Origin of the sequence: Shewanella sp. DAU305 (genome assembly GCF_026802235.1) — a bacterium.
Classification (GTDB): domain Bacteria; phylum Pseudomonadota; class Gammaproteobacteria; order Enterobacterales; family Shewanellaceae; genus Shewanella; species Shewanella baltica.
In genome coordinates this window covers 115,344-230,686 of sequence record NZ_CP113808.1, presented here as the reverse complement: position 1 = coordinate 230,686, position 115,343 = coordinate 115,344, and the positions used below count along the sequence as shown (strand labels likewise).

94 protein-coding genes, 3 rRNA genes and 1 other RNA gene (2 of these 98 cut by a window edge) are annotated in these 115,343 nt (G+C 46.9%); 55 read left to right on the top strand and 43 right to left on the bottom strand.

Going from position 1 to position 115,343, the window contains the following annotated elements; translation table 11 throughout:
* Positions 1-361, bottom strand: partial view of an Lrp/AsnC family transcriptional regulator gene (locus OX890_RS00940; RefSeq protein ID WP_006079646.1) — the 5' portion only. 71 nt of this gene lie to the left of the window's left edge; only the first 361 of its 432 coding nucleotides appear in the window; its start codon is at positions 359-361; its stop codon lies off the left edge, out of view.
* A gap of 251 nt (positions 362-612) precedes the next feature.
* Between OX890_RS00940 and yjeH the strand changes: the two genes are divergently transcribed.
* Positions 613-1,875: an L-methionine/branched-chain amino acid transporter gene (yjeH, locus tag OX890_RS00935; RefSeq protein ID WP_006079647.1), complete on the top strand. Its 1,263-nt coding sequence runs from the start codon at positions 613-615 to the stop codon at positions 1,873-1,875.
* Positions 1,876-2,164: 289 nt separating this feature from the next.
* Positions 2,165-2,989 (top strand): HDOD domain-containing protein, encoded by an 825-nt coding sequence (locus OX890_RS00930; protein WP_006084589.1) that lies wholly within the window; start codon positions 2,165-2,167, stop codon positions 2,987-2,989.
* A gap of 283 nt (positions 2,990-3,272) precedes the next feature.
* Here the strand turns inward: OX890_RS00930 and OX890_RS00925 are convergent, their stop codons facing one another.
* The gene (locus OX890_RS00925) at positions 3,273-3,746 is read right to left on the bottom strand and encodes a tellurite resistance TerB family protein (RefSeq protein WP_106649056.1); all 474 of its coding nucleotides are present in this window, start codon (positions 3,744-3,746) and stop codon (positions 3,273-3,275) included.
* A 100-nt stretch (positions 3,747-3,846) separates the two neighbouring features.
* A complete protein-coding gene (locus OX890_RS00920; protein ID WP_106649057.1) occupies positions 3,847-4,377 on the bottom strand; it encodes a DUF2780 domain-containing protein in 531 nt (176 codons plus the stop codon).
* Positions 4,378-4,567: 190 nt separating this feature from the next.
* Here OX890_RS00920 and OX890_RS00915 point away from each other — a divergent pair, with 190 nt between their 5' ends.
* Complete coding sequence (locus OX890_RS00915) at positions 4,568-5,275, top strand: hypothetical protein (protein WP_126493141.1); 708 nt, start codon at positions 4,568-4,570, stop codon at positions 5,273-5,275.
* A 33-nt stretch (positions 5,276-5,308) separates the two neighbouring features.
* Positions 5,309-6,784: a DUF4145 domain-containing protein gene (locus OX890_RS00910; protein ID WP_126493139.1), complete on the top strand. Its 1,476-nt coding sequence runs from the start codon at positions 5,309-5,311 to the stop codon at positions 6,782-6,784.
* A gap of 85 nt (positions 6,785-6,869) precedes the next feature.
* On the opposite strand, the gene OX890_RS00905 is transcribed toward OX890_RS00910, so the two are convergent.
* Complete coding sequence (locus OX890_RS00905; RefSeq protein ID WP_006079655.1) at positions 6,870-7,217, bottom strand: hypothetical protein; 348 nt, start codon at positions 7,215-7,217, stop codon at positions 6,870-6,872.
* Between the two features lie 374 nt (positions 7,218-7,591).
* Here OX890_RS00905 and OX890_RS00900 point away from each other — a divergent pair, with 374 nt between their 5' ends.
* Positions 7,592-9,463: a methyl-accepting chemotaxis protein gene (locus OX890_RS00900; RefSeq protein WP_126493137.1), complete on the top strand. Its 1,872-nt coding sequence runs from the start codon at positions 7,592-7,594 to the stop codon at positions 9,461-9,463.
* Between the two features lie 83 nt (positions 9,464-9,546).
* Here OX890_RS00900 and OX890_RS00895 read toward each other — a convergent pair whose 3' ends face one another.
* Complete coding sequence (locus tag OX890_RS00895; protein WP_126493135.1) at positions 9,547-10,518, bottom strand: LysR substrate-binding domain-containing protein; 972 nt, start codon at positions 10,516-10,518, stop codon at positions 9,547-9,549.
* A gap of 113 nt (positions 10,519-10,631) precedes the next feature.
* Between OX890_RS00895 and OX890_RS00890 the strand changes: the two genes are divergently transcribed.
* Together OX890_RS00890 and OX890_RS00885 are read left to right on the top strand one after the other, a co-directional pair.
* Positions 10,632-11,840, top strand: coding sequence for a multidrug effflux MFS transporter (locus OX890_RS00890; RefSeq protein ID WP_006079661.1), 1,209 nt, complete (start codon positions 10,632-10,634; stop codon positions 11,838-11,840).
* A gap of 157 nt (positions 11,841-11,997) precedes the next feature.
* Positions 11,998-12,621: a tRNA-uridine aminocarboxypropyltransferase gene (locus OX890_RS00885; RefSeq protein WP_126493133.1), complete on the top strand. Its 624-nt coding sequence runs from the start codon at positions 11,998-12,000 to the stop codon at positions 12,619-12,621.
* Between the two features lie 260 nt (positions 12,622-12,881).
* Here the strand turns inward: OX890_RS00885 and OX890_RS00880 are convergent, their stop codons facing one another.
* Positions 12,882-15,002: a putative bifunctional diguanylate cyclase/phosphodiesterase gene (locus OX890_RS00880; protein WP_268649939.1), complete on the bottom strand. Its 2,121-nt coding sequence runs from the start codon at positions 15,000-15,002 to the stop codon at positions 12,882-12,884.
* A 293-nt stretch (positions 15,003-15,295) separates the two neighbouring features.
* On the opposite strand from OX890_RS00880, the gene OX890_RS00875 reads away from it, so the two are divergent.
* From OX890_RS00875 to OX890_RS00840, 8 genes are all read left to right on the top strand, one after another.
* A complete protein-coding gene (locus OX890_RS00875; RefSeq protein ID WP_268649938.1) occupies positions 15,296-15,667 on the top strand; it encodes a hypothetical protein in 372 nt (123 codons plus the stop codon).
* A 104-nt stretch (positions 15,668-15,771) separates the two neighbouring features.
* Positions 15,772-16,410: a methyltransferase domain-containing protein gene (locus OX890_RS00870; protein WP_268649937.1), complete on the top strand. Its 639-nt coding sequence runs from the start codon at positions 15,772-15,774 to the stop codon at positions 16,408-16,410.
* A 987-nt stretch (positions 16,411-17,397) separates the two neighbouring features.
* The gene (locus OX890_RS00865; RefSeq protein WP_126493127.1) at positions 17,398-18,033 is read left to right on the top strand and encodes a hypothetical protein; all 636 of its coding nucleotides are present in this window, start codon (positions 17,398-17,400) and stop codon (positions 18,031-18,033) included.
* Between the two features lie 59 nt (positions 18,034-18,092).
* On the top strand, positions 18,093-18,938 hold the full coding sequence (locus tag OX890_RS00860; protein WP_232005131.1) for a DUF2971 domain-containing protein: 846 nt from the start codon (positions 18,093-18,095) through the stop codon (positions 18,936-18,938).
* A 259-nt stretch (positions 18,939-19,197) separates the two neighbouring features.
* Positions 19,198-19,338: a hypothetical protein gene (locus OX890_RS00855; protein WP_172599540.1), complete on the top strand. Its 141-nt coding sequence runs from the start codon at positions 19,198-19,200 to the stop codon at positions 19,336-19,338.
* Between the two features lie 166 nt (positions 19,339-19,504).
* Positions 19,505-20,926, top strand: coding sequence for an amidohydrolase (locus OX890_RS00850; RefSeq protein ID WP_268649936.1), 1,422 nt, complete (start codon positions 19,505-19,507; stop codon positions 20,924-20,926).
* 137 nt (positions 20,927-21,063) lie between these two features.
* The gene (locus OX890_RS00845; RefSeq protein WP_268649935.1) at positions 21,064-22,395 is read left to right on the top strand and encodes a M16 family metallopeptidase; all 1,332 of its coding nucleotides are present in this window, start codon (positions 21,064-21,066) and stop codon (positions 22,393-22,395) included.
* A gap of 26 nt (positions 22,396-22,421) precedes the next feature.
* Positions 22,422-23,885, top strand: a complete 1,464-nt coding sequence (locus tag OX890_RS00840; RefSeq protein WP_432367873.1) for a M16 family metallopeptidase — start codon at positions 22,422-22,424, stop codon at positions 23,883-23,885.
* Between the two features lie 117 nt (positions 23,886-24,002).
* Here the strand turns inward: OX890_RS00840 and OX890_RS00835 are convergent, their stop codons facing one another.
* A complete protein-coding gene (locus OX890_RS00835; protein ID WP_268649933.1) occupies positions 24,003-26,024 on the bottom strand; it encodes a S9 family peptidase in 2,022 nt (673 codons plus the stop codon).
* Between the two features lie 294 nt (positions 26,025-26,318).
* Between OX890_RS00835 and OX890_RS00830 the strand changes: the two genes are divergently transcribed.
* Complete coding sequence (locus OX890_RS00830; RefSeq protein WP_268649932.1) at positions 26,319-26,909, top strand: hypothetical protein; 591 nt, start codon at positions 26,319-26,321, stop codon at positions 26,907-26,909.
* Positions 26,910-27,039: 130 nt separating this feature from the next.
* Here the strand turns inward: OX890_RS00830 and OX890_RS00825 are convergent, their stop codons facing one another.
* The 3 genes from OX890_RS00825 to trmL form a co-directional block, all read right to left on the bottom strand.
* The gene (locus OX890_RS00825) at positions 27,040-28,074 is read right to left on the bottom strand and encodes a transposase (protein ID WP_268649931.1); all 1,035 of its coding nucleotides are present in this window, start codon (positions 28,072-28,074) and stop codon (positions 27,040-27,042) included.
* A gap of 125 nt (positions 28,075-28,199) precedes the next feature.
* The gene (locus OX890_RS00820) at positions 28,200-29,450 is read right to left on the bottom strand and encodes a hypothetical protein (protein ID WP_268649930.1); all 1,251 of its coding nucleotides are present in this window, start codon (positions 29,448-29,450) and stop codon (positions 28,200-28,202) included.
* A gap of 1,275 nt (positions 29,451-30,725) precedes the next feature.
* A complete protein-coding gene (gene trmL / locus OX890_RS00815; RefSeq protein ID WP_113940306.1) occupies positions 30,726-31,190 on the bottom strand; it encodes a tRNA (uridine(34)/cytosine(34)/5-carboxymethylaminomethyluridine(34)-2'-O)-methyltransferase TrmL in 465 nt (154 codons plus the stop codon).
* Positions 31,191-31,349: 159 nt separating this feature from the next.
* On the opposite strand from trmL, the gene OX890_RS00810 reads away from it, so the two are divergent.
* The 3 genes from OX890_RS00810 (at position 31,350) to OX890_RS00800 (ending at position 34,077) form a co-directional block, all read left to right on the top strand.
* A complete protein-coding gene (locus tag OX890_RS00810) occupies positions 31,350-32,123 on the top strand; it encodes a transporter substrate-binding domain-containing protein (RefSeq protein ID WP_268649929.1) in 774 nt (257 codons plus the stop codon).
* 126 nt (positions 32,124-32,249) lie between these two features.
* Complete coding sequence (locus tag OX890_RS00805) at positions 32,250-33,107, top strand: DMT family transporter (protein ID WP_012090513.1); 858 nt, start codon at positions 32,250-32,252, stop codon at positions 33,105-33,107.
* A 28-nt stretch (positions 33,108-33,135) separates the two neighbouring features.
* Positions 33,136-34,077: a LysR family transcriptional regulator gene (locus tag OX890_RS00800; RefSeq protein WP_268649928.1), complete on the top strand. Its 942-nt coding sequence runs from the start codon at positions 33,136-33,138 to the stop codon at positions 34,075-34,077.
* On the opposite strand, the gene OX890_RS00795 is transcribed toward OX890_RS00800, so the two are convergent.
* Both OX890_RS00795 and OX890_RS00790 read right to left on the bottom strand, forming a co-directional pair.
* Positions 34,061-34,942, bottom strand: a complete 882-nt coding sequence (locus tag OX890_RS00795; protein WP_268649927.1) for a patatin-like phospholipase family protein — start codon at positions 34,940-34,942, stop codon at positions 34,061-34,063. The genes OX890_RS00800 and OX890_RS00795 overlap by 17 nt on opposite strands.
* Positions 34,943-35,020: 78 nt before the next feature.
* The gene (locus tag OX890_RS00790; RefSeq protein ID WP_268649926.1) at positions 35,021-36,034 is read right to left on the bottom strand and encodes a LysR family transcriptional regulator; all 1,014 of its coding nucleotides are present in this window, start codon (positions 36,032-36,034) and stop codon (positions 35,021-35,023) included.
* Between the two features lie 124 nt (positions 36,035-36,158).
* Here OX890_RS00790 and OX890_RS00785 point away from each other — a divergent pair, with 124 nt between their 5' ends.
* Positions 36,159-38,159: a ligand-gated channel protein gene (locus tag OX890_RS00785; RefSeq protein ID WP_268649925.1), complete on the top strand. Its 2,001-nt coding sequence runs from the start codon at positions 36,159-36,161 to the stop codon at positions 38,157-38,159.
* Positions 38,160-38,230: 71 nt separating this feature from the next.
* On the opposite strand, the gene OX890_RS00780 is transcribed toward OX890_RS00785, so the two are convergent.
* Positions 38,231-38,491, bottom strand: coding sequence for a helix-hairpin-helix domain-containing protein (locus OX890_RS00780; protein ID WP_259527601.1), 261 nt, complete (start codon positions 38,489-38,491; stop codon positions 38,231-38,233).
* A 131-nt stretch (positions 38,492-38,622) separates the two neighbouring features.
* A complete protein-coding gene (locus OX890_RS00775) occupies positions 38,623-39,960 on the bottom strand; it encodes a coproporphyrinogen III oxidase family protein (RefSeq protein WP_259577437.1) in 1,338 nt (445 codons plus the stop codon).
* A gap of 379 nt (positions 39,961-40,339) precedes the next feature.
* Here OX890_RS00775 and OX890_RS00770 point away from each other — a divergent pair, with 379 nt between their 5' ends.
* Positions 40,340-41,242 (top strand): bile acid:sodium symporter family protein, encoded by a 903-nt coding sequence (locus OX890_RS00770; protein WP_259587196.1) that lies wholly within the window; start codon positions 40,340-40,342, stop codon positions 41,240-41,242.
* Positions 41,243-41,314: 72 nt separating this feature from the next.
* Here OX890_RS00770 and OX890_RS00765 read toward each other — a convergent pair whose 3' ends face one another.
* The 16 genes from OX890_RS00765 to OX890_RS00690 form a co-directional block, all read right to left on the bottom strand.
* On the bottom strand, positions 41,315-42,706 hold the full coding sequence (locus OX890_RS00765; protein WP_268649924.1) for a tetratricopeptide repeat protein: 1,392 nt from the start codon (positions 42,704-42,706) through the stop codon (positions 41,315-41,317).
* 356 nt (positions 42,707-43,062) lie between these two features.
* Complete coding sequence (locus OX890_RS00760) at positions 43,063-43,953, bottom strand: hypothetical protein (RefSeq protein ID WP_126493104.1); 891 nt, start codon at positions 43,951-43,953, stop codon at positions 43,063-43,065.
* Positions 43,954-44,086: 133 nt separating this feature from the next.
* On the bottom strand, positions 44,087-45,628 hold the full coding sequence (locus OX890_RS00755) for an esterase-like activity of phytase family protein (protein WP_268649923.1): 1,542 nt from the start codon (positions 45,626-45,628) through the stop codon (positions 44,087-44,089).
* Positions 45,629-46,108: 480 nt separating this feature from the next.
* Positions 46,109-47,692, bottom strand: coding sequence for a methyl-accepting chemotaxis protein (locus OX890_RS00750; protein ID WP_126493100.1), 1,584 nt, complete (start codon positions 47,690-47,692; stop codon positions 46,109-46,111).
* Positions 47,693-48,114: 422 nt separating this feature from the next.
* Positions 48,115-49,098 carry a formate dehydrogenase subunit gamma gene (locus OX890_RS00745; RefSeq protein WP_012090501.1) on the bottom strand — a complete coding sequence of 328 codons (984 nt, stop codon included), beginning with the start codon at positions 49,096-49,098 and terminating at the stop codon, positions 48,115-48,117.
* A 79-nt stretch (positions 49,099-49,177) separates the two neighbouring features.
* The gene (gene fdh3B / locus OX890_RS00740) at positions 49,178-49,747 is read right to left on the bottom strand and encodes a formate dehydrogenase FDH3 subunit beta (RefSeq protein ID WP_006083570.1); all 570 of its coding nucleotides are present in this window, start codon (positions 49,745-49,747) and stop codon (positions 49,178-49,180) included.
* Between the two features lie 29 nt (positions 49,748-49,776).
* Positions 49,777-52,629, bottom strand: a complete 2,853-nt coding sequence (locus OX890_RS00735; protein ID WP_012090500.1) for a molybdopterin-dependent oxidoreductase — start codon at positions 52,627-52,629, stop codon at positions 49,777-49,779.
* A gap of 17 nt (positions 52,630-52,646) precedes the next feature.
* On the bottom strand, positions 52,647-52,847 hold the full coding sequence (locus tag OX890_RS00730; RefSeq protein ID WP_006084531.1) for a twin-arginine translocation signal domain-containing protein: 201 nt from the start codon (positions 52,845-52,847) through the stop codon (positions 52,647-52,649).
* 384 nt (positions 52,848-53,231) lie between these two features.
* Positions 53,232-54,260, bottom strand: coding sequence for a formate dehydrogenase subunit gamma (locus OX890_RS00725; protein ID WP_006083567.1), 1,029 nt, complete (start codon positions 54,258-54,260; stop codon positions 53,232-53,234).
* Between the two features lie 49 nt (positions 54,261-54,309).
* Positions 54,310-54,906 (bottom strand): formate dehydrogenase FDH3 subunit beta, encoded by a 597-nt coding sequence (gene fdh3B, locus OX890_RS00720; protein WP_006083566.1) that lies wholly within the window; start codon positions 54,904-54,906, stop codon positions 54,310-54,312.
* 26 nt (positions 54,907-54,932) lie between these two features.
* Positions 54,933-57,785: a molybdopterin-dependent oxidoreductase gene (locus tag OX890_RS00715; RefSeq protein WP_126493554.1), complete on the bottom strand. Its 2,853-nt coding sequence runs from the start codon at positions 57,783-57,785 to the stop codon at positions 54,933-54,935.
* A gap of 17 nt (positions 57,786-57,802) precedes the next feature.
* Positions 57,803-58,000, bottom strand: a complete 198-nt coding sequence (locus tag OX890_RS00710; protein WP_006084528.1) for a twin-arginine translocation signal domain-containing protein — start codon at positions 57,998-58,000, stop codon at positions 57,803-57,805.
* A gap of 174 nt (positions 58,001-58,174) precedes the next feature.
* Positions 58,175-58,852, bottom strand: coding sequence for a TorD/DmsD family molecular chaperone (locus OX890_RS00705; protein ID WP_012090496.1), 678 nt, complete (start codon positions 58,850-58,852; stop codon positions 58,175-58,177).
* 10 nt (positions 58,853-58,862) lie between these two features.
* Entirely contained in the window at positions 58,863-60,524 is a 1,662-nt protein-coding gene (locus tag OX890_RS00700; protein WP_172599643.1) for a 4Fe-4S binding protein, read from the bottom strand.
* A 189-nt stretch (positions 60,525-60,713) separates the two neighbouring features.
* Positions 60,714-61,379 (bottom strand): DUF3306 domain-containing protein, encoded by a 666-nt coding sequence (locus OX890_RS00695; RefSeq protein WP_268649922.1) that lies wholly within the window; start codon positions 61,377-61,379, stop codon positions 60,714-60,716.
* Positions 61,379-61,843, bottom strand: coding sequence for a DUF3305 domain-containing protein (locus tag OX890_RS00690; RefSeq protein WP_006083560.1), 465 nt, complete (start codon positions 61,841-61,843; stop codon positions 61,379-61,381). Before OX890_RS00690 ends, OX890_RS00695 begins: the two co-directional genes overlap by 1 nt.
* A gap of 319 nt (positions 61,844-62,162) precedes the next feature.
* Between OX890_RS00690 and OX890_RS00685 the strand changes: the two genes are divergently transcribed.
* From OX890_RS00685 to OX890_RS00655, 7 genes are all read left to right on the top strand, one after another.
* Positions 62,163-63,035: a formate dehydrogenase accessory sulfurtransferase FdhD gene (locus OX890_RS00685; RefSeq protein ID WP_126493094.1), complete on the top strand. Its 873-nt coding sequence runs from the start codon at positions 62,163-62,165 to the stop codon at positions 63,033-63,035.
* Positions 63,036-63,104: 69 nt separating this feature from the next.
* On the top strand, positions 63,105-64,010 hold the full coding sequence (locus OX890_RS00680) for a helix-turn-helix transcriptional regulator (protein WP_006083558.1): 906 nt from the start codon (positions 63,105-63,107) through the stop codon (positions 64,008-64,010).
* Between the two features lie 353 nt (positions 64,011-64,363).
* Positions 64,364-65,541 (top strand): IS3-like element ISSba5 family transposase gene (locus tag OX890_RS00675; RefSeq protein ID WP_086012240.1). Its coding sequence is split into 2 segments (ribosomal slippage): positions 64,364-64,622 and positions 64,622-65,541, totalling 1,179 coding nucleotides; the frame shifts between segments, so codons are not numbered across the junction.
* A 700-nt stretch (positions 65,542-66,241) separates the two neighbouring features.
* A 16S ribosomal RNA gene (locus tag OX890_RS00670) occupies positions 66,242-67,786 on the top strand.
* A gap of 368 nt (positions 67,787-68,154) precedes the next feature.
* Positions 68,155-71,059, top strand: a 23S ribosomal RNA gene (locus tag OX890_RS00665).
* Between the two features lie 138 nt (positions 71,060-71,197).
* Positions 71,198-71,313, top strand: a 5S ribosomal RNA gene (rrf, locus tag OX890_RS00660).
* The 16S, 23S and 5S rRNA genes sit together here, the layout of an rRNA operon.
* A 312-nt stretch (positions 71,314-71,625) precedes the next feature.
* Entirely contained in the window at positions 71,626-72,900 is a 1,275-nt protein-coding gene (locus OX890_RS00655; RefSeq protein WP_226060271.1) for a CinA family nicotinamide mononucleotide deamidase-related protein, read from the top strand.
* A 143-nt stretch (positions 72,901-73,043) separates the two neighbouring features.
* On the opposite strand, the gene OX890_RS00650 is transcribed toward OX890_RS00655, so the two are convergent.
* Positions 73,044-73,589 (bottom strand): DUF1439 domain-containing protein, encoded by a 546-nt coding sequence (locus OX890_RS00650; protein ID WP_268649921.1) that lies wholly within the window; start codon positions 73,587-73,589, stop codon positions 73,044-73,046.
* Complete coding sequence (ppc, locus tag OX890_RS00645) at positions 73,589-76,258, bottom strand: phosphoenolpyruvate carboxylase (protein ID WP_268649920.1); 2,670 nt, start codon at positions 76,256-76,258, stop codon at positions 73,589-73,591. The genes OX890_RS00650 and ppc overlap by 1 nt, the downstream gene beginning before the upstream one ends.
* A 624-nt stretch (positions 76,259-76,882) precedes the next feature.
* On the opposite strand from ppc, the gene argC reads away from it, so the two are divergent.
* The 5 genes from argC to argH all read left to right on the top strand — a co-directional run bounded on the left by argC (position 76,883) and on the right by argH (position 82,371).
* Positions 76,883-77,863, top strand: coding sequence for an N-acetyl-gamma-glutamyl-phosphate reductase (gene argC / locus OX890_RS00640; protein ID WP_126493086.1), 981 nt, complete (start codon positions 76,883-76,885; stop codon positions 77,861-77,863).
* Between the two features lie 31 nt (positions 77,864-77,894).
* Positions 77,895-78,677, top strand: a complete 783-nt coding sequence (argB, locus tag OX890_RS00635; RefSeq protein WP_006084516.1) for an acetylglutamate kinase — start codon at positions 77,895-77,897, stop codon at positions 78,675-78,677.
* A 12-nt stretch (positions 78,678-78,689) separates the two neighbouring features.
* On the top strand, positions 78,690-79,595 hold the full coding sequence (locus tag OX890_RS00630; RefSeq protein WP_259214576.1) for an ornithine carbamoyltransferase: 906 nt from the start codon (positions 78,690-78,692) through the stop codon (positions 79,593-79,595).
* Positions 79,596-79,655: 60 nt separating this feature from the next.
* Complete coding sequence (locus OX890_RS00625; RefSeq protein ID WP_006083550.1) at positions 79,656-80,894, top strand: argininosuccinate synthase; 1,239 nt, start codon at positions 79,656-79,658, stop codon at positions 80,892-80,894.
* A 109-nt stretch (positions 80,895-81,003) separates the two neighbouring features.
* Positions 81,004-82,371 carry an argininosuccinate lyase gene (argH, locus tag OX890_RS00620; protein ID WP_268649919.1) on the top strand — a complete coding sequence of 456 codons (1,368 nt, stop codon included), beginning with the start codon at positions 81,004-81,006 and terminating at the stop codon, positions 82,369-82,371.
* A gap of 100 nt (positions 82,372-82,471) precedes the next feature.
* On the opposite strand, the gene OX890_RS00615 is transcribed toward argH, so the two are convergent.
* Positions 82,472-85,006 (bottom strand): penicillin-binding protein 1A, encoded by a 2,535-nt coding sequence (locus OX890_RS00615; protein WP_268649918.1) that lies wholly within the window; start codon positions 85,004-85,006, stop codon positions 82,472-82,474.
* Positions 85,007-85,194: 188 nt separating this feature from the next.
* On the opposite strand from OX890_RS00615, the gene OX890_RS00610 reads away from it, so the two are divergent.
* From OX890_RS00610 to OX890_RS00570, 9 genes are all read left to right on the top strand, one after another.
* Positions 85,195-86,274, top strand: a complete 1,080-nt coding sequence (locus tag OX890_RS00610; RefSeq protein WP_012090485.1) for a pilus assembly protein PilM — start codon at positions 85,195-85,197, stop codon at positions 86,272-86,274.
* Complete coding sequence (locus OX890_RS00605) at positions 86,262-86,846, top strand: PilN domain-containing protein (RefSeq protein ID WP_006084512.1); 585 nt, start codon at positions 86,262-86,264, stop codon at positions 86,844-86,846. The genes OX890_RS00610 and OX890_RS00605 overlap by 13 nt, the downstream gene beginning before the upstream one ends.
* The gene (locus OX890_RS00600; protein WP_006083545.1) at positions 86,843-87,466 is read left to right on the top strand and encodes a type 4a pilus biogenesis protein PilO; all 624 of its coding nucleotides are present in this window, start codon (positions 86,843-86,845) and stop codon (positions 87,464-87,466) included. The genes OX890_RS00605 and OX890_RS00600 overlap by 4 nt, the downstream gene beginning before the upstream one ends.
* The gene (locus tag OX890_RS00595) at positions 87,466-87,981 is read left to right on the top strand and encodes a pilus assembly protein PilP (protein ID WP_006084511.1); all 516 of its coding nucleotides are present in this window, start codon (positions 87,466-87,468) and stop codon (positions 87,979-87,981) included. Before OX890_RS00600 ends, OX890_RS00595 begins: the two co-directional genes overlap by 1 nt.
* Before the next feature lie 21 nt (positions 87,982-88,002).
* Positions 88,003-90,054, top strand: coding sequence for a type IV pilus secretin PilQ (locus OX890_RS00590; protein ID WP_268649917.1), 2,052 nt, complete (start codon positions 88,003-88,005; stop codon positions 90,052-90,054).
* A gap of 216 nt (positions 90,055-90,270) precedes the next feature.
* The gene (gene aroK, locus OX890_RS00585; protein WP_006083542.1) at positions 90,271-90,786 is read left to right on the top strand and encodes a shikimate kinase AroK; all 516 of its coding nucleotides are present in this window, start codon (positions 90,271-90,273) and stop codon (positions 90,784-90,786) included.
* Positions 90,787-90,795: 9 nt separating this feature from the next.
* Positions 90,796-91,872: a 3-dehydroquinate synthase gene (aroB, locus tag OX890_RS00580; RefSeq protein WP_268649916.1), complete on the top strand. Its 1,077-nt coding sequence runs from the start codon at positions 90,796-90,798 to the stop codon at positions 91,870-91,872.
* An 18-nt stretch (positions 91,873-91,890) separates the two neighbouring features.
* A complete protein-coding gene (locus tag OX890_RS00575) occupies positions 91,891-93,339 on the top strand; it encodes an AAA family ATPase (RefSeq protein WP_126493071.1) in 1,449 nt (482 codons plus the stop codon).
* A gap of 48 nt (positions 93,340-93,387) precedes the next feature.
* A complete protein-coding gene (locus tag OX890_RS00570; RefSeq protein WP_012588791.1) occupies positions 93,388-94,227 on the top strand; it encodes a Dam family site-specific DNA-(adenine-N6)-methyltransferase in 840 nt (279 codons plus the stop codon).
* 18 nt (positions 94,228-94,245) lie between these two features.
* On the opposite strand, the gene OX890_RS00565 is transcribed toward OX890_RS00570, so the two are convergent.
* Both OX890_RS00565 and OX890_RS00560 read right to left on the bottom strand, forming a co-directional pair.
* A complete protein-coding gene (locus OX890_RS00565) occupies positions 94,246-94,431 on the bottom strand; it encodes a DUF2970 domain-containing protein (RefSeq protein WP_006084506.1) in 186 nt (61 codons plus the stop codon).
* The gene (locus OX890_RS00560) at positions 94,431-94,796 is read right to left on the bottom strand and encodes a hypothetical protein (protein WP_071940652.1); all 366 of its coding nucleotides are present in this window, start codon (positions 94,794-94,796) and stop codon (positions 94,431-94,433) included. Before OX890_RS00560 ends, OX890_RS00565 begins: the two co-directional genes overlap by 1 nt.
* A 556-nt stretch (positions 94,797-95,352) precedes the next feature.
* On the opposite strand from OX890_RS00560, the gene rpe reads away from it, so the two are divergent.
* The 3 genes from rpe (at position 95,353) to trpS (ending at position 97,776) form a co-directional block, all read left to right on the top strand.
* On the top strand, positions 95,353-96,027 hold the full coding sequence (gene rpe / locus OX890_RS00555; protein ID WP_006084504.1) for a ribulose-phosphate 3-epimerase: 675 nt from the start codon (positions 95,353-95,355) through the stop codon (positions 96,025-96,027).
* 2 nt (positions 96,028-96,029) lie between these two features.
* Positions 96,030-96,707, top strand: coding sequence for a phosphoglycolate phosphatase (locus tag OX890_RS00550; RefSeq protein ID WP_126493069.1), 678 nt, complete (start codon positions 96,030-96,032; stop codon positions 96,705-96,707).
* A 70-nt stretch (positions 96,708-96,777) separates the two neighbouring features.
* On the top strand, positions 96,778-97,776 hold the full coding sequence (gene trpS / locus OX890_RS00545; RefSeq protein WP_011848127.1) for a tryptophan--tRNA ligase: 999 nt from the start codon (positions 96,778-96,780) through the stop codon (positions 97,774-97,776).
* Positions 97,777-97,839: 63 nt separating this feature from the next.
* On the opposite strand, the gene OX890_RS00540 is transcribed toward trpS, so the two are convergent.
* Positions 97,840-98,712: a LysR substrate-binding domain-containing protein gene (locus tag OX890_RS00540; protein ID WP_006083533.1), complete on the bottom strand. Its 873-nt coding sequence runs from the start codon at positions 98,710-98,712 to the stop codon at positions 97,840-97,842.
* Between the two features lie 120 nt (positions 98,713-98,832).
* Between OX890_RS00540 and OX890_RS00535 the strand changes: the two genes are divergently transcribed.
* Positions 98,833-99,717, top strand: coding sequence for a DMT family transporter (locus OX890_RS00535; RefSeq protein WP_126493067.1), 885 nt, complete (start codon positions 98,833-98,835; stop codon positions 99,715-99,717).
* A gap of 94 nt (positions 99,718-99,811) precedes the next feature.
* On the opposite strand, the gene dolP is transcribed toward OX890_RS00535, so the two are convergent.
* From dolP to OX890_RS00515, 4 genes are all read right to left on the bottom strand, one after another.
* On the bottom strand, positions 99,812-100,378 hold the full coding sequence (dolP, locus tag OX890_RS00530) for a division/outer membrane stress-associated lipid-binding lipoprotein (protein ID WP_006083531.1): 567 nt from the start codon (positions 100,376-100,378) through the stop codon (positions 99,812-99,814).
* Entirely contained in the window at positions 100,375-100,968 is a 594-nt protein-coding gene (locus OX890_RS00525) for a phosphoheptose isomerase (protein ID WP_006083530.1), read from the bottom strand. Before OX890_RS00525 ends, dolP begins: the two co-directional genes overlap by 4 nt.
* Positions 100,969-101,077: 109 nt before the next feature.
* Complete coding sequence (locus OX890_RS00520) at positions 101,078-101,404, bottom strand: YraN family protein (protein ID WP_006084496.1); 327 nt, start codon at positions 101,402-101,404, stop codon at positions 101,078-101,080.
* A complete protein-coding gene (locus OX890_RS00515) occupies positions 101,401-103,305 on the bottom strand; it encodes a penicillin-binding protein activator (RefSeq protein ID WP_126493065.1) in 1,905 nt (634 codons plus the stop codon). The genes OX890_RS00520 and OX890_RS00515 overlap by 4 nt, the downstream gene beginning before the upstream one ends.
* 88 nt (positions 103,306-103,393) lie before the next feature.
* Between OX890_RS00515 and rsmI the strand changes: the two genes are divergently transcribed.
* The 5 genes from rsmI to OX890_RS00490 all read left to right on the top strand — a co-directional run bounded on the left by rsmI (position 103,394) and on the right by OX890_RS00490 (position 106,105).
* Complete coding sequence (gene rsmI, locus OX890_RS00510; RefSeq protein ID WP_268649915.1) at positions 103,394-104,236, top strand: 16S rRNA (cytidine(1402)-2'-O)-methyltransferase; 843 nt, start codon at positions 103,394-103,396, stop codon at positions 104,234-104,236.
* Between the two features lie 65 nt (positions 104,237-104,301).
* Positions 104,302-104,653, top strand: an RNA gene (gene rnpB / locus OX890_RS00505) — RNase P RNA component class A.
* A gap of 361 nt (positions 104,654-105,014) precedes the next feature.
* Positions 105,015-105,338: a DUF883 C-terminal domain-containing protein gene (locus OX890_RS00500; protein ID WP_012090475.1), complete on the top strand. Its 324-nt coding sequence runs from the start codon at positions 105,015-105,017 to the stop codon at positions 105,336-105,338.
* Positions 105,339-105,347: 9 nt separating this feature from the next.
* On the top strand, positions 105,348-105,857 hold the full coding sequence (locus OX890_RS00495; RefSeq protein WP_006083525.1) for a hypothetical protein: 510 nt from the start codon (positions 105,348-105,350) through the stop codon (positions 105,855-105,857).
* Positions 105,851-106,105: a hypothetical protein gene (locus OX890_RS00490; protein WP_268649914.1), complete on the top strand. Its 255-nt coding sequence runs from the start codon at positions 105,851-105,853 to the stop codon at positions 106,103-106,105. Before OX890_RS00495 ends, OX890_RS00490 begins: the two co-directional genes overlap by 7 nt.
* A 38-nt stretch (positions 106,106-106,143) precedes the next feature.
* On the opposite strand, the gene OX890_RS00485 is transcribed toward OX890_RS00490, so the two are convergent.
* Positions 106,144-106,737 carry a TetR/AcrR family transcriptional regulator gene (locus OX890_RS00485; RefSeq protein WP_268650639.1) on the bottom strand — a complete coding sequence of 198 codons (594 nt, stop codon included), beginning with the start codon at positions 106,735-106,737 and terminating at the stop codon, positions 106,144-106,146.
* A gap of 261 nt (positions 106,738-106,998) precedes the next feature.
* On the opposite strand from OX890_RS00485, the gene OX890_RS00480 reads away from it, so the two are divergent.
* The gene (locus tag OX890_RS00480; protein ID WP_063884630.1) at positions 106,999-107,703 is read left to right on the top strand and encodes a DJ-1/PfpI family protein; all 705 of its coding nucleotides are present in this window, start codon (positions 106,999-107,001) and stop codon (positions 107,701-107,703) included.
* A gap of 65 nt (positions 107,704-107,768) precedes the next feature.
* Here the strand turns inward: OX890_RS00480 and OX890_RS00475 are convergent, their stop codons facing one another.
* Both OX890_RS00475 and OX890_RS00470 read right to left on the bottom strand, forming a co-directional pair.
* Entirely contained in the window at positions 107,769-109,415 is a 1,647-nt protein-coding gene (locus OX890_RS00475; RefSeq protein WP_268649913.1) for a hypothetical protein, read from the bottom strand.
* A 191-nt stretch (positions 109,416-109,606) separates the two neighbouring features.
* The gene (locus OX890_RS00470) at positions 109,607-110,827 is read right to left on the bottom strand and encodes a threonine/serine ThrE exporter family protein (protein ID WP_268649912.1); all 1,221 of its coding nucleotides are present in this window, start codon (positions 110,825-110,827) and stop codon (positions 109,607-109,609) included.
* A 157-nt stretch (positions 110,828-110,984) separates the two neighbouring features.
* Between OX890_RS00470 and OX890_RS00465 the strand changes: the two genes are divergently transcribed.
* The 3 genes from OX890_RS00465 to gntR form a co-directional block, all read left to right on the top strand.
* Complete coding sequence (locus tag OX890_RS00465) at positions 110,985-111,395, top strand: MAPEG family protein (RefSeq protein ID WP_063884632.1); 411 nt, start codon at positions 110,985-110,987, stop codon at positions 111,393-111,395.
* A 216-nt stretch (positions 111,396-111,611) separates the two neighbouring features.
* On the top strand, positions 111,612-114,032 hold the full coding sequence (locus OX890_RS00460) for a YgiQ family radical SAM protein (protein ID WP_107946278.1): 2,421 nt from the start codon (positions 111,612-111,614) through the stop codon (positions 114,030-114,032).
* A gap of 390 nt (positions 114,033-114,422) precedes the next feature.
* A protein-coding gene (gene gntR / locus OX890_RS00455) for a gluconate operon transcriptional repressor GntR (RefSeq protein ID WP_268649911.1) crosses the window boundary here: on the top strand, positions 114,423-115,343 show its 5' portion. The gene runs 78 nt beyond the window's last position; only the first 921 of its 999 coding nucleotides appear in the window; its start codon is at positions 114,423-114,425; the stop codon falls past the right edge of the window.

The following is a 115,343-nucleotide window of genomic DNA, read 5'->3' as shown; positions in this document are numbered from 1 at the left end:
TGTCGATATATTCACGGATCTCATGCAGGCGGCGCATTGAGGGTGCATGCACGTACACGAGTAAATCCATATCACCGGAAATACCACGGCAAGTGATCACTTCGGGGATCGCTTGGAAAACGTGTACCACGTCGGCGCAACGTGGACATTGATGCTGGATTTCGAAATAAGCCGACACCCCTTCTTTTTGCGACTCACTCAAGAGCACTTGATAGCCACGGATCACCCCAGTCTGTTCGAGTTTTTTAATCCGCTCGGCTACCGCGCTGCGGGAAAGGTTCACTTGCTCGGCAATATTCGACACGCTCTGGCGTGCATCCTGACGCAAACTATGAATGATGGCGGTATCGAATTTATCCAAGGGTGACTCCAGTGAAAATGGCTATATTGGATCTGTGTGCAATTTTGCCATTGGTTTGAATGGCAACAGAATTTACTGAGTATTTGAGCTTACAATTTCACCACATCTTAAGCTGGCCGTCATTTTGATGGAAATAACGCTATTTGCCGTGATTTTGCCGGTATTGGACGTGGAGAACACTGAAATTAACGGCAGATTGTGGGGCAAAATCTCACTATACTGACAGCTCAAATACCACAGAATATTAACAGATGAATTCAAATAGCGGAACTATAGGTCGTTGGCAAGGTGCGGGTCTGATGGCGACCACTTTGCTTGGTACTGGGGTGTTTATTTTGCCTCAGATGACAATTGAAAAAGCGCAATCTGGCGCGCTAGTCGCATGGATATTGCTCACCTTAGCCATTATTCCTGTGGCGCTGGTCTTTGGTCGTTTAGCGAGTGTATTTCCCCATGCCGCTGGCCCCGCTTACTTTGTCGAAAAAGCCTTTGGTCGCACCGCTGGTCGAACAATTGGACTGATCTTTTTACTGGTTGTGCCCATGGGCGCCCCCGCCGCGATTTTGATGACCTTTCAGTTTGTGAATGCCTTAATGCCGATATCGGGTTGGTCCAAGGTCGGTGTTGAAGTATTAGTGATTTTTGGCCTGTTCCTGATTAATTTAAGGGGCATTCAAGTGTCGGCCAAGCTGCAATTTGGCTTAACGCTGTGCATAGTGGCCGTCGTTGTCCTCTTATTTGGCGCAAGCAGTTTTCAGCCCGGGCACCTGACAACACTCGCCAGCCATGGTATGCCTGAAATGCCAACCGTGATGATTGCCGCTGGCATCGCTTTTTGGAGTTTCTTGGGTATAGAAGCGATGACCCATCTGGCCGATGATTTTCGTCGTCCGCAGCAGGATATGATCCCCGCTATGATGATGGGTACTGTGCTGGTGGGCGTCATTTATGTGGCTTGTACACTATTACTACTGTTAGTACCGACGGATAAAAGCGTCGCTATGATCGGCGTGTTTGATCAGTTGCTCGGTGGTTACGGCGCGCAAGTGATTGGCGTTTTGGGGATCGCAAGTGGATTAGCTACCGTGAACGTGTATTCGGCCAGTGCGGCACGTTTAGTGTGGAGCTTTAGTTGTGAAGGGATTTTGCCGCGTTTCTTCGCGGTGAAGAATGCCCACGGCGTACCTATTCGCGCACTGGCTGCACTGTTATCTGTGATGGCGAGCGTGATAGTGCTGACTTATCTTACTGGACAAGAGTTAGAACACCTTATTGCATGGAGCAACGGTGTATTTGTGGTGATCTATTTGATGGCCATGTTAGCGGCCGCTAAGTTATTACCGCGCCATAATTGGCCACTAGTAGCGCTGGGTTGTGCGTTTTGCTTGGCATTAGGTTTTGCCCTAGGTGCGAGCATGTCCTATGTATTGGTGTTGATATTAGTGGTGGCGCCATTTCTCTGGTGGCAAAAGACCCATATCAGCCGCAAACAAGGTTTAGCGATTCCTGAGTAATATTCGGCTCCTCTGGGGCTAAATCAAAATGATGGGTTAATTAAGAAGGCCCCGAACTCTTTATGGTTATTAGAGTTCGGGGCTTTTTTTGTGTGGCTGAGTGGATTTCGTAACTGGATATGATTGAGTGTGATTAAATTGAATGAAATAAAGAGGTAAACCTTAAGTTTGATGGCCGGTAATAGGTGTCGTAGAAGGATTGCACATTACTGATATTTAATTATATCTCGCGAGCGAGGCGCTAGTTTGTGTTCTATATTTTGATCATTCATACAGAAGGAGCATAAAAATGGATTCAGCTGCGTTACTCAATCGAGTGGATGAATTACCCAGGTTACCCAAGGCGATCAGTGAACTATTAGACGCAGTCAATGATGATAATGCGACAGTAAAAAGTATTGCGACTAAGGTTGCGCACGATCCCTTAATCAGCGCGAGGGTATTACGCCTTGCCAACTGTGCCCACTATGGACGGAGTCGAGAGGTGGGTACGATCGACGAAGCCGTGGTGCGTCTTGGGATGCAAACCCTGCGTACTTTAGTGCTTGCATCGGCCGTAATTGGTGCGGTTCCTAAGTGTGAAGGAATCGACTTAGCCCAGTTTTGGGGGCAAACCTTTGAGATTGCTCTATACAGCCAAGAAATGGCGAAACGTTGTGGTGCTATACCTGAAGAAGCATTCACCTGCGGTATCTTGCACCGTATTGGCGACTTACTGATTGCGGCTGTGTCACCTGAAGATGCGGCGAAAATTGCTGAAGCCGTGGCGCAGGGCAAAGATAAGCATGAGTTTGAACGTGAGTTGCTTGGATATGATTCACCCGATATCGGCGCATTGCTGGCCAAAAATTGGAAATTCACCACAGCGTTGGTGGAAGGTATTTTATATCAAGATCATCCTAAGGATTCGGACCCATTTTCAAAACTTGCCGCATTACTATGCCTATCTTACAAAGTGCTGGATGAGTGGGACACTATTGAGGATGATGAGAAAACCAGTTGGTTATCCCAGTTAGCCACCAAGAAAGGATTAAGAATGGAGATGGGTGGATTGCGGACTAAGTTGACTGAGTTACGCGGTTCAGGGTTCGAAATCGGTAAAGCCTTAGCTTAGGATTTCACTGAGCTTAGTGCTTTATTGATAGGTTTTTACTGGTTCGGTTTAGCTGATGAGTGGCGTTCAACTGGCTAGTGTTTAACGAACTAAGGCTTAACTGACTAGGATTTAAGTGAGTTGGGTTTAGGTAAATCGCGCGGCAGGACAAATCATTTTTAGTCAAAGACGAAATCAATAAGGTCTTAAGACTATAGCGTGAATGTGAAACGAGATAGCGTTTTGCATTCACGCTTTTTTATGCGACGGATTAATCGATTGTTGCCTTGATTTAACCGTGGAATTACTGAGGCGCTTGATCAGTATGTCGATTGGCGGCGATGGCAAGATTGCGCATTTGAATTAACTCGCTGTGTTTGAGGTACAGCAAATCAGCGGTACGGCGAATGATTTGGTCTTCATATTGGGATAACTGCCCATCGGCATAGGCCAGTTGCCACATGGCGAGCAATAATTGCTGCTTTTGCGCTAGGCTAAATTCGGCGTTAATGGCTGAGGTAAATTCAAACAGTGAGGTCGCGCTACCTTGCACACTTTTAGCTTCAGTAATCAGTGTTTTAGCGTCAGCTTCTGGCATTGATAGCGTTTCTGTCAGTAGCTTAGGCAATAAGGCTTCCTCCTCAGCCGTTAAGGTATCATCGGCAAACACCACTTCAAGTAACATGCTCGCTGCGGCGAGTTTAAGTTGATGCGCCTTGTCTTCAGGTGAGACTGCTTGCGTATGTGCTTCAAAGAATCGTCTTAACTTCGCAATCATATTTGGCGGTTCTCATGTTGGGGGGAATATAAGGTAGAGTCGATTGAGGGGCGAAAGTTCACCCTAAGCACTGAGTTGCTTAGGGTGAGATAAAACGGGATTACAGTAGCGAGTTCAGACCTTTCATCAGTAAGTCAGAGGTGCCTTCAGTGCCATTGGTTTCTAAGTAAGACTTAGCAATGTTGATCATTGGCATCGCCAGATCTTTAGAAATACCCAATTTTTCAAAGGCGTCTAACACCATAGCACTGCCTTGCAGTGATGAGCCTAAATTACCCGCCTTGGATAACAAGCCAGAAACGCCTGATGTTGAGTCCAATTTAGGTGCTGCCGCTAACAAGCTATCGGCATTAGGAATGCTGGCAGCCAGCTTTGAATAGTCGGTTGTCCCTAGGCTTGATTGTGCTAAGCCTAATAAACTGCCTAAGCCACCTTCGGCTTGAGTTTGGTTTAAACCCAATTGTGACATGACGTTGCCAACCAAATCATTTGACTGAGTCGCTGTCGCCGTCGTGGCCGCTTTTTCCGTTTTGGCTTGAGTTCCGGCCAAGTTATCTAACCATCCTGCACTGGCTGGCGCCGCTAAAATACAAGTGCCGAGGAAGATCGAGAGGGTAAGAGTGTGTTTCATATGGAAGCGTCCTTTGATGGTTTGCGCACGTGTTCGCAGGACAGTTTAGCGGGTTTGCAACTTTTGTTGCAGTAGTTTTCTGTGATTTACGATTCACACTGGTGATTTCTGCTGTGCATTGCAACGGGATTTTCGGTATCCTTAGCGGCAATTCTAAGTGTTAATTCATTTCAATTATTTGGAAAGTCGCATGTCACTGTCCGCAATTTTGTCAGAAGCCTATAACTTCTTCCGTAATCATCTGGCGCAACTCGCTATGCTGACGATTCCATTACTTTTGATCCAAGTGGGGATCCAGTTGTGGCTTGGCGTAGAGATGAGTAAAGTCGATCTTGAAAATCCACAGTTTGGCGCACCACACATGGTCGCCATGATGCTGTTACTGCTCACCTTTTCGGTATTAATCGCCGCCCTGACACTGTTTTTAGAACTGCGTTCTCAAGGGCATAGTCCTTCTGCCGGCATGGTGCTGAAGGCCAGTTTACCTTTCGTTCCACCACTATTATTAGCTGGGGTGTTTTCTGGTTTAGCGATTTTAGCGCCAGTGATGCTGTTTGCTGCCTTTGGTCCTGTGTGGCTGGTGGGGTTGGTTATTAGCTTTTATCTCTTCGCCCGTTTGGCCTATGTGAACTTTATGGTCGTGGTTGAGCGTTTAACACCGCTGGAAGCCATCAAGGGCAGTTTTAGCTTTAGTGGCCCTATCGTGTTGAAAACTATTGCACTATTAATGCTCTATCTGCCGCTTTCAGTGGTGGGTAATCTGCTGTCAGGTGCTGCCTCTATGGGCGGATTACCGCTGCAAATGCTATCGGATACCTTTATGTCTTTCATTGGCTTATTCGTTAACGTGGCTTTGTTCCGCTTATATATGGTGTCGAAAAAACCAAGCGTCGAGTAATTCAAACTCAATTCAGCCTGCAGGGAATCACTCATGGGGACGAAAACGGTCATTAAGGATAGTGAGTTTATCCAAGATTTTTCGGCCTCCTTGAGTGATGACTACCTCAAGGCAAAAAGCTATGTGCAGGATGTGCCGACTCAGTCGCTACTGCACATTCGCAGTTTTACCCATAAGCTCACCGAGTTACTGGGGCAAGATAAGCAAATCGCGTTTTCGAGTCCGAATCTGTACGATAGGATCGAGCAACTAAATCAGCAGCGCGTTATCGATGTTAAGACGACTCGCGCGCTGCATCGATTGCGGGCCGACGGTAACCGCGGCGCCCATCCAGAAAAATATCACCTGACCCAAGCGCAATTGCTCGCGCTGGCGCAAAAATCTATTAAAGATGTTTTGGCTCTAGTCGAACACTTGTATCCCAAGGTTAAAGGCCAAGCCGCACCTGATTATCGTTATGAAGCGTCTGATGCCATGACCGCGAAGGATTTATGCTACCGCGCTGTGATGGAAGATGACGCCGAAGCTCAGTATCTAGTAGGAATATCCTTTAAGACCAAGGCCCTGATACTGAAAGAGCAAGAGCAGCAACAAGATCAAGAGTTTGCCACTTCAGCTGAAGCCACATCTAATCCAGAATCTTCTGGCGTTTCACCTCTTACTTCCCATATCAGCGCCGCTGACAGTTTTGCTCGTGCCGCCTATTGGTTTGCCCTTGCGGCGCCTCGGCATATGGAAGCGTTACATGAGCACGGCGTGGCCTTGATCCACGGTTATCAAGGTGTGCCTGAGGTGGCGAAAGGTGAGCAGCTGATTGCGACGGCGGCCGAGGCGGGTGTCGTTAATGCGATGGCGTTATTGGGATATTTTTATCTTGTCGGCAGTGAGTCGTTTCAACCCGATAGCAAGTTAGCGCAGCAATACTTACAGCGCGCAGCGGAGGGTGAGCAAACCGAAGCGATGGCGAACTTGGGTGTGCTGCATTATCAGCAAAAAAATCTCGCCCAAGCCTATCATTTTATTAGCAAAGCCGCACAAGCGGGTTATCCCCACGCCCAGTATCATTTGGCATTAATGCTCGCCAATGGTGATGGTTGTACTCGAGATATGATTGCCAGCGAGTATTGGATGGCTGAAGCTGCCGAGCAAGGGCAACTCGATGCCATGCTGACGCGGGCACAGCATATGCTCAATGACGATAATGCCTTTGGTAGTGATTTGACTCAGGCTGAGGATTATCTGCGCCAAGCGATCAAATATGGTCACAGTGTGCCTGCGATGATCGAGCTGAGTATGGCATTGGCCGACGGTATGTTAGGGCGAATTGATGTTGTGGGAGCCGCTGCTTTGCTGAAGTTGGCGCGACAACATGCCAATAAAAAAGAGGCCGATATTATCGAGCCTCTTTGGCGTTCTCTTGCATTACAAATTAAAAATGTACTTAAGGTAACTCAAGATCCCGCAGAAATTCATAGTCTTAAACGCGCACAGACATTACTCGTCATTTAAGTAGAATAACGACACTTCACGCCTCGTTTCGCGATCACTAGCTTGCCAGAGCGAACAAAATTTAATCTCGAAACGTCAACACGCCCTAGTGTTCATCCTCTTTATGCTCAAAAGTCCGCCCTTGATGGCGCGTCGCATTGGATTCCCTAACAATCGTTTCTGAACCATAAACCTGGCTCTGTGGCTCATCTGCAGCATGGGCGTGTTGCTTGGCGTTTGCCTGTGCCTGATTAAATTTAGCCAACTGACGTGCCATGTAAAAACGGCTAAACAGGACTAAACAACCGAGCGCAATGGCGCCAAATAAAAGCACGAAGGGCAATAAAAATAGCGATAAACAGATAAGGCTAACGCTAATTGCCATGGCTAACCAAGCCCGTGGGCCAGAAATTCGGGTCTGCAACGGGCTCTGTTGGAACTGTTGATAAATCATAAGAACTCCTCGATAGGCAGTGGACATTTAGTGTGCAATAGCGAGTGCGTCTAGGTCACGTTAATCTTGATTAATTTACTTTATTTTACCTCTGAGGCCATTGGGCTGTTACGTATCATCCCGATATGTGATCTCGTGGTCACCTATGTTGCACATCGAATAGCGGTTAGTTAATCATATGTTTTTGCTCGAATCTTTTTGATGTAAATCTGAGCAATTTCTTTGCGAACTGTACAGAATATGAGAAAATTAAGTTCAGATTAAGCTGCAGTTTTAACTCAGTTTGCCGCTTTATTAAATTAGTTTTAAATGTTCGTTCAACTCGCTCAGACACCCTCTTGTTTCACTGCTTTGTTAATAAATTAGACGCCAACATGAACTCATATTCGCTCAAGCAAAAAATTCTGTTCTCCGTCGTGGTAGCCCTTTCACTCGTGATTGGTTTGTTGTCATGGCAAAGTTATTCCAGCCAAAAGTCTCAGCTGTTAAAAAACAGCCTAGAACAAGTGCAGCGCTTAGGTGAGCAGCAGGCTGAGCGCATTCAAGAATGGTTGGCCGGCCGCCAAGATATTATGGGGGCACTGGCGAGCAAAGTTGAGGGTGATAGCCTAAATACGTTGCAACAAGCACAAGCGTCTGGCCGTTTCCAGTTGACCTATTTTGGGAGTCAAGCGGGGCAAATGCTGGATTCTGATCCGAGTGTAGACCGTACTGGTTATGATCCTCGTAGCCGTCCTTGGTATCAACAAGCCATCAGTGCACGCGGTCCTATCTTGACTAAGCCTTACGTGGATGTGGCTTATAACATTCTGGTTGTGACTATGGCGCAGCCTACGGCACAAGGTGTTGTGGGTGGTGACTTATCTATCGCGAGCCTAGTTGACGGTGTTAATCGGATGAAGTTACCGGCCAACGGTTATGCCATCATGATGCACAAAGACGGCACAGTTATCGCTTATAAAGATCAAGCGAAGACGATGAAACCTATAGGTGAAATCGACAACGATCTTAATCGCAACTTGCCAGAACAGAGCCGTGCAGCGGGTACTCTGTTGCCTATGTATTTTGAAAATGAAGGACGCGACAAGTTAGTTTGGAGCGTTGATATCCCCAATACAGATTGGGAATTAGTGTTAGTGCTTGATAAGGAAACGCTAGAAGCGCCACTGTCGAGCCTGTTACTCACCCAACTGGGTTTATCGGCACTCGTACTGCTGTTGAGTGTGTTAGCGATTTCTTGGTTAGTTGGCATGTTACTGGGTCCATTGAGCCGAGTATCGCAGGCGCTGGCGCGTATCGCCGATGGTAACGGTGATTTAACTCAGCGTATTTCTGTCGACACTCAAGATGAAGTGGGCGTACTTGCCGATAGCTTTAACCGTTTTGTTGGTAGTCAACATCAGTTGATCAGCCATATTCGCCAGTTAGCGAATGAGTTAGATGCCGATGCTGAACGTAGTCTGGCCACCACGCAAACCTCAGTCACTGAACTTCAACGTCAACAACAAGAAGTGGCTATGGTCGCGACCGCAGTCACAGAAATGGCGAGTGCGACCAATGAGATTGCGGCCAATGCTGAAAACACGGCAACGGCGGCTCAACAATCTGCAGCGAGCAGTTTACAGGGTAAAGAGTTAGTCAATAAAACCCGTAACTCGATCAACTCCTTAGCTGATGAAGTCGCTCAAGCAACGGATGTCATTGAAGACTTGAGCCGTCACGCTAAATCCATTTCGAGCATCCTGGCGACGATTCAAGGGATTGCTGAACAAACCAACTTGTTGGCGCTTAACGCTGCCATTGAAGCGGCGCGTGCTGGTGAGCAGGGCCGTGGTTTTGCCGTGGTCGCGGATGAAGTGCGCGTGTTATCGCGCCGTACTCAAGATTCGACTCAAGAAGTGCATACCACGATTGAAACACTGCAACGCACAACCGCCAGAGCCGTCAGCTTGATGGAAAGCAGCCAAGCATTAGCGGGTCACAGTGTTGAAGATGCGAATGCGGCGGCGAAAGCCCTTGAAGAAATTACTCAAGCGGTCAACGTGATTTCAGATATGGCAGGCCAAATTGCTACCGCAGCGGAAGAGCAGACTCAAGTGACGGGTGAAATCACCCAAAATACTGTTGCGATTAAAGATGTGACCGATGAGATCACCGCATCGGCCATGGCTGATTTGGCACAGGCGCGTGGGTTGAAAGCCCGTGCTAATGATCTTAATGCACAAGTCGCGACCTTTATTCTGTAGCCACTATTTGTAGCGCTTCACTTTGATAAGAGCCCTATAACGCCTTTGCTTTATCGGGCTTTTTTATTGATAGTGATTTGGTATTAAAGCATTTCTGCGGGAGTAAATAACTTAGCGACACTCTGACAAATCGTTTCTCTAATCCATTTATGCCCTTGATCTTCATCATTTCTTTGATGCCATAACAATACATAGGCCATGGGCATAAATTCGAAGGGTAAGGGCAGTAGCTTAAGCGGATAGAGCTGGCAGGCGTGCCGTGCAAAGCTCGAGGGCAGAGTGAAGATTAAATCGCTGTGGGCGCATACACTGGCGGCACCATAAAAATCGGGTACTGTCGTACTGATCCGGCGTCGATGGCCGAGATCGGCAAGAAAGTAATCCAGCGCCCACCAATCGCTGCCTTCACAGCGAACCTGCACATGGGCCATGTCGAGGTAGAGTGGGAGATTCCATTGGTCTGAAGTGAGCGCCGTCATCAGTGGGTGGTCTTCACGCACTAAACACACTTGTTGATCGGTAAACAGTGTTTGATAGGCAATACCTTCGGGCAGGCGATCCACCTGAAAATCGGACAATGGATGCAAGTCCCGCCCTGAAATACCAAAGTCAATTTGCCCTTGTTGTAAATCCTGCATCGATTTTTCGGTCCAGACATAGGAGTCAAGTTTGACGTTGGGCGCCGTGGTTAGCATAGGGCCAATAAAATACGGGATTAAGGTTTCATAAGCGCTTTCCACCATGGCAAAGGAGAATTGTCGATTGCTACTGGCGGGATTGAAGGTCGGAGGCTGGGTGAGTTGATATAAGTCTTGCAAAATATTCGGCAGTTTTTGCCCAAGAATTAGGGCGTGCGCCGTCGGTTTTAAGCCGTGGGCCGTGCGCTGAAATAGGGGATCATCTAAGGTTTCTCTGAGCCGATTTAAGCTCTTACTGAGAGCTGACTGGCTTATATGTAATCGGCTGGCGGCGCGAGTCACGCTTTGCTCTTCTAGCAGAACTTTGAGTATGACCAGCAAGTTAAGATCGATTCTGGCTAAGTTGTCGATATTCACAGATATTCCTCAGAGGAAATTTACTTTGGAAATTATACCATTTCTGTTCATACCTTGAGTTAATTAAAATAGCGCCCACTGAAATACCTTTTCCTGATCAACTGAGATTATTTATGCGGCGCAATCTATTACCTATCCTGATGTCTATGGTGCTTCTCAGCCCATTGGCAATCGATATTTACTTACCTTCAATGCCAACTATGGCGGCAGAATTCGCCGTATCTGCCAGTGATGTGCAATCTACGATCGTATTATTTTTATTCGCCATGGGCTTAGGCCAAGTGTTGATCGGGCCATTAGCCGACCGTTATGGCCGCCGTCCTGTGGCAATCTTTGGGGTCTTACTCTACGGTGCGAGCAGCCTATTAGCCGCTGCGGCTATCGAGTTCCATTGGTTACAGATTGCCCGTTTGCTGCAAGGTTTAGCCGCCTGTTCGACTTCTATCGTGGTGTTTAGCGCGGTGCGTGACTGCTACGATCAAAAAGAAGGCGCTAAGATTTACAGTTACTTAAATGGTGCCATTTGCGTTATTCCTGCATTAGCGCCGACATTAGGTGGTTTATTGGCAATGCAATTTGGTTGGCGTTCAACCTTCGTTTTCATGACGTTATATGCCATGTTGATGTTGCTCGTTGTCGGTTATCGCTTACCTGAGACTCGACCTGCCAATACGGTTACCACAGGGCCGCTTTACCGTTGGGGTAGATACAAGCCTGTACTGGGTAACACTCACTTTTTGTTTTATGCCTTTGCTTGTATGTCGGCGATGGCGGCGATTTTGTGTTACGTGTCGTATGCGCCTGTGTGGCTGATTGGGCATTTAGGGCTTTCTGAGCTCATGTTTAGTGGTCTATTCGGTTTCAATGCCGTGTTTAATATCGTGGCCTGTTTTACGGCGCCGCTGGTCATTCGCAAACTCGGCAATCGTCCGACAACGATTTTGGCGCTGTCCATACTCGTTCTGTCTGCCGCTATCACTGTGGCGGGTCAGCAATTCGGTCCGAGCACTGGAATGATGGCAGCGTTTGCCTTTATGTTGCCCATGTTGATGTTAGGCGTGGGATTTTCCTTCTTACTCGGCCCAGCGACCAGTATGGCACTGTCGGCCTTCGGTGAACGAGCTGGAACGGCGGCGGCTATGTTAGGTTTTATTCAGATGAGCGGTGCATCCGTGCTCGCTGGACTCGTACAGCAAACGAATTTAACCGCACCTTATGCAGTGGCCTTAGTGATGGGCGTATTTCCTATCGGTTTATTGTTGATGATGGCACTGAGTCGATTCGACCACTGGCATCAAGAGCAGTTAGCTGGCGAGCATTAGTTCGCGGCACAGGTTAATTACAAAGTCGTTAATTACAGAGCACACCCTTTACCCACAGTTTGTTTGACCGCGAACTGTGGGTATTTTTTATTGTGCCTAATACCTCTTTATCCTTTGGTATACTCGTAAAATAACTTACTCAAACCGAGGGTAAAGCTTGTCCCGTCACTATTGTGCTATTTGTCGTTATCCCCAGAATGCTTGTCTGTGTGCGAGTGTTCAGCCTATCTCTCCAATGACTCAGTTGGTGGTTTTACAGCACCCGAGTGAAGTCGAACATAAAAAAAATAGTGTGCGGGTATTGAGTCTTGTTGTTGCTGAAACGCAAGTTTATGTGGGCGAAAGCGAGGCCGACTTCAATGGTTTACGGGAACATTTAGCGGCGTGTAATAAGCCGATTTATCTCGTCTATCCCTCTGAGCAAAGTGTGAGTGTTGAACAGCAGCCTATCAATCCAGATTGTGTATTGCTCTTACTCGATGGTACTTGGCGCAAGGCGTTTAAGATGTTGCAGCTGAATCCTTGGTTAACCCAGTATCCTGCGGTGCATTTGGCTGAAGGTTATGAGTCGCGCTACCGGATCCGTAAGTCGAGTCGTAGCGACAGTTTATCGACCTTAGAAGCTTGTGCTTATATGCTAAGCGCCCTTAATCCTGCGCTGGATGTTCAGCCCTTAATGACGGCATTTGATGCTATGGTTGAACTGCGGATTAAGGCGATGCCGAGCACTGTGCAGGCTCGTTATCAGAACTCAAACAAACCTAACGGCGAGACTAAGTGAATGTTTTGACATTATTTAGCCTTAGAGGTTTTAGGTCTGAATTAATGCCTTTAAGTTATTGAGTTTTGATACTGCGTACGAATTAAATTAGTCAAAATCTTATTCAGATCACGCTAACTTAGTGTGAAATACGGTTTAATAATAAGGATTCATTTGCGCAGCAAATGATGAGATAGCTTTGCCAGCCAATTGCTTTGCAGGGGAGTGATTCCATTGTTAATCACAATTAGTTGATGGCGTGCTGGCAGGGCTATCGAGCTTTAAGCTATATGTTTTTCCACAAGAAAGGTTTGGGTGAAGTTATCGACTGAACTCGGATAACCAAAAAGAAATCCTTGGGCAAAACCTTGGCCCATGTCTGTCATTATGTCCCTTTGTTGTTGAGTCTCTATGCCTTCGGCGACGAAGTGAATATCGAGTGCCTGTGCGAGTTGCACTATGGCATTGCAGAGCTTTTGTCCTGAAACTTCGTTTAAGCGCAAGGCAAACTCGGCATCAATTTTTACACTGTCTATGGGCAAAGTGCCTAAACGACTGAGTGAGGATAATCCAGTACCAAAATCATCGATAGCAATGCTGACACCTAGGGCTTTTATGCGGTTGAGAGTGAGTCGTGCTTGCTCAGGTTGGCGTAACAGTGCCGATTCGGTGATTTCTAAAATCAGTGCTTCAGCAGGTAAATTAGCCATGTCCAAGGCGTTAATTACTTGGTCGATAAAGTCTAAGTGTTCCAATTGCAGTGGTGACACATTGACTGAAATTCTAAAGTCTGCCTGATTATGTGCCCGCCATAGTGCCGCTTGCACACAAGCTTGTTCTAATACCCATTGACCAATACTGACAATTAACCCTGTTTCTTCCAGCAATGGTACAAAGTCGGCAGCGTCATAATACTCGGTAGGTGATTTTTGCCAGCGCAGTAATGCTTCGGCTGCAATCGTTTGATTTGTGTGTAAATCCACTATGGCCTGATAGGCGAGAGTGAACTGTTTTAAGCTGTGAGCATGTCTTAGACTATTGATTAACTGCAGCTTTAACTCTGCGGCCTGGCTCATAGCCTTATCGTAAAATACGAGGTGCGGTAAGCTCTTCTTAGCACAGTACATAGCCGTATCTGCAAGACTTATCAGTTGTCCCGCCTTATCACTGTGGGTCGGAAATAGTGCAATGCCGATACTTGTGCCTAAGAAAAACTTTTGTCCTTCAATTTCAAAGGGGCTCTCAAATAAGCTGAGTATCTGTTCGGCAAACAGTTGGATTTCATCTTTGCAGCTGCAGTCTTGCAGTACTAAGGTAAACTCATCTCCACCCATGCGGGCTATGTCGGCTTTTTCGATACAACCGGCTTCGAGTCTGGCGGCGACGAGTTGTAACACCCGATCGCCCATGGAGTGGCCGAAGCTGTCATTGATATTTTTAAACCCATTGAGATCTAAAAACATCAGCGCACCTAATGTGAGAGGATCCGTTTTGAGCTTCTCTAGTGCTTTGTTGAGGATCTGCTTGAGGTGGAACCGGTTAGGCAGTCCAGTCAAGGTGTCGTACATAGCACGGGTTGTCAGCTGAGTTTCTAACAACTTTTTCGTACTAATGTCACTGAAAATATTCACATTATAGTGATCGCCATCTTCGGTAATGATTTTTCGACTACTTTGCCAAGCAGGGAAATTACTACCATCTGAACGTTTTTTCCAGGTCTCACCCTGCCAAAAGCCCCTTTGTTTTAGTGCAATTTGGCATTCGGTTTCTTCTCCTAAATGATGGCTTCTTAGCTCTAAAAATTCAGGGGTTTTACTAATAAGCTGCTCGGCGCTATAACCGCAAATACGGCACATGGCTTTATTAACAGCCAAAATCTGATCTTCCGTGTCTGTGATATACACAGCTTCGGCACTTTCTTCGAGTGTCGTCGACAAAATCTCTTTGGGAATATGGGCAAAACCATCGGAAATAATTTCGCGCATTTGATTACGGCGATTGAGCGCTTGAAATTCCACGAGCACAACGGGCTGTTGCTGCAGATAGCTGCGATAGAGGTTCACTCGAGTTGGCAGTTCATTGCCGAGTTGACTCAAGTGTAGCCAGTTGAATTCAACATTCTTACCCGCAATGGCTTCGAGGATCATTTCCCTCGCATATTCAACACTATTGCGGCCGGAAGATTGAATTCTTGGCGAAAAATCATAGGGAGTCGCATTCACAAAGGCGTCGTACTCAGTCTCAAAATAACCGAGGGTCGCTTGGTTGGCGCTAATAAAGCTAAAGCCTTGAATTAAGGCCAAGGGAGTTTTGTGGGGATGTGCTTGCCAGAGCGACAGCTTTTCTTGCAGTACTGGATCATCTGTACTGAGTTTTTTAAGTAAGTGTTGCCATCTGATCATTTAGGATACTCCCTTGTGACGCATATAAGGTCACATCCTATTTTTTAGGTCTTCGTTGATACGAAGTTGCCCAATAGTACATCATTCCAATGGGGTTAAAAATAAACCTAATTGTTGTTTCACTCAAATAGAAACTTAAAAAGTGTAGTTTAAGACTTGTATTTAAGCATATTTTTTAAGAACACCTGCTGCATATTTCAAACTTTGACAGATTTTATGCTATGTTTTTCGCATCGTGTTTGAGTTGGCTGTTATCTTTCATCCATCCGATGATCAAATAAAGGAGGCAGGAAATGGCGCATTTATCTAAGGTGCTCATCTCTAAAATGTTGATGTCGTTCATACTGATTTCCAGCATTCATCTTGCTGTGGCTAATGCCGCCGATGTGCCAAAGCCAAAATTAACCCTAGAGCAAAGAGCCGATAAGGCCCGTATAGACTCCCAACGATTAGAGCAGGCCCAACTAGAAAAGGCGCGCCAAGCGGCCAAAGAGACGGCAGAGCGAGAAGATAAAATCAAACAGCAGTCCCAAACCAATGATTGGGAGGCTCAGCAAAAACTCAAGGCGCAGAAACAGTTCGACGAAAGAGAAAGTCGCGAGCAAAAATATTTACGGGAAGCAAAAGAAGCCGCAGCAAAAGAGCGTAAAATCCCTAAGCCATAATCATGCCATCGACACAGTCGATTTCAGCTAGGCAGTGCGAGCATTATTTGTTGGCATTATGACTATTCTCATTACTATGCACCTTACTATCCTAGGAATTGTTGTTGAATATCTGCCCCTTATGCCATGGCACTGAATTACTCGCTTATCATCAGGATAAAAAGCGCGACTACCATCAATGCCAAATCTGCCAACTGGTGAGCGTGCTTCCCGAGTTTTATCTCTCGGCCGAGGCAGAAAAAGCCGAGTACGATAAACACGAGAATCATGCCAATGATCTTGGCTATCAAACCTTTTTAAATCGTACACTTGAGCCATTACTTAGCCGTGTTAGCACTTCGGCCCAAGGGCTCGATTTTGGCTGCGGCGAAGGCAAGGCGCTGAGTTTGATGGCAAAGGCGCGTGGCTATCACATCGATAATTACGACCTTTATTACGCCAACAATCCTGATGCCTTGGCTCGCCAATACGATTTTATTACCTTAACCGAAGTCATAGAGCATGTGAGCGATGCCGCAGGTTTGCTTGCCCAACTTGATAGGTTATTAAAACCCAACGGCATTTTGGCTGTGATGACTAAACGCGTACAAGATCAGACAGCATTTACCCGCTGGCACTATAAAAACGATCCCACCCACATCAACTTTTACGCCGAAGCGACCTTTGAGTGGCTCGCGCATCACTATGGCTGGCGACTCGAAATCATCGATAAAGACGTGGTGTTTTTGCATAAAGTAAATTAGTGCTTAGTGTCCTTAATGTCAGCGTGTATTTAGCCGCTATATGTCGTGAATTTAACACTGTGTTGCTGATTAAATTCTAATTTTTTGCACGGTAATCCAAATAATCAAAAGTTGATTATAGAATTAACGCATCAACTATTAAGCATTTCCACTTCAGTGACATGCAGCAAGTCCATTATCTAAATGCTCGAACGTGGTATCTGTTGTATAGGGCATACGAATGCCGCGATCATATAGATGTGAATAAGCGACCATGTCATGGACTGCTACTTTCGTGGCAGTGCTTAATCCTCTTTTAGGGCGAGAATTAAATACGGGCTCGTTAAAATCCGTGAATCAGACTTGCCTAGTCTGGTTCACGCGCTAAACACCGTCATTTTGCGTTGGCTTTGGGCTACACGGTTATGCCCAAAGTGTGTTTCGTAGTTTGAATGCTTTAATCAAAATCAAAGTCGTGGGGCTTCACCCCACACCCGACCAAGGAGGACTGCTCGTCCTATCCTCCTTGGATTCTCCAGGACGCCCCAACGGAGTTGAAAGCCCCTTGTGCTCATTGCCAAATTCGCTATCGCTTCCGAAGGATGCGTCCCTGCACCTGCGAAAGCTAGTCGGTCATCCATGACCGAACTCACGCAATTTGTCTATTCGCCCTGCGGCAACTCCGAGGGGAGGTGTATTCCTTGGAGTTTTGAGTCGTTAGATAGCGATTCATCAGCAAAAATAAGCGCGAAAAATGAGAAAGCTAAAAAGATATCAAGTAATTACCCATCAAACTGTATAAAAAACCGCTACCGCAAAAAAGCAAATTCCTATAGCATCATTTATACTCATTTACATGGATGTGGCAGTGGCCATATTTGAGATTTAGTCAACAAGCGATTTATGCCCTGCAAATAACGCAGGGCATAAATGCTAAGATGTTAGGTGTTTTAGTGGGGAATTTAGTTCGTGTTTAGTGCCGCGGATCACAACTTCATGGTTGATAGCATGAAGATAGTTGTTGACTCAATTGAGTCGAAGCTTAATGAACCTTTCTTTGCCGAGTTCAAAGAAATTGCGATTGAGGCAATATCTAAATACATCGCCGCAATCAAGAAATTTGAAGCATCAGGGACGAAGCATTATTTTTTTCCCAGCCAAGACAATGAGGCTGAAGAATTTATACGTTCGCACTTCTGCGAACTTGTCGACAAAATAGACGACAACAATGTGATTCAGGTCTTTGATGCGCTACGACACTCGTTTTCGTGTTATGCGTACAATGGACTCCATCAGCTTTATACTCGCCAAGAAAATGAATGCTGGCACCCTAAAATAAAGCTTACAGAAGTCTTGTCCCCAAACGACATTGAATCACTTGATAAAGAGCTAACCCTTTATCGTGGTTGCGATATTAGTGAGATCGAGAACAATTCTTTCGGTCAGGCTTGGACCACCTCATTACAGGTAGCCAGAGACTTTGCGTACACTCACTATCAACACCAAATCTGGTTTGCTGGAAATAGCAGGATCGTTTTAGAAGCAACATGCGCGAGGGATCAAATCCTGTTTTCAGAACAATCAATTGAGTATGAAGTAGTAGTTGATGCGAGCAAGTTGATTAATGTACGTAAACACACCTAATACTACAGCCGAGAGGGACAGCTGCTCCTAACTTCCACGTTATAAAACAAAGGTGATTCTTGATATTATATAAATATCTACATCCTGATCGCATAGATGTTTTGAAGAATAGGGCTATTCGTTTTTCTCCTCCTATTGCGTTCAACGACCCGTTTGAATTCAAACCAGTTATAAGCAGTATTGCGTCTGATGAGTATGTAAATGCTTATGTGGCAGAGAACTTAGAGAGTTTAGTTGAGTCCGAGTTGTCTAAAGTGCCGGAAGATGTTCTAAATTTAATCCCAAGATCTAAAGTTCAAGAGTTCGCCGTTTCATATTTTAAGAATAACCCGCTACTGTTTAGCTTCCTTATGAATAAGGCAAAAGAGCAGTTATCTACGATATTGTCTGAAAAGTCTAATGAGCTTATTGGCGTATTGAGTTTAACTGAAAAGCCAGATAATTTGCTCATGTGGTCTCACTATGCCGAATCGCATCGTGGGTACTGCATAGGTTTTAACTCCAATCATTCATTTTTCAATCGAAAGCGTTCTGAAAAGGACGAGTTCTATCATTTGAGGAAAGTAAAATATTTGGCCCATCGACCATCGAAGTCACTGGTTGATATGAATGGGACGGATATTTTTTTGCTAAAATCAAATGCTTGGGAGTACGAGCAAGAATGGAGAATGTGCGCTGTTTTACCTGACGCAGATACGACTATTAACTTTACTGCTGCTCCTGCTGTTCATTTGTTTAAATTTCCCGCTGATGCAATAGAGGAAATAATCGTAGGGGTTAACGCAGACTCTTCGTTAACTGAAAGCATAAAAAATATTATTGACCGTACCGAATTTAGTCACGTAAAGGTTAAGCAAGCTAGTGTCTCTGAAAAGGAATTCACTCTGTGTTTTATAGATTTATAACAAATAAGGATAGGCCGTGCGTAGCCGTGACCCATTTTTATGACGCTTGGCAAGTGTTGAACAAGCCCGAGGCTGGTTGTTGACACTTTGTTATTCAAATGGCTGGTTGAGAATTTGAGGGTCTAAAGGTCGTATTTTGAAAGTGACTTTTTGTGCAGACATGACGAGCCCTTAGCGAGCGAGCCAGTATTTTTGTAAATTTAGCGAGTCACCCAAAGTTAAAGCTGCTCTAGGTGTAAAGCTTATGCATGGCCGGAAAATGCGGGCTTTCAGATATACGCTGGGATTAACGGTATTAAGCGCTGCCATGGAAGTGACCGTTCGCCCCATGGACGGGGCGTTCGAGCATCCATGGAAGGACTGGCTGCGAGTCACTGGAATGACAGTGTTTAATCGCTGAAACAAGACTATGAATACTCCATTTACGAATAACTAAATACGGTTTTTGACCTCTTTAATGCCTGTGCCTTAAATTGACTTAGCAACTCAATTTATTAAATCTATTAACAATTCCTCAATGTCCGTGTAGTTTAGGTAGCTTATAAAAACAACAATAGGTTATCGCTATGACTTTACCCTCTGTATCACTTGCTGTATCAGTTATTTCAAAATCAGCAATCTCAAAGGCATTTGGCTCTAAATCCTCAGCAAACCAATCCCGTTTTTCCAAGACCTTACTCGCTTCGGCTTTAGCCTTGAGCTTTATGGGCGCGAGTTTGAGTTCGGCACAAGCAGCGACCAGTGTTATGCCGGATGCGGCTAAGTTGGCGGCAGGTGTGGAGCAAAAGGTGATCGACTGGCGCCGCGATTTACATCAACACCCTGAGTTGTCAAATCGTGAATTTCGCACCAGCAAGATTATTGAAAAACATTTGAAATCATTAGGTTTAGAAGTACAAACGGGTGTGGCGCATACGGGCGTGGTGGCTATCTTAAAAGGCGGAAAGCTGAAAGGTGGCAAGTCTGGTCCGTTGATTGCAATTCGGGCGGATATGGATGCTTTACCTGTTACTGAGGTGGTTGATGTACCCTTTGCCTCTAAAGCGACCGATACCTATCGAGATCAAAAGGTAGGGGTGATGCATGCCTGTGGGCACGATACCCATGTGGCGATGTTGATGGGCGTGGCTGAAAACCTCGTGAAAGTGAAAGATAGCCTCGCGGGTGATGTGATGTTTATCTTCCAACCTGCCGAAGAAGGCGCGCCAGACGGGGAAGAAGGCGGCGCGGAGTTAATGCTTAAAGAAGGGCTGTTTGCTAAGCGTAAACCTGACCAAGTGTTTGGTATGCATGTTACCTCTAGCATGCCGAGTGGCATGATTGGTGTGCGCAGTGGTCCGGCGATGGCGAGTGAAGATTCCTTTACGATCAAAGTGAAAGGCCGCCAAACCCATGGTTCTCGCCCTTGGAATGGGGTCGATCCTATTGTCGCTGCGGCGCAAATTATCACTAACGTGCAAACGATTGTCAGCCGTCAGGTGGATATCACTAAAGCCCCTGCCGTGGTGAGTTTTGGTGCGGTTAATGGTGGCATTCGCTCTAACATTATTCCCGATGAAGTCGAGCTGATTGGCACGATTCGCACCTTCGACCAGCCCATGCGCGCCGATATCAAAGTGCGTTTAGCTGAAATGGCCGAGTTATCGGCGAAAACGCTTGGTGCGAGTGCGACCACAGAGATCCACCCAGGTTATCCTGTCGTGGTGAATAATCCCGAATTAGTCGCCAGTATGAGGCCTGTGCTCGCCAGTGTGGTGGGCGATAAGATGCTGATTGAACCTGGGTTAATCACAGGTGCCGAAGACTTTTCTTATTACGCCTTAGAAGCGCCGGGGATGTTTTTCTTCCTTGGGGTGACGCCAAAGGGAACTGACCCTGAAACCGTAGCCAGCAATCATTCTCCGGCTTTTTATGTGGATGAAAGTGCGCTAAAAGTGGGGGTTGAGGCCATGACTAAAGTGGCGCTGACTGCGCTTAAGGCGCAATAAGTCGGACAGACGTTATTCCGTAAGCTCTTCGGTATAACTTGAGCTTACAAAAAATCGGCGCGGGATACGCTTTCTGCGCTTGATTTGTTAAACAATTTACCTCTATATGTGGATATTTACAGCAAGGAGCGAACAAGATGAAGCGCACGCTATCGGCTCTGGTATTGGCCATGGGACTTTTTAACCCCCTAAGCCAAACACAGGCCACCACGGCAGAAGACATTAAGAGTTTCACGCTAGATAACGGCATGAAAATCATGGTGCTAGAAGATGCCTCTATTCCCAATGCCAACATGTATTTGTTTTGGAAAGTCGGTTCACGTAACGAAGTGCCCGGCATTACCGGTATTTCGCACTTTTTCGAACACATGATGTTCAACGGTTCGAAAAAGTACGGTCCAAAAATGTTCGACCGCACTATGGAAGCCGCAGGTGGCGCGAACAATGCGTATACCACTGAAGACATGACGGTTTATACCGATTGGTTCCCTGCCAATGCGCTCGAAACTATGTTCGATCTCGAAGCCGACCGTATCGCAAACTTAGATATCAACCAAACTATGGTCGATAGCGAACGTGGCGTAGTGCAGTCGGAACGTTCCACTGGCTTAGAAAACTCTAACTGGAATGCCCTCGAAGGCGAAATTAAAGGTGTGGCGTTTTTAGCTCATCCTTATTCGTGGTCGGTGATCGGCCATGAGTCGGATATTGCCGCTTGGACGCTGGAAGATCTCGTGCAGTACCACAAAACCTATTATGCGCCGAACAATGCCGTGGTCGTGATTGCTGGTGATGTAAAGGTTGCCCAAGTTAAAGCCTTGGCCGACAAGTATTTTGCGCCTATTCCGGCACAAACTCCGCCTAAAGCAATTCGTACCGTAGAACCTGAGCAAAAGGGCGAGCGTCGTACCTTTGTGCAAAAGGCATCGGTGAGCACACCGAATGTGATGCTGGCATACCATATTCCGGCGGCGACTCACGCAGATTTTTATGCGCTGGATTTATTAAGCTCGATTTTGAGCCAAGGTAATAGCTCGCGTTTATATCAATCACTGGTTGATAAACAAGTGGCCTTAGAAGCGCAAACCTACATGCCGATGTCGGTCGACCCGAACCTCTTCTATGTGATGGGTGTTGCCACGCCTGAGGTGAAAGCCTCGACGCTGGAGCAGGCGCTGATTGAACAAATCGATTCGATTGCGACAACGGGTGTTACCCAGCAAGAGCTGGATAAAGTTAAAAATATCAAGTTGATGGATTTTTATCGTTCGATGGAAACCATTAATGGCAAGGCCAATACCATAGGCACCTATGAGATGTATTTTGGCAGTTATGACAAGCTATTTAATGCGCCAGAAGCCTATAACAAGGTGACGCCAGCGGATATTCAACGTGTTGCCCAAACCTACTTACGTAAATCGAATCGCACTGTAGCTGTGCTGGCAGCAAACGAGGAGATCTCTCAATGAAATCAACGGCAGCGAAATCGATGGCAATGAAATCGACAGCAATGAAATCACTTAAGATGGCATCAATCGGAAAACCTTCTAAGTTAATGGCCGCATTAGCCCTAGGCACAAGTTTAGCCTTAGCGGGTTGTGCTACGACATCGGCGCCGAAACGCGTTGAAACTGGCAGCTTTGTGATGCCAAGTTACGACAAGTTTGTACTGGATAACGGCTTAACTGTGTATTTAATGCCGCAGCGCGAAGTGCCTTTAGTCACCTTAAATGCCGTGGTACGTGCGGGGGCTGTCAATGACACCACTGCAGGCGTGGCGCAAATGACGGCAGAAGGTTTGTTGTTAGGGGCGGCGGGTAAATCTAAGGCGGATATCGAGCAGCAAGTGGATTTTCTCGGTGCAAGTTTAGGCGCGGAAGCGGATAAAGAAGGCAGCTATCTCAGCGCCGATTTTATGGCGAAAGACACTGATGTCATGCTGGGCTTATTTAGCGCGGCGATGTTAACGCCAGACTTTGACGCCGCCGAGTTCGATAAACTCAAGCAACGCGCGATTGCGGGATTACAGCAAGATAAAGAAAGCCCACGGGCTGTGATTGGCCGTTACTTCGATAAGCTGGTATTTGGTGCCCATCCTTATGGTAATGCGGCTTCGGGTAACAGCGATTCGCTTGAGCAAGTGACAGTGTCGCAACTGCGCGCTTTCCATAAGAGTTACTACCAACCGGCCAATACAGCGATTACCGTCGTGGGTGACTTTGATGTTGCTGCGATGAAGGCCAAGCTGACACAAACCTTTGGTCAGTGGAAAGGCAGCGAAAAGTTGGTGCAGCCTGACTTAAATCAAGGCTTGCCTCAGTTAACTGCGGCTAAAGTTTTGCTGGTGGATAAACCCGATGCCATCGAAACCACCTTTGTGATCGGCGGTTTAGGCATTAGTCGTGACAATCCAGACTATGTTGGTTTAACGGTAGTGAACACTATTTTAGGTGGTCGTTTTACCTCTTGGCTTAACGACGAGCTGCGGGTAAACGCAGGCTTAACCTATGGCGCACGCTCAGGTTTTAGCCCTTATACCGACTCGGGTGTGTTTACTATCAGCACTTTCACTAAGACGGAAACCACTCAAGAAGCGATTGATCTCGCACTGAAAACCTATGCTCGTTTATGGGAGAAAGGCGTAGATCAAACCACCTTAGATTCGGCTAAAGCCTATGTGAAAGGTCAGTTCCCACCTAAGTTTGAAACATCAGGCCAACTGGCGGGATTGTTGTCAGGCATGTATCTGTATGGCTTCGATGATAAGTTTATCAATGAGTTCCAAGCTAAGGTGGATGGTTTGACCTTAGAAGAAACCCAAAGACTGGTGAAAACTTACTTCCCGCAAAAAGATCTGCAATTTGTGCTGATTGGCAACGCGGCTAAGATTGCACCTATCGCCGCTAAGTATGGCAAAGTGCAAACCGTGGATATTAAAGCCACGGGCTTTGGCCAATAAGCTCAGTCATTTCAAGCTAAGTCATTTCAAACTAAGGCGTTAGCCTACGCTTTAGTTTAAGTAAACCCATTAAAAAGGTCTGCATTGCAGACCTTTTTTGTCTCTTATGGATGGCGTTTAACGCGCGCCAGGTTCGGCAAAGTGGGTCATCCACTTCTTCACTTCGTTATACCAGTAGACTGAGTTATTAGGCTTCATAATCCAGTGATTTTCATCGGGGAAATAAATCATCCGCGATTCAACATGTCGACTTTGCAGGGTATGAAACAGCTCGAACCCTTGGGTCGCCGGCACTAAGTAATCGAGTTGACCATGACTGACTAAGGTTGGAGTGTTGAAGTTAGCCGCAAAGTAATGGGGCGAAATGGCTTTATACAGTTCTGGATTATCCCAATAGTAGCCAAATCGGGTGCTGTGTACGGCAAAGTCCGACGCCATTTGTGCATACATGTCGTAGACCGCAGCATGGATCAATAGCGCTTTAAAGGGATGCGGCTGACCTAAAATAATCGAGGTCAGGTAACCACCATAACTTGCACCACCCGCCACCATGCGATCACTGTCTATCCAGCTTTGTTGTTTAAACCAGTCTGCCGCCTTGAGCACATCCTCAAGGGGTTTTGTCTTCCAATCGGGATTGATGGAATCGGCAAATTCCTGACCAAAGCCGCTCGAACCGTGGAAGTTTGGCCACGCAGTGACATAACCCCAAGAGGCAAAGGTTTGCGCGTTCCAACGGTAATGGAAACCGTCGGTAATGGCATTGTGTGGACCGCCGTGGACGAGCATAAACAATGGGTATTTTTTGCTGCGATCAAACCCTGCGGGATAGTGAACCCACATTTGAATATCTTTACCTTGATAGCCTTTGTAGGTAACTGATTCATAAGTGCCTAGGTCAACATCTTTAAGAATATCGTCGTTAAAGTTTTCTAGGCGTTCAATCTTACCATTGCGAGGATTGATGCTGACCAAGCGAGCGGGATACAAAAAGCTCTGATTGGTGGCAATCAGTTCGCCGTCTTTGCCTATGGCGGGTTGGCTAAAATCGGTTGCCTCTGTGATGGCTTTTACTTTGCCGTTCTTGGCATCGATAGAGTAAATACGGTTTGTGGCGGCGTCCTCCACTGTGGCATAAAAGCCCTTATTGTCGGGTGTCCAACTGAATTGAGAGACTGAACGGTCCCAGTCAGATGTGAGTGTTGTGAGTTTACGGCTGTCGATATCCAGCAGCATCAGCCTTGAGGTATCGGCGTAGAAACCGGGAATTTTCTGGCGGGTAAAGGCGAGCGTTTTACCGTTAGGGCTAAAGCTAGGATTCAGATCCGGCGCTTGATTATCTGCGGTGAGATTTTCGGCCTTGTTGTCTCCAATCGCAGCGAGAAATATATCAATTTTAGGATCGACTTTATTCTCTGAACCATAGGCGTTGAAGGCAATCCAGCGCTCATTGGGGGAAACATCATAGCTTGCACTGCTTTGGTCTGAGCGTGGTAATTCATGGCCCGCAGGTTGGGTGATGTTTTCGACATTACCGCCCTTGGCCGGAATTCTAAATACGTGGGCTTGGCGACGTTCATCTAACCAGTGATCAAATTGGGAATAGGGTAAGGTGTTCCATTGATGGGCAGAAACCTTATTGTCTGTATCTGTGGCGAGCTGGGTTTTCATTTCTTCCCAGCTTTGATTAGGGAAGATATTGCTGATGAAATACAGATGCTTGCCAACCCACTTAATGCTGTTAACGCCTGTGGGAATATCGGTTAAGCGCTGCGCTTCACCCGGACCATCCATCGGCAGCAGGTAAATTTGGCTCGCCTCGTCTTCATTGCGCTTACTTACAAATGCCAAGGTTTTGCCGTCGGGGGAAAACACGGGTTCGCTCACCCTTAAACCTTTGGCAGTGATGGCTCGGTTTTGCTTGCCATCGAAACGCCACAGCTGGGTTGAGCCTTTATCCGTTTTGAGATCGTACTCTGTGACTGGCGCGATAATGTGCTCGCCCGTGGGGGAGACAATCGGGCTACCGATACGTTTGAGTTGCCAAAGCAATTCTGCTGAGAGTGGTTTGCCCTGTTCTGCAAATGCCGAGCTAAAGGGTATCAGTAAGCAGAGTAATAAAATGCCTGTCTTCTTCACTATGAGTCTCCTTGTGATACAAACAGTTACTAGAATTATGATGTTGCGTATTTTTGCTAAGTGGCAAGTTAGCATGAAAACCCGCCATGCCTGAATAAGCTGTTATGTAAGCAACTGTGAATCTTTGTTGGGCATCTCAGCTCAAAAGTGGTTGATCTAGGCGCTAAAAAATCAGGCTAACGACAATACCAAAGCGCTCATTCCGTCGTAAAAGGAATCGTTTGTGATGGGGGATTTGTCGATTGATGCTTTTAACGCTAATGTATTGATCTGTTTCGGGTAGGTGCTAGAGATATGCCGCTTAAAATCGACCGTTTGAACCTTATGCTGGGTCTTACCATTGTACTGAGTGTGTTTTCGTCCTCCTCAGTTATGGCCGCTAAGGTCAGTTTCAAGGAATTTTGTCCACAATTGGTGGGGCAATGGGCGGGTGATGCTGCCAAGGCGGGGGAAATTCCGAAAAAAGTGGCCGTTACGGGCTTTTGCTCCCACGATCAGCGCCAGTTGATTTTATCTGTGAGTATCGGCACGCGGGCGCCCTTTAGCGAAACTTGGTGGTTTAGGGAACAAGGCGACCAAGTATTACTGACCTATTACGATGGTGTGGCGGAAGATAAACAGCAAGTCTTTAGTTTATATCGACAAAATGGGGATTATTCCCTGCTAGGGGAAGGCGTTGTTAATGCGAGACCCGCGTTGATCCAGTTACTCTTCGATGCTCAAACTCAAACTCAAACTCAAACTCAAACTCAAACTCAAACTCAGGCTCAAAATCAAGCGGGTGGATGGCAATGGACGCAGAATATTCAATATTTAGACGATGATATCGACCGCTATCAGCTGTTTCGTGGGATAGAGATGACGCCTGTCGCGCCATCTCATTAAGCCGACTTATTCATACTCGGCAATACGCAACTCACTTTGGGACAAAAGCGTGCTGCGTTTTACGCGGAATTATCTTCATTTCGGATAAACAAAAATAATCCTAATAGCTGAACTGTGGGTAGTGGTGAGCTTAAGGATGTAATGCTTGGCTTGACGCTTTACCTTTACACCAATGTCCGCTGTGATGTTGCTTCTTGAATTCACACATTGCATCCCAACGGCCGCTTATACCACTGTATTGACGACGAAACTCTTTGGCTGAAGTAAGCCAAGCATCGGGCGAAATGCCTAATTCATTGAGCAGTTTGGGCCGTTGATTATCGATATAGCCTTTTTTATCAAGGCGTATGGCTCTGCCAGTCCAATCTATGAGTTCGAGATAATCGGCAAAATGAAACGGAATGCCCGTTTGCTGCCTTAGATGTGTTGAACCATCAAATTTAGTGAGGGATTGGTGTGTTGTTTGCGGTCGTTTATTTACAGATTGAGCCAGTGTGTTAACTGAGGGGAAAGCGACATTTTGCGGGTCTAGCGAGTTAATTCGCTCCTGAATCGATGTAAAATCAGAGGATTGCAAAGAGTCGGCAATGCCCGCTCTAATTGGATTTAAATCGACGTACATCATACAAGCCAGCAGAGCTTGCTCATCTAACAGTGCTTGCGACTTAAATCGGCCTTCCCAAAAGGCACCTTTGCACTCATCTTCACGATTGGCCTTACGGGCAATTTCTTCATTTAAACAGCGCATAAACCAGCTGATACTACTCAATCGTTCATGCCACTCGGTAATTAAGCTATCGAGTAACATCACTTCACCGTCGATTAAGGTTTCACCATTCATATACTTAGTCGCGACAGCGTGGCCTTTAGTGATTTGACACCAGCGGCTGATAATGTCTTTTTGCGTTAACGATTTGGCCTTATCGGGATCAATTTTAAGCACTAAATGATAGTGGTTACTCATCACCGCATAGGCGCAGATATCAATGCAGAATATCGCAGATAATGCCTTAATTTTATCCACAATCCAGCCGCGTCTATGTTCATAGCTTCGCCCCGTGAGTTTATCTTCACCACATAAAAAAGCCCTACGAACACAGCGATTTATCACATGATAGAAGGGCGTTGCATTAGCATCAATTAGCTGTCTTCTGGCCGAGGTCATCACAAACTCCACACAGACAAAATCAAGATAATTTAAAGCCTAGGTGAAGGTGCTGAAAAACACAAAAAGATGTGACTGTCCCCGCTATTCTGCTATTCTTTTTAGAAGCATTTATACAAACCACATTAATGGGCAAGTAAAATAAATGAGTCTATGACGTGAATACACGCTGATTTAACTGTCATGATTTTATTGTTCACTTTCCACAAACGAAGACCAAAAGGGTATTCAACCAGCTCCATAGAAAAAGTAAACATTTGAGGATATCCGCCAGTATCGATCGCTCGAATATGGCCATCACCACTTTTATAAAACTTTACTTCCAACCCGCCCCTTTGGACAGAGAAGCCAGAGTTTTCATTCCTAATAGTAATTTTAGCTTTGCTATCTGCCTTGGAGTTTATCTTCTCAGCTATTTTCTCGATATTATTTTTACACTTTTCAAGTGTAGCTGTTGTATCACCAACTAAATGAGATCTTGGATTACCAAATTGCATCCTTGGAAGAGTTTTTGATTTCAACTTAATCAGAGGTAGAACTATGCAGTAAGATGAAACCTGTCGTATTAGAGCCTCCATAAGAGCGCCCATTAATTGAATAACCTTGATAGGATAAGTAGCCATCCTTTTTAGAAACCAAACAGGCTTCATTAAATAAAAACCTATATATTTCCCGCTAATGCCATTATAAATACCGATTTCAGGCTGTTTTAATGATTTGGTAGCTTCTTTCCTGATAACCGCATTATCTAATAAGGAGTATTCGATGATTCCATTTGGGTCTTCTTGGCTGTTATTCCCCTTAAAGTAATATGGTGAAAAAGTGCCAACAGTCCTCCAGCCCTTCTTAGGAAGATAATAGAGCAAATCCATTTTTAAGCTTCCTTCAGGGTTTATGGCGGCGCCCATATATTTTTCAGTCTTAAATTCGATAACAATATTTTTAGTTGATCGCCCTAAAATAGAAACAGGAGAAAATGAGTGAAATTCATCTTTTTCAAAAGATGAAGATATACTTGGCAACCGCTCAAGTACATTCTCAGCATAAAGCATATATCCAGAAGGTAAAGTCGCTCTTGAGTCATATACCCTTACTGCGAAATCATCAATCCGCCCAATTTTATTTCTTCCATTGATGGCTTCAATTTTCAATATGAGAGATTCAAGAGATCTTCCCTTAATAGTTGGATGCTTCTCTTCAGTTTTATAACGGAAAAATAACCTATTTGAAATATTCAATCTTGGTTTAAATTTCAAGATGTAATTATCGAAGAAAACAAAAAAACCTAAGAAACCACCAATCATACCAACGACTGAGCTTAGTACCTTTAAGAAATCTAAATTTAAAAAATTATCTAAATTCAAAATCAATTCCATATTTAGCTTCTAACGCCCGGCTAAGGGGTTGACAACGCACCGCCGAACTTAAAAAACACACTGTAAACACTGAACTGAAATTTTGCACTAAAGTCGCCAAGCGTTGGCAATCCCTCTTGAGCCGTTTGTTAGGCCAACAGATTGACAACGATACTTTAAAAACCCAAGAACAAGGCTTGTTTGAAAACTGAAAACCAACTAAGCGATTCATTTATAAACCAAAATCTAAAATCAGCAAAGAAACCCAAAAACTCAAATTGAGCGATTTGGAAGAAAAGTGACGAGCGTAGCATGCTCGGCGGACGTTTGGATGCTGAAGGTTATTTTGCCGATAAATTCACAGCGAAAAGCAACCCAACGCGATCAAGAGACAACAAATATGTGATGACGATTTATTGCTTAAGTTAAGCCACACAAAGCATGGAATTTACCGTTCAATTTCAACTCGATTTAGCTGATAAAAACTCACTTTGCCTAACATTTTATTAGTGCGCATGCGCGTTTACCTCATTAGACCAGTGAAAACGCACACAGTTAACTACCTGTATAAAAAGAACTTATCAGCTTTTTATCAAATACACCATCCGGAAAAACGCGCATGCGCGTTTTCCAAACCTATTAACTAATTTTGGAAAAGTATATACAAATGATTTTAAAGGGTTTTGTTAATTTTAGGCTGGATAAACGCGCAAACTAATGAGCGTAAAACACTCAAAAGCATCTAAATTTAAATACGACTGTATACCCATACATTGTTAGTCGCTTTACGCTAGGGCCAAACATTAGGTAAATGGATGAGATTTTGTATGGCAACAAGAGTAGGAGTTTTCTATTGAGCCAACGAACCGAAACAAGGAATGGGGCAAAAAGCTTTTAGCCGGATGAGCAGTTCAATAGTCGTTAAGATTGGCATTGTTGCAACTGTGACCGTTGGCGGCATGGATGCCGACGTCGAGCCCTCATGAATGAGTTTATGGCGTGTCACAGGGGAAACAATGACAATTCACTCAGTACAACTAATGATAAAGCTAACTTGCTTTGGGCAATATCTTTTAGCCAGATGAACAGTTCAATGGTCGTTAAGATTACCATTGTTGCAACAGTGGCCGTTGGCAGTATGTCATTGGGAAAGCAATGACAATTAACGCGTCATGCGCGTCACTAAACTGTCTTGCTTTCGGGCTGAATTGAGTTAACGCAATCTTTCGGGGTTGATGGCTTAGTGATTGGAATATTGGTTAAGTTCAGCCTAATCCAAATCAGTATTCCTAGGTATTAAATTGCGCCTTCAAACCCAAGCTGGCGCCAGGCTTCATAGCTGATAATCGCCACAGCATTTGACAGATTCAAACTACGGCTGGTGGCCGCCATCGGAATACGCAGTCTCTGCTCGGTCGGGATCGATTCGATAATCGCCATCGGCAAGCCGCGGGTTTCAGGGCCAAATAGCAGCACATCATCTTTTGCAAAACTCAGCTCAGTATGCGGACGACTGCCTTTAGTGGTGCAGGCCATAATGCGCTTACCAGCCATAGCTTCGAGGAAGGCATCGAAGTCTTTGTGGCGAGTTACATTGGTTAAGTCGGCATAATCTAAACCAGCGCGGCGTAACTTTTTCTCTTCTAGATCAAAACCTAATGGCTCAATCAAATGCAGCTGACAACCGTTGTTGGCGCATAAGCGAATGATATTACCTGTGTTAGGTGCGATTTCTGGCTCATAGAGTGCGATATGGAACATGCTGGCCCGCCTATAGAAAAATGACGGCTGATTATACGGTAAACGGCGGCTAAGCGCAGTGACAGAGTGATGCTTTACACGTTCTCATTTGGATGCGAGGAATGAACGCCACAATCGTTGTCCTCTGCTAAGCTTGAGAAAGCCACCGAGGGACCACCCATGTTCAGTCACTTTATTACCTTGTGTATTTTTTCTGTGCTTTTCCTTCAGAGCATTTTCACCCCAGCCTATGCCGCGGATGATGCTGTCACTAATGCTGGCGGCAAGCGGCAGATGACGGCTTATTTAGGGGAGATCCCTGGATTAATTAATGCCGATGGCACAGGGCCATTTGTGGAACTGGTTAAAGCAATTGATAGGGCAGATCCTGAGGTTGAAATTGAGATTAAGGTTTTTCCGCTTTCACGGGCTATGCTAGGCGTGACGCTTGGTCGTGCTGATTTTGGTTTGCCCGCCATCCGTAATAATGCCGCGTTAGATGCCTTATCTTACCGTTTTAGCACTGTTTCATTTGGGCAAGTCACCCATGTGCTTTATACCAATGTGGATAAGCCGATTACGAAGGCCATGTTATTTGATCAACAGCAAACGGGGCGCGTATTTACCGTGGAGGCGATTCCAGATTACATGCCTATCCCTGCGGAACCTTCGATAACCATTAAACGTTCTTTGCTAAAACTTTCCCATGGCCGTATCGATGCCTTCGTTTGGGCGCAGGAAGAGGCCGATATGATGCTGAAACAGTTGAAATTGCATAATATCCACCGTGAAGACTTTGGCGATTTTGAAGATGTGTTTGTGATTGCCAAGGGCCCCGAAGGGGATGCCGTGGATGCATATTTGACTCGCATGATTGAATTACTGCGGCAGACTGGAGAATTAAGCCAGATTTATCAAACTATCCATCTGTCCTACAATGACTGGCAACCTTAGTTTTTAAATCAAATAGTTAACCTAACTAACTCCCGCCGATAACGAGATATTCATAAACTTCACTTGCTAGGAGTTAAGACTGAGAATAATATATCTTCACATCAAGATACTTTTTAAAGAGTTATTATGCCTTTTGTCATCGCCTTACTCGCCCCTGTATTTTGGGGGACGACCTATGCGTTAGTGAGTCTCTACTTACATGATATGTCGCCCTACTGGGTGGCGGTGTGGCGCGCGCTGCCTGCGGGAATACTGATGTTGATGCTGCGTCCACGTTTACCAACGCTGGCTTGGTCTAAATTAAGCTTGCTGGCGTTTTGTAATATTGGCGCCTTCTTTGCGCTGCTGTTTATCGGTGCGTATCGTTTGCCGGGCGCTGTGGCGGGTACCTTAGGGGCGACGCTGCCGTTAATTTTCTTAATCTTAGCTTGGGTGATAGATAAAAAACGCCCTGGGATGAAGTGGTTGCTATTAGGTTTGATGGGATTAGGAGGAGTGATTTTACTGCTAAACCCGTCGGCGGATCTCGATCCTATCGGCGTGTTGTGCATGTTGAGTGCCACGACGTTAATTGCTTTCTCTTCTCGCTGGATGCAAAAGTGGGATGTGGGTGACTTTTTAGTGCTCACAGCATGGCAACTGTTTTTGGGCGGCTTGATGTTAATTCCGCTGGCATGGTTTATGGCGGGCCCGCCGCAGTTACCTAGCCTGACAGTGGTGCCGTCGTTACTATGGTTAGTGATTGCCAACACCGCCATCGCTTATTGGGCTTGGCTGTGGTCGATGCGAAATTTAGGACCAGAAATCATGGGCATGGTCGCTTTAGTCAATCCCGTGGTTGCCGTATCATTAGGCGTATTGATTGTGGGTGAGACCTTAGACATGCGTCAGTGGGCGGGGATAGGTGTGATATTACTGTCGCTGTTATTGATGAAATTGCCACAGAATTTAAGGTTAAACCCATTTAAAAAAGTGCAGCCCTAGTCAGTATTTTGGGGTAAATGAGGGATAGATGCTAAAACGTTTGGATCTGAATTTACTACCCGTACTGGAAATCCTGCTTGAGGAGCAAAGTGTGACCGCCGCTGCGGCGCGTTTGCATTTGAGCCAGTCGGCGGTGAGTAAACAACTGACGCGCTTGAGGGAAGTATTTGATGATCCTCTGTTTGAGCGCACCGCCTACGGCCTAAAACCGACGCCTAAAGCCTTGTCGCTCGCGCCTGAGTTGCGCCAATGTTTACAGCAATTGGCGCAATTTACCCGGCCCGATACCTTTGAGCCCGCCTTAAGTCAGCGGCAGTTTAGAATGCATTTGGTTGAGACCACATACTCGCTGACTTTTCCGCATTTTATGCCCTCGCTGCTCGCCCAAGCGCCCGGTGTGAGTCTCAATTGCCAAACTTGGCGGCTCGATACTATGGACAGATTACTGCGCTGCGACATCGACTTAGCCATAGGTTGCCGCGAGTGGGACGAGCGTTCGCCTATGCATGTGAATCATATTCCCGACGACTTGTGCCATGTCGAGTTAGTGCAGGATTATACTGTTTGTTTGATGCGTCGCGATCATCCGGCGTTAGCACAAGAGTGGAATTTAGACACCTTCTTGAGCTATCGCCATCTGCAAGTGGCTTTTGGTGGCATAGAGCATTGGTTGCTGGATGATGTGCTGCAACTTGAGGGCCGTCAGCGTGATATCGCCGTGAACATGACCGATTTCCAGAGCGCTCTGGCCCTGTGTGAACAGAGCGACTTGATCCTCTGCGCGCCGTCACGTTATGCGTTTGCTGTGATGAAATCCTTCGAGCTTCAGTCTTTACCATCCCCTATCAAGCTGATCCCAGGCGCGTATTTATTGATGTGGCATAAACACTTCGAGCACGACTTGAGCCATAAATGGCTACGTGAGTTGATTATCAGTCAAGTGCTGCCGTCGATTACGTCTCGGGTTTAGGCTCTTTTGGCGCTGCTAACCAAGCGGTTAATGCGGGTAAGACTGTTTTCCCATCCGCTAGCCCTTGTTGATAGACGGCGGTCACTTTATCGATATTGCGATCGAGCCTGGATAAATTAAGTGGCTGCGCTGGGCGGATCACAAAGGCATCATCAGATGCAACTGCTTGGTCTAACTCGGTTAATGCGTGATTATAAACTCGGTGCCGCTCACTTAACGCATGGGCAACCGCGGGGTAGCGTTTGTAGGCTTTGCGGGCTAACCAATTCATTTTCATCGCGGATTTTTGGTAATGCTGATCTTGAGTCAAGATCACCACTTGGCGTGAGTAACCATCTTTGCGTGATTGCGCTAACGGTATCGGTTCGCCTATGCCGCCATCGAGGTAATGATGTTGGTTAATCACGCTGGGTTTAGACATAAAAGGCAGGCTAGAGGAGGCGATGAGCACGTCGAGTAATTTATCGTGGTCATTAAAATCGGCCATACCGAAGTAATCGGTTTTCCCTGTATTGCAGTTAAAGGCGCCGACCTTAAATTCGGTATGACTATTTAAAAATGTATCAAAATCAAATGGCAGTAACTCATAGGCCATGCGGCGATAGGTAAAGTCTGTGTTGACATAGTTGCCTGTCGCCAACCAATGGCGCAGGCCCATATAGCGTTTATCGTTGAGATATTGCTGCTGAATTTGAAGATTGCGACCGAATTGACGGGACACATAGGACGCGGGATAAATGGCACCCGCAGACACCCCAATCACATAGTTGAAGTTGAGCGACTGCTGCAAAAACGCGTCTAACACACCTGCGGTATAAATGGCTCGAAGGCCGCCACCTTCCAACACTAAGGCCACATCTTTCATCGAGTTACATCTTTTTTATTGGTTTATCCCAGCAGAATACCCCAGCTTAGCGCAGAAATGAATGCGCAAAAGGCACACTTAAGATGCGTAATCGACGTTGGTGTGATGGGACGCTTGCTTGGGCTTTATGGGTAAAATATTGGTCACGCAATCCTTTGTGCCACCATTTTGAACAGGCTGTTTAGATTGAACGGCAGGGGTAAAATCCGCCTGACTGAAGTATTGGCTAAGTGTATTGAGCGCTTCTTTTACTTTTGCGGGCTGCTTATCCCGCGCCGAAGTGACGCTGTAAACGCTGTAAGTATTGAGTGACCATTCGGGTAAGAGGGTCACAAGCTGGCCGCTTTCGAGATATTTGTGCACTTCAGGTTCGGGCAGGGCGGCAAATCCGAGACCATCGAGAGTGAGTTGGATTAATGCCTGCATATTGTTGACCGTAATACGCTGGCTTGTCAGCTCGAAGCACTCTTGGCTGCGGGTGTGGGTCAAGGTTTCACTGTTAGCGCAGGGGTGATTAATGCGATTAAAGGCAGCCAATTCAGCGGGATGCTTAAAAATTTTGTGCATTGGCAAATAATCGGGTGAGGCGCACAGCAACATGCGCCAATCGGCTAAGTGGCGGGCAATTAAGTTGGAGTCTGATAAAGGACCGATGCAAATCGCCAGATCTATGCCCTCGTTGACTATATCTATCGGGCCATCCTGCAGCAGTAAATTCAAACTTATCTGCGGATGCGCCGCCAACAGGTAGTTAAAGGGCTCGCTCAATAGGCCGCCGCCAAAACCTATGGGCGCGGCAATCTTTAATTCCCCCGAAGGAATCCCTTTCAAGTTATTGAGTTTCTGCTCTGTACTTTCGACTATCGCGATGACTTTTCGGCAATTCTCATAAAACAAGCTGCCCGCCTCTGTGAGGGTAAGATTGCGAGTATTGCGGTGGAATAGACTGATCCCCATGTCCATTTCGAGCTTAGTCACTTGTTGACTCACCGCTGAGGAGCTGAGGTTTAACTGCTGTGCCGCGGCACTCATTGAGCCCTTTTCTGCGATTGCCGCAAAAACGATCATGCCTTTGATCATGTTTTTATTCATTTTTAAGTAACTCTTACAAGTGAATACCTAAAGTCTAACTTGAGCTGATTGTAACATAGGGATACATTGCCGTATTGAAAATTGTTCTCATTTACAATCTGTGCCCAATGGAGACTTGTCGGTTATGTTGTTAAGTCGTAAGAAGTACCTCGCTCAAGTGATCACCGCTTTATGTTTGTTGCCCGCAGTGCCTGTGACAAATGCTCTTGCGGATACCGCGCCTGATAAAGAAAAGATGATGGAAAGAATCGTAGTGACCGCATCGGGATTTGAACAACAAATTCGCGACGCACCCGCATCTATCAGTGTGATCACCCGTGAGGATCTGGATAACCGCTTCTATCGCGACTTAACCGATGCCATGTTAGAAGTCCCCGGTGTAGTGATTACCGGCGGCGCCGACCGTCAGGACATCAGCCTGCGTGGCATGGGCAGCCAATACACGTTAATTTTAGTGGATGGTAAACGCCAATCTTCGCGCGAGACACGTACTAACAGCGACGGTCCAGGTGTTGAAGGCGCTTGGACGCCACCATTGGCGGCCATCGATAGAATTGAAATCGTTCGCGGACCTATGTCATCACTTTATGGTTCGGATGCCATTGGCGGCGTGATCAACATTATCACCCGTAAAGTGCCGAATGAGTGGCAAGGTGAAGTGCGACTCGACACGACATTGCAGGAAAAGTCGACCTCGGGAAATGTGTACCAGAGTAACTTTTTCGTTAACGGTGGCTTGATTAAAGATCTGCTGGGGATGCAACTTTACGGTCAATATACTCAGCGTGAAGAAGATAATATCTATGGCGGTTACCGTGGCCGTGATGCGACGAATCTGACCGCGCGGTTTGCGCTCACCCCCAATGAAAACCACGACATCATGCTCGAAGTTGGGATGTCAAACCAAGAACTCGACAGCAGCTTAGGCAAAACCGTTACACCGCTGGCGCCGGGCGAAGCCTGTGGTCGTCGCGGTTGTCCTCAATCTTCAACGACAGAATACGAAAACAGCACCATTTCGCTGTCACACACAGGGCGTTGGGACTTTGGCACCTCGGATTCTTATATCAAGCATGAGGTTTTCGATAACAAAACCCGCAAGATGAAGATCACTAACACGGATGTACAATCTAGCCTGATCACCACCTTAGGCCAAAGCCATACGGCGACTTTTGGTGCGGCATTTAACCATCAAGATTTAACCGACGAAACGGGTAATCAGGTTAGCGACTTAACCGATATCAGTCGCAGACAATGGTCGGTATTTTCTGAGGATGAATGGCGCATAGTCGATAACTTTGCCCTGACCATGGGGCTGCGTTTGGATGACGATGAAAACTTTGGTCACCATGTCAGCCCGCGTGTTTACGGCGTGTGGGGATTAACCGACAGCACCACCTTAAAGGGCGGCGTGTCGACGGGCTTTAGGGCGCCGAGTTTGCGCCAGACAGTGCCCGATTGGGGACAAGTGAGCCGTGGCGGCAACATGTACGGTAATCCAGATTTACAACCCGAAACCTCTGTGAACTATGAGTTAGGTGTGTATTCGGATCTGACCGAGAGCATTACCGCCAGTGCGGGTGTGTTCTATAACGAGTTTAAAGATAAGATCACCCGCGTGGCCTGTCCTGCGACTCAATGTACCGATGGCCCCAATCAATTTGGTTCCGACCCAACCACTTATGTGAATATTGACGATGCTGTGACTCAAGGGATTGAGCTGAGCATCGACTATCGGATTCGCTCAAACCTGAGCTTTACGGGTAACTACACTTACACGGATTCAGAGCAAAAGACGGGGGCTTACAAAGGCAGCCCATTGAATCAATTGCCTAAGCATTTGATCCAAGCGTCGTTCAACTACGAGCCTATTGATAATTTAAGCACTTGGTTGAGAGTGAACTACCGTGGCGAAGAGAGCCAACCGACGACGGGACCGTCGTCGAGCAGTTTTATCGCACCTTCTTACACTCTGCTGGATTTAGGGGCTAACTATCAGTTGAACGATAGCCTGAAATTTAGCGCGGGCATTTATAACGCCTTCGATAAGGACATTACCCAAGAGGAATACGGTTATCTTGAAGATGGTCGCCGTTATTGGTTAGGTATGACCTACAGTTTTTAAGCCGATATCTTATTGCTAACACTGAAACGAAAGCCAGAGCATTGACTCTGGCTTTTTGTTAGTTGTATTCATCAATAGGAATGACTATTTTTTACTAGCGGGTGGGCGCGGGCGAGTTCGATGGCCGCACCTATGGCGTTTCGCGCTTGCGGACTGTTTTTCCAGCACGTGGTGCGCAGCATGCTGGCGACTAAGTTCGCGATATCATCCACTTCGTGTTGCGCTAGCTGTTGCAGTGAACTGATACCAATTTCTTCGAAGCGTTTAATCACAGTAGGACCAACGCCTTTGAGTGCCAATAAGGCATGTTTTTCTTGTTCATTAAAACCCATAACCCATACTCCTTTATGACGGGGATCGCGCTCAAGCTAGCATTAAGGCAAGACTACCTTTAAACCAAGTTAACAAAAAGGCCCTCGAAGGGCCTGTTTAGTCTTTATGAATCAACAATCATCCGTAAGTGTTACATATCACAGGGTTTGAGCGGTTTACGCAACTGGGCGCGCACATTGTCCATGCCTGAATAAAACTCTTTCATCATCAAGAGACCCATCATCTTGCCGTTGTCGGTCACGATCAGATTGTCGGGATCCCTTGGGTCATTCTTGATCGCGCCAATTAACTTCATCGACGTCATTTCTTTAAACAAGGCGGTATCTAAGTTGACGCCAAAGGTGTCGCGGAAATATTTACGTGATAAACGGCCGGAGAACATGCCCAGCAAGAAGCGATATTGCATCACATCTTTTTTGCTGTAGTTCTTTTGCTGCTCGACGCCCATGTGGCCGGCTGCAATGCGTTCTTGGTACTTGCGCAGCGAGAAAGTGTTCACATAAAGCGTGTCATTTAAGAAGCTAAATGAGCCCGAACCTACCCCTAAATACTCATCGTAGTCGATAACGTATTCGTCAAATCCTTCGTCATCAGTTTTACCAAATGCCCATGCAGACAATTGATTATATTGGCCATTTAGGCTGTTTAATATCTGACGATATTGGTTGGCCATATCCGCCTGCGGCGCCGCTAACTTGCCTTTCACGCTCTTACGAGTTTGATGAGTGATCATCAGCGGATAAGTGGTAATTTGTCTTGGGTCGAGGCGCGATGCCATGTCGAGATCGTGTTGGATCACTTCATCGGTTTGGCCGCGGAAACCAAAAATCAGGTCGACGTTGATAATGGGGAACAGCTCTTTGGCGCCCATGATCTTGTCGAAGGTTTGTTGACCCGTACCGAACTTATCGAGTCGGTCAGTCATTTTTAAAATATCGTCATTAAAGCTTTGCACGCCGATGGACATGCGATCCACTAGGCCTTTGAGTTGCTTAAAGCCAGGGCTATCTAAATGCTGCGGATCGGACTCGCAGGAGACTTCTTTAATGCTCGGGAATAGGGTTTTCGCGTGTTCGATAGTACGGGCTAATTCATCTTCTAATACTGTGGTGGTGCCGCCGCCAATGTACATAGATTCAAAGTCATAGCCGAGGGCTTTGACCATTTCCATCTCTTTACGCAATGAGATGAAATAGGCGCGTGCCTTGTCTTCCTTGAACATAAAACGGTGGAAGGTGCAGTAAGAACACAGGGTATGGCAGAAGGGGATATGCGCGTACAGCATATACTTTTTGCCTTCTACGGGCGCTGGCATCATTTCCGCGGAAAGGGTATCGAGGCGAAGATTCTTATCGACGTAGTACTGCATGACTCGTTCCATCGAGCCGAGCATCCAGTTAGGGACGGTAATATTCGCTTGATAAGGCGTTGCGATAGCGCCGTTGAGCGTTTGGATAACTGATGACATAACGATTCCTATCTGTGAGTGCTAACCGTAAACACCGAAATTGCTTTAGGTAATTCACGACCACCTAGCGCAATTAGACTACCTCGTATGCAATTGTTAAAACGTGAACTGGTTATAAGTTACGGTTTCCTAACAAGGAAATCACGGGCTTTTTGTTAAGCAGATCATGTTTTAGTGATTAAGCATGCATTTTTAACCTGTACTTTTTGGAGGAATTTACTGTGAATTTGAGGAGTTAACTTAAGGTGTCAGTCTAAATGTGGAGATTAAAATATCACCATTAAAGGTTTTTATTGCTGACGGATTAGCGCTTGTCTATCCAATGCTCGACTGTCATCATCCGAGCGATGAAATAACCTCATGATCTAAAGGGCTAGCTATGTTGGTAAACGTAAACCGCTTCTTCCCGCTGTTGGCACTGATAGGCGCAGTGACAGCTTATCTGATGCCGAGTTGGTTTACTGAGCTTAAATCCGCCATAGTGCCGCTGTTGGTGATCATCATGCTCTCTATGGGGCTCACCTTAGATCTGCAGGATTTTGCTAATGCATTCAAACAAAAACGCGCCGTGCTGACTGGGCTGATACTGCAATTTTCGGTCATGCCGCTCAGCGCATTATTGATCAGCCAGTTATTAGGATTAGATAGGGAACTCACCATAGGCATGGTGTTGGTGGGCAGCGTGGCAGGCGGCACCGCCTCAAACGTGGTCTGTTATTTGGCAAAAGGCGACGTGGCTTTATCGATAACCATGACGGCACTGTCGACCTTAGCGGGCGTAGTATTAACACCACTGATTATTAAGCTGTTGATTGGCGAGATGATTGATATTCCCTTTGCCGACATGCTACTGAGCTTAGTGAAAATCGTGCTGTTCCCCGTTAGCGCAGGCGTGATCATCAATCATTTCTTTAAATCGCTGGTGGCCAAAGTCGCTCCCGCATTGCCGTTGATTTCAATCTTGGCAATCGTGATGGCGATTACGATTATCGTGGCGTTAAATGCCAATCAGTTTGATAAAGTTGGCCCCATTATTTTGCTGGCAGTGTTCTTACATAATGGTTTTGGCCTCGCTTTAGGCTACTTTTGCTGCCGTTTATTAGGCTTTAACCATACCGTCTGTAAAACCATTTCCATCGAAGTCGGCCTACAAAACTCTGGCCTAGCTACCGCTTTGTGCATCAAGTTTTTTAGCCCTATTTCTGCCATCCCCAGCGCGATATTTTCGATATGGCATAACCTATCAGGCGCCATGTTGGCAGGATATTGGGCGAGGGAATAATAAGATGTTGCTATCGAAAATAGACAATACCTGTGGTCTAGCAAGCGCGGCCACAGGCTTAGATTGCTGTGACTAATCAACCGGTAATGGGGTCTCGACGGGCATAAGTGTCAGCTGCAAGATATTTTCTTGCTGGCTTAATGCCAGTGGCAGGGTGTAGTTGGGAAAGCGCAATCCGAATACGGCACCTTGTTGTAATAAGCGATACAGCTGATCTGTCATGGCAATCGTTAAGCTGGCACAGCCATGTTCGTCGACTCTGCCTTCAAGTGGTAAAGCAATTTTGTCAGCTAAGGTTAGATACGCCGCCATACGCCAGTGCGAGTTTTCTCCAATATTAAATGTGCTGCCATGCAATTGGTTGTAGCCTAAACCACAGGCTTGCAAGCTTAATTGGGTTTTGGCCGCTGTTGGTAGCAAAATAGTCTGTTGCCGCTGCTGTGCCAGAAACGTGCCCCACGCCAGCCGATTTATAACTGAGTCCAGTGAGATGGGAACATACTGATCTTGCTGTTTTAATGCATTAAAGCGGGCAATGCCTTGTTCCAATTTAGTGAGATCGTCTTCATATTCCAGTTGTGCCTTAAGCAGTTCATAAGCGGGAGCCTTCGCTTGTTCCATGCCTGCTAACGCTGCTTTCTCGTAGTATGCCAGTGCTTGCACTTTATCGGTTTCTGCGCCCAAACCGCGCTCTTCCATACTGCCTAAATGATAGTTAGCGATGGCAACTTGACGCTTAGCACCTTGTAAAAATGCGGTTTTTGCGCCGCTGTAGTCATTTTCATTCAACAGTAGGGCGCCGTAGTTTGTCCACGCCGTACCGTCATCTGCTGCCATACCCAATTCCAGCCACTTTATGGCTTGCTGGCGTAACTGCGGGAGGTCGAGACTTTCTTTTTCGCTGCCGACACTTTGCATCGCTATTAAGTAGGCGCGCAGATACTCGCGTGAGGCATTATCCAGATAGAGGTTGTCGGGTTGAAGTTCAAAGGCTTGTCCAAAGTAACTCCCCGCTCGCTGCGCCGCTGCGATTGCTTTCGTTAGATAGAACCTTGAGCTGGGATCTGCCGGACTGTGTGCTCGCCCTAGGTTATATAAGGTCGGTAGCTTAAGGCCCCGCGCCAGTGCTTCTTCTAACAAGGGGATGGCCTTCGTTTTGCTATCATTATCCAGCGCCATGCTGCCTAGATTATGGCTGGCACGGGCCGAACCTAAGGCTCTGGCCTGTTCATAGTATTGGCTGGCGGTGACATTATCTTGCGTTACGCCGCGGCCGAGATGGTAGGCTTTACCCAGTAGAAATAGCGCCTCAGCATTGTTTTCTGCGGCTTGCTGCTGCGCTTGTTGTAAGAAAGCGTCGTATTGTTGTTGCTCAAATAACTGTTCCAGCGCGGATTTTTCCGCCGTTGCTGCAAAGCTTAGGGTCAACAGTAATAGGAGAGTCGCAATCGTGAATATCTTCATAACATCCTTGTAGTTAAGCGGGTACTTGCAAGTGGTAGTGCTAGTGAAGTTGGCTAACATAGTGGCTTGTTATGCTACAAGCAAGTCTTGCTGTTTGCCACTGTGTTATGACTTGCGGATGAATTGCAGCGATAGCACTGCCGTGACTATTGTGTGGCATTGCCAGTTTGAAGGGGCTCCCAAAGGGCGGCTGATGTTAATGGCATGGCAACGCGCTTTATACTGCGTTCAAGGCTTTCGACAGAGCACCACTATGCCTTCAAGCCTTCGCCTTGTCTAAAGCGCGTTGAACTCCCGCTGAATGAACAGATATTTAATACGATTGGTATTAGTGTTAACGACGCTGATTTGTGTCGCTATTGACTGCAAAAATTGGGTGTTGCTGCATAGATAAAAGCAGTTTTAGTAAGTGAACTCGTTGAGTTCCATGCACTCATTTGCGCCATAGCGCCGAAAGCCAGCTTGGCTCTTTGCACGACTTTGGCGGTGTAATTGCCATTGGGATCTTTATATTTAAAGGATACTTCGGCAATCACGGGTTGCTGCGAGGCACTTGGGGAGTTGGTGTACCACAGCGTGAGTTCGAGTGAGGCGTCTATGCTGCCTAAATCGATTTCACTGCCTTCAAACAGATATTCATTAATCGTAAGGCCACCGACTTTGGCGAGTGTGAGATTGCTACTTAAACCGTAAGCGTCGGCAAAGCCTGAAAAGTGACTATTTACATCGGCCATATCATTTAAGGTGCGAGTGTTTGGCGTGGTGGTTGAATGGCTATACACGATGCGGATGCCATTATTGATATCGGTACTGATATCGGCTTCGAGTTTAGTGTCGGCTTGATTATCGGTCGAGCTGAGATCTTCAAAGTCAGCAATAAATCGATCAGGGCTGCGAAATTTAAGGGTTACTTCACTTTTGCCATCGCTCGTTCGGTTACGAAAGATATAACCTAATTGCTTTAACTGACAACTGGTTGGGGTGTCATAGAAGGCTACTTGACGTGTTTTGGTTAATGCCCAAGAGCCTGTGACATTGCGACTAATTACGTTGCTAATGGCTTGTTTAGCATCCGTTAGATAGCTATTGGCGGTTGTGCTTTGAGTAGCATAATTAAAGTGGCTTGGGTCGAGCAGCAGCTTATATTCCCTTGATGTTTCGACTGGATTGGCCTGTGCTGCACATGAAGCGAGCAGGGCACTTGAGACTAACGTGAATGACATCATCGCCTGTGAAGCAGTTTTCATCGGTTAATCCTTAAGTGATGTGCTGATGCAAGGTGGTTTACGCTTTCGTTATAACGACTTCTATTGCAACTTGAGTGTGTCATGAGCCACCACTATAAGACAGTGATGTCTCATGTGGCTGAATACTTAATGGTTATTTATCAGCCGATAAGGGTAAGTCGTCAACGATATACAAAGTGTTGCCGTCGATATCACTTTGCGCACTATCGAGATATTTCTGTTCTAAGGTGTTGTTATTACTCCAAGTGGCAAAGTCATCGTCATTTAGCACACCTAAACGCTTATTATCAATTACCCACAAACCTTCCATTTTGTCATGGGGATATTGTGTTTTAGCGGCCATATCTAGCACCAGTGATTTTGTCGCGGGTATGATGCCATTAGCTGCAAGTGCCTCCCAGCCATCGCTTAGCGCTACCTGCTCTAAGGTTTTACCTTTAATGGTTAAACCTAACGCCGCATCTTGGGCTATATCAGCTTGTGCAGTGACGGTCTCGAGATCTGTCGCGCCGCTGATATCTATCTTGTACACATGCTTCATCACATCAGTGTCGATATTAAAAAACTTGCCATCACGTTCTAACACTAAAAATTGGCTGTTACTTAAGGCAACGATTGCTGAGTTAGAGTTTTGGGCAATTTCTTGCTGATATAAATATTGGCTAATAGCGCCTGTCGCTAAGTTGATGGTCACGATTCGAGTCAGGGTATTGTTGTTAACACTCTTATCGGGATTGGAGATGGTCGATTGCATTATGCCCACAAGTGTCGACTGATCGGGCGTGATGGTCAGCCCTTCCATCCCGCGGTTGGCACGGCGATGAGCAAATTCTGCCGGTAGGCTATATAAGTTGCGTGCATCGTCTGCGAAAGGATTAATCCGCGCTATTTCTACCCCTTCAGCCGAGTAATGCACTATGTGTGGACCATACTCATCGCTGACCCAAAAACTGCCATCATCCATGGCGGCGAGACCTTCAGAATCTAACCCATAATCATCGAGTTTGATGGGGTTGGTCTGGGCATTATAAGGCTGGCTCATGTCTTGACGAATGACTTCACCTGCTGCGTCATAGGGGATTTCTCCTGTGCCTCCAAGGCTACTGCTATTAGGCAGTCCAGTGATCAAGCTGCCATCAGGGCGTTTAAATAAGATGTCTTTGACCTTAGTGATAGTGCCATTGGTTTGCAGTTCAAACAAACCGATACGTGGCGTGTAGTCAGGCGTTGGAAACATTTTTCCTTTGCCTAAACTACCGCTGTAATCTGCATTCGGGCCGCGATCGGTGAGGGCATAAAATTGAATAGGGTTATTGGGGTTGGGCGCTGCATCAGAGCCATAGCCGCCGTTACGAATTTCAAATTTAGTACCAGGCATAGCGCCATTGTCTAAATCATCGCGCAGCACAGTGAAAGGTAAATGCACCGCTTTGTCCGTAAACAGGTCGGCGTTACATGCATAGCTGCTATCAACCACTTCATTACTGTCGAGCTTGCCGTTATCGTTGTTATCAAGACCCGAATCTGTGCGAGTGCCGCCCATCCAGCAGTGGCTATCACCGCCAATTAAGGTGGTTTGTGTGGTCAGGCTACTGATGTCTTTATCATCCGAATTACAAGCATTAAGTAGCAAAACTGACAGGCACAAGCCTGAGGTGACGAGCACATTTTTCATCTTAATATATCCTGATTCTTAAAGTAATTAGCTATGTTGTTGGCAGGTAATATAAAGTTAGGTTGTGAACTAAATGTGACAAGTGTGTCGCTTAACGTATCGAGTACGAATACGATGTTCACGAGTAATACGGTGTGTTGGTTTTGGATGGAAGCCGACGATGGCGTGGTTGATTGGCTGTGTCCGAAGTTTTTAGTGGTATTTAATATTGTGGGAATGAGTGATGGGCAAACTTCATTTCTGAACTACAGGCTTCACGCTCTTATTATTGCTTTAGTACTGTTGACACTGAATCAATTTAATCATTTTTTGGTAAATAATTTTTTATAAAAATACAGTATTAATAATAGGTTAGTTTTCTTGGCTGCGATTTATATTGCAGGTGTGTGACGCGCTTTATATCTCATCTAAAAATCTGACAGCCCAATAATTTTTGTTATTAGGCCGCAGATTTAAAAGCTTTTTTCAGGGAGCCTAAATCTAAAGCTTAAAATGCGATACCACGCCGACGAGTTGTTCTTTCGTCGCGGCCAAAGAGGTTGCGCTATTGAGGGTGGCTTTACCACTTTGATTCAGTTCATCGACCATTTCACGAATGGTGGTCAGATTACGATTTATCTCTTCGGTGACAGCGCTTTGCTCTTCTGCTGCGGTCGCGATTTGATTACTGAGCCCATTAATATCGAACACATAAGCGGTCAGGGTATCGAGATTTTCTGTTACCAGAGTGGTTGTGTCAGCGGCTTGTTGGCAACTGTGTTTGGTTTGCTCCATTGCTGTGACGGCCGCGTCGGCACCGCGGCGTAAACGTTCAAGCATCTGATTAATCTCGGATGTACTGGCTTGAGTGCGAGCGGCTAGCGTACGTACTTCGTCGGCGACAACGGCAAAGCCCCGACCCTGTTCACCGGCACGGGCAGCTTCGATAGCCGCATTGAGGGCGAGTAGATTGGTCTGATCGGCAATCTCGCCAATTACATTTAAAATAGCGGCGATATGACGAGTGTTTTCGTTCATATCATTAATCGCATCGGCTGCTACGTCGACTTTAGTCACCAAGGCAATCACAGTGTTTGCGGCCTGTTCAACGGCTTTCTTCGATTTATCAGCTTGTTCATTGGCTTGCTGAGTAAACTGGGCTGCAGACGCGGCATCACCTGCAACGTTGTGGGCAGTCGCGCTCATTTCTGTCATGGCCGTTACGACTTGGTCGGTTTCAACTGCGTGAGTTTGTAGCGCACCACTATTAGTATTGGATTGCACATTCAGTTGGCCAATTTGGTCAGACATGTGATCTGAGGCTTGGGTAATATCTGAGATGATATGGCGTAGATTATCGATAACGCGATCGAGATCTGTGGCGAGTGAGCAGAGTTCGTTGTCACCCTTAATGTTCGTCTTATGTGTCAGATCGCCATTGGCTAGGCGTTCCATTACCCGCTTAATGTCATTGACGATTCGGACTAAGCGTTTGCTCATAAAGAGCGCGCTGAGAAGTGAGGCGACGATGGCAAATAAGATCAAGCCCAGTAACAAGCTTTCTGCGATAGCAATCTTACTTCCTGCCTGAGTTCCTAACTCATGGTTACGGATAGTGATTAGTGAAACGAGTTGATTAATTTGATCGCTGACTTTAGGGCCAAGTTCACGACGTTCCTCAGTTAATTCCGCTTCTGTGGCGGTGCGTTCAGCAAGCGTAACTTCTTGTCGGTAGAGGCGGACATATTGCTCTATCTGTGGCTGTAAAGTCTGAATGTTACGCGCATTTTGGCCCATGAAATTGGTATTAAATTCAGAGAGTTTAGCGACTAGCTGGCCAATGTTCTGTTGATGTTCGGTAATGCCTTTCTCTTTATGGACTAGCGTCGCTAAACGAATTTCAAAGAATTCAGCACGTATATTGGTAAAGGTTTCTGCCAGTTGGGTATTGTTGACTAAGCGACGGCTAGTTTCACCGAGATCGGTAAAGCTACGATAGGATGAGATACCTATGATGATGAGTAGAATACTCGCGATCACCGAGGGCAAAGCCGTCAGAGTGCTGGTTTTAGCATTATTAAACATAGTGACCTTAAGGATGTAGAACGGATAGAAGAGGTGATGTAATAAAATTACACAATATGGTCATTTTACAGCCTGAAATAAGAGGGTGCAAATTGATGGTTGTTTAAATTACGCCGTAAGGCATTGTTTATTAATACTTGTTTTCATATTGTTGCATGTAATCAAACGCTGGGTTGATTATATATTGAGTTGCAAAATAACGTTGAATTCTAACTTATTGTTTTTAATTTATAATTTGTCAAATCTCCTAAATTTCGAAACATAGAAACAACACAGGTATTGCCGCTTGTGAGCGACATCACATATTGAGTAAATGTTTTAAAATGTATCAATATTGGCATGAAGAAAAACACCTCGACGCTGCGAGGTGTTTTTAGTTAAACCGACGGTTTCTTTTATGCGTTGAGACGAGTCAATGGCAGTTAGTCTTTGTATTTCAAGGTGCCGTTAGCTTTGATTTCGTCAAACCACAGGTTGTGATGTTGGCTTGCCCAGTTTTCATCACAGTAGCCAGACACCATACATTCCATACCGCCTTCTGACATCACGGTTGCCATGAAGATGTGTACGATAGAAAAAGCACAGATCACGATTGCGCTGACAGAGTGCAGCACAAGTGCGATCAAGCTTAATGTACGGCTAGGTTCGAATAGGTTAGGGAAGAGTAACAACATGCCCGAGGCCGAAATCACTAATCCAAATAGGGCAAAGGCCCAGAACCACATTTTCTCACCGGCGTTCGCAAAACCTGCGTCTGGGTGCTTACCTTTAAACGGGCCAAAGTTAATGTAACCGCCCACGACTAAGAACCATTTTACGTCGTACATTTTTGGCAGCTGGTTTTTCGCCCATAGGGTGGTCATTAATGCCCAACCTATCATGAAGGGAATCGCCATCACGTCATGGATTTGCTTCGCGCCGTAGACGATGGCTTCCCAGATGCCTTCGCCCAACCAAGGTTGGAAGAAGAAGCGACCTGCCAGCAAGGTTAAGCCCGTTAAAATCAACAGTAAGCACGGGATCGCGCCTAACCAGTGGATTGAAACATCAAACTTAGACCAGCGATGCACTAACTTGCCTGAAAAACCATGGTGCAGCTTGGAGATGCCGTTCACCTTGATAAATAAGACAAAGATAATAATCATGCCGAATAGTGCTGCCATTAAGGCCGGCGCTAACCAGTCGCTACGTAGCTCTAATACCCGTAGATCATAGGTATTGATGGGTTGAGCATGAAACTCACTTTGGGAGGTAGTGTATCCCGTGGCACCATCCTTCAGTTGTGCCCAAATTTGGGCATCAGACTGTTGAACTTGATTCGCCAGTTCATCACCACCATTGGCTATACACACGGCACTAAATAGCAGTGCTATGGCTAAACCTATGTGTTTGAACCATTTGTTCATCATACATCCTCTCTCACTTAGTCGCGCCCGCCTGAGCAGGCGCTAAGCTAAGTCTGTGGACAGATCCTGTTGACCTGAATTAATTCCAAGCCGCGTTTTTAGCACCACGGTAAGCCACACGTTCACGGAAGATGTTTGAAACAATTTCAGCATCACCCGCTAACAGGGCCTTAGTGGCACACAGTTCTGCACACATAGGCAGTTTGCCTTCGGCAATACGGTTTGAACCGTATTTTTGGCGCTCTGCCTCTGAGTGGTTTTCTTCTGGGCCGCCAGCGCAGAAGGTACATTTATCCATCTTGCCACGGCTACCAAAGGCACCTTTTTTCGGAAACTGTGGCGCACCAAACGGACAGGCGTACAAGCAGTAACCGCAACCAATACAGGCATCTTTGTTGTGTAGCACTATGCCGTCGTCGGTTCTGTAGAAGCAATTTGCTGGGCAAACTGCCATACAAGGTGCATCTGAGCAATGCATACAGGCGACAGAGATAGAGGCTTCACCACGTTGACCATCGTTAATGGTCACTACGCGGCGGCGTTGGATCCCCCACTCGAGAGCGGAGTCGTTTTCGTTTTTACAGGCAGTGACACAACCGTTACATTCGATGCAGCGCTTGGTATCACACAAAAATTTCATTGTAGCCATAATGGCAATTCTCCTAGCTTAAGCTGCACTTACGCTTTAACGATCTGACACAGTGATGCCTTGGTTTCCTGCATTTGCGTCACAGGATCATAACCATAGGTCAGCGCAGTGTTAGCGGATTCACCGATAACGTAAGGTACTGTGCCCTCTGGATAATTAGACGCTAAACTTTCACCGTGCATCACACCCGCAAAGTGATATGGCATAAAGGTCACGCCAGGTTTAACGCGTGGCGTCACCATAGCTTGTACCTTAATGCGGCCACCTTCGGCGCCTTCTAACCAGACGTCTTCACCGTTACGAATGCCGCGATCAGCTGCATCGGCAGGGCTTATCTCAACAAACATTTCCTGTTGAAGTTCAGCTAGCCAAGGGTTACAACGAGATTCTTCACCACCACCTTCGTATTCAACCAGACGGCCTGAGGTCAGTACCAGTGGGTACTTGCCGCTCATGTCTTTGTCTTGGATTGACTTATACAGCGTAGGCAGACGGTGCACTTGCATGTCGGCATAGGTTGGGTATTTGGCCACTAAGTCACGGCGCGGCGTGTATAACGGTTCGCGGTGAACTGGCGCTTGGTCTGGGAAAGTCCAAACAATACAACGGGCTTTAGCGTTACCGAAAGGAATACAGCCATGCTTGATCGCTACGCGAACTATGCCGCCGGACAAATCTGTCTTCCAGTTTCTGCCTTCGGCTTCGGCTTTTTCTGCCGCCGTCAGATCATCCCACCATCCGAGTTGTTTGAGCAGCTTGTCGGAGAACTCTGGATAACCGTCTTGGATTTCAGCACCTTTAGAGAAAGAGCCTTCGGCCAATAGGTTTTTACCATTGTATTCAACGCCGTAACGGGCACGGAAGTTACCGCCACCGTCTTTAACGTGTTTGGATTGATCGTAAAGAATTTGGGTGCCGGGGTGTTTCGCTTCTGGCGTGCCCCAACATGGCCAAGGTAAACCGTAGGTTTCGCCTTTCGCTGGGCCGCCTGCGGCTTCGAGCGTCTTGTTGCTGAAGGTGCCCCAGTTTTGGGTGTGTAGTTTCAGGCGTTCTGGGCTTTGGCCCGTCATACCGATAGTCCACATGCCGCGGTTGATTTCGCGGGTGATGTCTTCAATCACAGGCAAATCATTTTCTTTAGCGATGCGTTTAGTGTACTGCTCAGCAAAACCGAGTTTTTGCGCTAAGCGATACATGATTTCGATATCGGTTTTAGATTCAAACAATGGCTCTATAACTTTCTCGCGCCATTGTTGACTACGGCCAGAGTTAGAAACTGAGCCTTCAGTTTCAAATTGTGTCGCTGCTGGTAGCAAGTAAACACCATTCTTACGGCGATGCATCACACCTGCCATAGTTGGGAATGGATCGACTACCACCACTGTGTCCATCTTGTCTAAGGCATCACGCACATCACGTTGGCGGGTTTCGGTGTTCACCGATTGTCCCCAGAAAAACGCCATGCGAATGTTATCTTGCTGCGCGAGTTTGCCTTTTTCTTCTAGCACACCATCGTGCCAGCGGGAACAAGGGATACCCGGCGTAGTCATAGGTTCACGGCCAAGATAAGTGCCTTGATCGAAACGGCCTTTCATCCATTCCATGTCTAGATCCCACACGTGGGTCCAGTGAGTCCAAGCACCTGTTGTTAAGCCGTAGTAACCCGGTAAGTTATCGAACAACAAACCTAAGTCAGTCGCGCCTTGCACGTTATCGTGACCACGGAAAATGTTCGTTCCGCCGCCTGACACGCCCATGTTACCTAGTGCTAATTGCAGAATACAGTAAGCGCGGGTGTTGGCGTTACCGACGTGGTGTTGAGTACCACCCATACACCAGATCACAGTACCTGGGCGGTTATCAGCCATGAGTTTCGCGGCTTGATAAACCTCGGCTTCACTCACACCTGTGATGTTTTCCACTTCTTTAGGTGGAAATTTTTTCGCCTCGGCGCGAATGGTGTCCATCTCGAAAACACGTTGTTGGATAAAGGTTTTATCCTCCCAACCGTTTTCAAAAATGTGCCATAACATACCGTAGATAAACGGAATATCAGTACCTGGACGCAATGCACAGTGCAGATCTGAATGCGCCGCGGTGCGAGAAAAACGTGGATCAACTACGATCAACTTAGCGTTGTTTCTTTCTTTAGCGATCAGGATATGTTGCATCGCCACTGGGTGGGCTTCTGCAGGGTTAGCACCGATAAAGAAAATCGCATTCGCGTTTTGGATATCGTTAAAGGAGTTAGTTTGCGCACCGTAGCCCCAAGTGTTAGCAACACCGGCTACCGTGGTAGAGTGACAAATACGAGCTGAATGGTCGACGTTGTTTGTGCCCCACATGGCCGCCAGTTTGCGGTACATGTAGCAACCTTCGTTAGAGAACTTAGCGCTACCCATGAAGTACACTGAGTCTGGGCCGGATTCTTTACGAATGTTGAGCATTTGGTCGCCCACTTCGTTAATCGCATCTTCCCAAGAGATTTTTTTCCACTTGCCATCAACCAATTTCATTGGGTATTTCAGGCGTTTTTCGCCATGGCCATGCTCACGCAGTGCCGCACCTTTAGCGCAGTGACCACCGGCGTTGAAGGGATGATCGAATGCAGGTTCTTGACCCGTCCACACGCCATTTTGTACTTCGGCATACAGACCACAACCGACGGCGCAGGCACTACAAATAGTACGTTTGACTTCGATAGGGGCATCATGCGGCACTTCTTTGGCTTCGACGCGACGCATCATGCCTGTGCCCATTAGTGATGCCGCCGCAATACCACCGGTGGCAATACCTGCGTGCTTCATAAATTGACGACGGCTAATGCCTAACGCCGGTTTGTCTGCCACTGGGGCGACACTAGACTTGCGAGTTAACTTCATCGCTGACTTCTCCTAGATTAGCTGCGCAAGCTATTGTAATAGCTGCTGATGTGCGCAGTTTCGTGGTAACCCTTTGACGCTTTGGTGGTTACCTTGCTGCTCTCGCTGGCCTGTGCCACGCTCATGCCGGTTGCGGCAATCGCGGCACCCGCTACGCTGCCGACGGTGAGCGCTTTAAGCAAAGATCGGCGAGATAAATCGCTGGGTTGCTGCTTCATGCTGACTCCTGAAATTAGGGTTTAGTTTTTTGAGATCGCACGGCTTTTTGTGGGATTCATCTTGTTATCAAAAAGTGAAGATTAGCGGTGGAAAAGATAATGAAATCATCTTGTTTGCCATCAATCATCGCGCGTGACGGCAATATAGTAGGAAAGGGTTGAGTAGGAATTGATCTAGGACAGTTTGCAGTGTTGAAATCGACTGCCGTTCTCTTAAAGCGTTAACTCGCTCATAGTTTCGCAACTCCCTTGGGAGCAGGGCGCTGGCGGCTTTTTGTATCACGGTGTTTCAGGTGTTAAGTTTTTGTATTGTCGAATGAAGTACAGATAAAAGAACACCCCGCATGGCGGGGTGTTTTAAGGACCAAAAAGCTGCGGTTTAACTTAGTCTTTATACTTTAAGTTGCCGTTGGCTTTGATTTCGTCATACCAGAGATTGTGGTGCTGGATTGCCCAGTTTTCATCACAATAGCCTGACTTCATACACTCCATACCGCCTTCGCTGAGTACGGTCGCCATCCAAATATGCACTATGGTAAAGGCAATCAGAATAATGGCGCTGATAGAGTGGATCAGTAGCGCGCCCATGGAGGCTTCGCGCGGTAAGTCTAAGCCAGGTAATACCAACATGATGCCTGAAACACTGATGAATAAACCAAACAACATCAGGGTCCAGAACCACATTTTTTCACCGGCGTTAGCAAAACCACTGTCGGGGTGTTTACCTTTGAACGGGCCAAAGTTGATATAACCACCTACCACTAAAAACCATTTCAAATCATACATCTTGAAGGTTTGTAGCGGCATCCATTTGACGACACAGACAGCCCAAGCCGCGATAAAGATGGGACCTGCCCAATCGTGGATGGTTTTGCTGCCGTAGATCAATGGCGCCCACAGATCAGGCCCTAACATGGGCTGAACAACATGCTTACCTAACATTATGGTTAAACCGGTAAACATCAGTGTCAGGCAGCTGCTCGCCATGATCCAGTGGATCCACAGATCCGCCTTAGACCAACGTGCCACTAACTTGCCTGAAAAGCCTTTGCTGAGTTTTGATGGACCATTCACCAGATAAAACAATAAGAAAGCCCCGAACACACCGACAACGGCCAACGCCATAATCGGGGTTAGATATTGGTTTCTCAGTTCTTTACCTTGGTTACCGGCAACGTTAATCAACACCCCAGTATCTATCCCTTTGGCAGTGGTATAGCCGGCATCGCCTGCTTTTACCGCCCGCCAAAGATCGGCATCGCTGGTTTGCGCTTTTGCCTGTTGTTGACTCGATTGCTGATCACTTGCGTGTACTGGGCTTGCGCTCATTACTGAACCTAATCCCAATCCCATGACGAGCACCAACAGAGCAAACAGACTGCGCAGTGATTTGTTTAACTGTTTGTTTAACATTTTCACTCCTTGCCAGAGGTTAGGGATGACTCCCTAACCCTCGCTCTGCTTAGTTAATCTCACCTGTCTTGGGGTTGTAACCCCAAATCACGTTAGGATTGCCACGAGAGGCCATACGTTGACGGTAGATATTGGATACCACTTCCGCATCACCCGCGAGCAGGGCTTTTGTCGAACAAAGCTCAGCACACATAGGTAACTTGCCCTCAGCAATACGGTTGGCGCCGTATTTTTTACGCTCGGCTTCGGAGAAGGTTTCTTCTGGGCCACCGGCGCAGAAAGTACACTTGTCCATCTTGCCACGACTACCAAAGGCAGTCTTTTTCGGGAATTGCGGTGCACCAAATGGACAAGCATAGAAGCAATAACCACAACCGATACAGGTATCTTTGTTGTGTAGCACTATGCCGTCTTCGGTACGGTAGAAACAATCTGCCGGACATACAGCCATGCAGGGAGCGTCAGTACAGTGCATACATGCCACTGAAATAGAAGCTTCGCCAGGTAGACCATCGTTAATCGTCACCACGCGGCGACGTTGGATTCCCCACTCGAGAGCGGAGTCGTTTTCGTTCTTACATGCAGTGACACAACCGTTACACTCGATGCAGCGCTTGGTGTCACACAGAAATTTCATGACTGCCATAATGGCTTATCTCCTCATCAAGTAGGTTAGGCTTTGCTGATTTGGCACAAGCTGGACTTAGTTTCTTGCATCTGAGTCACAACATCGTAGCCATAAGTTAAAATGGTGTTTGCCGATTCGCCTATCACGTAAGGCACTGTGCCTTCAGGATAGTTTTTCGCGAGGCTTTCGCCTTCAAACACACCAGCAAAGTGGTATGGCATAAAACATTCACCGGCAATAACACGCGGTGTCACCATAGCCTTAACCGTGATCTTGGCGCCTTCTGGGCCATGCACAAAGACATTGTCACCGTCACGCACGCCGCGATCCGCAGCATCCGCAGGGTTCATCTCGATGAACATTTCTTGTTGCAGCTCAGCAAGCCAAGGGTTAGAACGGGATTCTTCACCGCCGCCTTCGTATTCCACTAGACGACCAGAGGTCAGCGTCAGCGGGAAGCCTTGGGTAAAATCCTTATCTTGGATTGACTTATACAAGGTCGGCAGACGCGCAACCATACGGTCTTCGTACGTTGGGTACTTGGCGACTAAGTCACGACGAGGAGTGTAAAGTGGTTCGCGATGTTTCGGGATATCATCTGGGAAAGTCCAAACGATACAACGGGCTTTAGCGTTACCATAGGGAATACAGCCATGCTTGATCGCAACACGTTGAATGCCACCAGAAATATCTGTCTTCCAGTTTTTGCCTTCGGCGCGTTTTTTCTCTGCATCTGTGAGTTCATCCCACCAACCCAATTGCTTGAGCATGTCGGCGGAGAATTCAGGATAACCATCTTGAATCTCACTGCCTTTAGAGAAAGAACCTTCGGCAAGAATGTTGACGCCATCATGCTCAACACCGTAACGGGCGCGGAAGTTACCGCCACCGTCTTTCACGTGTTTTGATTGATCGTACAGGATCTGGGTACCAGGATGTTTCATCTCTGGTGTACCCCAACATGGCCAAGGTAAGCCATAGGTTTCACCTTTCGCAGGGCCGCCGGGAGCTTGTAAGCTGTTGACGTCGAAAGTACCCCAGTTTTCTTGGTGCATTTTCAAACGCTCAGGGCTTTGACCTGTGTAACCCACTGTCCACATACCGGTATTGAATTCGCGGGTCACATCTTCAATTAAAGGCTCATCGCCATTCACTTGAATGTGCTTACAAAATTCTTTTTCAACGCCCCATTTTTTAGCGAGCTTGTACATGATGATGTGGTCGGGCAGAGACTCAAACAGTGGTTCGATGACTTTAGTGCGCCATTGAATCGAACGGTTGGTTGCAGAAACCGAACCATAGGTTTCGAATTGCGTCGCCGCAGGCAATAGGTACACACCATCTTTACGTTGGTGCATGACACCTGCCATGGTTGGGAAAGGATCGACCACAACCACAGTATCCATCTTGTTCAATGCTTCACGCACTTCACGACCACGGGTTTCAGTGTTAACCGATTGTCCCCAGAAGAACGCCAGACGGATATTGTCTTTCTGCGCAATTTTGGTTTTATCTTCTAACACCCCATCGTGCCAGCGAGAGCAAGGAATACCGGTTGAGGTTTGTGGTGTTTGACCTAGGTATTCACCTTGGTCAAAACGACTGGCTACCCATTTAGGATCGAGATCCCATACATTGGACCAGTGAGCCCAAGCACCTGAAGTTAAGCCGTAGTAACCGGGTAAGTTGTCGAATAACAAACCAAAGTCAGTCGCGCCTTGCACGTTATCATGACCACGGAAGATGTTAGTCCCGCCACCAGAAACGCCCATGTTGCCAAGGGCTAACTGTAAAATACAGTATGAACGGGTGTTGGCATTACCGACGTGATGCTGAGTACCGCCCATACACCAAACGATAGTGCCGGGTTTCGTTTCGGCCATCATCTTAGCAACACGGTACATTTGCGCCTTAGGCACGCCTGCAACCAGTTCAACTTCTTCTGGGGTGTATTTTTTAGCTTCTTCGCGGATACGCTCGATGCCGTATACACGTTGCTTGATAAACTCTTTATCTTCCCAGCCGTTTTCAAAAATGTGCCATAACAGGCCATAAATGAAGGGGATATCTGTACCTGGACGGATATGCACGTACTCGTCAGATTTCGCTGCAGTACGGGTGAAACGTGGATCAACAACAATCACTTTCGCGCCGCGTTCTTTGGCGACCAGGATATGTTGCATTGCCACTGGGTGCGCTTCACTTGGGTTTGAACCCACAAACATGATGCACTTTGTATTACGAATATCGTTAATCGAGTTGGTTTGCGCACCGTAGCCCCAAGTGTTAGCAACACCGGCTACCGTGGTAGAGTGACAAATACGGGCTGAATGGTCGACGTTGTTCGTGCCCCACAGTGCCGCTAATTTGCGATATAAATAAGCTTGTTCGTTCGAAAACTTGGCGCTACCCATAAAGTAAACGGAATCTGGACCTGACTCTTGACGAATCGCTTCCATCTTGTCGCCGACTTCATTAATCGCTTGATCCCAAGAGATCTTTTTCCACTTGCCGCCTTCTAACTTCATTGGGTATTTCAGGCGTTTTTCACCGTGGCCGTGCTCACGCAGTGCCGCACCTTTCGCGCAGTGTCCGCCTTGGTTAAAGGGATGGTCAAATGCCGGTTCTTGACCTGTCCACACGCCGTTTTGTACTTCTGCATATACACCACAGCCGACGGCGCAGTGAGAACAGATGGTACGTTTAACTTCGGTGGGAACATTGTGGCCTATGTCTTCTTGGGCTTGTGCTTTACGCATCATGCCTGTGCCCAGCATGGACGCCGCAGCGATGCCACCTGTGGCAAGACCTGCCGATTTTAAGAACTGACGACGATTGAGACCCAGTGCTGGCGCTTTAGATTCGACAACCTGGTCTGTTTTGCGGGTTAATCGCATCACACACTCTCCTCTGGTTAGTTGTTCAACGACGCATAATAGTTACGGATATGGTCGGTTTCGCGGTAGTTCTCACTCTTAGGCTCTGTGGTTTCTGCCGTTTTTGTCGAAGCTAACGCCTGACTGCTCACGGTTACCACTGCGCCTGCCGCACTGCCGAGTGCCAATGCTTTGAGCAATTGACGACGGCCCATGTCGGAAGCTGGCTTCTTCATAGTGTCTCCTTGTGTTGCGGGATAAGATGGCACAAACGGCGACCACCTCGGTTATTGTGAAAGCCTAAGCTTTCGTTATTGTTGCGAAGGTGCGTGTGACTTCACCTTCGCTGTTTGAACTCATCTAGCATTGACATCTAGCGCGCACATGTCGCGCTATTATTAAGCTTAGTCTTAGTTCATTAATTCCACTGGTTTTGCTAAATCGCTGGTGGCCGGTTGTAGGTCGGCGCTGCCTGGGCAATTGACGGGAATATCTAAGCTCAATTGTTCAAAGGCACTGGCTTCCATTTCAAAGAAGGCTTTTGCCAACTGGGCTACAGTCGCGTAAAACGCAGCGCTGGGCGCCTTAGCTAAGTTGTCGCAGAAGCGGCCAATCCAACTGCCGATATGGCGTTGGTAAAAAGCCAGTTGGCGATAGCTCGGCGCTTCTAAAATCAGGGTTCCCATCACTTCACACAGGGCGGCTACATGATCTTCGGGTTCTTTGACATTGTCTTCGCGTTCAAATCCGAGTTGCATCAGGTCTTGGCGCAATAATGCCAGCGGTTTGTCCATTAAGGAGCCAGTCATAAACCAGCTGCCATAGGGCAGGATTTCACCAGAGCCCACGCCGAGGAATAGCGCAAAATACTCGTCTTCAAGCTGTTCATCGCTGAACTGCTGGGCGGCAAGTTGGAGTGATAACCAGGCTTTGGTCATCTCGTTGTCTTCATTGGCATCGATTTCAAGATTGGCCAAAAATTGCAGCAGTTCAGGACTCGGCTGACGGCGCAATAGGGCGGCTAACAGTTGATAGATATCGGCTCTCAACTGATCGTTTTCTGAAACTTGTCTTACTGATTCGGTCATAGCGGATCTCTTATCGCAGTTGCTTTTCAGGATCTTGAAGAATGTCTTCAAACATGTCTTTTACCCGGCAGTCGCCACACATTTTCAAGCGTTCAATATTGGCAGAAAATGCGCTGTGCGCGCCGACCATATCCAGCATCCGATGCACCATAGATTGGGTCGCAAAAGGAGAGCCGCAGCGAATACATTCGAAGGGGGCTTCTTCTTTCAGGGTGTGTTGCTGCTGACGAGCAGCTTTATCAAAATTAATTTGTGGCGTTAGGCTAATCACTTTTTCAGGACAGGCCGCTTCACATAAACCGCATTGCACGCAGTTTTGCTCAATAAAGTGTAGTGCAGGTTTGTCGCCGCCATCTTGCAATGCCACGGTTGGACAAATTGCCACGCAGGACATGCACATAGTGCACTTTTCGACATTCACGCTGACTTTGCCAAAGGGAATGTTGTTGAGGCTAAGGCAAGTATCGATTTCACCCGCTTGGCTATTGAGGTGATCTATCGCTTCAAATAGCGTATTGCGTTTAGTGGTTGAAGCAAATGCAGCGGGCACGATCACGGGCCAATCTAAGCTGATATCGAGCATCGCATCTAAATCGGCAAGCATGTTTGGGTCGATGAGGCTGATACGTTGCGGCTGACCCATCTCATCTAAAATACTATTGGCTAAAGAAAGTTCGCCTTTAAGCATTTGCGTAAGAGTTGGCGCCGTGGCGTCGGTATTAAGGATCAGCACTTGGCGTGCGCCCCATGCGAGTACCGACAGCCAATGATCTAAGCTGGCAACCGTAATTTCTTCTAAGGCGACGGGGATAATGTCACCCGCTAGATCGTCGGTGATAAAGTCGGCGCCGACGGCATTGTCGTGGAACAAAATCACCGGTGCGGTTTGGGCTTGCTCGCGGAAACGACTAACGACTTTGTTCAGATATGAATGTAAGGCCTGCGGCGTCGGTAAATCGTAACTGATGGCACCCGTTGGACAAGCGCTGGTACAACTGCCCGCGCCGTGGCAAAGGTATGGGTCGATTTCAATTTTCTTCGCAACGCTACTAATCGCATCGGCTGGGCAAAAGTTAAGGCAACGATTACAACCATTGATGCCATTGCGGTCATGGGCACAAATATCCGGGTTGATTTTGACGTAGCGAGGCTTATCGAATTGGCCGACAAGATCGGGAATTTGCGCGAGGGCATCTTCGAGTTTCTCAGTGTCTTGACCGACATAGAAATAACCGGGTGGCAGCATTTCTAAGTTCAAACAAGCTGTGCTGCTCAAATCGAGCACGATATCGAAATGGGGTTTACGAATCGACACTAAACTGAGTTCGGCCGCGCCATCTTGATGTTCAACACTCACTTGGAATTGGCCTAAAAAGCCTTTTACGCCAATGAGTTTGTTGTAGTAACTTTCGACATCGGTTGCCGCCTCCATCACACGCTCGAGGTGGGCTTCATCTTGGCTGGTAATGGCTTCGTTGGCTAAAATCACGCGATGGGCCATAGTGGACAATTTGTCCGCGGCAAGGCGAGCCAGATCTTCTGGGCCGATAATGAGGACATTGCCTTCGGTGGTGTAGCTGACGGTTGGCGGGATCAGATTCTGCAGCATCTGAGTTTGCGCTAACACCTGTTGCCGCGCTTGTTTTAACGCTTCTTGGGTTTGATTGGTCATCAAATGAGTGCTCACATTGCGTTCCTGAACAGTACTCTGGCTGTTTCTTGTTTTACTGTATCTGGGCAGATTTAGGCGGCTGGTAATAAGTAAGTCATTGCCTTTTCTGCTTTTATCTAAGCTTTTTTATGTCTTAGTACAGCAATTCACATACCAAAGTTACGGACATTAAAATTAGCTAAACTGACGTTAAACAACTCGGGTTTGGGCCTGAGCCGAGGGCTCTGGTGCATTTTGGGGTAGGTCATCAGTCTCCCCATCCAAATTGTCCGCTATCGGCTCTGCTGCCAATTCGGTGTCGACTTCTTGAGTCGTGGTTTCGCTTACATCAAGACTAGCGGATGGATTAGTTTCTGCAGCTTGTTTGGCTAAGGCTGACTCTTCATCCGGCGTTTCGCTGTCTTTGGTGATGTAGCGGAAGACTTTTTGTGCTAATTCTGCTGAAACTTCAGCGCTGAGTTTGGGCTGATTACTGTAATCGAGCGCATATTCCAAAAGCCCATCTATCTCGTTGAAATGCGGTTGTTTCCACAGCGCTCTCAGAGCCGCAGATTTCGCCGCCGGATCAACATTCGCGCCCATAAAACTCGCAAAGCTACCGCCAATTTCAATTTCGTCAGGATTAGGTAAATCCGCCGCCGTGAGCATGCGATTCGGATCGTCATGCTCGGCAGTATTGGACTTTAATGCGGGCTCTGTCGATTGAAGCGGCTCAACTGCCACAGTGGCTTCGGTCGCGATCGGCGCTTGAGGCGCGGCTGCTTGATTTTCTAGTGCTTGCTCAGCGGCAACTTGTTCGCGACGCTGGTTCCAGCGACTCAGTAGCCCAGCCGTTTTTTGCGTGGATTCAGCCATTAGTCCCTCCGAAGTGGATCGTGACTCGGGCCTTGATTCTTACGGCCATCGACATGTTTACGCCGATGGGCGGCGATTTCGACTTCGCCATGCTGGGTGATAAAGGCTTCAATCCAACAAGCGATAGCTTCTGGCATCAATAGGTTGATAACAGGGGTATTGCCCTCAAGACAACCAGCGGCGACGTTTTGATCTGCCGACAGTGCTGCGGGTATCCAAGTGCCATCGGCTGTTTCATCGCACACTAAATACAGCATAGCGTTGTCTACATCGAGATTGAGGCGATAGCTGGCGCGTTCGTCTTTGTGCAGTTCGAGGAGCACTAAGGTTGCGTCGTCTGGGGCTTGATGGGTGGCGGGAAGTAAGTGTTCAATTTCCCATTGTACTGAGGTCCAGCGGCCAACTTGTTTCTCTACTTTTTTAAGTGAAACGTACATGGGCCAAACATTCGTTGTATGTTGCATTGTCTCTCCGTCTCAGCCGTGTTGATGGACGAACCGTAGATCGAACGGATCGGTTTTACCAACAAATTGCGATAAAAGGTCACTGCAATATTGGTGCCAGTAAACATGGGGTATTAGTTTGAACTAGATCATCAAAAACCCTCTCGAAAGTGGACATTTTGTCCAATGCTGGGTTTTGTTTGGGACATAAAAGGGCTAATGAAAAATCAGCATTGCGGCAGATCACGCATTTAAACCCGAGTTTTATACCTAGGTATAAATATTGCTATGCTCAGGCCATGACTCGTTAAGCGGTAGCATTATGATTTCGGAAAACAGCATGGGCACAGATAAAGAAGTAGCGGCAGCTAACCCCACTCAGAAGCCTCATCATCAGTGTTCTTTTGTGAGAACCCAAGCGGAAGTACCGTTAACCATTGCCGTAAAAGCAGTGAATGAAGCTGGGGAAGTGCTAGATAAATTTGTCGCCTGCGAACGTCCACTTACCGTTTATTTAAACTGGCGTCCGATAGTGACGCTGATGACCCTAGGGGCAAAACCTGAGTCTCTGGCGTTAGGTTATCTTAAGAACCAAGGCTTTATTTCGGATGTGAGCCTGCTGGACTCTGTTATCGTCGATTGGGATGTGAGTTCTGCGGCTGTGGTTACCCGTGAACAAACCGCCGATCTCGACGAGAAACTCTCCGAAAAAACCGTGACGTCAGGCTGCGGTCAAGGCACGGTTTATGGCAGTTTCATGCAGGATCTAGATAACATCAATTTACCCACTCCGAATTTGAAGCAAAGCACGCTGTATAGCTTATTGAAAAATATCAACGAATATAACGAAACCTATAAGAATGCTGGCGCTGTGCATGGCTGTGGTTTGTGCGAAGACGACAAGATTATGGCCTTCGTTGAAGATGTGGGCCGCCATAATGCCGTCGATACCTTGGCTGGGGATATGTGGCTGACGCAGGATCGTGGCGATAACAAGATTTTCTATACCACAGGCCGCTTAACCTCTGAAATGGTGATTAAAGTCGCCAAGATGGGGATCCCCATTTTGCTATCACGTAGCGGCGTGACTCAGATGGGCTTAGCACTGGCGCAACAGTTAGGCATTACTATTATCGCCCGCGCTAAAGGTCGACACTTTTTGGTGTATCACGGCAGTGAAAATCTGCAATTTGATGCCAATACGGCTCCTTAGCCCCAAGTGAGCTAAGACAGTAATGCTAAGGCTTGCATGCAGTAATAAAGAATAAGACAAGGAAACAAGATGACGTCTGCCAGTGAATTGGTTTACATGAGCGCGAAGCAAGTGGCCGAGTATTTAGATCTTAACGAGAAAAAAGTCTACGCCATGGCCAATGACAGAATTCTCCCCGCCACTAAAATCACCGGTAAATGGCTATTCCCGAAAGTGTTAATCGACCGTTGGGTAATGGATTCGTGCCACAGTGGCATGCTTACCGACCGTTTATTGATCACCGGCAGCGACGATCCACTCTTATCTATGCTGGTGGCGCGCTTGATGGCACAAGTCGGTAGTCGTGAGTTGATAAGCTACAGCGCGACAGGTTCACGCTTAGGATTAGAGTTACTCGCTAAAGGTTATGCCGATGTGTGTACCTTACACTGGGGCAGCATGGAGGATCGCAATATCCGTCATCCAGCCTTACTTAAAGGGTATAACAATCATCAACAATGGATCATGGTGCACGGTTACTCCCGTCAACAAGGGTTGATCATGCGTGCCGATATGCACCACAGATGCCAAGAGGAAGATAAAGTCGTGAACTTACCTTGGCGTTGGGTGAGTCGTCAGGGCGGCGCGGGTAGCCAGCAACATTTAGAACATTGGTTGTTAAAGCAAGGCGCTCGCTTAGATCAGCTAAATGTCGTGCTGACGGCCTATAGTGAACGCGAGCTGGCAGGTTATATCGCCCGTGGTGATGCCGATATAGGTTTTGGCTGTCAATCTGTGGCATTGGAGAGTGGTTTGAGTTTCGTGCCACTGATAAAAGAGTCCTTCGATTTCGTTATGCCGCAAAGCATTTACTTCCGTCGTCAGCTTCAACAACTCTTTACCATGTTGGCGAGCGGCCACTCGAGGCAAATGGCGGCGCTACTGGGTGGCTATGATCTTACCGACTGTGGACAGTTACTCTGGAGTGCGAGCTAATCCGCTCTCTCGGTAATGGATCAAGCTGAATAGAGTCGAATGATCTCTGCCATACTTATGACAGTTACTTACACTGCTACTTATATAGCTAGTTACCTAATAAGTATTAAAGAGATCTCTCCCTGTCCCTGATTAAGTCATTTCGGCTTTCTATGGCGATGGGATGAAGGCTGCGACTATGACTATATAGCTAAAGTATCTTTATCGCCGAATGTGTTAGCGCGCCATCTATATTGCTCCCCGTTATATTCCATTAATTACTCTATATAAGTGAAGGAATGTAGTGGCACACTAATTTTGGCCACCTAAATAGAGGTGATATTATTACCTCGTAGATGACTTTAGGTGAACACATGAGATCGACAACCAGAAAAACATTTAGTGCTGAATTCAAACTTGAAGCAGCCCAATTAGTCCTCGATAAAAACCATAGCATCATCGAAGCTGCAAAGGCGATGAACGTAGGTAAGTCCACTATGGATAAATGGGTGAGACAGTTAAAACTAGAACGCCAGGGTGGCACACCAAAAGCATCTCCGATTACCCCAGAACAAATTGAAATCCGTGAACTGAAGAAACAAATAGCGCGTCTTGAGGAGCATAATCTAATCCTAAAAAAGGCTACCGCTCTCTTGATGTCAGACTCGATGAACAATTTACGCTGATCAGCGCACTCAAGCAGAGCCACTCTATTCTCACAATTTGTAATGCATTCAAAGTGCATCGAAGTAGCTATAAATATTGGCTAAAAAGAAAAGAACATATCGATGCTGATTTTACAATTTTATGCAGTGAAGTGAAGGCCGCGCATCGTATTAGTCATGGCTCTGCCGGTGCTCGAACGATAGCGCAATTAGTGACTAACAAAGGGATCTGTCTCAGTCGTTATCGAGCCCGTAATCTAATGAAAAAGCTTGGGTTATTGAGCTGTCAGCAGCCTAAACATTCTTATAGGAAAGCTGCACAAGAGCATGTAGCGATCCCGAATACGCTTAATCGACAGTTTGCCGTAACTCAACCAGATCAAGTGTGGTGTGGCGATGTGACGTATGTTTGGGTCGGTAATCGTTGGGCATATTTAGCGGTTGTTCTAGACCTGTTTTCCCGTAAACCTGTTGGGTGGGCTTTGTCATTATCACCTGACAGCGAGCTGACCTGTAAAGCCTTGAAAATGGCATTTGAGTTAAGGGGGAAACCTGAGAATGTGATTTATCACAGCGATCAAGGTTCACATTACACAAGCTTGAAATTCAGACAATTAATATGGCGTCTTCAGATTGAGCAAAGTATGAGTCGCCGCGGGAATTGTTGGGATAACGCACCAATGGAGCGTTTCTTTAGAAGTTTGAAATCTGAGTGGATACCCGCCAGTGGTTATGGGAATTTTACAGAAGCAGATAAAGAGATCACAAATTACATCACTGGATATTACAGTGAGACCAGACCCCATCAATATAATGGTGGGTTAACGCCAAATGAGTCAGAACGTTTATATTGGAATGACTCTAAAACCGTGGCCAATTTTACTTGACCACTACAGAATGAGATATTTCGGTTCGAGCAGTCGTTATCCTTATCTAAAATTTATAGAATCTATGCGTAAATCTCTTCGCCTTGATGTAGTACATCCTCAAAATATGAGGTAGAACTGCAGAGAAAACGCTATTTTGTGGATAACTTTGGGGGTAAGTGGTGGGTATCTTGTGGCTAGTTTAGATAATCAGAATTAACTGCAAATTTCCTTAAAAAAGGGGTTGCGCACTTTCTCAATCTCCCTATAATGCGCATCCACTGACACGGCAGACAGCGAAAGCAAGCTGGCGAGTTAAGTTGAATTGAATGGCTTACTCTCTGTTGAGAATGGCACTTAATTCAATCGCAGCAAGAAGTTGAAAAAACTCCTTGACGCGAAACGGGAAATGCGTAGAATACGCAGCCCTAGCCACCTGGAAGCGTTCGGCGCTCAGTGTGGTACTCAAGTCCTCTTACGGATATTGAGTTGCTCTTTAACAAGATAAAACAAGAAATCTGTGTGGACACTCACAGGTGTTGAGTTAATCGAAACTGCTTAACCTTCGGGTTGGCAGTCAAAAATTTAAATCAATGTAACAATGAGTGTTCATAGCAATATGTACAGTTTGTTTTAGCCCTTCTTTTATAAGGAGTGCGAAAAACAAAAAAATCAGAATTCATTGAGCCGCTGAAGTCGCAAGACCGAAGCAACAAAACTTTAATTGAAGAGTTTGATCATGGCTCAGATTGAACGCTGGCGGCAGGCCTAACACATGCAAGTCGAGCGGCAGCGGGAAGATAGCTTGCTATCTTTGCCGGCGAGCGGCGGACGGGTGAGTAATGCCTAGGGATCTGCCCAGTCGAGGGGGATAACAGTTGGAAACGACTGCTAATACCGCATACGCCCTACGGGGGAAAGGAGGGGACCTTCGGGCCTTCCGCGATTGGATGAACCTAGGTGGGATTAGCTAGTTGGTGAGGTAATGGCTCACCAAGGCGACGATCCCTAGCTGTTCTGAGAGGATGATCAGCCACACTGGGACTGAGACACGGCCCAGACTCCTACGGGAGGCAGCAGTGGGGAATATTGCACAATGGGGGAAACCCTGATGCAGCCATGCCGCGTGTGTGAAGAAGGCCTTCGGGTTGTAAAGCACTTTCAGTAGGGAGGAAAGGTAGCAGCTTAATACGCTGTTGCTGTGACGTTACCTACAGAAGAAGGACCGGCTAACTCCGTGCCAGCAGCCGCGGTAATACGGAGGGTCCGAGCGTTAATCGGAATTACTGGGCGTAAAGCGTGCGCAGGCGGTTTGTTAAGCGAGATGTGAAAGCCCCGGGCTCAACCTGGGAATTGCATTTCGAACTGGCGAACTAGAGTCTTGTAGAGGGGGGTAGAATTCCAGGTGTAGCGGTGAAATGCGTAGAGATCTGGAGGAATACCGGTGGCGAAGGCGGCCCCCTGGACAAAGACTGACGCTCAGGCACGAAAGCGTGGGGAGCAAACAGGATTAGATACCCTGGTAGTCCACGCCGTAAACGATGTCTACTCGGAGTTTGGTGTCTTGAACACTGGGCTCTCAAGCTAACGCATTAAGTAGACCGCCTGGGGAGTACGGCCGCAAGGTTAAAACTCAAATGAATTGACGGGGGCCCGCACAAGCGGTGGAGCATGTGGTTTAATTCGATGCAACGCGAAGAACCTTACCTACTCTTGACATCCACGGAATTCGCTAGAGATAGCTTAGTGCCTTCGGGAACCGTGAGACAGGTGCTGCATGGCTGTCGTCAGCTCGTGTTGTGAAATGTTGGGTTAAGTCCCGCAACGAGCGCAACCCCTATCCTTATTTGCCAGCACGTAATGGTGGGAACTCTAGGGAGACTGCCGGTGATAAACCGGAGGAAGGTGGGGACGACGTCAAGTCATCATGGCCCTTACGAGTAGGGCTACACACGTGCTACAATGGCGAGTACAGAGGGTTGCAAAGCCGCGAGGTGGAGCTAATCTCACAAAGCTCGTCGTAGTCCGGATTGGAGTCTGCAACTCGACTCCATGAAGTCGGAATCGCTAGTAATCGTGGATCAGAATGCCACGGTGAATACGTTCCCGGGCCTTGTACACACCGCCCGTCACACCATGGGAGTGGGCTGCAAAAGAAGTGGGTAGCTTAACCTTCGGGGGGGCGCTCACCACTTTGTGGTTCATGACTGGGGTGAAGTCGTAACAAGGTAGCCCTAGGGGAACCTGGGGCTGGATCACCTCCTTACCTATACGACTAACTTAATGTTTGTTGAGTGTTCACACAGATTGCTTGTTTATCTTCTCTTAGGAGAAGTCAGAGCTGAATGCGCCGCTAGCCGGTACGCATTGTTCTTTAACAATTTGGAAAGCTGATAGTATGTAACGTGATGATGTCTGTCGTCATGTTACTTACAAACCGATGTAAACGTGGAAACGTTTGCATCATGAGTTCTCAAACACTTTATTAAGTGTCTTGAATATTCAAAAAGTAAATTATTCTTTATTGAATAGTTTACGTCTAAGGCGCGTCCACTTCTTTGGTCAGAAGTGAGACAAGTAAAACCAAGCTGGTCGCAATGCGACTCAGGTGAGTGAAACTCATTTGGGTTGTATGGTTAAGCGACTAAGCGTATACGGTGGATGCCTTGGCAGTCAGAGGCGATGAAGGACGTAGTAACTTGCGAAAAGCGTTGGCGAGCTAGTAACAAGCATTTGAGCTAACGATGTCCGAATGGGGGAACCCAGCAGCATAAGCTGTTATCGCAACATGAATACATAGTGTTGCGAGGCGAACCCGGGGAACTGAAACATCTAAGTACCCGGAGGAAAAGAAATCAACCGAGATTCCCCTAGTAGCGGCGAGCGAACGGGGATTAGCCCTTAAGTCAGTGGGGTGTTAGTGGAATGTGTTGGAAAGCACAGCGGCACAGGGTGATAGCCCCGTACATGAAAACTAACCATTGATGAAAACGAGTAAGGCGGGACACGTGACATCCTGTTTGAATATGGGGGGACCATCCTCCAAGGCTAAATACTCCTGACTGACCGATAGTGAACCAGTACCGTGAGGGAAAGGCGAAAAGAACCCCTGTGAGGGGAGTGAAATAGAACCTGAAACCGTATACGTACAAGCAGTGGGAGCGGTTCTTGAGACCGTGACTGCGTACCTTTTGTATAATGGGTCAGCGACTTACATTTTGTAGCGAGGTTAAGCGAATAGCGGAGCCGTAGGGAAACCGAGTGTTAACTGCGCGTTTAGTTGCAAGGTGTAGACCCGAAACCCGGTGATCTAGCCATGGGCAGGTTGAAGGTTGAGTAACATCAACTGGAGGACCGAACCGACTAATGTTGAAAAATTAGCGGATGACTTGTGGCTGGGGGTGAAAGGCCAATCAAACCGGGAGATATCTGGTTCTCCTCGAAAGCTATTTAGGTAGCGCCTCGAGCGAATACCATTGGGGGTAGAGCACTGTTAAGGCTAGGGGGTCATCCCGACTTACCAACCCTTTGCAAACTCCGAATACCAATGAGTACTACTCGGGAGACAGACGGCGGGTGCTAACGTCCGTCGTCAAAAGGGAAACAACCCAGACCGTCAGCTAAGGTCCCAAAGTACTAGCTAAGTGGGAAACGATGTGGGAAGGCTTAGACAGCTAGGATGTTGGCTTAGAAGCAGCCATCATTTAAAGAAAGCGTAATAGCTCACTAGTCGAGTCGGCCTGCGCGGAAGATGTAACGGGGCTAAGCTAGTCACCGAAGCTACGGGTGCATTTCATTAGAGATGCGCGGTAGAGGAGCGTTCTGTAAGCCGTTGAAGGTGAAGGGGTAACCCACGCTGGAGGTATCAGAAGTGCGAATGCTGACATGAGTAACGATAAAGGGGGTGAAAAACCCCCTCGCCGAAAGACCAAGGGTTCCTGTCCAACGTTAATCGGGGCAGGGTGAGTCGACCCCTAAGGTGAGGCCGAAAGGCGTAATCGATGGGAAACAGATTAATATTTCTGTACTTCCGCTAACTGCGATGGAGAGACGGAGAAGGCTAGGCTAGCGCGGCGTTGGTAGTCCGCGTTTAAGGTGGTAGGTTGATTTCTTAGGCAAATCCGGGGAATCGCACTTTAGTGTGCAGACTGAGAGCTGATGACGAGGTCCTAAGGGACTGAAGTAGTTGATGCCATGCTTCCAGGAAAATCTTCTAAGCTTCAGGTTAGTGGGAATCGTACCCCAAACCGACACAGGTGGTCGGGTAGAGAATACCAAGGCGCTTGAGAGAACTCGGCTGAAGGAACTAGGCAAAATGGTACCGTAACTTCGGGAGAAGGTACGCTCCTGTTGGTGATGAGACTTGCTCTCTAAGCTGACGGGAGTCGCAGATACCAGGTGGCTGCAACTGTTTATCAAAAACACAGCACTGTGCAAACTCGCAAGAGGAAGTATACGGTGTGACGCCTGCCCGGTGCCGGAAGGTTAATTGATTGGGTTATCGCAAGAGAAGCTCATGATCGAAGCCCCGGTAAACGGCGGCCGTAACTATAACGGTCCTAAGGTAGCGAAATTCCTTGTCGGGTAAGTTCCGACCTGCACGAATGGCGTAATGATGGCCACGCTGTCTCCAGCCGAGACTCAGTGAAGTTGAAATTGCGGTGAAGATGCCGTATACCCGCGGCTAGACGGAAAGACCCCGTGAACCTTTACTATAGCTTGGCACTGAACATTGAACCTACATGTGTAGGATAGGTGGGAGACTTTGAAGTTGTGACGCTAGTCATGATGGAGTCGTCCTTGAAATACCACCCTTGTAGTTTTGATGTTCTAACCTAGGTCCCTTATCGGGATTAGGGACAGTGCCTGGTGGGTAGTTTGACTGGGGCGGTCTCCTCCCAAAGAGTAACGGAGGAGCACGAAGGTTGGCTAAGTACGGTCGGACATCGTACGGTTAGTGCAATGGCATAAGCCAGCTTAACTGCGAGACATACACGTCGAGCAGGTACGAAAGTAGGTCATAGTGATCCGGTGGTTCTGAATGGAAGGGCCATCGCTCAACGGATAAAAGGTACTCCGGGGATAACAGGCTGATACCGCCCAAGAGTTCATATCGACGGCGGTGTTTGGCACCTCGATGTCGGCTCATCACATCCTGGGGCTGAAGTCGGTCCCAAGGGTATGGCTGTTCGCCATTTAAAGTGGTACGCGAGCTGGGTTCAGAACGTCGTGAGACAGTTCGGTCCCTATCTGCCGTGGGCGTTGGATGATTGAAGGGAGCTGCTCCTAGTACGAGAGGACCGGAGTGGACGAACCGCTGGTGTTCGGGTTGTCATGCCAATGGCATTGCCCGGTAGCTACGTTCGGAATCGATAACCGCTGAAAGCATCTAAGCGGGAAGCGAGCCCTAAGATGAGTCATCCCTAGGAATTTAATTCCTCTAAAGAGCCGTTCGAGACTAGGACGTTGATAGGCATGGTGTGTAAGCGTTGTGAGGCGTTGAGCTAACATGTACTAATGACTCGAGAGGCTTAACCATACAACCCAGATGGGTTTTACTGAAAGCCTTAGACAGAATATCGACACTTGATGAAGTGTGAACTCAAACAAAGCAAATCAGCTTTCCGAATTATTATTAACGTGGTCCAGAGATGGACACGGTAATAAACAGAATTTGCTTGGTGACAATAGCCTTGTGGAACCACCTGATCCCATCCCGAACTCAGAAGTGAAACGCAAACGCGCCGATGGTAGTGTGGGGTCTCCCCATGTGAGAGTAGGTCATCGCCAAGCGCCTAATTATATCATTGAGATGTAACGAAGCCAGCTGAATAAGCTGGCTTTTTTGCGTCTGCAATTTGTGAAATTCAGCCTAGTTTGTCCTCAATTTATTAATTTATCTTCAATTTTCTCTCTACAATTACCTTCTATCACGCTCCACGATATTAATAATTCGTGCCGCTTGGCTTTTATTTCAGCAGTTATTCTGACAATGCTTCGATTTCGCTACAGCGATCTGAGTTCTAGATCGCGCCTAGCTATTGCTATTAGTTAAGCGGTTACTTACCTTATGATTTAATTTGTTGGGGTAGATAAGGATCTGAGATGAAGTTAGAGATGATTTGTACTGGGGAAGAGGTGTTGGCGGGACAGATTGTTGATACCAACGCCGCTTGGTTTGCCAGTACTATGATGGAGCATGGTGTCGAGATCCAGCGTCGAGTGACTGTCGGCGATCGCCTCGAGGATTTGATTGCAGTTTTCCAAGAACGTAGCTTACATGCCGATGTTATTTTGGTTAATGGTGGTCTCGGGCCGACGAGTGACGACATGTCAGCTTTAGCGATGGCGAAGGCTAAGGGCGAACCATTGGTTGAGAATACGGAGTGGCGTGAGCGTTTAGAAGACTGGTTTACCCGTAATAACCGTGAAATGCCTTTAAGTAATCTCAAGCAAGCTATGCTGCCAGCCTCAGCTGTGATGGTTGATAACCCTGTGGGAACCGCCTGTGGCTTTAGAGTTAAGCTTAACCGCGCGTGGTTATTCTTTACACCGGGCGTGCCTTTTGAGCTTAAGCACATGGTTACAGAGCAGTTTGTGCCTTTTATTCGCGATGAGTTTAATCTTGATTCCAAGGTCGCATTAAAGAAATTATTAACGATAGGCCAAGGTGAGTCGGCGTTGGCGGATAAGTTAGAGCCATTAGAGCTGCCAGAAGGCATTACTATTGGTTACCGTTCTTCTATGCCGCATATTGAGATTAAGATTTTTGCCCGTGGCGAGAAGGCGATAGCGGTATTACCTCGAGTCGCTGGGCACATCAAAATGGTGCTGGGCACTGCGGTAGTCGCGGAAGACAAAGCCACTCTTGCCGAAGAAATTCATTATAAGTTACTCAACTCCGGCTTGACCTTAAGTGTTGCAGAATCCTGCACTGGCGGCATGATCACCAGTCAGTTAGTTGATTTCCCTGGTAGTTCATCTTACTTACAGCACGGATTAGTGACTTACAGTAATGAATCTAAAGTTCGCGTGTTAGGTGTTAATCCTTCAACATTAGATGATCATGGCGCTGTCTCCATTGCGACTGTGGAAGAAATGGCAAAGGGGGCAAGGCAAATATTGGACAGTGACTATGCGCTGGCAACCAGTGGTATTGCGGGACCCGATGGTGGCACAGACGAGAAGCCTGTGGGCACTGTGGCGATTGCCTTAGCAACTCGCGGCGGTGTTTATAGCCAGATGATTAAACTGCCACGACGTTCGCGGGATCTGGTGCGTAGTTTAAGTGCTGCGGTGGCTTACGATATGTTAAGACGTGAGCTTTTAGCTGAAGCCGTGATTGTCGATTACCAGTCGATTGGGCGATTCAGCAAGTAACTTTTTATACAAGCTTGAAGATTATACAAGCTTAAATATTATACAATTTTTAAGGTTTATTGGTTTACGTCAGTTTAAACGTATTAACAAAAAATGCTCCCGAGGGAGCATTTTTTATGGCGGATGATCCACAAAATAATCGGTTATTTCGTGAATTTAAGCACTAATTTGCCAGGGGCGACTTGAATACTTTCAGTCATCTTCGCCATCAGTGCTTGGTTACTGTCCTTAGTATCAAGCACATACACAGGCTGGTTTTCTAAGAATTGTCTTAGATAACCCATCACCTGCGGTGTGGCACTGCTAATCGCCTTTTCAATATCTTTTGGTGTTAACTCCACTTTGACTAATTCGAGCTGGCGCAGATAGACACTATGCGTTGCGCTGTCATACCAAGGCTTGGCCTCAAAAGTCGTCGTGAGTTTGGCACTCAATGGAAAGATTGGATTCTTAATTGATACTTGAGTTGCGGCACTTACGCTCATAGTGTCAGGTTTTACACCTAGCTTGACACTGATGTCGTTAATGCGCACTTCTGCGCCAACTAATTGATTGCCTTGTTTAATCTCAAAATGGATCTCTTTACTGAGGTACTGCTCCATTTCGTGCTCGCTGATACTGTACTGCGAGACGCAGCCGCCAAGCAGTACAGTCAGTCCCAAGCAAATCGTGCGGGAAAGTTTTTTCATTAACCAGTGTTTCTCATTCCCGCTGCCACACCTGCAATAGTCAGCATTAGCGCTAGCTGCACATGTTCAGACGCGGGAGTTTCGGTTGTTTCCTTACGTGTCCGCGCTAATAGCTCAGTTTGTAAGAAGTTTAATGGATCGATATACGGATTTCGCAGTTTTACTGACTCGCGATTCCACGGCGTATGCGCCATTAAGCTATCTGATTTTGTCAGTTCAAGCACGACTTTAATGCCCAGATCTAAGCGTTGGCGCAAGGTTTCGCCTAAGTGATGTAAGTCTTTCGGTACTAAACAGGTTTCGTAGTAGCGGGCTAAATTAGGTTCCGCCTTGGCGTAGACCATTTCTAGCATTGAAATGCGAGTGCTGAAGAAAGGCCATTCCCGTTCCATCTCTTGTAATAAGCCCATTTCACCGCGTTCACAGGCGGCTTGTAGCGCTTCACCGGCGCCAAGCCATGCAGGTAACATCAAACGGTTTTGCGACCAAGCAAAAATCCACGGAATTGCCCGTAGGCTTTCAATCCCACCATCGACACGACGTTTAGCTGGGCGGCTGCCGAGTGGCAGTTTTCCTAATTCCACTTCTGGCGTTGCCGCGCGGAAATAAGCCACAAAATCAGGTTCATCACGCACTATGCCACGGTAAGCACCCACGGATTCTTCAGCGATACGTTGCATGCAATCGCGCCATTCTTGTTTAGGTTCTGGCGGTGGTAGTAGGGTCGCTTCCAATACGGCAGAGGTATACAAGGCTAAGCTTTGAACCGCGAGTTTTGGCAAGCCAAACTTGAAGCGGATCATTTCGCCCTGCTCAGTGACACGAATACGGCCATCTACCGACCCCGGAGGTTGGGATAGAATCGCTTTGTGTGCAGGACCGCCCCCGCGACCAATGCTGCCGCCACGACCATGGAATAGTGTGAGCTTGACGCCCGCTTGTTTACAGACCGCCACTAACTGCTCTTGAGCGTGATACTGAGCCCAAGCCGCCGCCATTACGCCGGCATCTTTAGCAGAGTCAGAGTAGCCAATCATCACTTCTTGCATACCCTTGGTGTAACCACGATACCAGTCGATATCGAGTAAATCGGTAATACAGGCTGCGGCGTTGTTTAAGTCGCTTAGGGTTTCAAATAGCGGCACCACGCGCATTGGGTGCGAACAGCCCGTTTCTTTGAGTAACAGTAAAACCGTTAAGACATCCGATGGCTTACCCGCCATCGAAATCACATAGGATCCGAGCGCTTTAGCCGGATGTTTAGCAATTAAACGGCAGGTATTAAGCACTTCGGCCACATCGGCTGACGGCTGCCAGTTGCTTGGGATCAGTGGACGACGGTTGCTGAGTTCGCGTAATAGGAAAGCTTGCTTCTCGGTTTCATCCCAATGGTTGAAATCACCCATGCCGAGATAGCGAGTTAATTCGGCGAGCACATCGCTGTGACGGCTGGCGTCTTGGCGAATGTCGAGTCTGAGCATGTGAATGCCAAAACAGGCGAGACGACGGAGAATATCAAGTACTAGACCGTTGGCTATTAAGCGCATACCGCAGTCGGTCAAACTCTTATAAAGCATTTCTAACGGCGCTTTGAGATCGCTTTCTTGCCAAATCAGGCTCGACTTATCGACTTCAGGATTGTGGCCTTCGATGCGCGCATTTAAATAATCTATGGTGTCACGCAGTCTTTGCCGAATAGATCGCAACACGTGGCGGTATGGCTCGCAGCTGTTGTTGGTGTAAGCCTTTAACTCATCATTGGCTTCTTCCATCGACAGCTCGCCAACCAGTAGGACTATGTCTTTTAGAAATAATCTGGCGGCGGCATGGCGGTTGCGATCGAGCACCTCTTGGGTGACCTTCGCGGTAACAAAGGGGTTGCCGTCGCGATCGCCGCCCATCCAGCTTGAAAAACGCACTGGCGCGATATCAATCGGTAATTGTTGACCCGTGCGTTGTTGCACTTGGTCGTTAAGCTGTCTTAAGAAGTCTGGCACCGCATGCCAAAGTGACTCTTCAATGGTCGATAATCCCCAGCGGGCTTCATCAACAGGTGTTGGGCGCTCACGGCGGATCTCATTGGTGTGCCAGATTTGCGCGATCAATTGGCGCAGGCGCAGACTGATTTGCTGACGCTCTCTATCTGATAATTGGTCGTTTTCTTGCTCAGTTAAGCAGTCGACAATGGCGGCGTACTTTTGGATCAGGGTGCGACGGGAAATTTCAGTGGGATGCGCTGTCAGCACTAGATCGATATCCAGTGTCTTAAGGCAGTCGAGCATTTTCGTTTGGTCTACACGGCCATTTAACATGCGGCCTAGCAGCTGTTCCACGGGATCTGGTACGCAGACGAGTTCGTCGCAGTTGCGGCTAATGGTATGAAATTGTTCAGATAAATTAGCTAAGTTGAGGAACTGGTTAAATGCCTTTGCAAACGGAACTAATTCTTCGTCTGGCAGGGCGGTGAGTAACTCGAGCATTTGCTCTCTAGCGGCTTGATCGCCCCGGCGTGAATCTTTAGCAAGTTTACGGATCTGTTCAACCTTCTCGAGAAAAGAGTCCCCGAGGTGGGTGCGCATAGTGTCACCGAGGATTTGTCCTAACATACTCACGTTCGATCTTAATGACGCATACATATCGGTCATATTGTCTGCCTTGGTTACAACCATAGTTACTCCGAATAGAAAAACATGAAAATTCCGCATTGCATTTAGCCCGTTAGCACAATACCTATCACTTGGGGCAATGGTCAACAGAAGAACTTATAACTTATACGACTGGCTTATCTAATATGCAACTAATCGCAATGATCGTTGAGGAATATTCAATATAAATGCGAAGCTACGCAATATTTTGTGATGATTAGCGTAAGTGAATATGAAGTGCATCATTTTCGGCTTTGCAGGCATGTATCTTAGCTGTTAATAAAAAGGACTGATTTTGGCGCAAATTAACCCTAGATAACTGAGTTATTAACGAGTTAGCTGAACGGTTGATAGGCGGGCGAGATCTGCATTCCAATAAGAAATATAAAAATAAATTAAAAATATATATTCACATATATTGCATAAGTAGATCTTTGTGGTAGTCTAGCCTGCAGTTGAGATGAGTCACCCCCTGTGACCTGTAGAGTAAATATCATGATTCAGAGCATTAACCTGACAGTGAATAAAATAACAACCAATTACGATTTCCTGCGACGATAATCTTGTCATCATAGATACGCGCAGTTGCGTGTACGCTATTCATCTATTCTTTAAGTTTCTTTGATTCGGTTAATAAGACAACAACACATGAAAAATATCGCCATTATTGGTGCCAGTGGTTACACAGGCGCACAACTGACCGCTTTAATCTATGCAGAAGCAGAACTGACGATTCAGGGTTTGTATGTTTCTGAAAACAGTTTAGATAAAGGTAAGCCTTTAGCGGATTTGTACCCTAGCTATAGCCATATCGCATTAACGCTGTCGCCATTGTCCGATGACGCTAAGGCAAAAATCGTTGCCGAAGCTGATGCCGTGGTGCTCGCGACTGAGCATTCAGTGAGCTTACATTTAGCCGCTTGGTTTTATAGCCAAGGGTTAGCGGTATTCGATTTAAGCGGTGCTTATCGTTTCAGCGATGTGGCGCAATATCCTAAGTGGTATGGCTTTGAGCATGAATATCCTGAAGTTTTAGCCAAAGCCGTGTACGGACTTGCCGAATGGAATGCTAAAGAAATCGCTGCGACTAAGATGATCGCCGTGCCAGGTTGTTATCCAACCGCATCACTTACAGCGTTAAAACCGCTGGCGAGTTTACTGACATCAGCTTATCCGGTGATCAATGCCGTGAGCGGCGTAACGGGTGCGGGTCGCAAAGCGCAGTTACACACCAGTTTTTGTGAAGTGAGCCTGACACCTTACGGCGTATTAGGCCACAGACATCAACCCGAGATCGCCACTCAGCTTGGTCAAGAAGTGATATTTACCCCGCACCTTGGCAACTTTAAGCGTGGCATTTTAGCGACTATTACCGTGCAGCTAAAACCAGGCACTACAACTGCCGATGTCGCTGCGGCCTATAGCGTGTATGACCAGGCGCCATTGGTAACCGTGAAGCACAATCAGTTCCCGAAAGTGGACGATGTGGTGCTGACACCTAACTGCCACTTAGGTTGGAAGTTTGATGAGAATAGCGGTTACTTAGTGGTCGCCAGTGCAATCGATAATTTGATGAAAGGTGCTGCCAGCCAAGCGCTGCAATGCATAAAGATTCATTTTAACCTTTAATTGTTCATCCTTATTTAAGAGAGTCGTCAAGATGTCTACAAACAACTCAGTATTAGTTCTTAAAGTGGGCGGCGCGCTGCTGCAATGTGAAATGGGGATGGCGCGGTTAATGGATACGGCTGCGGCTATGTTAGCCAATGGTCAGCAAGTGTTGATGGTACATGGCGGCGGCTGTTTAGTGGATGAACAGTTAGCGGCAAACGGTATGGAAACCGTCAAGTTAGATGGTTTACGTGTGACTCCACCTGAGCAAATGCCGATTATTGCTGGCGCACTTGCGGGCACTTCGAACAAGATCCTCCAAGGCGCTGCGACTAAAGCTGGGATTGTGAGTGTGGGCATGAGCCTCGCCGATGGCAATACTGTATCGGCAAAGATTAAAGATGAACGTTTAGGCCTAGTGGGCGAAGTGACACCAAAAGATGGCGCTTATCTTAAGTTTATCCTCGCCCAAGGTTGGATGCCGATTTGTAGCTCTATCGCCATGATGGACGATGGCCAAATGCTTAACGTCAATGCTGACCAAGCTGCGACGGCCTTAGCCAAATTAGTGGGCGGCAAGTTAGTGCTGCTGTCGGATGTGTCTGGTGTGCTCGATGGTAAAGGCCAGCTCATTCACAGTTTAAATGGCAAGCAGATAGCAGACCTTGTTAAACAAGGTGTGATCGAAAAGGGAATGAAGGTCAAAGTTGAAGCTGCGCTCGAAGTCGCACAGTGGATGGGGCAGGCGGTTCAAGTTGCCTCGTGGCGTGATGCAAGCCAATTAATCGCATTAGCAAAAGGTGAAGCCGTAGGAACACAAATCCAACCATAAGTGGAGTAGGTTATGAAGCATTTACTATCGATAAAAGAGTTAACCCAGCAGCAGTTACTCGATCTGATTGCCTTGGCAAAAACGATCAAAGCCAATCCGGCTGAGTATCGCCACGCGCTGGATGGCAAGAGTGTGGTGATGTTGTTTGAAAAGCCCTCGCTCAGAACACGCGTTAGCTTTGATATTGGTATTAATAAGCTCGGTGGCCACTGTTTATACCTAGACCAACAAAATGGTGCGCTAGGTCAACGGGAATCGGTTGCTGACTTTGCTGCTAACCTGTCTTGCTGGGCCGATGCGATTGTGGCGAGAACCTATTCGCACACCACCATTGAGCAATTAGCCGAGTGTGGCACAGTGCCCGTGATTAATGCTTTGTCGGATCTTTATCATCCTTGCCAAGCATTAGCCGATTTTTTAACACTGGCCGAGCAGTTTGAGGATGTCAGCAAAGCCAAATTAGCTTATGTTGGTGATGGTAATAATGTCACTAACTCGCTGATGTACTGTGCGGCTATTCTCGGTGCTACCATGACAGTGATCTGCCCAGCGGGTCACTTTCCTGATGGCTACGTAGTGGCAGAAGTGCAAGAGCTTGCTAAGCGATATGGCGGTAAGCTGGTACTGACTTCAGATATCGATGCGATTGAAGGTCACGATGCGATTTATACTGATACTTGGATTTCAATGGGCGATCCAACACCGCTGGCGGATATCAAAGCGAAGTTTGCGCCATACCAAGTAAACAAAGCCTTGATGACGAAAGCGGGCGCTAACTTCTTTATGCATTGTTTGCCCGCCCACCGTGGTGTAGAAGTAACAGATGAAGTGATGGACGGTGCAGGCTCCTTAATTCTGCAACAAGCCGAAAATCGGATGCATGCACAAAATGCGGTACTGGTAACCTTATTTAGTTAAATTAACCCTGTTTAGCAGCCTGTTTTCTCCTAGGTGAGAAACGAGTCATAGGAATTTAAGATGTCTATCGAGATAAAAAATACTGGCGTGAAAAAAGTGGTTTTAGCCTATTCAGGTGGTCTAGATACCTCGGCCATTATTCCTTGGTTAAAAGAAAACTACGATAACTGCGAAATCATCGCATTCTGCGCCGACGTTGGCCAAGGCGAAGAAGAGCTGGTTGGCTTGACTGAAAAAGCCTTAGCTTCGGGTGCGTCTGAGTGTCATATCGTCGACCTGAAAGAAGAATTCGTTAAAGAATATATCTACCCAACGATTGCGAGCGGGGCGATTTACGAAGGCACTTATTTACTCGGTACGTCAATGGCGCGTCCTATCATTGCCAAAGCACAGGTTGAAGTGGCCCGTAAAGTGGGCGCCGATGCTCTGTGCCACGGTTGTACCGGTAAAGGGAACGATCAAGTGCGTTTCGAAGGTTGTTTCGCTGCATTAGCGCCTGATTTAAAAGTGATTGCACCATGGCGTGAATGGACCATGCAGAGCCGTGAAGATCTACTGGCCTATTTAGCCGAACGTGACATTAAGACGTCAGCGTCAGCGACTAAAATCTATAGCCGTGATGCCAACGCTTTCCATATTTCCCATGAAGGTGGTGAGTTAGAAGATCCATGGAACGAGCCAAGCAAAGGTGTGTGGACTCTGACCGCCGATCCTGAAGATGCACCGAACAAGCCTGAATATGTGTCGCTAGAAGTAGAACATGGCCGTATCACGAAAGTGAATGGTGAAGCCCTAACGCCTTATGCTGCACTGATGACATTAAACGCGATTGCTGCACCACACGGTGTGGGTCGTATCGACATCACAGAAAACCGTTTAGTGGGCATGAAGTCTCGTGGCTGTTACGAAACTCCCGGCGGCACTGTGATGTTCGCTGCGCTGCGTGCGATTGAAGAGCTGGTACTCGACAAGACTAGCCGTAACTGGCGTGAGCAAGTTGCCGCACAAATGGCGCATTTAGTGTATGACGGCCGTTGGTTCACGCCACTGTGCAAGTCACTGTTGGCAGCATCTGAGTCACTGGCAGAATCAGTTAACGGTGAAGTCGTGGTTAAACTCTACAAAGGCCAAGCGACGGCAGTGAAGAAACGTTCACCTAATAGCTTGTACTCTGAAGCATTTGCCACCTTTGGTGAAGATCAAGTGTACGATCAAAAACATGCAGAAGGCTTTATCCGCCTGTACTCATTAGCGAGCCGCATCCGCGCACTCAACGCTAATGACGTTAAGTCTAAGTAATAGGTCGTTTAAAAGGGCGCCTAGCGCCCTTTTTTGTTTCTAGGTTTTGATCAAGTTTTTTGATTCAGATGAGTCGATTTCAAATCAGCAGTGAGTAAGGGGAGTTAGCATGGCTTTATGGGGTGGAAGATTTCAGGGCGAAACGAGCGCGCTATTCAAATTATTCAACGATTCGCTACCCGTGGATTATCGCCTGTTCGAACAGGATGTGATCGGCTCTATCGCTTGGGCTGATGCGATTGCTAGCGTAGGTATTATCACAGCCACTGAATGCAGCGACTTGAAAAAAGCACTCAATGATTTGCTGGTGGAAGTGAATGGCGATCCAGCTATTATTCTCGCCTCGGGCGCCGAAGATATTCACAGTTTCGTCGAGTCTGCCTTGATTGCCAAAGTGGGCGATCTCGGTAAAAAACTGCACACTGGCCGTAGCCGTAACGATCAAGTTGCCACCGATTTAAAGCTTTGGTGTCAATCCGAAGGCCAAGCATTACTCGCGCGCCTTCAAAGCTTACATGCTGAATTGCTGGCGTTGGCTGAACGTGAATTTGATGCGGTAATGCCTGGTTACACTCACTTACAACGTGCACAACCTGTGACATTTGGTCATTGGTGTTTAGCGTATGTGGAAATGTATGAGCGTGATATCAGCCGTTTAGCCGATGCGTTAACCCGTGCGAACACCTGTCCATTAGGTTCAGGCGCCCTTGCTGGCACAGCCTATAAAATGGATCGGCATGCACTGGCTGCCGCGCTGAATTTTGCTGCACCGACGCTCAATAGCTTAGACAGTGTGTCAGACAGAGATCACGTGGTAGAACTGTGTTCAACGGCATCGATCAGCATGATGCATTTAAGTCGTATGGCCGAAGATTTGATTTTCTTTAACTCGGGCGAAGCCAACTTTATCTCTCTGAGTGATGAAGTGACCTCGGGTTCATCCCTGATGCCACAGAAGAAAAATCCTGATGCATTAGAGCTTATCCGTGGTAAAACGGGCCGGGTTTATGGCAGTTTAGTAGGCATTCTCACCACCATGAAAGCGCTGCCTTTGGCATACAACAAAGATATGCAGGAAGATAAAGAAGGCCTATTTGACGTAGTTGATAGCTGGGCAATTTGCCTCGATATGGCGGCGTTAGTGTTATCGGGTCTGAAAGTTAATCGTCCTAATGCGCTGTTAGCTGCGCAGCAAGGTTATGCCAACTCTACAGAGTTAGCTGATTATCTAGTTTCTAAGGGTATGCCTTTCCGTGAGGCGCACCACGTTGTGGGTGAAGTGGTGGTTGCCGCGATAGCGAAGCAAATTCCGCTGGAGGAATTCTCCTTGGCAGAGTTAAAAACCTTTGCCGCCATCATTGAGGATGACGTTTATCCCAACCTCACCATTGAAGCCTGTTTAGCGAAACGCGACGTGCTTGGTGGGACTGCTCTGCCGCAAATTCAGCAGGCGATCGCGGCTAAGAAATCCCGCTAAGGCAAGTTGTTCAAATCAACAAGCCAATAAAAAACGCGACTTTAAGTCGCGTTTTTTATTGGGTCATTATCCGTATGGGCAATGACTTTCTATGAGTCGTTTATTGGAATAGATCGTCAGTTGGCGCATCGATGAAGATGTTGTTCTCATCCTGAGTTTCGCTGATGTATTCCTTCGGCTCAGTGCCCGAGATGAAGTATTCGAACGCACTGGTATAGTCGGTTTTACGCGTGAGTTTACCCGTTGCTAAATCGATCCGTACCGAGACAATGCCTTCTGGTGGAATCGATGTGGTTTCAGGTGTGCCTTGTAAGACACTGTTCATAAACTCGTTCCAACCCGGACCTGCCGTTTTCGCGCCGGCCTCGGCGCCGGTTATCTGATCTTTCTCTGCGCTGGCATTCCATGCAGTTCTGCCCAGTTGTCGACCGTGATCGTCGAAGCCGACCCAGAACGTACTGGTGAGCACAGGGCTAAATCCACTGAACCACGTATCGCGAGATTCGTTGGTTGTCCCTGTTTTACCTGCAATATCATGGCGTTTAATTAATCTTGCAGCACGCCAAGCCGTACCTTGCCAGCCAGTACCGTGACTCCAATCACCGCCACCCCAGATCACGCTCTTTAACGCTTCGGTGATGAGGAATGCCGTTTGCTCTGAAATGATCTGTGGTGCAAAGCGACCCGTTTGCTCGAAACACTGGGCAACAGGTGCACTCGGTTCAGCACTAGAGTCTCCACTAACACTGAACGCCATAGGATCGCTCGGTGTAACTGGTTGGCTAAGACTTTGGCTAGGCTTACAGGCCAATGTTGGATTCGCTTTCTCAATCACATTACCGTAGGCATCTTCGACGCGATCGATGTAGAAAGGTTCGAGTAAGAAACCACCGTTAGCAAACACGTTAAATGCCGTGACCACTTGTAATGGCGTTACTGAAGACGAACCTAATGCAATCGACTCGTTACGCGGTAAGTCACTAGGGTCGAAACCAAATTTAATCAATTCTGCAATGGTCGCATCGAGTCCAACATGGCGCATTGCACGCACAGACATCACGTTGATTGATTGCGCTAAGCCCACACGTAAACGGGTTGGGCCGCCATAGATATCAGGCGAGTTTTTAGGGCGCCATGCGGTGCCTTGGCTGATATCGGGTTTATTGATCGGTGCATTGTTGATGAGAGTCGCTAAGGTAAAGCCTTTCTCTAATGCGCCAGCATAGATGAAAGGTTTGATGTTCGAACCTAATTGGCGTTTTGCTTGAGTGACGCGGTTGTATTGGCTTTGGCTAAAGCTATATCCGCCGACTAAAGAACGAATCGCACCATTTTGTGGGTTGAGTGACACAGTCGCGCTGGCAACTTCTGGTACTTGCGATAACTGCAAATATTGGCCGTTATCACGGATCCAAATACGCTCACCAACCTTGAGCATGTCAGAAGCTGACTTAGGTACACTGCCTTGACGCTTATCGGTAATAAATTTACGCGCCCACTTCAAACCATCCCAAGTAATGACTTTAGTCTCGCCCTTGGCGGTCATGACGCTGGCTTGTTGATCTGCAACGCTGATGACGGCTGCGGGTTGCAGTTCTTGAATCGAAGCCACCTTGGACAGTTCAGCCTTGATTTGGGCTTGATCTGGTTTTTCGTCTGTCCACAGTACGGCGGCAGGACCACGGTAGCCATGACGCTCATCATAGGCATAAACGTTATTACGTAATGCTTGCTGAGCTTTCAGTTGTATATCCGATGAAATGGTTGTGTAGACATTGTAGCCATTGGTATAAGCTTCTTCTTCGCCGTACTTTTGCACCATATAATCTCTTGCCATTTCAGAAATATACGGCGCATAGAGATCAATTTCGGCGCCGTGGTATTTAGCGACCAGCGGTTCTTGTAGTGCGGCTTGGTATTCGGCTTGGCTGATGTAACCTACTTCATTCATCCGCATGAGGACGACATTACGGCGAGCGACGGCACGAGAAGGTGAGGTCACAGGGTTGAGTGTCGAAGGCGCTTTGGGTAAGCCCGCGATCATACTCATTTCTGAGAGTGTAAGGTCTTTAACATCTTTACCGAAATAAACTTGTGCAGCGGCACCAACACCATAGGCGCGTTGGCCTAAGTAAATGCGGTTCACATAGAGTTCTAAAATCTCGTCTTTGGTGAGTAATTCTTCAATGTGATAGGAGATAAAAATCTCCTTCACTTTACGAATAATGGTTTTATCGCGGGTTAAGAAGAAGTTACGCGCAACCTGCATGGTAATGGTACTGGCACCTTGCTTTTTCTCACCTGTGGTCAACATCACTAATGCGGCGCGAAGTACACCTACAGGATCTATACCACCATGCTCGTAAAAACGCGCATCTTCAGTTGCGATAAACGCTTGAAGTAGGGGTTTTGGCACTTCGTCTAACTTCAATGGAATGCGACGTTTCTCACCAAATTGTGAAATAAGTTTGCCGTCACTGCTGTAGATGCGTAAAGGTGTTTGAAGTTGCACATTTTTTAGTGTTGAAACATCCGGCAAATCCGGCAAAACATAAAAGTATGCTGCCACAATGGCGCCTACTCCCAAAAGGGCTAGACTGAATAGTGCTATAACAATACGTTTTAACCACTTCACCAAAATTTATCCTAATGTTCCGTTAAGTGCGACAGTATATAAGGCGTACACCTCTTGGTGAAGTAAAAACGTGAGAAGCTTAAAATAGCGTTTGTAAAATGATGAAACATTCGATACAAGTAAGTATAACAAGTTGATTTTGTGCTAATCTCTTTTACTGAAATATAAATAAAAAAGTGACAATGGATATGCTTTCAAATTTATGGAAGCGTCAGGCTCCGCAGATGGTGGGAATTGACATAGGTTCCCATGAAGTTAAGGCCATTTTGTTGAGCAAGACTGCTGATGGATACAAGATATTGAGTCATGCGGCGGTACCCATTAAAAAGGGGGCCGTTAACGATCATGATATTCGTGATGCAGATGCCGTTGTCGAATGCCTTAGGCAAATAAAACGCAATTTACCTAAATCGGTTAAATATGCGGCGGTTTGTGTTTCAGGCTCTGCTGTGATGACCAAAGTGATCTACATGGATGCTTCGCTGAGCGAGGAAGAAATGGAGGCGCAGATAGAAATTGAAGCCGACAACCTTATTCCGTATTCACTCGATGAAGTCAGCATAGATTTTGAAACCCTCAGCGTAAATAGTACAGATCCAACCAAGGTAGATGTGTTGTTGAGCGCATGCCGTACTGACAACATTGATGTCAGAGTCGATGCGCTCGATAGCGTAGAGCTTGAGGCCAAAGTTGTTGATGTCGAGGGTTATGCTTTAGGCCGCGCCGCCGAATTGATTCTGGCACAACTACCCGAAGGGGCGAAACATAAGGCCGTCGCTATGGTTGATATCGGCGCGAATATGACCACTTTCTCTGTAGTTGAAGCGGGTGAGACGACTTTTATTCGCGAGCAAGCCTTCGGTGGTGAGCAATTTACTCAGTCAATTTTATCTTTCTATGGCATGTCCTACGATCAAGCTGAGAAAGCAAAAGTTGAAGGCGACCTACCACGAAATTATATGTTTGAAGTCTTGTCACCTTTCCAAACTCAGCTATTACAACAAATAAAACGTACGCTACAAATCTATTGTACTTCGAGCGGTAAAGATAAAGTCGACTATCTCGTATTATGTGGTGGGACATCTAAATTAGAAGGTATGGTTAATTTACTGACGAATGAATTGGGTGTTCACACTATCATCGCTGATCCTTTTCAAGGGTGTTTGCATGCCGATGAGTCGGTTAAAAGTGCGCTGCAACCCACAATCAGCAAATATATGGTTGCTTGTGGCTTAGCATTGAGGAGTTACGGTCAATGGCGAACATAAACCTACTCCCTTGGCGAGAAGAGGCGAGAGAAAAACAAAAGCGCGATTATATTGGTATTTTAGCTGCGGTATTTTTAGCGTCGGCGATTTTAGTCTATGTGGCAGTATCTCTATTGGACGTTATGACTGATGAGCAGAAAGCGCGTAATAGTTATTTGCAATCGGAAATTAGCCTGCTCGAAACACAAATTTCTGAGATTAAGAAAATTACCGAGCGTAAGAAAGACATTGAGCGTCGCACCGAAATTATTCTGAATTTACAACAATCCCGTAATTTACCTACTCATGTGTTAGATGAGCTAGTGCGAATAGTGCCCCCTGGAATATACCTTTCTAGCTTAGAGAAAAAGGGCAGTTTGTTACTGATAGAAGGGCGTAGCGAATCAAATAATAACGTTGCTAATATGATGCGTAAGGTAAAAACCTCTGAATGGCTAACCGATCCGAATATGCAATCGATCGTGACCCAAAATGAAGAATTACGGCAATTACAGCGATTCAGTTTAAGAGTCACGATTAAAGGCGCGAATGTAGGTGAGCCTGAGAAAATGACAAAAGGAGCGAGTAAATGAAACTCGATCTAAGTCAGTTTAATGATATCGACTTTGAAAATATTGGTGGTTGGCCTAACCAAGTTAAAAGTTTTTTCGCGATCCTATTAGCACTTTGTGTTTTTGCTGCGGGTTATTTCTTAGTCGTTTCAGATTCGGTTGATACTTATACCGCAGAGCAAGATAGGGAATTACAACTCAGAGATGACTTTAAGAATAAGTATCAACTTGCCGCAAATTTAAAACTCTATCGTGAGCAGCTAGCAACGATGGAAGTGCAATTCGCCGAGTTACTGAAGATGCTACCCTCTGAGAATGAAATGCCTGGTTTGCTAGACGATTTAACCTTCGTCGCGACTGATGCAGGACTTCGAATAAAGAGCTTAGATTGGGAGCCGGAAATTCAGCGGGATTTCTATATTGAGTTTCCCATCAAAATGTCCGTGACGGGCGATTATCATCAGCTAGGTAATATGGTGAGTGGCGTAGCAAAACTGCCACGTATTGTCAGCCTTCATGATTTTACCATTAAGCGCGATGATGCTGGCAACTTAGCAATGGACATTTTAGCCAAGACCTATCGCTTTAAAGAGGGGGCTGAATTACCGCCTGAAAAGCCTGCTAAGAAGGGGAAGAAATAATGAAATTCTTACCTCTAGTGGTTATGTGTATTTTTTTAACGGGTTGCGTTGGCGATCGCAGTGATTTAGAGCTATTTGTTACTACAACCAAAGCGCAACATGTTGCTCATATCCCGCCCTTGAAAGAGCCGCCGAGATTTGAGCACTTCGCCTATCAAGCTGAGTTAATGCGTAGCCCTTTTGTACCTCCTTCGCGTGAATTAACGGAAGAGGTTGTCGATACCAGCAAGGATTGTTTACAACCGGATTTAAAGCGTCGAAAAGGGCGGTTAGAAACTTATCCTTTAGATAATTTAAAAATGCGCGGCACCTTAAGTGAAGCTGATACGACTTGGGCATTAGTTGAAACAAATGACGGCAGTGTGTATCGGATGGGAGCTGGTGAGTATTTAGGTCTGTTTAATGGACGCATTTCTAAAGTTACTTCACAAAATGTCGAAGTAGTAGAATTAATTCCAGATGGTTCTGGTTGTTGGTCCGAAAGGACAAGCAATTTAGAACTTTCTGGAGAATAACGAGCGAAGGATGAGGGAATAATGAAATCTTCTGCCGCGATAAAAGTCCCGTTAATTTCTTCAGGCTTAATCAAGTCTGTTATAGGGATCGCACTGGTATTTGGAATTTTGCCATCGAGTTTTGCGGCAAATCGATTAATGGATGTTAAATACCATGCTTTGGTTGATCATCAATTGGAGCTCGAGCTGGTCTTTGAAGAGGCGGTCGCTCCGCCTTCAATAGATTCAAATGCCTCGCCCGCAGAGCTAGTGCTGACCTTCGATAACACTATCTCAGGTTTATCTAAGGATCGTTTACCTATTAATCAGGTTGGGGTGACAGACATCACCACTGAGCAGCAAGATACTCGTCTTAAAGTCATCTTAGGTATGTCCAAAGTGAAACCTTACCAAGGTTCTGTCATGGGCAATTCATATCGATTAACAATCAACGATGAAGTGGCGGGTACTCAAGCCCAAGCTGAAAACCCTTTCGTTAATAGCATTAAAAATATCGATTTTCGTCGTAATGATAATGGTGGCGGTGAGCTATTAGTCTATCTAAATAATCGCTCGGTTGCGGCTAATGTCGAGCAAGTGGGCGCTAAGCTCGAAGTGAAGTTATATAACACAGATATTAATAACGATCTTCTGTATGTTATGGATGTGAAAGATTTCTCCACGCCAGTAAAAAGCTTCGAGACATTTAAAGAAGATTTAACGGCGCGTATTGTCGTCGATATTACGGGTGAGTATGAATTCACTTACAAGCAAGAAGATAACCTCTTTAGACTCTCAATGAATAAAGTCGAGAGGGCCGCCGCCAAGAAAGATGTTAAAAAATACAATGGCCGGACTTTGTCGCTTAACTTCCAAAATATCCCAGTGCGCACTGTGTTGCAGATCATCGCCGACTATAATAACTTTAACTTAGTCACCAGCGATACTGTGGAAGGCAATATCACCTTAAGATTGGACGATGTGCCTTGGGATCAAGCTTTAGAATTAATTCTGCAAACCAAAGGATTAGATAAGCGTATCGAAGGTAACATCTTAATGGTGGCGCCGAGCGAAGAACTGGCAATTCGTGAAAGCCAGAACCTCAAAAACAAACAAGAGGTTAAAGAGTTAGCACCGCTCTATTCTGAGTACTTACAAATTAACTACGCTAAAGCGGTCGATATTGCTGAGTTATTGAAAAGCGCGGATTCAAGCTTACTTTCACCACGCGGTTCAGTCGCGGTCGATGAACGTACTAACACAGTGTTAGTGAAAGATACGGCTGAAACGATTGAGAACATTCACCGTTTAGTCGAAGTGCTCGATATCCCCATCCGCCAAGTGTTGATCGAGTCACGTATGGTGACAGTGAAAGACGATGTCTCCGAAGACTTAGGTATTCGTTGGGGCGTCACAGATCAGCAGGGTAGTAAGGGAACCTCAGGCACATTAGAAGGTGCACAGAGTATTGCCAATGGGATTATTCCTACTCCCGATCAGCGTTTGAACGTTAACTTACCCGCGGCAGCCACCAATCCAGCGAGTATTGCCTTCCATGTCGCTAAATTGGCGGACGGTACCATTCTTGATTTGGAATTAAGTGCGCTAGAGCAAGAAAACAAAGGTGAAATCATCGCTAGCCCTCGTATTACCACCTCTAACCAAAAGGCGGCTTATATTGAGCAAGGTGTCGAGATCCCTTATGTGCAGTCGACTTCGAGTGGTGCAACGTCAGTCACGTTTAAGAAGGCGGTGTTGTCTCTACGGGTTACACCCCAAATTACGCCTGATAACCGAGTCATTTTAGATTTAGAAATCACTCAAGATTCTCAGGGTAAAACCGTTGATACTCCAACGGGTCCCGCAGTTGCCATCGATACTCAACGCATCGGCACCCAAGTGCTCGTTAATAACGGCGAAACCATAGTGCTTGGTGGTATTTATCAACAAAATCTGATTAGCCGTGTGAGTAAAGTGCCAATTCTAGGTGATATTCCCTTGGTAGGTTTCCTGTTTAGGAACACATCAGACAAAAATGAGCGTCAAGAGCTACTTATTTTCGTCACCCCCAAAATAGTCGGTGAGAAGATCTAAGCACTTGCTATGTATCGACTAAAGCCAGCAGAGATTGCTGGCTTTATTATTACTGTTATACAATTCTTTGCATAAATAGCGCACATGGCTTGCCATAGTAGACCCTAAGCTGAGATAATCCTCGGTCAAGTCTCATAAGAGCAAGGTAACATATAGGTCGGCTTGATTTTGAGTCGATATAGGCATACTTTTCAATAAGATTCAGACGTACAAGAAATGGCTGAAAAACGTAATATTTTTCTGGTAGGCCCTATGGGCGCAGGTAAAAGCACAATTGGTCGCCATCTGGCGCAAATGCTGCATTTAGAATTCCACGATTCAGATCAAGAGATTGAGCAACGCACAGGCGCTGATATTGCTTGGGTGTTTGACGTCGAAGGTGAAGAAGGCTTCCGTCGTCGTGAAGCTCAGGTTATTGCTGATTTGTCTGAAAAACAAGGTATCGTCCTTGCCACCGGTGGTGGTTCAGTACAAAGCAAAGATATCCGTAATCATCTGTCTGCTCGTGGCATTGTGGTTTATCTGGAAACCACTATCGACAAACAGGTCGCTCGTACTCAAAGAGACAAGCGACGCCCATTATTGCAAGTGGATGATCCTCGAGAAGTGTTGGAGAATCTTGCAGAGATCCGTAATCCATTGTACGAAGAAATTGCCGATGTGATTGTCAAAACCGATGATCAAAGCGCAAAGATTGTCGCCAATCAGATCATTGAGCAATTAGGTTTTTAGGCAGAATTTATGAAGCAAATTCAGGTTAATTTAGGTGTACGTAGTTATCCCATTTACATTGGCCAGAATTTGATGAGTGATGGCGAGACCTTGTCTCGCTACCTGCTTAAAAAACGTATTCTTATCGTCACCAATGAAACTGTCGCGCCTTTGTATCTTAAACAGATACAAGAGACGATGGCTTCGTTTGGTGAGGTAGAGAGTGTTATCCTCCCCGATGGCGAACAATTCAAAGACTTAGCGCATCTAGATACTATTTTTACTGCATTGCTGCAGCAAAACTATGGTCGAGATTCTGTGCTGGTGGCTTTGGGTGGCGGCGTAATTGGTGATATGACGGGCTTTGCCGCGGCATGTTATCAACGTGGGATCGATTTTATTCAAATTCCGACAACCCTATTGTCGCAGGTGGATTCTTCCGTCGGCGGTAAAACGGCTGTTAACCATCCTTTTGGTAAAAACATGATTGGGGCCTTTTATCAGCCACAAATCGTGCTTATCGATACTTTATGTTTACATACGCTTCCAGCGCGCGAGTTTGCGGCGGGAATGGCGGAAGTCATCAAGTATGGCATCATGTGGGATGCTGATTTTTTTCAATGGCTTGAAGATAATGTAACGGCACTAAAAACCTTAGATGCCCAAGCATTGGTTTATGCTATCTCCCGTTGCTGTGAGATTAAGGCTGATGTGGTTAGCCAAGACGAAACTGAGCAGGGTGTACGTGCTTTATTGAATCTAGGTCATACCTTTGGTCATGCGATTGAAGCCGAAATGGGCTACGGTAATTGGTTGCATGGTGAAGCCGTGTCAGCTGGCACAGTCCTTGCTGCTCAAACAGCTAAGGCACTGGGGCTTATCGATGAGTCAATAGTTTGTCGTATCATACAGTTACTACAAGCTTTTGATCTTCCAGTGAGTGCGCCGGAATCTATGGATTTCGACAGTTTCATTCAACATATGCGACGCGATAAAAAAGTTTTAGGCGGTCAGATTCGACTGGTGCTCCCAACGGCAATAGGCCGCGCGGATGTGTTTAGTCAAGTTACAGAATCTACCCTTGAACAGGTTATTCGCTGCGCATAAACACTGTGTGGTGGGCGAGTGACGTTTCAAGGTTCTGTCTTGCTTCCTTCTCAGGAAGCCCTCATACAAAGAATGCATCATGTTGCCAGTTATAGCGATCAGCTACTGGTGCTTTCTGGTGTCAGCGGTTCAGGCAAAACCACCTTAGTGACCGGATTAGCGACCGATTTTGACGAGTCAAATGCAGCATTTGTGATTTGCCCTATGCATGCCGATAACGCTGAAATCCGCCGTAAAATTTTGGTTCAGTTAATTTCATCCCCGATTTTTGACGACGATATTCCCCTCGCCGATACCCTGTTGCGGCTTGCTAGCACGCAAACTAAACCTTTACATATCATTATCGATGATGCGCATTTATTGCCTAAGGCATTATGGGCTGAGTGCATTATTCTCAATCAAATTCAGTGTGCGGGTAAGAATATTGCCGTCACACTCACTGTTCCACCGGCATTTTTAGCAGATCTACTTCCACAATTACCGGAGCAGTTACGGCGGCAGATATTGCCTATCAGTATTGAGCCGTTAACCATGCCTGAGCGTGAGGCCTTATATCAAACTTTACTGAGATACAGCGAGCAAAATCCTTTTACGCCAAGGGAAATTGTGCGCAGTCAGCTTGAGAAGCAAACCGGTACGCCGCAGGAAGTGGTCAATCTGTTAGATAAAGCCTTGCATAGCACGCCAGAGAAAACATCTTCTTGGATGAAGTATAAAGCCGTGATGGTGACGGCTGTGAGTATGTTACTCGCCTTAGGTATTTGGCTTGGCGTTACTCAGCCTTTTTCTGAGGAGCAAGCTCCAGAGGTCGTGACTTATCCATCGATAGATTCACCCGTCTTTTTGTCCTACGGGGAAAAAGTCTTAACGCCCTATTTTACGCTGCGCGCTGAGCAGCTGAAGCTCGCCGCGGAGACTGCGAAAGTGATTGAAATCGAGACGGCAGAAGCCAAAAATGAACAAGCCGTCGATCCCTTAAGTGAATTCCACGGTGAAGCGCCACATCCCATGCCTGACGATGCTGCCTTCGTGAGTGTGGGTGAAGTGAGTAGCAAGTCTTTTGGTGAGGATAAGCCGCCTGAGGATACTGAACCACAAGCTAAATCGGCTCAGACTCAACCCGCAACCATTGATGCTGCAAAGGTTGATAAGCCGGTAGCTAAAGCGGGCTTGGATACGCAAAAGCCGCTCAAAGGTTACACAATACAGATTGCCAGTGTTGCTCAGTTGGATACCCTGCGTGCAACATTAAAGAGTATTGAGCATCTTGAGGGCGTTCGCGTTGCACAACATAAGCAGCGTTGGGTTGTCCTCGTTGGCAACTACGGTAGTAGCAAGTCAGCTTCGAATGCGGCGGCACAATTGGTTAAAGAGTATCGTTTCGAGCAGCCTTGGGTAAGAAAGTGGGCGGATTTAAAAGATTATCAACTAGAAGAAAGTCTGCCAAATCGTGAAATTTCAGAATAAACAGAGTACAATCATGGCCTTTATTTTTGTCGGCATTCATCAAGTTAAATGATAAAAAAACACAGAGCCTTCCTTAAGTGGGCTGGCGGTAAATTTAAATTGGTGGATGATTTGGCCAGTTATTTACCCACTGGAGACCGTTTGGTCGAGCCATTCGTGGGTGCAGGATCCGTTTTCTTAAATACGGATTATCCTAGCTACCTGCTCTGTGACATTAATCAGGACTTGATTGAGTTATACCAGATTGTGAAGCATCAACCAGAAGCTTACATTGCCGCGGCTAAGGCAATGTTTGTTGATGAGATGAATCAAAAAGACGCTTACTATCAGGTGCGGACCGACTTTAATAAATGTCGCGACCCTTTCCAACGTTCCGTGTATTTCCTCTATCTAAACCGTCATGGTTTTAATGGCTTATGCCGTTATAACCGTAAAGGCGGCTTCAATGTGCCCTTTGGTTCCTATAAAAAGCCGTATTTCCCCGAAAAGGAAATTTGGGCCTTTTCTGAAAAAGCGCAACGTGCCGAGTTTAAATGCATAGGCTACGAAAAAGCCTTTGAGCAGACACGTAGCGGCGATGTGGTTTACTGCGATCCTCCTTATGCGCCATTATCTACCACATCCAGTTTCACTACGTATGTCGGTGCGGGCTTTAGTCTAGACGACCAAGCGCTGCTGGCCCGTCATTCGCGCCATACAGCACTAGAACGCGGTATTCCAGTGTTGATCAGTAATCACGATATTCCATTGACTCGCGAGTTATACCGCGGCGCTCACTTAGCGAAAATCCAAGTGCAACGTAACATTAGCCAAAATGGCAGTGGTCGTAACAAAGTGGATGAGTTGATGGCGTTATATGATGAAAATTACGATCCAAAGGATGACTAGGTTTGACATAGCCTACGTTCAGCTAAGCACTTGTCCTACGAGAAACATCAGGCTTGCCACTAAGATGACTGCCAACACGATTCCCATTGCGATATAAGGTAATGGCGAGCTAGTTTGGAAGTCTTTTTTACGATTTTCGTCAGTTTGTACCCCGAAAAAGGCGGCGACGGTACTGTGGAATACTTGCCAGATACGGCTAAGCATTAATAGGCGAGATGCGATGTAGTGGGTTTGAGATCATCCATAGGCTTATCTTGATGACCGTGTAATAGCTCAAGCAGATCGACAAAGTGGAACTGACTCGAACGGTTTTTACCTGTGAGCCACGTTTTCCAGCTTAGGGTTTGTGCTTGATCGGCGCAGCGATTATTAGGATGACTACTAGGTAAAGCACTATTGTAACGGGTATCACTGCTACAAGCGCAAGAAGCTGTTTCGGTATTTTCCGTGAGTTTTTCAACGCCAAAGGCTAACGTGGCCACGACAACTGCAGTGAATGCCAACATCATAGATGACTTAAATGTCACCGACCTAACATAGTGTGAAAACAAACTAAACCGCCCCTTCATAACGCTTCCTTTGAAATGAACCAGCATTGCGCCTCGAGTATAACAAACTCGCCTAGTTTATGAACAAAAATTTATCAATTGCCGCCAAAATGCGCGTAAATGTTAGCAGATTTCATATTATACCAATCACATTAAATATCTAATCAGTTCAGAGCCTCACAGGCATCTCAATCCAAGGCGCATTGACGCAGAAATGGTTATTCCCTTTTAAGTCAATGCAACACGGGAGTGGGATGCCTGTGAGGCTCCCGAAGGGCGGCTGATGTTAACGGCATGGCAACGCGCTTTATACTTCGTTCAAGGCTTTAGACAGAGCACCACTATGCCTTCAAGCCTTCGCCTTGTCTAAATCGCGTTGAACTCCCGCTGAATGAACAGATATTTAATACGATTGGTTTTATCTAGACCCCTATTGACTACGATAGTTGCTGAATGTGTTGCTTTGCTGACTGCTACATCGCGTATCAATTGCCAGAAATGTGGCTTTAGCTATAGAGGCTTAGCTTGGCTCAGGGTAAAATAAGGCACTTTTTATCCAAATAGCAGCGAGTGTTTTATGCGTCCATTCTTGATTGCTCCATCGATTTTATCTGCCGATTTTGCCCGTTTGGGCGATGATGTAAAAGCCGTGTTAGATGCGGGGACCGACGTAGTGCATTTTGATGTGATGGATAATCACTATGTTCCTAACTTAACGATTGGCCCCATGGTGTGCCAAGCGCTGCGTAACTACGGTATTACCGCCGATATTGATGTGCATTTGATGGTCAAGCCAGTTGACCGCATCGTGCCTGATTTTGCTAAAGCGGGCGCGTCTATTATTACTTTCCACCCTGAAGCCTCTGAGCACGTCGATCGCACTCTTCAGCTCATCAAAGAGTGCGGTTGTAAGGCGGGTCTCGTGTTTAATCCTGCGACACCACTGCATTATCTTGACCATGTGATGGATAAACTCGACGTGATCCTATTGATGTCAGTGAATCCTGGTTTTGGTGGTCAATCCTTTATCCCATCGACCTTAGATAAGCTGCGTCAAGTGCGTGCGCGTATCGATGCCAGTGGTTTTGATATTCGCTTAGAAGTGGATGGCGGCGTTAAGGTTGACAATATTGCCGAAATCGCGGCCGCCGGTGCCGACATGTTTGTTGCGGGTTCTGCCATTTTCGGCAAGCCAGATTACAAAACCGTTGTTGATGAGATGCGTGCCGAACTTGCTAAAGTTGGGGCATAGGTATGTGGGATAAGATTAAAGCGATAGCGTTTGATCTTGATGGCACGCTGATCGACAGTGTGCCTGACCTAACCGTTGCCACGCAGGAAGCCTTAGCCGAGTTAGGTTTGAAGAGCTGCTCAGAGGCGCAAGTGCGTACTTGGGTCGGTAACGGCGCCGAGATGTTGATGCGCCGCGCCATGACCCATGCCTTGGGATCGGATGTTGAGCAAACCGCGCTTGATGCGGCCATGCCGATTTTTATGCATCACTATCAAGAGAATCTTGAGAAGCACAGTGCGCTGTATAGCGACGTGCATCAAGTACTACAAACCTTGTTCGATGCAGGTTTTAAGCTCGCCGTTGTCACCAATAAACCCTATCGTTTTACCTTTCCATTACTCAATGCCTTTGGGATTAATGACTTTTTCAGCTTAGTGTTAGGTGGCGACACTCTCGCTAAGATGAAGCCCGATCCTTTGCCGCTGCAGCACTTATTACATGAGTGGCAATTGGATAAAGAGGCGTTATTGATGGTCGGCGACTCTAAAAACGACATTTTAGCGGCGAAAGCGGCTGGGATAGCGTCAATCGGCTTGACCTACGGCTACAACTACGGTGAAGATATTGGGCTCAGTGGCCCAGATGCCGTATGTGAGCAATTTAGTGAGATTTTGAACTGGGTAAAACCTACTAAGTAATGCGTGTTTACCCGTTCTTTAGTCGATTTTTTATAGTCTTTTTATATATAGATAGTGGAGCAATGACGTAATGACCAAACCCATAGTACTCAGCGGTGCACAGCCGTCCGGCGAATTAACCATAGGTAACTACATGGGTGCATTGCGTCAATGGGTTGCGATGCAAGATAGCCACGACTGCCTCTATTGTGTGGTCGACTTGCATGCCATTACCGTGCGTCAAGATCCTAAAGCGTTGCGCGAAGCCTGTTTAGACACCTTAGCCCTGTATTTGGCCTGTGGCGTCGATCCTAAAAAGAGCACAGTGTTTATCCAGTCACAGGTACCACAACATACGCAATTAGGTTGGGCACTAAACTGCTACACCCAAATGGGCGAGTTGAGCCGCATGACGCAGTTTAAAGATAAGTCACAAAAGCATGCTAACAACATCAACGTGGGTCTGTTTGGTTACCCAGTGCTGATGGCGGCGGATATTCTGATTTATCAAGCGAACGAAATCCCAGTTGGTCAAGATCAGAAGCAACACCTTGAGTTAACTCGTGATATCGCGACTCGCTTCAACAATGCCTACGGCGATACTTTCACCATTCCTGAGCCGTTTATTCCTGAACATGGCGCGAAAGTGATGTCGCTGCAGGAGCCGTTGAAGAAGATGTCTAAGTCAGACGAGAACCGTAATAACGTCATCGGCCTGCTAGAAGATCCAAAAGCCGTGCTGAAGAAGCTGAAAAAAGCTATGACAGACAGTGATGAGCCGCCAGTCGTGCGTTTCGATATGGAGAATAAGCCAGGCGTTTCTAACCTGCTGAGTTTAATGTCGGGTGTGACGGGACAAAGCATCGCAAGCCTAGAAGCCGAGTTTGAAGGCAAGATGTATGGCCATTTGAAAGGGGCAGCAGGCGAAGCGGTTGTGAGCATGTTAGAGCCGCTGCAAGAGCGTTACCGCACGATTCGTGCCGACCGTGCTTACTTAGACCAAGTGATGAAAGCTGGCGCTGAAAGTGCGCAGGCGCGCGCCGAAGTGACATTGAAGAAAGTGTACGAGAAGATTGGTTTGTTAGTGTAATCAATCGATATCGATAAATTAAGCCGACGTCAGCGTCGGCTTTTTTGTGTCTGTCTGTTCACCTTAGGCCTGTGATTTTAGCCAAGAGGAGAAGGCGGCAATCGCAGGTTCTGATAAACGGCGTTGCTTACAAAAGAAAGTAAATTCAAATCCGGTATGCACATCGGGAAGATTCAAGGCGACTAAACGCCCTGTGGTGATATCGCCAGCCACCATAAAGTCCGGCGCTAGGGCTAAGCCTTGGCCTGCAATCGCCGCCTCAATCGCCATCACAATATGACTAAACACATGCTGTTGTTCGTTATCGAGTGGGATCTGGTGTGCCGATGACCATTTGTGCCAGTCGAGTCCGAGTGGGCCTTCATCGACAACCAGCAGGGCTTGTTGCTGGAAATTGCTCAGGCTAATGTCGCGCCATTTAAGGTAGAAATTTGGGCTGCACACTGGGATTAACCGTTCTTTATGCAGTAACTGTTGCCAATAGCCGCGTTGATTCAGTTTACCTGCGATAAAGATATCCGCCGTGCTAGTGCTTAGATCAGGATCTTGGGTGATCATTTCGAGGCGGATTTTCACGCTCGGATATTGGCGGCGAAAATCGGTGAGTCTGGGGATCAACCATTTCACCGAGAAGGAACTGTAAACAGCTAAGCACAGCTGCTGATTGGGCGTGTCGCGAACCTTCAAATTAAGATCACTTAACTCGTTGAATATCCGCTCTAACTCTAGAAATAGTCCGTGTCCTTTTGGGGTTAACTGCAGTTTACGCCCCTGACGGTCGAACAGTTGCTCGCCAAAATACTCTTCTAATACCCGCACTTGGTGAGAAACCGCACTTTGGGTGATGCACAGTTCATCGGCCGCCTTAGAAAAATGCTGTTGTCTGGCGGCGGCTTCGAACACTTGCAGAGCGCGTAATGGTGGGAGCTTTCTCATTATTTTCAATATCTAAAGGCTTTAGTATGAATCTAATTCATCTAGCATGAGAAAGCATCATTTCAGCTTAAGTTTTGCGAGGATTATCATGCCGCCATTGAGATTTATGGATGTTAAAAAATGCAACGCCCAGTTGTTATCGGTTTGATTTTATTGATAGTAGGTAATCTATTCAGTGCCTTCTATGATGTGTCGATCAAGTGGTTGCCGGACGATGCAAATGCCTCGACTTTCCTCCTTGTCAGGCAAGTCTCCTCAGTCTTTATGCTGTTGCCAGTGTGGCTGTATTCACAGCGGCCAATGACAACACATGTTTCAGTTCACCTTTGGCGTGCCAACATAGGCTCAGTTGGCGCGCTTTTTTTAATTATTGGCTTGATGGCATTGCCACTCGCGACGGTTAGTTCATTATTTTACTCGGCGCCTTTGATGATCATCTTGATGGGGTATTTTTTCCTGAGAGAGCGGATCACTGCCGCCCAGACCATCTGCACAGGCTTAGGTTTTGTCGGTATTTTGATTATCCTGCGACCGAGCGAAATGAACTGGTATGGCATTGCTGTGCTATTTTCGGCTTTTACCTTTGCGGTGAATCAGTTAGCGCTGAAAAAAGTGCCCCATGCTGAACATCCCGTATTAACGCTGATGTTGTATAACTTGCTGGGTATTCCGGCGACGTTAGTGATTGCGGCGTTTCAGGGAATTGAAGGTTTGAGTTGGGAGCTGGTGGGCGTGGCATTGCTGAGCAACGTATTCTTACTTGTATATCACTGGTTCTGTGTGCTGGCCTACCGTAAAGCACAGGCGAGCGATATCGCGATTGCAGAATATAGTGGCTTGTTATTTATCGTCTTTTTAGGCTGGTTGTTGTTCGATGAATGGTTGGATAATTTAAGCTGGCTTGGCGCCGCTTTGATTGTGTTGCCTTCGTTGTTTTTACCTTGGCTAGGGTCGTTGTTATCAAAATCGACGCCTAAGATAGCGGATACGCTAGCGGGGAAATAATGGTGAGCGTTTAAGCCTAAGTGTACGAGTTGACTCGCGACTTAGGCTTCACTTCCACTACGCTCAAATGTCCAGACAGGCTCAAATTGTAAAATCACTCTGTATATTCAAATACTCTTACCACTTTACGCACGCCTGCTGTATTGCGCGCGATATCAACGGCTAAGTCTGCTTGCGAGCGATGGATCACGCCGAGCAAGAAGACTTCACCATTTTCAGTGATGACTTTAATGCGAGTCATATCCAAATCTTTCTCGTTTAGCATGCGGCCCTTCACTTTGGTGGTGATCCAAGTGTCGTTGCTACGTGTGGTGAAAGAAGTTGGGTTGCCAATGCGGATCTGATTGTGGATCTTGCCGCCTAGCTTAAGATCTTGTACGACCTTGATGGCTTTATCTCTTAACGTAGAGTTAGGGGCTTGGCCTATCATAAGCACATTGCCATTGACGGACACACCAGTGATATTAGTTTGTTTTTTAAGATCTTCTTGCTCTAGTAGCGCACTAGTGATCCTAAAATCCGTATTAGTATCATCAATCTGTGTCTTAACAGTACGCTCATCGTTGGCCATCATAGCGCCACTCACTGCGCCCACCATAACGGCACCGGCGCAGCCTTGTAGCAGCAAGCAAACCATTAACAGCGGGGCAGCGTGTCTCATTGCTGCTCGTCCTGCGGGAAGAGTGTGCGGTCAATGTTGTCACACAGGCAGTGGATCACCAGTAAGTGTACTTCTTGAATACGTGCGGTGACGTTTGAAGGCACGCGGATTTCCACATCGCCCACGCTCAGCAGGCCTGCCATAGCGCCGCCATCTTTACCTGTTAGTGCAACGATAGTCATGTCACGGCTTAGTGCGGCTTCCATAGCTTTGATCACGTTTCCTGAGTTACCGCTGGTGGAGATCGCCAGCAGAATGTCGCCCGGTTGACCTAAGGCAAAAATCTGTTTTGAGAAAATCTCATCATAGCTATAGTCGTTGGCGATAGCTGTGATGGTTGAAGTGTCAGTAGACAGGGCGATGGCCGGTAAGGGTGGACGTTCAATCTCGTAGCGGTTTAGCAGTTCGGCTGAGAAATGTTGTGCATCGCCAGCACTGCCGCCGTTACCGCAAGCAAGGATTTTATTGCCACCCAAAAGACAGTGCACCATCATCTCGGCCGCTTTGGCGATTGATTCTGGCAGTGCTTCGGCTGCATCGATTTTTGTCTGGATAGATTCAGTAAAGCTGTCTTTAATGCGTTCTAACATGGATAAATCCTTTCAGGATAAAGTGTTGCTATCATGCCATATTTCCACAAGCGTGTTGAGGCACAGACGTTAAAAATAATTTGTGTCGCTACTCTCGCACTATTGGCGCTTAAAAGGCATCGACGAGCCAATGAATTTGATCGGCTTCCATGGCGATGACATCGAAACGACAGGGCACATCGAGTCTATTGAGTTGCAAATAATGGTTAGCCGCTTTGCGAATCCGCGTGATTTGCGCCGCGCTTAAAGCCTGTAATGCGCCGCCATATTGGGTTGCCGAGCGATACTTCACTTCAACAAATACCCAATGGCTCTTATGGCGCATGATCAAATCAATTTCCCCAAACGGATAGCGGACATTACGTTCGACAAAAGTTAACCCTTGCTGTTCAAGGTAACGTTGTGCGTGCGCTTCTGCCTGCTGTCCGAGTGTCATAGCTGGCGGAAGCTGCCTCTTTGGTAACGTCCCCAGCTTAATTGGCGGTTTACTATGCCATCTGGACTAACCGATAAAGCGCCGCTGCGGCCATTGAATTGGTAACCCGTAAATGAGCGCATTTGTGCTAAACGGCCGATCAAGTCCATCGCATCATAACCCATAACAAACAAACGTTTCTGACTGTTATTCCAGCCCGAAAATAGTGTGTTGACCATTAGGTTTTCTTCGCCGTTTTGCATCAGCCAAGGGGCATCACTGAGGGTGAGGTTATTTAAATCCTGCGCAGTTTGTGTGCTTTCGTTCTCAACTCGGCTGCGGCTTGAGGTATACAAGGGCACAGGTTGAGTGAACACGCTGAAGTTAACATCGATAAAGGCCTTGAGCAGAGTCAGATCCTGCGGCGTTGAAATCATATAAATGGCATCAATATCTTGGCGTGAGCGGAAGTCAGCCTGCACTGAGTTACCCAGCAGCTCCTTGATGCGTGCGATACGGGCTTGGCTATCACGCACGCCAAGGGCATCTTGCACTGTGGTTTTCATTTGGTCGCCGCCATCGTAGTAATAGACTTCGACGACGTTATCGCTCTTCTTTTTCCACGCTTGAATAAAGCTTTCGGCCATGCGTTTGCCAAGGGCATCGTTACTGGCGAGCAGTAACGGCATAGTTACGCCATCTTGATATAAATGCTCCGCCGCATCGGCCGCCTCTTGTGCGGGAGACAATGCAAAGTAGAACTTATTCGGATCGGGTGTGAACTTATCAACTTGATTTAAAAATAGTTGTGGTACAGGCGCAGCAGGTGCTGCAGCAACCGTATTGGCCGTTTTGTCTGGGTTGGCAGCATTGGCCAGCGCATTAGTGGTGGCAGTATTTGCTGCATTCATCACTTGTATTTGTTCGATTTCAGTCGGTAGTAATGGGCCAATAATAAACTCGGCTCCTGCTGTCAGTGCCTGTTGATAAGCACTCGCCGCATCGTTGGCCGTGTCGTAAAAATTCACTGCGACTTGATCGTTTTGCTTTGCCATATAGCTGGCTAATATACCTTGGCGAATCGCATTGGCGGCGTTCGCTCTTGGACCCGTCAGCGGCAACAGCACGGCAATGTTTTTCGGTGTAAAAGGCTTAGCGTTGAGGGCTCTGTCTAAATCGGCAGGCAACTTTGCCGCAGCTGGGTGATAAGGGTTCTGCTTTTGCCATTCACCTAAGTAGCGCACTAACTGGGTGGGATCGACGGCATAATGCTTAGCGATATAAGCCAGTTGTAACCAGCCTGCAAACACTGGACTTTTAGCATCTTGGGTAAACGTCTTTATAGTTTGTTCGTGCATCGGCTGCAGCACTTGCCAAATGGTGTTATTCACTTCGTTGGCTTGGGCGGGTGGCAAGTAAGTTGTCAGTAAACTCAACTCGCGTACTTGTTCAATTGGCTGTTTATTCAATTGATATAAATGCGCCTTGAACTGGTGATAGGCCGTCATCTGCCAGCTTGGCAGGCTCCAATTACTTGGATAATTTAAGGTTTTAAGGGCATCACTGTAGGTGGACGTGTGTTCAAGCACACGTGCAGTTAAGTATTTATGTTCGGCCAGTAATGTTGGGCTCTGAGTTAAGCTCGGCTGTATCGATTTAAGCAGCTTCTGCGCCGCGGCATAGTCATTGGCATTAATATAGGCATGGGCTGCTAGCAGCAGATTAGTATCGCGCTGCTGCGGATCTTTACTATTGGCCGCTTGCGCCAAATAGACATTTGCCGCCAAAGGTGCGGATGCTAATGAGGTAGCCAATGTGGCGGTTGTTCCAGTGGAATTGGGCGATGAAACACCACAACCCGCCAAGATTACCGATAAAATGGCCACGGAAACGAACTTAGTTGTATTCAGGCTTTTTAACACTGGGCTTCACTCTGGTAAGATGCGGCCTCTAGTTTAACCTTCTCTCGCGCTTGACGAAAGTCTTGGCACTGTCATTACAGAGGTATATATGGACCAAAGCGTCGCACTCTACATAGTTCCTACTCCCATAGGTAATTTGGGCGATATGAGCTCACGGGCAATAGAGGTGCTGAATCAGGTTTCATTGATCGCCTGTGAAGATACTCGCCACAGCGGTAAGTTGTTGAGCCACTTCGGCATTACCACTAAAACTACGGCTTTGCATGACCACAACGAGCGTGCGCGTGCCCAGTGGATTGTGGATCAGCTTGCCGCTGGGTTGTCGATAGCCTTAATTTCCGATGCGGGTACGCCGTTGATTTCTGATCCTGGCTATCACTTAGTCTCACATGTGCGCCAATCTGGGTTTAATGTGATCCCTTTGCCGGGCCCTTGCGCGGCGATTACTGCCTTAAGCGCCTCTGGTTTGCCATCGGACCGTTTTACTTTTGAAGGTTTTCTGCCCTCAAAAGAAAAAGCCCGCGCCGATAAGTTATTGGCACTGAAAGAAGATCCGCGCACGCTGATATTTTATGAATCACCCCACCGCATCGAGCATAGCTTAACGACTATGGTCGAAGTGCTGGGCGGTGATCGCCATGTGGTGATGGCGCGTGAAGTGACGAAAACCTTCGAAACCTTTTTATCTGGCCCAGTTTCAGAAGTGCTCGCTAAAGTAAGCACTGACCTAAATCAGCAGAAGGGTGAAATCGTTCTTATGGTGCATGGCTACTATTTGAGTGATGACGAAGCGATTCCCACAGTCGCCATCAACACGCTCAAACTCTTATGTGAAGAATTGCCATTGAAGAAAGCCGCTGCAATTGCCGCGCAAATTCATGGACTTAAAAAGAATGCCTTGTATAAATACGGCCTAGAGTCTGATTTATAAGCGCTAAAACGGCCGCGAGCGGATTATCTGTGGTGCATCAGGGTGGCTTAGGCTATAATCCGCGCCGAGTTGGCCAGACAGTCGCCGCGTTCGTAAGAACGGGGAGGAAAGTCCGGGCTCCAAAGAGCGGGGTGCCAGGTAACGCCTGGGCGGTGTGAACCGACGACAAGTGCAACAGAGAGTAGACCGCCTGCCTGATTTATCAGGTCGGTAAGGGTGAAAGGGTGCGGTAAGAGCGCACCGTGCGGCTAGCAATAGTTCGTAGCAAGGTAAACTCCACCCGGAGCAAGACCAAATAGGGTTCCGTATGGCGTGGCTCGCGTTGGAACCGGGTAGGTCGCTTGAGCCTGTGAGCGATTGCAGGCCTAGATGAATGACTGTCCAAGACAGGACCCGGCTTATCGGCCAACTCACCTCATTCAATAAAAAGCCCGTTTGTCGTAATGACAAACGGGCTTTTTGTTTTTTAACTGTTGCAGTTTTAAGTGACCGTTACTTTTTAAATTATTAAAAATCAAAGTATTGAATTCCCCGTCCGTATCCAATCTATATCCTATTTAGTTGTCTGTTCTGTCGCTCTCTTTATCATCCTTCGCTGCAGGTAAAAATTACCCTATGTAGGTAACATCTACCGTTAACTGAGGGCGTGGATATAAAGTATTTAAATCTAAGTATTTGTTTTTGTTTGCTTATATCAATTGGCTTAGCCGTTGCATTAGTTTATATGCAAAGTGCAGCATTTTGTTGCATTGCACTCGGTTCATCAAGGAGTCTGCTAATGGCCAGTTCAAAAAGTGTAACAGAACAAACTAACAGTAAAGATAATGGCGCGTTAAATTCGCCAACCACAGCGAAAGCCAGCGAAGTGACGCATCATGCCGTTGACGCTGTGGCAGAGAAAGCCGCTGTTGCAGAGGATACTTTGCGTAAAACCGCCGCCAGCTCGCAGGAAACGATGGCGCACAAGCAAGAGGAAATCAAACAGCAACTGCAAAGCTCTTACAGTAAAACCCGTGAGCTGGCAGCGCAAAATCCTCTGGCTACAGCCGGGATAGCGTTTGCTGCTGGTGTAGTGTTGACGGCTTTGTTACGCCGTCGCTAAGGTGGGGTTATGCAAAACCGTGCACAGTCAGAGGCGCCAGAGCAAAGACCTGTCCAGCATGCTGAATCCACTGGGCAGCCAACATCCGCTGCCCAGAATAAAGTGGTTGATCAGGCCATTGAGCAATTGGCTGAGATAGCGGCACTGAGCAGTTCGGTGAAGCAAGCCTATATCAATCAGTTAAATTTGGCAGGGAAAATAGCAACGGCAGAATGGCAGCTAACGGGTCGCAGCTTGATTATTGCTGCGGCTTTGGTTGTCTGTTTTGGGACGGGTATTACCCTATTCTGGGGCAGTATCTTGTTGTTGCTGGGCTATTTGCTGTTTCAACTGAGCGGCTCGTTGTTGATTACCGCGAGCGCGTTAGTGGTATTGCAGTTTGTGTTATTGATATGGTGTTGGCGTAGTCTGAGCTATGTGCTGTCGCAAGCGGGTTTCTCAAAGACTTGGCAGCAGTTACGGCTGTTGTTTTCTACTCAAAAATCAGCCCACAAACAACAGGAAGATCAACAATGCTAGTGCAACAGTTACTGAAAAAACAGCAATTGAAGCTCACTGTGCTCACCGACCAAGGTCAGCTGCAGCATGAGTTATTGCAGGTGAGGAAACAACAACTAGCGCAAAGCGGTCGTGCTTTCATCGGTTCGACTCCCGGCCTTATTGTCAGTTTTAGCTTGGGTTGTCTGTTTCAAATGCGCCACAACAGCACTGTAAAACTGCTGCGTAGTACCTTCGGTCTGCGTTGGATGACCAAGCTAATTGTTTGATCAGTATTTAAACGCCGTAACTTTTACCATGATTACTTTCATTGGTTTAGATATACGTTTCTTTTCGTTAACGCCGCTAAAATGATACCCCGCGTAAGCAGATGTAAGTACTTGGCTTGTTGTGTAGGACAGGGATGAGGGCTGGCAATAAGTTGTTGAATTTGGCTTAAATAAAGAGCGGCTATGCTGTGGGCCAACGTGTGGCTTGGGATAATAAATTCGTCAGTGTTGAAGGTGTTGACCAATTTATTTTCGATATGTTGCACAAGTTTAGTTTGTAATTGTTTCGTTGCGGCATCGAGATCGCTACCAAGTCTAAATGACATGGAACGGCGAAACATGCTGTTTCGGCTAAAAGTAATAAGCAGTTTTTCCAATGAGGGTGGCGTGTTAGTTGAAAGCCAGTCTTCGGCTGACTGAAGATCTGCGAAGATATCTTCAAAAATATTTTGATGGAGTGCAATAAGAATATCCAGCTTACGCTTGAAGTAGCGATAAAACGTCGTGCGGCCTACATCGGCTTTGTAGGCAATATCAGCCACTGCAATATCACGATAATCTTGCTGTTTCAGCATTTCCTTAAAAGCGTGGAGAACCTTGAGCACAGCCCGCGGGCTTTTCGCTATGTGCATGCAGTGCTTTGTGTGCATATTGGATCCCGCTTTAAATTCAACTCAGTTTAGGCGTGTGATTATACCTTAGCCTCAATGGCTCTTGTGTTGTGATTTTTGCTTAAGTGGAACAGATAGGCTCAGGTGTACCATTTGAAACATGCGGGCGAGTTTGTGCCTGATGATTAGGAATAATGGGCTTTATAGTGACGGTCATAGGGTTAACTGCAATGACAGTGTTACCTGAAATATGAAATTGTTACTACCGATGGAGAATCTGTGATGAGTGAAAATATTGAAGCGGCTCAACGTGATAATACAAATAACGCAATAAAACATAAGTTAAGGGTGGGTATTTTCCTTTACCCCGGCATGACGATGCTCGATGCCTATGGGCCACTACAGTTTTTAGCCTTTGTGCCATCTTTTGAAACCTTCACTTTTGCGAAAACCAGCATGCTATTACCCTGTGATGCGGGCGTTAACTTACAACCTAATTACGATTTTGAGCATTGCCCACCAATAGATATCCTGTTAGTGCCTGGGAGCGCAAATCCTTTGGCGCAAATACAGGATGAGCAAGTTATTTCCTTCTTAAAACGCAAGGGGGAGCAAGCGCAATACATTACATCTGTATGCACTGGTGCCTTGATTCTTGCGGCAACAGGTTTACTTAATGGTTATCGCACGACCACTCACTGGGCTTATGCTTCAGTGTTGGCACAATATCCTCAAATTACCTTTGAAAATAAACGTATTGTGATTGACCGTAATAGGATCAGTGGCGGCGGTATTACTGCAGGGCTCGATTTTGCTTTGGCACTCATTGCCCATATAGAGGGTGAACAACAGGCTAAAACACTGCAGTTATTGTTTGAATATGATCCTAAACCGCCCTTTAATTGTGGCTCACCTATATTGGCTGATGTGCTTTTGGTACAGAGGGTTGAACAGGAGGTTAGGCTGATAGCGTCAGGATTATTTTAGGCCACAAGGCGTCAAGGATCGTCTTAAAAAGTACATAGTTGATACGATTATTATGTACCTTAGGTTTAAAAACTGCTTTTCACTAGGAATCGCCATTCCCAACTGTTCACTGACTCGCCGCCCGTGTAAGGAATCGAAAAATCGATATGGGCGACGTTGCCATAGCTGGAGCGAGAGGAATAAATCCGCGCGCCTATACCTATGCTGCCCAGTGGGCCGCTGACTTCGTTATTCTCGGCAAACTGGCCGCCGGAAGCTTGACCCAAATCAGTAAAGACGGCCCAGCCCAATTCAGCCAATTGGTATAAGTTGATGTTGGGGTAATTACGTATCTCGGCGGTCAATAACCACTGATTGTCCCCTTGTTGGTATTCGTTTGGATAACCGCGCACGCCAGTTTCATCCCCCAGCCCTTTGGTCAGATCCAGATAAGTGTTCTGTGAAAGGCTGGCCCATGCCTTGCCGTAGGCTGTCCACTTAGGATTGATTTGATAGAAATACTCGGCTTGGACATCGATCTTGTAAGTGTCTTTTTGGGTTGTACCTATTGTGCTAGTGCCGCCCATTTCTAACAGCCACAGTTGGTCGTCGAACTTATAGCCGCCAGTACTTTGCCAATTGACGTGGTAGCCGACAGGATTGTTATCGCCTATGTCATTGGTTTCTATGCCGAGTTGCACATAGTGATGCCAGCCTAAGTTAAAGTCTTCGTTGTTGGTGATCAGGTGAACGTTATTCAGTACATGGAAATCATCTTGGATAAACTCGTATGCGACCCAAGGGTACATAAAGTCCCTGTCTTGAGGCAGCATCGAATTGGGGTAGAGATCTGAATTGGCAAACTCATGTTTGTCTTGGGTAACACCGGTAATAAAGCGAGAAAGATGCTCACTGTTTTTATTGATTAACCAACCATATTTTAGATTGAGGTAGTCGACTGTGTGTTCGAATTCATTTATATCTTGCCCATTTTGTCGAATCGTATCGATACGGTTATCGTCTAAAAACTCAGCCGAATACATGGTATTGGTATCGAGTGAATAGAAGGGCTTACTGACATAAACGTGTTTCGCTTGGCCGTCGCTATTGTCGTAAAACTCGGCAGCAACTGTGCCGTGTTCGATAATGCTCAGCGGAGCTTCGAACGCAAATTTATAGCCATTGCGGGACTCGTTGGACTGGTACTTGAGTCGAGTGCGAATACCTGTTCCGAGTAAGTTATCTTCTTTAACGCCGAAGGAATAGCGAGTGTCGCCACCTGAACTACTCAGGCTAGCAGTCGGTAATAATGACCAGTTATCCCAGGTTTCGACGACAACGGATTCAACCGTGGGATCGGTATCGGCGAGGGGATCTTTTTCGGCAACATAAATTTTGGCGTCGCGGATATAGGGCACGGCCCGTAATAGCCGTTGCGATTCATCGAGATCTTTCTGGGTGACAGTATCATTTTCGCCGAAGGTCAGTTTATCGAGCACCACGTATTCTTTAGTGTTGATATGCAGGGCGTTCGCCCAGCGGTGGATGAAAAAAGCATCGGGATCGGATTCATCAAAAATAGGATTGTTAACTACGACAATCTTGCTGACTTTTTTGGTTGCTTGAGCCTTTGTTGCGGGATCGGTGAGCTTAGTGTCTTCTGCTTGGGCAGCACTGATCAGGCTGCCAACACAACAAGGTAGGATGCATGCATACTGAATGAATTTCTGCATAAAAGACCACTCCCATGAAATTGACGACTGCAGCGAAAACAATTCCACTCTGCAATTCACAATTTAATAACACATGGAAAGCGGGTGTTAGTCAAGAAAACATTTTAATAAGTTTCTGATTTTACTTAAGGTTAGCTTAAGATTGTCTTGAGGTAGCGGCTGGGCGCGGGCTCCAGCCGAATTCACAATTGTTACAATGTTCGCCTTGGCGGGACAGCGACGTTGGCAAAAATCAATCCTGCGATCAGCGACATAAAAATTAAAAAGATTTGTGAGCCAATATGGGATTGATTGAGCATGGTCTCACCTGAGATTAAGGCATTGAGTCCGATATAGGTTTTACTGCCGGGCACTAAGATGACTATGCCTTGCAACAGGGCGATGGAGGCGGGAGCTTTCATCCAGCGGGCGAAGAGGTTGGAGTAAATCCCGACAGCCAAAGCGCCAAAGAAAATGCCCACCGAATCACCAAAATAATGTCCGCCGAGCATGGCCGAGAAAAACGCCACTATCCCTGCTAATACGCCCCAAGGTGAATCTTGCATCCGTGCCTTGAAGATAAACACTAACGCCATAGATAAAATCGGCACCGCCGACCAAATTGCCCAGCGTGGCAAGCCTTCTGGCTCGATATGAATCGCTTCGCCAAACACGGCTTTACCAATCGCCATGCCGAGCACTGCGCCAAAGTACAGCTTAAACAGCAGCATGCTCGCATCCATGATGCGCGCCGTGCCGGAAATCAAATCCCGCGCGGCGAGTTCGGCTAGACCTAAGGTTAATGCTAAGCCGGGAATAAAAATAATGATCGAGGAGAGGATCACCACCGGGATATTAATGTTGGGATCGATGCGCGCTATGCCGCAGGCGGCGATAGCACAAAGAATGGTGGCGAAGGGTTCGAGCACTTCGGCCATGCGTGCCGAGCGTTCGGCGCGGTATACCAAGCCATAGACGAATAAGCCTAATAAACCCGACCAAAATACATCGTTCCAACCTGTGCCCATTAACATGGCGAAGGCGGCGGCAGAAGTACCAAAGGAAAAACAAGTTAACACTGGGCCATAGGGATTGGGTTTGTTGGCGATTTCTTCTAAGCGGTCTAAGGCCTCGGCCAAAGTGCGCTTGCCCGAAGTTAATTCATCGACTAATTCATCGGTGCGGGCGAGTGAACCTAAATCGAGTTCGCCGGGCTTCACTCGAGCGGCATGGTTATATTCTTGATCTGTATCGTGTTGTAAAACGAAGGTCATCGAAGTTGGCGAGATAAGGAAGTAGCCTTCGATACCTAAGGTGCGCGCAACGGTTTGTAAGTGGGTTTCTAGGCGATAAGCGGGTGTGCCAAACTTATGCAATGCCTTGCCTAGCTTGATGATAAATCTGCGTTTTTCGATAAACTCGTCGTTATCCAATCGGGGTCTTCACTGTATAAAAAGTTGTAGGGATTAACGCGCGCATATTAACCTATCTTGTCTATAAAAGGTTAACGGCTTTTAACCTTAATACAAATAAATTGCTGAATTTTTGCAGCTCGGGCTATAGTCAGCTTTTTGATAAGGGGAAATAGATATGTCTTTGATGGTAACGGGTCTTTACGCTAGCCTCACTGGGCTATTAATTGTCGCTTTAGCCTATCGCGTAGTGAAGGTCAGAAAAAGTCACAAGATTGGCCTAGGGGATGGCGGTAACAATGCGCTTGCCTTAGCGAATCGCGTCCATGTAAACCTGATCGAAAATGCGCCTATCGTATTGATTCTCATGCTGGTGGCCGAAGCCGGTGGCTTACCCGTATTTTATCTCCACTGCTTTGGAACTGTGTGGATAGTGGCGCGTCTGCTCCATGCTATCGGCTTAACCCAAGGCCAAGGCGGTTACCATTTTGGACGTTTCTGGGGCGTATTGCTCACTTGGATAGTGATCATCAGTCTGGCATTGGTGAATTTGCTGCATTTTGCCCAAGGATTAGGAAAGGGTCTCTAGACGCTTGGGATTGGGCGGTCGATTCCGTCCTAAGCCATATCCATAGCGGATTTAGGGGTATTAGGCTTCAGGCTCAAATACCCCGAAAAACGCCTTGATTGATGTTTTTTTAATCGCACTTATCCCTTGTTGCCTGCTATACTCCGCGTCCCTAAATTGGTGTAACTTATTTTCAGTGACGCCTTTATTTGACATTACGTTTTCGGGTCATAATCGATGCAAGTTGAATCCACACTCTTTAGTCATCCCAAGTATTGGGCTACAGGCGACAGTACTGCGCCTTTCTTACCTATGTCCCGCAAGGAGATGGATAAGCTTGGCTGGGATAGCTGTGACATTATCATAGTCACAGGCGACGCTTATGTGGATCACCCAAGCTTTGGCATGGCAGTGATCGGCCGTATGTTAGAGGCCCAAGGTTACCGAGTCGGCATTATTTCCCAGCCCGATTGGTCGAGCAAAGACGCCTTTATGCAATTGGGTCGTCCAAACCTGTTTTTTGGCGTCACCGCCGGCAACATGGATTCGATGATCAACCGTTACACTGCTGACCGTCGCTTACGTTCTGACGATGCTTATACCGCCGGCGATATTGGCGGTAAGCGCCCAGATCGCGCTGTGACTGTGTACACCCAGCGTTGTAAAGAAGCCTTTAAAGATGTGCCTGTGATCATTGGCGGTATTGAAGCCAGTTTGCGCCGCATCGCCCATTACGATTATTGGTCGGACAAAGTGCGTCGCAGTGTGATTTTCGATGCCAAGGCCGACATTCTGATGTACGGCAACGCCGAGCGTCCTTTAGTTGAAGTGGCACGCCGCTTAGCTGCCGGCGAACCGATTAGCTCGCTGCACGATGTGCGCGGCACTGCGGTTATCCGTAAAGAGCCTTTACCCGAATGGCGCGGTATGGACTCGCGTAAGATTGACCAACTGCACAAGATAGAGCCGCTGCCGAATCCTTACGGCGCCGACGATGTGGGTTGTGCTAACTTGTCTGGCCCGTCGGATGTAAAGATATTCGATAACGAAGCCCCTAAGCCAATTAGCGTTCAGCCGCCTAAACCTAAGCCATGGGATAAAACCTATGTGCTGCTGCCCGCGTTTGAAAAAGTCTCTGAAGACAAATATTTATATGCCCATGCTTCACGGATTTTGCACCAAGAGCAAAATCCAGGTTGTGCCCGTGCGTTATTCCAACCCCATGGTGATCGCGCCGTTTGGGTGAATCCGCCCGCATGGCCGCTTAATACCGATGAGATGGATGCCGTATTCGATTTACCTTACCAGCGCATTCCTCATCCTATCTATGGCAAGGAAAAAATCCCTGCCTATGACATGATCAAGACTTCTATCAACATCATGCGTGGTTGCTTTGGTGGTTGTTCTTTCTGTTCGATTACCGAACATGAAGGCCGCATCATTCAGAGTCGCTCACAAGAGTCGATTGTTAAAGAAATCAAAGATATTCAGGAAAAAGTGCCAGGCTTTACTGGAGTGATTTCCGATTTAGGCGGCCCAACCGCCAACATGTATCGTTTAGGTTGTACTAGCGAAAAGGCCGAAAAAACCTGTCGCCGTCTTTCTTGTGTGTTCCCATCGATTTGCGGCCACTTAGGCACAGATCATAAACACACTATCGACCTGTACCGCGCGGCACGTGCGGTACCTGGCATCAAGAAAGTATTGATCGCCTCTGGCGTGCGTTACGACTTGGCAATTGAAGATCCGGCTTACGTTAAAGAGTTAGTGCAGCACCATGTGGGCGGCTACTTAAAAATCGCCCCTGAGCATACGGAAGAAGGTCCGCTCAGCAAGATGATGAAACCTGGCATGGGCGCCTACGATAAGTTTAAAGAATTGTTCGATAAGTTTTCGAAGGAAGCGGGCAAAGAGCAGTTCCTGATCCCTTACTTTATTTCGGCGCATCCGGGCACGACCGACGAAGATATGGTGAACTTAGCGCTGTGGTTGAAGGAACGTAAGTTCAAGCTCGACCAAGTACAGAACTTCTATCCGTCACCGATGGCGAATGCGACCACGATTTATCATACCGAGTTAAACTCGCTGAAAAACGTCAAGCACACCAGCGAAGTGGTCTCTGTGCCGAAGAAAGGGCGTCAACGTCGCTTGCATAAAGCATTGCTGCGTTATCACGATCCTGCGGGTTGGCCATTGATCCGTGAAGGGTTAACTGCCATGGGGCGTGAAGACTTGATCGGCAATAGCCCACATCAATTAGTGCCGCCAGAAGGTCGAAATGAGCGCGGACCTAAGTGGATGAAAGATGCTAACCAAGGCCAAAAAGCCTTTACGCGCTTCTCGGGTAATCAATTCGATGATCGCAAGGGCGATGGCAAATCTAAAGGTACGGCTAAAGGCGGCGCGCAAGCTCAAGTTGGTGCGGAATCAAAACCGGCCAGCAAAGGTGGAAAACCTGCAGCGAATGGCGCTAAGCCAACGGGTTCTAAACCTAGCGGAGCACATTCGAGCCGTCCGGGAGCAAAAGCGCCCTTCGGGCAGTCTGGTTTTAAGGCCGGAGGCTCTCAGGCTAAAAGTAGTGCTAAAGGCAACAATCCATCAAAAAGTGGTGGTAAACCAGCAGGTAAGCCATCCCAAGGTCGCCAACAGGCTAAGTAATCACTTTTAGCTATCACAATAATGTACAAAGGCCGCTCCAGACATAAGTTAGGAGCGGCCTAGCTAGCACTATCATCCCGCAATACTCTCCTTTTTTACAATCCTTTTTGATTTCGCCACAATTTTGCCAGTATGTTTGCCTTAGCTCAGTCTGAAATAAGTTAATGTATATACGGGCTAGCACTTGAGCTTTTTGTTATCAGCCCCTCATCATCTTTACCGATAAATGCTTACAATGAGCGGCGCCGCGATAAAAGAGTCCTAACTGGTATCGCAGGGCGAACTATTATAAAATCTCGTCTGATGCTTATGTCTACTATTTGTTTATATTCGATATTTTAGCTATACATCTCACCCATATCCGCGGTTCGTCAACTAACATTAGATACTATGAATAAAAAGCGTAGACCCACTCTTCAAGACGTTGCCGATCAAGTTGGGGTCACCAAAATGACGGTGAGCCGCTATTTAAAAAATCCAACAAGGGTGGCACAAAGCACTCAAGAAAAGATTGCGATCGCATTAGAAACATTAGGTTATATACCTAATCGTGCGCCGGAAATTTTGGCGCAAGCAACCAGTCGCGCCATTGGCGTATTAGTGCCGTCGTTAACCAACCAAGTGTTTGCCGAAGTGCTGCGCGGTATCGAGAATGTGACCGGTAAACGCGGTTATCAAACCATGCTGGCTCACTACGGATATCAGGCAGAATTAGAAGAGGAGCGGGTGGCATCACTGCTTTCTTACAATATTGATGGCTTACTTTTATCCGAAAGTTACCACACGCCGCGTACCGTGCGAATGATTGAAACGGCGGGCATTCCGGTCATTGAAATGATGGATAGTGTGTCGCCTTCAATTCAACAGTGTGTGGGGTTCGATAACACAGCTGCCGCATACGAAATGGTTAAAGCCATGATTGCACAGGGCTATCGCCACATTGCTTATCTAGGCGCGCGCATGGACATTCGCACTCAGCTTAAGATGCGAGGCTACGAGTTAGCGATGCAGGAAGCCAAGCTCACACCTTTGACGATGACCACCAATGAGGCTTCATCGTTTTCCTTGGGGGCGTCGTTATTGCAACAAACCTTAGCGAAATATCCCTATGTGGATAGCTTTTTCTGCACTAACGATGATCTAGCGGCGGGGGTGATATTTGAGTGTCAAAGACAAGGCATTAAGATCCCAGAACAAATAGGCGTTGCAGGGTTTCATGGCCATGATATAGGGCAATCCATGACGCCAAAATTGGCGAGCATTATTACCCCGAGAAAGGAGATCGGTCGAATTGCTGCCACTGAGTTATTA

Bases quoted from the DNA above. Each gene is read 5' to 3' on its own strand.
- OX890_RS00765 (WP_268649924.1), bottom strand. From the start codon at position 42,706: ATGAAGATATTCACGATTGCGACTCTCCTATTACTGTTGACCCTAAGC.
- argB (WP_006084516.1), top strand. From the start codon at position 77,895: ATGTCTACAAACAACTCAGTATTAGTTCTTAAAGTGGGCGGCGCGCTG.
- OX890_RS00840 (WP_432367873.1), top strand. From the start codon at position 22,422: ATGAAATCGACAGCAATGAAATCACTTAAGATGGCATCAATCGGAAAA.
- OX890_RS00800 (WP_268649928.1), top strand. From the start codon at position 33,136: ATGCTAAAACGTTTGGATCTGAATTTACTACCCGTACTGGAAATCCTG.
- OX890_RS00900 (WP_126493137.1), top strand. From the start codon at position 7,592: ATGAACTCATATTCGCTCAAGCAAAAAATTCTGTTCTCCGTCGTGGTA.
- OX890_RS00850 (WP_268649936.1), top strand. From the start codon at position 19,505: ATGACTTTACCCTCTGTATCACTTGCTGTATCAGTTATTTCAAAATCA.
- OX890_RS00845 (WP_268649935.1), top strand. From the start codon at position 21,064: ATGAAGCGCACGCTATCGGCTCTGGTATTGGCCATGGGACTTTTTAAC.
- OX890_RS00915 (WP_126493141.1), top strand. From the start codon at position 4,568: ATGTCACTGTCCGCAATTTTGTCAGAAGCCTATAACTTCTTCCGTAAT.
- trpS (WP_011848127.1), top strand. From the start codon at position 96,778: ATGACCAAACCCATAGTACTCAGCGGTGCACAGCCGTCCGGCGAATTA.
- OX890_RS00475 (WP_268649913.1), bottom strand. From the start codon at position 109,415: ATGCAGAAATTCATTCAGTATGCATGCATCCTACCTTGTTGTGTTGGC.
- OX890_RS00690 (WP_006083560.1), bottom strand. From the start codon at position 61,843: ATGCAACATACAACGAATGTTTGGCCCATGTACGTTTCACTTAAAAAA.
- OX890_RS00495 (WP_006083525.1), top strand. From the start codon at position 105,348: ATGCAAAACCGTGCACAGTCAGAGGCGCCAGAGCAAAGACCTGTCCAG.
- OX890_RS00655 (WP_226060271.1), top strand. From the start codon at position 71,626: ATGAAGTTAGAGATGATTTGTACTGGGGAAGAGGTGTTGGCGGGACAG.
- OX890_RS00590 (WP_268649917.1), top strand. From the start codon at position 88,003: ATGAAATCTTCTGCCGCGATAAAAGTCCCGTTAATTTCTTCAGGCTTA.
- OX890_RS00595 (WP_006084511.1), top strand. From the start codon at position 87,466: ATGAAATTCTTACCTCTAGTGGTTATGTGTATTTTTTTAACGGGTTGC.
- OX890_RS00735 (WP_012090500.1), bottom strand. From the start codon at position 52,629: ATGAAGTTAACTCGCAAGTCTAGTGTCGCCCCAGTGGCAGACAAACCG.
- OX890_RS00750 (WP_126493100.1), bottom strand. From the start codon at position 47,692: ATGTTTAATAATGCTAAAACCAGCACTCTGACGGCTTTGCCCTCGGTG.
- OX890_RS00500 (WP_012090475.1), top strand. From the start codon at position 105,015: ATGGCCAGTTCAAAAAGTGTAACAGAACAAACTAACAGTAAAGATAAT.
- OX890_RS00775 (WP_259577437.1), bottom strand. From the start codon at position 39,960: ATGTCATCAGTTATCCAAACGCTCAACGGCGCTATCGCAACGCCTTAT.
- OX890_RS00905 (WP_006079655.1), bottom strand. From the start codon at position 7,217: ATGATTTATCAACAGTTCCAACAGAGCCCGTTGCAGACCCGAATTTCT.
- argC (WP_126493086.1), top strand. From the start codon at position 76,883: ATGAAAAATATCGCCATTATTGGTGCCAGTGGTTACACAGGCGCACAA.
- trmL (WP_113940306.1), bottom strand. From the start codon at position 31,190: ATGTTCCATATCGCACTCTATGAGCCAGAAATCGCACCTAACACAGGT.
- OX890_RS00485 (WP_268650639.1), bottom strand. From the start codon at position 106,737: ATGCACATAGCGAAAAGCCCGCGGGCTGTGCTCAAGGTTCTCCACGCT.
- OX890_RS00710 (WP_006084528.1), bottom strand. From the start codon at position 58,000: ATGAAGAAGCCAGCTTCCGACATGGGCCGTCGTCAATTGCTCAAAGCA.
- OX890_RS00700 (WP_172599643.1), bottom strand. From the start codon at position 60,524: ATGACCAATCAAACCCAAGAAGCGTTAAAACAAGCGCGGCAACAGGTG.
- OX890_RS00790 (WP_268649926.1), bottom strand. From the start codon at position 36,034: ATGAATAAAAACATGATCAAAGGCATGATCGTTTTTGCGGCAATCGCA.
- OX890_RS00830 (WP_268649932.1), top strand. From the start codon at position 26,319: ATGCCGCTTAAAATCGACCGTTTGAACCTTATGCTGGGTCTTACCATT.
- aroB (WP_268649916.1), top strand. From the start codon at position 90,796: ATGAAGCAAATTCAGGTTAATTTAGGTGTACGTAGTTATCCCATTTAC.
- OX890_RS00610 (WP_012090485.1), top strand. From the start codon at position 85,195: ATGCTTTCAAATTTATGGAAGCGTCAGGCTCCGCAGATGGTGGGAATT.
- OX890_RS00825 (WP_268649931.1), bottom strand. From the start codon at position 28,074: ATGACCTCGGCCAGAAGACAGCTAATTGATGCTAATGCAACGCCCTTC.
- fdh3B (WP_006083566.1), bottom strand. From the start codon at position 54,906: ATGGCAGTCATGAAATTTCTGTGTGACACCAAGCGCTGCATCGAGTGT.
- OX890_RS00535 (WP_126493067.1), top strand. From the start codon at position 98,833: ATGCAACGCCCAGTTGTTATCGGTTTGATTTTATTGATAGTAGGTAAT.
- OX890_RS00855 (WP_172599540.1), top strand. From the start codon at position 19,198: ATGCGGGCTTTCAGATATACGCTGGGATTAACGGTATTAAGCGCTGCC.
- OX890_RS00715 (WP_126493554.1), bottom strand. From the start codon at position 57,785: ATGCGATTAACCCGCAAAACAGACCAGGTTGTCGAATCTAAAGCGCCA.
- rpe (WP_006084504.1), top strand. From the start codon at position 95,353: ATGCGTCCATTCTTGATTGCTCCATCGATTTTATCTGCCGATTTTGCC.
- OX890_RS00930 (WP_006084589.1), top strand. From the start codon at position 2,165: ATGGATTCAGCTGCGTTACTCAATCGAGTGGATGAATTACCCAGGTTA.
- OX890_RS00480 (WP_063884630.1), top strand. From the start codon at position 106,999: ATGAGTGAAAATATTGAAGCGGCTCAACGTGATAATACAAATAACGCA.
- OX890_RS00805 (WP_012090513.1), top strand. From the start codon at position 32,250: ATGCCTTTTGTCATCGCCTTACTCGCCCCTGTATTTTGGGGGACGACC.
- OX890_RS00520 (WP_006084496.1), bottom strand. From the start codon at position 101,404: ATGACACTCGGACAGCAGGCAGAAGCGCACGCACAACGTTACCTTGAA.
- yjeH (WP_006079647.1), top strand. From the start codon at position 613: ATGAATTCAAATAGCGGAACTATAGGTCGTTGGCAAGGTGCGGGTCTG.
- OX890_RS00565 (WP_006084506.1), bottom strand. From the start codon at position 94,431: ATGCTTAGCCGTATCTGGCAAGTATTCCACAGTACCGTCGCCGCCTTT.
- OX890_RS00760 (WP_126493104.1), bottom strand. From the start codon at position 43,953: ATGAAAACTGCTTCACAGGCGATGATGTCATTCACGTTAGTCTCAAGT.
- OX890_RS00695 (WP_268649922.1), bottom strand. From the start codon at position 61,379: ATGGCTGAATCCACGCAAAAAACGGCTGGGCTACTGAGTCGCTGGAAC.
- OX890_RS00550 (WP_126493069.1), top strand. From the start codon at position 96,030: ATGTGGGATAAGATTAAAGCGATAGCGTTTGATCTTGATGGCACGCTG.
- OX890_RS00680 (WP_006083558.1), top strand. From the start codon at position 63,105: ATGACGTCTGCCAGTGAATTGGTTTACATGAGCGCGAAGCAAGTGGCC.
- OX890_RS00755 (WP_268649923.1), bottom strand. From the start codon at position 45,628: ATGAAAAATGTGCTCGTCACCTCAGGCTTGTGCCTGTCAGTTTTGCTA.
- OX890_RS00540 (WP_006083533.1), bottom strand. From the start codon at position 98,712: ATGAGAAAGCTCCCACCATTACGCGCTCTGCAAGTGTTCGAAGCCGCC.
- OX890_RS00705 (WP_012090496.1), bottom strand. From the start codon at position 58,852: ATGACCGAATCAGTAAGACAAGTTTCAGAAAACGATCAGTTGAGAGCC.
- OX890_RS00780 (WP_259527601.1), bottom strand. From the start codon at position 38,491: ATGGGTTTTAATGAACAAGAAAAACATGCCTTATTGGCACTCAAAGGC.
- OX890_RS00605 (WP_006084512.1), top strand. From the start codon at position 86,262: ATGGCGAACATAAACCTACTCCCTTGGCGAGAAGAGGCGAGAGAAAAA.
- OX890_RS00785 (WP_268649925.1), top strand. From the start codon at position 36,159: ATGTTGTTAAGTCGTAAGAAGTACCTCGCTCAAGTGATCACCGCTTTA.
- argH (WP_268649919.1), top strand. From the start codon at position 81,004: ATGGCTTTATGGGGTGGAAGATTTCAGGGCGAAACGAGCGCGCTATTC.
- OX890_RS00920 (WP_106649057.1), bottom strand. From the start codon at position 4,377: ATGAAACACACTCTTACCCTCTCGATCTTCCTCGGCACTTGTATTTTA.
- OX890_RS00490 (WP_268649914.1), top strand. From the start codon at position 105,851: ATGCTAGTGCAACAGTTACTGAAAAAACAGCAATTGAAGCTCACTGTG.
- OX890_RS00745 (WP_012090501.1), bottom strand. From the start codon at position 49,098: ATGAACAAATGGTTCAAACACATAGGTTTAGCCATAGCACTGCTATTT.
- ppc (WP_268649920.1), bottom strand. From the start codon at position 76,258: ATGGTTGTAACCAAGGCAGACAATATGACCGATATGTATGCGTCATTA.
- OX890_RS00925 (WP_106649056.1), bottom strand. From the start codon at position 3,746: ATGATTGCGAAGTTAAGACGATTCTTTGAAGCACATACGCAAGCAGTC.
- dolP (WP_006083531.1), bottom strand. From the start codon at position 100,378: ATGAGACACGCTGCCCCGCTGTTAATGGTTTGCTTGCTGCTACAAGGC.
- OX890_RS00560 (WP_071940652.1), bottom strand. From the start codon at position 94,796: ATGAAGGGGCGGTTTAGTTTGTTTTCACACTATGTTAGGTCGGTGACA.
- rsmI (WP_268649915.1), top strand. From the start codon at position 103,394: ATGGACCAAAGCGTCGCACTCTACATAGTTCCTACTCCCATAGGTAAT.
- OX890_RS00570 (WP_012588791.1), top strand. From the start codon at position 93,388: ATGATAAAAAAACACAGAGCCTTCCTTAAGTGGGCTGGCGGTAAATTT.
- OX890_RS00810 (WP_268649929.1), top strand. From the start codon at position 31,350: ATGTTCAGTCACTTTATTACCTTGTGTATTTTTTCTGTGCTTTTCCTT.
- OX890_RS00730 (WP_006084531.1), bottom strand. From the start codon at position 52,847: ATGAAGCAGCAACCCAGCGATTTATCTCGCCGATCTTTGCTTAAAGCG.
- aroK (WP_006083542.1), top strand. From the start codon at position 90,271: ATGGCTGAAAAACGTAATATTTTTCTGGTAGGCCCTATGGGCGCAGGT.
- OX890_RS00685 (WP_126493094.1), top strand. From the start codon at position 62,163: ATGGGCACAGATAAAGAAGTAGCGGCAGCTAACCCCACTCAGAAGCCT.
- OX890_RS00795 (WP_268649927.1), bottom strand. From the start codon at position 34,942: ATGAAAGATGTGGCCTTAGTGTTGGAAGGTGGCGGCCTTCGAGCCATT.
- OX890_RS00820 (WP_268649930.1), bottom strand. From the start codon at position 29,450: ATGGAATTGATTTTGAATTTAGATAATTTTTTAAATTTAGATTTCTTA.
- OX890_RS00650 (WP_268649921.1), bottom strand. From the start codon at position 73,589: ATGAAAAAACTTTCCCGCACGATTTGCTTGGGACTGACTGTACTGCTT.
- OX890_RS00630 (WP_259214576.1), top strand. From the start codon at position 78,690: ATGAAGCATTTACTATCGATAAAAGAGTTAACCCAGCAGCAGTTACTC.
- OX890_RS00880 (WP_268649939.1), bottom strand. From the start codon at position 15,002: ATGATCAGATGGCAACACTTACTTAAAAAACTCAGTACAGATGATCCA.
- OX890_RS00770 (WP_259587196.1), top strand. From the start codon at position 40,340: ATGTTGGTAAACGTAAACCGCTTCTTCCCGCTGTTGGCACTGATAGGC.
- OX890_RS00890 (WP_006079661.1), top strand. From the start codon at position 10,632: ATGCGGCGCAATCTATTACCTATCCTGATGTCTATGGTGCTTCTCAGC.
- OX890_RS00600 (WP_006083545.1), top strand. From the start codon at position 86,843: ATGAAACTCGATCTAAGTCAGTTTAATGATATCGACTTTGAAAATATT.
- OX890_RS00725 (WP_006083567.1), bottom strand. From the start codon at position 54,260: ATGTTAAACAAACAGTTAAACAAATCACTGCGCAGTCTGTTTGCTCTG.
- OX890_RS00625 (WP_006083550.1), top strand. From the start codon at position 79,656: ATGTCTATCGAGATAAAAAATACTGGCGTGAAAAAAGTGGTTTTAGCC.
- OX890_RS00465 (WP_063884632.1), top strand. From the start codon at position 110,985: ATGTCTTTGATGGTAACGGGTCTTTACGCTAGCCTCACTGGGCTATTA.
- OX890_RS00865 (WP_126493127.1), top strand. From the start codon at position 17,398: ATGAAGATAGTTGTTGACTCAATTGAGTCGAAGCTTAATGAACCTTTC.
- OX890_RS00875 (WP_268649938.1), top strand. From the start codon at position 15,296: ATGGCGCATTTATCTAAGGTGCTCATCTCTAAAATGTTGATGTCGTTC.
- OX890_RS00910 (WP_126493139.1), top strand. From the start codon at position 5,309: ATGGGGACGAAAACGGTCATTAAGGATAGTGAGTTTATCCAAGATTTT.
- OX890_RS00525 (WP_006083530.1), bottom strand. From the start codon at position 100,968: ATGTTAGAACGCATTAAAGACAGCTTTACTGAATCTATCCAGACAAAA.
- fdh3B (WP_006083570.1), bottom strand. From the start codon at position 49,747: ATGGCTACAATGAAATTTTTGTGTGATACCAAGCGCTGCATCGAATGT.
- OX890_RS00460 (WP_107946278.1), top strand. From the start codon at position 111,612: ATGCAAGTTGAATCCACACTCTTTAGTCATCCCAAGTATTGGGCTACA.